Annotated in this window: 108 protein-coding genes and 1 tRNA gene (1 of these 109 only partly in view); 39 read left to right on the top strand and 70 right to left on the bottom strand. The window is 73.1% G+C overall.

Going from position 1 to position 111,681, the window contains the following annotated elements:
- Positions 1-185, top strand: partial view of an AAA family ATPase gene (locus tag ABD324_RS25540; protein ID WP_344422181.1) — the end only. The gene continues 463 nt to the left of window position 1, outside the view; only the last 185 of its 648 coding nucleotides appear in the window; the start codon falls outside the window, past its left edge; it ends in the stop codon at positions 183-185.
- A gap of 10 nt (positions 186-195) precedes the next feature.
- Here ABD324_RS25540 and ABD324_RS25535 read toward each other — a convergent pair whose 3' ends face one another.
- The 5 genes from ABD324_RS25535 to ABD324_RS25515 form a co-directional block, all read right to left on the bottom strand.
- The gene (locus ABD324_RS25535; RefSeq protein WP_344422178.1) at positions 196-1,872 is read right to left on the bottom strand and encodes an EAL domain-containing protein; all 1,677 of its coding nucleotides are present in this window, start codon (positions 1,870-1,872) and stop codon (positions 196-198) included.
- A gap of 194 nt (positions 1,873-2,066) precedes the next feature.
- Entirely contained in the window at positions 2,067-2,831 is a 765-nt protein-coding gene (locus ABD324_RS25530; protein WP_344422174.1) for a trans-aconitate 2-methyltransferase, read from the bottom strand.
- A gap of 61 nt (positions 2,832-2,892) precedes the next feature.
- A complete protein-coding gene (locus ABD324_RS25525; protein ID WP_344422171.1) occupies positions 2,893-3,336 on the bottom strand; it encodes a hypothetical protein in 444 nt (147 codons plus the stop codon).
- 58 nt (positions 3,337-3,394) lie between these two features.
- The gene (gene dnaG, locus ABD324_RS25520) at positions 3,395-5,257 is read right to left on the bottom strand and encodes a DNA primase (protein WP_344422168.1); all 1,863 of its coding nucleotides are present in this window, start codon (positions 5,255-5,257) and stop codon (positions 3,395-3,397) included.
- Between the two features lie 35 nt (positions 5,258-5,292).
- Positions 5,293-5,667: a hypothetical protein gene (locus ABD324_RS25515; protein WP_344422165.1), complete on the bottom strand. Its 375-nt coding sequence runs from the start codon at positions 5,665-5,667 to the stop codon at positions 5,293-5,295.
- Positions 5,668-5,842: 175 nt separating this feature from the next.
- On the opposite strand from ABD324_RS25515, the gene sigJ reads away from it, so the two are divergent.
- From sigJ to ABD324_RS25495, 4 genes are all read left to right on the top strand, one after another.
- Entirely contained in the window at positions 5,843-6,733 is an 891-nt protein-coding gene (sigJ, locus tag ABD324_RS25510) for an RNA polymerase sigma factor SigJ (protein WP_344422162.1), read from the top strand.
- Between the two features lie 58 nt (positions 6,734-6,791).
- Entirely contained in the window at positions 6,792-7,526 is a 735-nt protein-coding gene (locus ABD324_RS25505) for an HNH endonuclease family protein (RefSeq protein ID WP_344422159.1), read from the top strand.
- Positions 7,527-8,139: 613 nt separating this feature from the next.
- The gene (locus ABD324_RS25500) at positions 8,140-8,457 is read left to right on the top strand and encodes a DUF732 domain-containing protein (protein ID WP_344422156.1); all 318 of its coding nucleotides are present in this window, start codon (positions 8,140-8,142) and stop codon (positions 8,455-8,457) included.
- Between the two features lie 59 nt (positions 8,458-8,516).
- Positions 8,517-9,134, top strand: a complete 618-nt coding sequence (locus ABD324_RS25495; protein WP_344422153.1) for a class I SAM-dependent methyltransferase — start codon at positions 8,517-8,519, stop codon at positions 9,132-9,134.
- Between the two features lie 7 nt (positions 9,135-9,141).
- Here ABD324_RS25495 and ABD324_RS25490 read toward each other — a convergent pair whose 3' ends face one another.
- Positions 9,142-9,804 (bottom strand): alpha/beta fold hydrolase, encoded by a 663-nt coding sequence (locus tag ABD324_RS25490; protein ID WP_344422150.1) that lies wholly within the window; start codon positions 9,802-9,804, stop codon positions 9,142-9,144.
- Positions 9,805-9,868: 64 nt separating this feature from the next.
- On the opposite strand from ABD324_RS25490, the gene ABD324_RS25485 reads away from it, so the two are divergent.
- Complete coding sequence (locus ABD324_RS25485) at positions 9,869-10,426, top strand: MarR family winged helix-turn-helix transcriptional regulator (RefSeq protein ID WP_344422147.1); 558 nt, start codon at positions 9,869-9,871, stop codon at positions 10,424-10,426.
- A gap of 42 nt (positions 10,427-10,468) precedes the next feature.
- The gene (locus tag ABD324_RS25480) at positions 10,469-11,335 is read left to right on the top strand and encodes a 3-hydroxybutyryl-CoA dehydrogenase (RefSeq protein ID WP_344422144.1); all 867 of its coding nucleotides are present in this window, start codon (positions 10,469-10,471) and stop codon (positions 11,333-11,335) included.
- 111 nt (positions 11,336-11,446) lie between these two features.
- Here ABD324_RS25480 and ABD324_RS25475 read toward each other — a convergent pair whose 3' ends face one another.
- The 10 genes from ABD324_RS25475 to ABD324_RS25430 all read right to left on the bottom strand — a co-directional run bounded on the left by ABD324_RS25475 (position 11,447) and on the right by ABD324_RS25430 (position 22,950).
- Positions 11,447-12,583, bottom strand: a complete 1,137-nt coding sequence (locus tag ABD324_RS25475; RefSeq protein WP_344422141.1) for a thiolase family protein — start codon at positions 12,581-12,583, stop codon at positions 11,447-11,449.
- Positions 12,580-12,972, bottom strand: a complete 393-nt coding sequence (locus tag ABD324_RS25470) for a Zn-ribbon domain-containing OB-fold protein (protein WP_344422138.1) — start codon at positions 12,970-12,972, stop codon at positions 12,580-12,582. Before ABD324_RS25470 ends, ABD324_RS25475 begins: the two co-directional genes overlap by 4 nt.
- A 14-nt stretch (positions 12,973-12,986) precedes the next feature.
- The gene (locus tag ABD324_RS25465; RefSeq protein WP_344422135.1) at positions 12,987-14,471 is read right to left on the bottom strand and encodes a carboxyltransferase; all 1,485 of its coding nucleotides are present in this window, start codon (positions 14,469-14,471) and stop codon (positions 12,987-12,989) included.
- Positions 14,468-15,874, bottom strand: coding sequence for an acetyl-CoA carboxylase biotin carboxylase subunit (locus ABD324_RS25460; RefSeq protein ID WP_344422132.1), 1,407 nt, complete (start codon positions 15,872-15,874; stop codon positions 14,468-14,470). The genes ABD324_RS25465 and ABD324_RS25460 overlap by 4 nt, the downstream gene beginning before the upstream one ends.
- Entirely contained in the window at positions 15,867-16,499 is a 633-nt protein-coding gene (locus ABD324_RS25455; RefSeq protein WP_344422129.1) for an acetyl-CoA carboxylase biotin carboxyl carrier protein, read from the bottom strand. Before ABD324_RS25455 ends, ABD324_RS25460 begins: the two co-directional genes overlap by 8 nt.
- Positions 16,496-18,481, bottom strand: a complete 1,986-nt coding sequence (locus ABD324_RS25450; RefSeq protein ID WP_344422126.1) for a pyruvate, phosphate dikinase — start codon at positions 18,479-18,481, stop codon at positions 16,496-16,498. The genes ABD324_RS25455 and ABD324_RS25450 overlap by 4 nt, the downstream gene beginning before the upstream one ends.
- Positions 18,478-19,086, bottom strand: coding sequence for a hypothetical protein (locus ABD324_RS25445; RefSeq protein ID WP_344422123.1), 609 nt, complete (start codon positions 19,084-19,086; stop codon positions 18,478-18,480). Before ABD324_RS25445 ends, ABD324_RS25450 begins: the two co-directional genes overlap by 4 nt.
- Positions 19,086-20,564 (bottom strand): class I adenylate-forming enzyme family protein, encoded by a 1,479-nt coding sequence (locus tag ABD324_RS25440; protein ID WP_344422120.1) that lies wholly within the window; start codon positions 20,562-20,564, stop codon positions 19,086-19,088. The genes ABD324_RS25445 and ABD324_RS25440 overlap by 1 nt, the downstream gene beginning before the upstream one ends.
- Before the next feature lie 123 nt (positions 20,565-20,687).
- Positions 20,688-22,223, bottom strand: coding sequence for a hypothetical protein (locus ABD324_RS25435; protein WP_344422117.1), 1,536 nt, complete (start codon positions 22,221-22,223; stop codon positions 20,688-20,690).
- 1 nt (position 22,224) lies between these two features.
- Positions 22,225-22,950 carry a PEP-utilizing enzyme gene (locus ABD324_RS25430; RefSeq protein WP_344422114.1) on the bottom strand — a complete coding sequence of 242 codons (726 nt, stop codon included), beginning with the start codon at positions 22,948-22,950 and terminating at the stop codon, positions 22,225-22,227.
- 119 nt (positions 22,951-23,069) lie between these two features.
- Between ABD324_RS25430 and ABD324_RS25425 the strand changes: the two genes are divergently transcribed.
- Positions 23,070-23,882, top strand: a complete 813-nt coding sequence (locus ABD324_RS25425) for a helix-turn-helix transcriptional regulator (protein ID WP_344422111.1) — start codon at positions 23,070-23,072, stop codon at positions 23,880-23,882.
- 76 nt (positions 23,883-23,958) lie between these two features.
- Here ABD324_RS25425 and ABD324_RS25420 read toward each other — a convergent pair whose 3' ends face one another.
- The 7 genes from ABD324_RS25420 to ABD324_RS25390 all read right to left on the bottom strand — a co-directional run bounded on the left by ABD324_RS25420 (position 23,959) and on the right by ABD324_RS25390 (position 30,539).
- Positions 23,959-25,104, bottom strand: a complete 1,146-nt coding sequence (locus ABD324_RS25420; RefSeq protein ID WP_344422108.1) for an Rv3169 family protein — start codon at positions 25,102-25,104, stop codon at positions 23,959-23,961.
- Between the two features lie 8 nt (positions 25,105-25,112).
- Complete coding sequence (locus tag ABD324_RS25415) at positions 25,113-26,780, bottom strand: PEP-utilizing enzyme (RefSeq protein ID WP_344422106.1); 1,668 nt, start codon at positions 26,778-26,780, stop codon at positions 25,113-25,115.
- A 2-nt stretch (positions 26,781-26,782) separates the two neighbouring features.
- Positions 26,783-27,967 (bottom strand): hypothetical protein, encoded by a 1,185-nt coding sequence (locus tag ABD324_RS25410; protein ID WP_344422103.1) that lies wholly within the window; start codon positions 27,965-27,967, stop codon positions 26,783-26,785.
- Positions 27,964-28,323: a PEP-utilizing enzyme gene (locus ABD324_RS25405; protein ID WP_344422099.1), complete on the bottom strand. Its 360-nt coding sequence runs from the start codon at positions 28,321-28,323 to the stop codon at positions 27,964-27,966. Before ABD324_RS25405 ends, ABD324_RS25410 begins: the two co-directional genes overlap by 4 nt.
- Positions 28,324-28,398: 75 nt before the next feature.
- Complete coding sequence (locus tag ABD324_RS25400) at positions 28,399-29,328, bottom strand: AraC family transcriptional regulator (RefSeq protein WP_344422096.1); 930 nt, start codon at positions 29,326-29,328, stop codon at positions 28,399-28,401.
- Complete coding sequence (locus ABD324_RS25395) at positions 29,328-29,777, bottom strand: anthrone oxygenase family protein (RefSeq protein WP_344422093.1); 450 nt, start codon at positions 29,775-29,777, stop codon at positions 29,328-29,330. Before ABD324_RS25395 ends, ABD324_RS25400 begins: the two co-directional genes overlap by 1 nt.
- A 120-nt stretch (positions 29,778-29,897) precedes the next feature.
- A complete protein-coding gene (locus ABD324_RS25390) occupies positions 29,898-30,539 on the bottom strand; it encodes a DUF998 domain-containing protein (protein ID WP_344422090.1) in 642 nt (213 codons plus the stop codon).
- Positions 30,540-30,628: 89 nt separating this feature from the next.
- Between ABD324_RS25390 and ABD324_RS25385 the strand changes: the two genes are divergently transcribed.
- Together ABD324_RS25385 and ABD324_RS25380 are read left to right on the top strand one after the other, a co-directional pair.
- Positions 30,629-31,213, top strand: coding sequence for a TetR/AcrR family transcriptional regulator (locus ABD324_RS25385; protein ID WP_344422087.1), 585 nt, complete (start codon positions 30,629-30,631; stop codon positions 31,211-31,213).
- Between the two features lie 109 nt (positions 31,214-31,322).
- The gene (locus ABD324_RS25380; protein WP_344422084.1) at positions 31,323-31,745 is read left to right on the top strand and encodes a VOC family protein; all 423 of its coding nucleotides are present in this window, start codon (positions 31,323-31,325) and stop codon (positions 31,743-31,745) included.
- Positions 31,746-31,859: 114 nt separating this feature from the next.
- Here ABD324_RS25380 and ABD324_RS25375 read toward each other — a convergent pair whose 3' ends face one another.
- Positions 31,860-32,117, bottom strand: a complete 258-nt coding sequence (locus tag ABD324_RS25375) for a hypothetical protein (RefSeq protein WP_344422082.1) — start codon at positions 32,115-32,117, stop codon at positions 31,860-31,862.
- 121 nt (positions 32,118-32,238) lie between these two features.
- Here ABD324_RS25375 and ABD324_RS25370 point away from each other — a divergent pair, with 121 nt between their 5' ends.
- Complete coding sequence (locus ABD324_RS25370; RefSeq protein ID WP_344422080.1) at positions 32,239-32,535, top strand: hypothetical protein; 297 nt, start codon at positions 32,239-32,241, stop codon at positions 32,533-32,535.
- Positions 32,536-32,545: 10 nt separating this feature from the next.
- Here ABD324_RS25370 and ABD324_RS25365 read toward each other — a convergent pair whose 3' ends face one another.
- Together ABD324_RS25365 and ABD324_RS25360 are read right to left on the bottom strand one after the other, a co-directional pair.
- Entirely contained in the window at positions 32,546-33,070 is a 525-nt protein-coding gene (locus ABD324_RS25365; protein ID WP_344422078.1) for a nitroreductase family protein, read from the bottom strand.
- Positions 33,067-33,375, bottom strand: coding sequence for a DUF6092 family protein (locus ABD324_RS25360; RefSeq protein ID WP_344422076.1), 309 nt, complete (start codon positions 33,373-33,375; stop codon positions 33,067-33,069). Before ABD324_RS25360 ends, ABD324_RS25365 begins: the two co-directional genes overlap by 4 nt.
- Before the next feature lie 48 nt (positions 33,376-33,423).
- On the opposite strand from ABD324_RS25360, the gene ABD324_RS25355 reads away from it, so the two are divergent.
- Entirely contained in the window at positions 33,424-34,665 is a 1,242-nt protein-coding gene (locus ABD324_RS25355; protein WP_425565899.1) for an APC family permease, read from the top strand.
- Positions 34,666-34,686: 21 nt separating this feature from the next.
- On the opposite strand, the gene ABD324_RS25350 is transcribed toward ABD324_RS25355, so the two are convergent.
- From ABD324_RS25350 to ABD324_RS25295, 12 genes are all read right to left on the bottom strand, one after another.
- Entirely contained in the window at positions 34,687-35,208 is a 522-nt protein-coding gene (locus ABD324_RS25350; RefSeq protein ID WP_344422073.1) for a TetR/AcrR family transcriptional regulator, read from the bottom strand.
- Complete coding sequence (locus ABD324_RS25345) at positions 35,198-35,530, bottom strand: DMT family transporter (protein WP_344422070.1); 333 nt, start codon at positions 35,528-35,530, stop codon at positions 35,198-35,200. Before ABD324_RS25345 ends, ABD324_RS25350 begins: the two co-directional genes overlap by 11 nt.
- 42 nt (positions 35,531-35,572) lie before the next feature.
- Positions 35,573-36,913: an alpha/beta hydrolase gene (locus tag ABD324_RS25340; RefSeq protein ID WP_344422067.1), complete on the bottom strand. Its 1,341-nt coding sequence runs from the start codon at positions 36,911-36,913 to the stop codon at positions 35,573-35,575.
- A 134-nt stretch (positions 36,914-37,047) separates the two neighbouring features.
- Positions 37,048-38,226, bottom strand: coding sequence for a cytochrome P450 (locus ABD324_RS25335; RefSeq protein WP_344422064.1), 1,179 nt, complete (start codon positions 38,224-38,226; stop codon positions 37,048-37,050).
- Positions 38,226-39,548, bottom strand: a complete 1,323-nt coding sequence (locus ABD324_RS25330) for an MFS transporter (protein WP_344422061.1) — start codon at positions 39,546-39,548, stop codon at positions 38,226-38,228. The genes ABD324_RS25335 and ABD324_RS25330 overlap by 1 nt, the downstream gene beginning before the upstream one ends.
- A 25-nt stretch (positions 39,549-39,573) precedes the next feature.
- Entirely contained in the window at positions 39,574-40,821 is a 1,248-nt protein-coding gene (locus ABD324_RS25325) for an alpha/beta hydrolase (protein WP_344422058.1), read from the bottom strand.
- Entirely contained in the window at positions 40,818-41,066 is a 249-nt protein-coding gene (locus tag ABD324_RS25320) for a hypothetical protein (RefSeq protein ID WP_344422054.1), read from the bottom strand. Before ABD324_RS25320 ends, ABD324_RS25325 begins: the two co-directional genes overlap by 4 nt.
- On the bottom strand, positions 41,063-41,674 hold the full coding sequence (locus tag ABD324_RS25315; protein ID WP_344422051.1) for a VOC family protein: 612 nt from the start codon (positions 41,672-41,674) through the stop codon (positions 41,063-41,065). Before ABD324_RS25315 ends, ABD324_RS25320 begins: the two co-directional genes overlap by 4 nt.
- A gap of 78 nt (positions 41,675-41,752) precedes the next feature.
- Entirely contained in the window at positions 41,753-42,463 is a 711-nt protein-coding gene (locus tag ABD324_RS25310) for a TetR/AcrR family transcriptional regulator (RefSeq protein ID WP_344422049.1), read from the bottom strand.
- A 40-nt stretch (positions 42,464-42,503) separates the two neighbouring features.
- Positions 42,504-43,220 (bottom strand): maleate cis-trans isomerase family protein, encoded by a 717-nt coding sequence (locus ABD324_RS25305; RefSeq protein ID WP_344422046.1) that lies wholly within the window; start codon positions 43,218-43,220, stop codon positions 42,504-42,506.
- Positions 43,217-44,833 (bottom strand): (2,3-dihydroxybenzoyl)adenylate synthase, encoded by a 1,617-nt coding sequence (locus ABD324_RS25300; protein ID WP_344422043.1) that lies wholly within the window; start codon positions 44,831-44,833, stop codon positions 43,217-43,219. Before ABD324_RS25300 ends, ABD324_RS25305 begins: the two co-directional genes overlap by 4 nt.
- Complete coding sequence (locus ABD324_RS25295; RefSeq protein WP_344422040.1) at positions 44,830-46,455, bottom strand: FAD-dependent monooxygenase; 1,626 nt, start codon at positions 46,453-46,455, stop codon at positions 44,830-44,832. The genes ABD324_RS25300 and ABD324_RS25295 overlap by 4 nt, the downstream gene beginning before the upstream one ends.
- A 136-nt stretch (positions 46,456-46,591) precedes the next feature.
- Here ABD324_RS25295 and ABD324_RS25290 point away from each other — a divergent pair, with 136 nt between their 5' ends.
- The 4 genes from ABD324_RS25290 (at position 46,592) to ABD324_RS25275 (ending at position 51,934) form a co-directional block, all read left to right on the top strand.
- The gene (locus ABD324_RS25290) at positions 46,592-48,703 is read left to right on the top strand and encodes a hydantoinase/oxoprolinase family protein (RefSeq protein WP_344422037.1); all 2,112 of its coding nucleotides are present in this window, start codon (positions 46,592-46,594) and stop codon (positions 48,701-48,703) included.
- Positions 48,700-51,000 (top strand): hydantoinase B/oxoprolinase family protein, encoded by a 2,301-nt coding sequence (locus tag ABD324_RS25285; protein ID WP_344422034.1) that lies wholly within the window; start codon positions 48,700-48,702, stop codon positions 50,998-51,000. Before ABD324_RS25290 ends, ABD324_RS25285 begins: the two co-directional genes overlap by 4 nt.
- Positions 51,001-51,068: 68 nt before the next feature.
- Positions 51,069-51,206, top strand: coding sequence for a hypothetical protein (locus tag ABD324_RS25280; protein ID WP_344422032.1), 138 nt, complete (start codon positions 51,069-51,071; stop codon positions 51,204-51,206).
- Positions 51,203-51,934 (top strand): SRPBCC family protein, encoded by a 732-nt coding sequence (locus ABD324_RS25275; RefSeq protein WP_344422030.1) that lies wholly within the window; start codon positions 51,203-51,205, stop codon positions 51,932-51,934. Before ABD324_RS25280 ends, ABD324_RS25275 begins: the two co-directional genes overlap by 4 nt.
- A gap of 159 nt (positions 51,935-52,093) precedes the next feature.
- Here the strand turns inward: ABD324_RS25275 and ABD324_RS25270 are convergent, their stop codons facing one another.
- The gene (locus tag ABD324_RS25270) at positions 52,094-52,987 is read right to left on the bottom strand and encodes an AraC family transcriptional regulator (RefSeq protein WP_344422027.1); all 894 of its coding nucleotides are present in this window, start codon (positions 52,985-52,987) and stop codon (positions 52,094-52,096) included.
- Positions 52,988-53,127: 140 nt separating this feature from the next.
- On the opposite strand from ABD324_RS25270, the gene ABD324_RS25265 reads away from it, so the two are divergent.
- The gene (locus ABD324_RS25265) at positions 53,128-54,210 is read left to right on the top strand and encodes an aldo/keto reductase (protein ID WP_344422524.1); all 1,083 of its coding nucleotides are present in this window, start codon (positions 53,128-53,130) and stop codon (positions 54,208-54,210) included.
- 8 nt (positions 54,211-54,218) lie between these two features.
- Here the strand turns inward: ABD324_RS25265 and ABD324_RS25260 are convergent, their stop codons facing one another.
- Together ABD324_RS25260 and ABD324_RS25255 are read right to left on the bottom strand one after the other, a co-directional pair.
- Positions 54,219-55,139: an HpcH/HpaI aldolase/citrate lyase family protein gene (locus tag ABD324_RS25260; protein ID WP_344422024.1), complete on the bottom strand. Its 921-nt coding sequence runs from the start codon at positions 55,137-55,139 to the stop codon at positions 54,219-54,221.
- A complete protein-coding gene (locus tag ABD324_RS25255; RefSeq protein ID WP_344422022.1) occupies positions 55,139-56,335 on the bottom strand; it encodes a CaiB/BaiF CoA transferase family protein in 1,197 nt (398 codons plus the stop codon). The genes ABD324_RS25260 and ABD324_RS25255 overlap by 1 nt, the downstream gene beginning before the upstream one ends.
- A gap of 111 nt (positions 56,336-56,446) precedes the next feature.
- Here ABD324_RS25255 and ABD324_RS25250 point away from each other — a divergent pair, with 111 nt between their 5' ends.
- Entirely contained in the window at positions 56,447-57,238 is a 792-nt protein-coding gene (locus tag ABD324_RS25250) for an IclR family transcriptional regulator (RefSeq protein ID WP_344422019.1), read from the top strand.
- A 45-nt stretch (positions 57,239-57,283) separates the two neighbouring features.
- Here the strand turns inward: ABD324_RS25250 and ABD324_RS25245 are convergent, their stop codons facing one another.
- On the bottom strand, positions 57,284-57,739 hold the full coding sequence (locus ABD324_RS25245) for a pyridoxamine 5'-phosphate oxidase family protein (RefSeq protein WP_344422016.1): 456 nt from the start codon (positions 57,737-57,739) through the stop codon (positions 57,284-57,286).
- A gap of 78 nt (positions 57,740-57,817) precedes the next feature.
- Here ABD324_RS25245 and ABD324_RS25240 point away from each other — a divergent pair, with 78 nt between their 5' ends.
- Together ABD324_RS25240 and ABD324_RS25235 are read left to right on the top strand one after the other, a co-directional pair.
- Positions 57,818-58,675 carry an alpha/beta hydrolase gene (locus ABD324_RS25240; RefSeq protein WP_425565898.1) on the top strand — a complete coding sequence of 286 codons (858 nt, stop codon included), beginning with the start codon at positions 57,818-57,820 and terminating at the stop codon, positions 58,673-58,675.
- The gene (locus ABD324_RS25235) at positions 58,672-59,415 is read left to right on the top strand and encodes an SDR family NAD(P)-dependent oxidoreductase (RefSeq protein ID WP_344422010.1); all 744 of its coding nucleotides are present in this window, start codon (positions 58,672-58,674) and stop codon (positions 59,413-59,415) included. The genes ABD324_RS25240 and ABD324_RS25235 overlap by 4 nt, the downstream gene beginning before the upstream one ends.
- Before the next feature lie 56 nt (positions 59,416-59,471).
- Here ABD324_RS25235 and ABD324_RS25230 read toward each other — a convergent pair whose 3' ends face one another.
- Genes ABD324_RS25230 through ABD324_RS25220 form a run of 3 tightly spaced genes read right to left on the bottom strand, consistent with a single transcriptional unit; the run spans position 59,472 to position 63,552 of the window.
- The gene (locus tag ABD324_RS25230; RefSeq protein ID WP_344422007.1) at positions 59,472-61,421 is read right to left on the bottom strand and encodes an AMP-binding protein; all 1,950 of its coding nucleotides are present in this window, start codon (positions 61,419-61,421) and stop codon (positions 59,472-59,474) included.
- A 47-nt stretch (positions 61,422-61,468) separates the two neighbouring features.
- A complete protein-coding gene (locus tag ABD324_RS25225; RefSeq protein ID WP_344422004.1) occupies positions 61,469-62,428 on the bottom strand; it encodes a cyclase family protein in 960 nt (319 codons plus the stop codon).
- Positions 62,425-63,552 carry an alpha/beta fold hydrolase gene (locus tag ABD324_RS25220; RefSeq protein ID WP_344422001.1) on the bottom strand — a complete coding sequence of 376 codons (1,128 nt, stop codon included), beginning with the start codon at positions 63,550-63,552 and terminating at the stop codon, positions 62,425-62,427. Before ABD324_RS25220 ends, ABD324_RS25225 begins: the two co-directional genes overlap by 4 nt.
- Before the next feature lie 310 nt (positions 63,553-63,862).
- On the opposite strand from ABD324_RS25220, the gene ABD324_RS25215 reads away from it, so the two are divergent.
- Positions 63,863-66,811 (top strand): AfsR/SARP family transcriptional regulator, encoded by a 2,949-nt coding sequence (locus tag ABD324_RS25215; RefSeq protein ID WP_344421998.1) that lies wholly within the window; start codon positions 63,863-63,865, stop codon positions 66,809-66,811.
- A gap of 57 nt (positions 66,812-66,868) precedes the next feature.
- On the opposite strand, the gene ABD324_RS25210 is transcribed toward ABD324_RS25215, so the two are convergent.
- From ABD324_RS25210 to ABD324_RS25200, 3 genes are read right to left on the bottom strand one after another with little or no spacing between them, the layout of a single operon-like run.
- Positions 66,869-68,008, bottom strand: a complete 1,140-nt coding sequence (locus ABD324_RS25210) for an amidohydrolase family protein (RefSeq protein WP_344421995.1) — start codon at positions 68,006-68,008, stop codon at positions 66,869-66,871.
- Positions 68,005-69,255 (bottom strand): alpha/beta hydrolase family protein, encoded by a 1,251-nt coding sequence (locus ABD324_RS25205; protein ID WP_344421992.1) that lies wholly within the window; start codon positions 69,253-69,255, stop codon positions 68,005-68,007. Before ABD324_RS25205 ends, ABD324_RS25210 begins: the two co-directional genes overlap by 4 nt.
- Before the next feature lie 12 nt (positions 69,256-69,267).
- On the bottom strand, positions 69,268-70,338 hold the full coding sequence (locus ABD324_RS25200) for an acyl-CoA dehydrogenase family protein (protein WP_344421989.1): 1,071 nt from the start codon (positions 70,336-70,338) through the stop codon (positions 69,268-69,270).
- Positions 70,339-70,461: 123 nt separating this feature from the next.
- Between ABD324_RS25200 and ABD324_RS25195 the strand changes: the two genes are divergently transcribed.
- Genes ABD324_RS25195 through ABD324_RS25175 form a run of 5 tightly spaced genes read left to right on the top strand, consistent with a single transcriptional unit; the run spans position 70,462 to position 75,750 of the window.
- Positions 70,462-71,370, top strand: coding sequence for an SDR family NAD(P)-dependent oxidoreductase (locus tag ABD324_RS25195; RefSeq protein ID WP_344421987.1), 909 nt, complete (start codon positions 70,462-70,464; stop codon positions 71,368-71,370).
- Positions 71,367-72,938: a class I adenylate-forming enzyme family protein gene (locus tag ABD324_RS25190; protein WP_344421984.1), complete on the top strand. Its 1,572-nt coding sequence runs from the start codon at positions 71,367-71,369 to the stop codon at positions 72,936-72,938. The genes ABD324_RS25195 and ABD324_RS25190 overlap by 4 nt, the downstream gene beginning before the upstream one ends.
- Positions 72,935-74,119, top strand: a complete 1,185-nt coding sequence (locus tag ABD324_RS25185; RefSeq protein WP_344421982.1) for an acyl-CoA dehydrogenase family protein — start codon at positions 72,935-72,937, stop codon at positions 74,117-74,119. Before ABD324_RS25190 ends, ABD324_RS25185 begins: the two co-directional genes overlap by 4 nt.
- A 37-nt stretch (positions 74,120-74,156) precedes the next feature.
- Positions 74,157-75,326: an acetyl-CoA acetyltransferase gene (locus ABD324_RS25180; RefSeq protein WP_344421979.1), complete on the top strand. Its 1,170-nt coding sequence runs from the start codon at positions 74,157-74,159 to the stop codon at positions 75,324-75,326.
- A 1-nt stretch (position 75,327) separates the two neighbouring features.
- Positions 75,328-75,750, top strand: a complete 423-nt coding sequence (locus tag ABD324_RS25175; RefSeq protein ID WP_344421976.1) for a Zn-ribbon domain-containing OB-fold protein — start codon at positions 75,328-75,330, stop codon at positions 75,748-75,750.
- A gap of 978 nt (positions 75,751-76,728) precedes the next feature.
- Here the strand turns inward: ABD324_RS25175 and ABD324_RS25170 are convergent.
- Genes ABD324_RS25170 through ABD324_RS25160 form a run of 3 tightly spaced genes read right to left on the bottom strand, consistent with a single transcriptional unit; the run spans position 76,729 to position 80,608 of the window.
- Complete coding sequence (locus tag ABD324_RS25170; RefSeq protein ID WP_344421973.1) at positions 76,729-77,934, bottom strand: CaiB/BaiF CoA transferase family protein; 1,206 nt, start codon at positions 77,932-77,934, stop codon at positions 76,729-76,731.
- The gene (locus ABD324_RS25165) at positions 77,931-79,610 is read right to left on the bottom strand and encodes a CocE/NonD family hydrolase (RefSeq protein ID WP_344421970.1); all 1,680 of its coding nucleotides are present in this window, start codon (positions 79,608-79,610) and stop codon (positions 77,931-77,933) included. Before ABD324_RS25165 ends, ABD324_RS25170 begins: the two co-directional genes overlap by 4 nt.
- Positions 79,607-80,608, bottom strand: coding sequence for a fumarylacetoacetate hydrolase family protein (locus tag ABD324_RS25160; protein ID WP_344421967.1), 1,002 nt, complete (start codon positions 80,606-80,608; stop codon positions 79,607-79,609). The genes ABD324_RS25165 and ABD324_RS25160 overlap by 4 nt, the downstream gene beginning before the upstream one ends.
- A gap of 142 nt (positions 80,609-80,750) precedes the next feature.
- Here ABD324_RS25160 and ABD324_RS25155 point away from each other — a divergent pair, with 142 nt between their 5' ends.
- Both ABD324_RS25155 and ABD324_RS25150 read left to right on the top strand, forming a co-directional pair.
- Positions 80,751-82,001: an LLM class flavin-dependent oxidoreductase gene (locus ABD324_RS25155; RefSeq protein WP_344421964.1), complete on the top strand. Its 1,251-nt coding sequence runs from the start codon at positions 80,751-80,753 to the stop codon at positions 81,999-82,001.
- 75 nt (positions 82,002-82,076) lie between these two features.
- Positions 82,077-83,249, top strand: a complete 1,173-nt coding sequence (locus tag ABD324_RS25150) for an alpha/beta hydrolase (protein WP_344421961.1) — start codon at positions 82,077-82,079, stop codon at positions 83,247-83,249.
- Positions 83,250-83,296: 47 nt separating this feature from the next.
- Here ABD324_RS25150 and ABD324_RS25145 read toward each other — a convergent pair whose 3' ends face one another.
- From ABD324_RS25145 to ABD324_RS25135, 3 genes are read right to left on the bottom strand one after another with little or no spacing between them, the layout of a single operon-like run.
- Positions 83,297-84,313, bottom strand: a complete 1,017-nt coding sequence (locus ABD324_RS25145) for an aldo/keto reductase (protein WP_344421958.1) — start codon at positions 84,311-84,313, stop codon at positions 83,297-83,299.
- Positions 84,310-84,756, bottom strand: coding sequence for a MaoC family dehydratase (locus ABD324_RS25140; protein WP_344421955.1), 447 nt, complete (start codon positions 84,754-84,756; stop codon positions 84,310-84,312). The genes ABD324_RS25145 and ABD324_RS25140 overlap by 4 nt, the downstream gene beginning before the upstream one ends.
- Positions 84,753-85,172: an FAS1-like dehydratase domain-containing protein gene (locus tag ABD324_RS25135; RefSeq protein WP_344421952.1), complete on the bottom strand. Its 420-nt coding sequence runs from the start codon at positions 85,170-85,172 to the stop codon at positions 84,753-84,755. Before ABD324_RS25135 ends, ABD324_RS25140 begins: the two co-directional genes overlap by 4 nt.
- 90 nt (positions 85,173-85,262) lie before the next feature.
- Here ABD324_RS25135 and ABD324_RS25130 point away from each other — a divergent pair, with 90 nt between their 5' ends.
- On the top strand, positions 85,263-86,213 hold the full coding sequence (locus ABD324_RS25130; protein WP_344421950.1) for an LLM class flavin-dependent oxidoreductase: 951 nt from the start codon (positions 85,263-85,265) through the stop codon (positions 86,211-86,213).
- Positions 86,214-86,259: 46 nt separating this feature from the next.
- Here the strand turns inward: ABD324_RS25130 and ABD324_RS25125 are convergent, their stop codons facing one another.
- From ABD324_RS25125 to ABD324_RS25095, 7 genes are all read right to left on the bottom strand, one after another.
- The gene (locus tag ABD324_RS25125) at positions 86,260-87,216 is read right to left on the bottom strand and encodes a TIGR03857 family LLM class F420-dependent oxidoreductase (RefSeq protein ID WP_344421947.1); all 957 of its coding nucleotides are present in this window, start codon (positions 87,214-87,216) and stop codon (positions 86,260-86,262) included.
- On the bottom strand, positions 87,213-88,283 hold the full coding sequence (locus ABD324_RS25120; protein WP_344421944.1) for a phosphotransferase family protein: 1,071 nt from the start codon (positions 88,281-88,283) through the stop codon (positions 87,213-87,215). The genes ABD324_RS25125 and ABD324_RS25120 overlap by 4 nt, the downstream gene beginning before the upstream one ends.
- Positions 88,284-88,292: 9 nt before the next feature.
- Positions 88,293-88,643, bottom strand: coding sequence for a nuclear transport factor 2 family protein (locus tag ABD324_RS25115; RefSeq protein WP_344421941.1), 351 nt, complete (start codon positions 88,641-88,643; stop codon positions 88,293-88,295).
- Positions 88,644-90,383, bottom strand: a complete 1,740-nt coding sequence (locus tag ABD324_RS25110; RefSeq protein ID WP_344421938.1) for a PEP-utilizing enzyme — start codon at positions 90,381-90,383, stop codon at positions 88,644-88,646. It abuts the gene before it with no gap.
- Positions 90,384-90,637: 254 nt separating this feature from the next.
- Positions 90,638-91,384 (bottom strand): TetR/AcrR family transcriptional regulator, encoded by a 747-nt coding sequence (locus tag ABD324_RS25105; protein WP_344421935.1) that lies wholly within the window; start codon positions 91,382-91,384, stop codon positions 90,638-90,640.
- Positions 91,385-91,428: 44 nt separating this feature from the next.
- Positions 91,429-92,877, bottom strand: a complete 1,449-nt coding sequence (locus ABD324_RS25100) for an aldehyde dehydrogenase family protein (RefSeq protein ID WP_344421932.1) — start codon at positions 92,875-92,877, stop codon at positions 91,429-91,431.
- On the bottom strand, positions 92,874-94,070 hold the full coding sequence (locus tag ABD324_RS25095) for a cytochrome P450 (RefSeq protein WP_344421929.1): 1,197 nt from the start codon (positions 94,068-94,070) through the stop codon (positions 92,874-92,876). Before ABD324_RS25095 ends, ABD324_RS25100 begins: the two co-directional genes overlap by 4 nt.
- A gap of 147 nt (positions 94,071-94,217) precedes the next feature.
- On the opposite strand from ABD324_RS25095, the gene ABD324_RS25090 reads away from it, so the two are divergent.
- From ABD324_RS25090 to ABD324_RS25070, 5 genes are all read left to right on the top strand, one after another.
- Positions 94,218-94,997, top strand: a complete 780-nt coding sequence (locus ABD324_RS25090) for an SDR family oxidoreductase (protein ID WP_344421926.1) — start codon at positions 94,218-94,220, stop codon at positions 94,995-94,997.
- 27 nt (positions 94,998-95,024) lie between these two features.
- Entirely contained in the window at positions 95,025-96,497 is a 1,473-nt protein-coding gene (locus ABD324_RS25085) for an AMP-binding protein (RefSeq protein ID WP_344421924.1), read from the top strand.
- On the top strand, positions 96,497-97,132 hold the full coding sequence (locus tag ABD324_RS25080; protein WP_344421922.1) for a histidine phosphatase family protein: 636 nt from the start codon (positions 96,497-96,499) through the stop codon (positions 97,130-97,132). Before ABD324_RS25085 ends, ABD324_RS25080 begins: the two co-directional genes overlap by 1 nt.
- A gap of 70 nt (positions 97,133-97,202) precedes the next feature.
- Positions 97,203-97,826 (top strand): MarR family transcriptional regulator, encoded by a 624-nt coding sequence (locus ABD324_RS25075; protein ID WP_344421920.1) that lies wholly within the window; start codon positions 97,203-97,205, stop codon positions 97,824-97,826.
- Positions 97,826-99,370, top strand: coding sequence for a pyruvate, phosphate dikinase (locus tag ABD324_RS25070; protein ID WP_344421918.1), 1,545 nt, complete (start codon positions 97,826-97,828; stop codon positions 99,368-99,370). The genes ABD324_RS25075 and ABD324_RS25070 overlap by 1 nt, the downstream gene beginning before the upstream one ends.
- 90 nt (positions 99,371-99,460) lie before the next feature.
- Here the strand turns inward: ABD324_RS25070 and ABD324_RS25065 are convergent, their stop codons facing one another.
- Positions 99,461-99,757, bottom strand: coding sequence for an antibiotic biosynthesis monooxygenase family protein (locus ABD324_RS25065; protein WP_344421915.1), 297 nt, complete (start codon positions 99,755-99,757; stop codon positions 99,461-99,463).
- A gap of 237 nt (positions 99,758-99,994) precedes the next feature.
- On the opposite strand from ABD324_RS25065, the gene ABD324_RS25060 reads away from it, so the two are divergent.
- The gene (locus ABD324_RS25060) at positions 99,995-100,360 is read left to right on the top strand and encodes an STAS domain-containing protein (RefSeq protein ID WP_344421912.1); all 366 of its coding nucleotides are present in this window, start codon (positions 99,995-99,997) and stop codon (positions 100,358-100,360) included.
- Between the two features lie 164 nt (positions 100,361-100,524).
- On the opposite strand, the gene ABD324_RS25055 is transcribed toward ABD324_RS25060, so the two are convergent.
- The 3 genes from ABD324_RS25055 to ABD324_RS25045 form a co-directional block, all read right to left on the bottom strand.
- Positions 100,525-101,295 carry an SDR family NAD(P)-dependent oxidoreductase gene (locus ABD324_RS25055; RefSeq protein ID WP_344421909.1) on the bottom strand — a complete coding sequence of 257 codons (771 nt, stop codon included), beginning with the start codon at positions 101,293-101,295 and terminating at the stop codon, positions 100,525-100,527.
- A 25-nt stretch (positions 101,296-101,320) separates the two neighbouring features.
- Positions 101,321-101,971 carry a TetR/AcrR family transcriptional regulator gene (locus tag ABD324_RS25050; protein WP_344421907.1) on the bottom strand — a complete coding sequence of 217 codons (651 nt, stop codon included), beginning with the start codon at positions 101,969-101,971 and terminating at the stop codon, positions 101,321-101,323.
- A 127-nt stretch (positions 101,972-102,098) separates the two neighbouring features.
- Complete coding sequence (locus ABD324_RS25045; RefSeq protein ID WP_344421904.1) at positions 102,099-102,746, bottom strand: VOC family protein; 648 nt, start codon at positions 102,744-102,746, stop codon at positions 102,099-102,101.
- Positions 102,747-102,927: 181 nt separating this feature from the next.
- Here ABD324_RS25045 and ABD324_RS25040 point away from each other — a divergent pair, with 181 nt between their 5' ends.
- Positions 102,928-103,410 carry an FBP domain-containing protein gene (locus tag ABD324_RS25040; RefSeq protein WP_344421902.1) on the top strand — a complete coding sequence of 161 codons (483 nt, stop codon included), beginning with the start codon at positions 102,928-102,930 and terminating at the stop codon, positions 103,408-103,410.
- A 184-nt stretch (positions 103,411-103,594) separates the two neighbouring features.
- On the opposite strand, the gene ABD324_RS25035 is transcribed toward ABD324_RS25040, so the two are convergent.
- The 5 genes from ABD324_RS25035 to ABD324_RS25015 all read right to left on the bottom strand — a co-directional run bounded on the left by ABD324_RS25035 (position 103,595) and on the right by ABD324_RS25015 (position 108,983).
- On the bottom strand, positions 103,595-105,112 hold the full coding sequence (locus ABD324_RS25035) for a catalase (RefSeq protein WP_344421899.1): 1,518 nt from the start codon (positions 105,110-105,112) through the stop codon (positions 103,595-103,597).
- A 96-nt stretch (positions 105,113-105,208) separates the two neighbouring features.
- Complete coding sequence (locus ABD324_RS25030) at positions 105,209-106,444, bottom strand: cation:proton antiporter (RefSeq protein ID WP_344421896.1); 1,236 nt, start codon at positions 106,442-106,444, stop codon at positions 105,209-105,211.
- A gap of 73 nt (positions 106,445-106,517) precedes the next feature.
- Positions 106,518-106,610, bottom strand: a tRNA-Sec gene (locus ABD324_RS25025).
- A 187-nt stretch (positions 106,611-106,797) separates the two neighbouring features.
- Positions 106,798-107,778, bottom strand: coding sequence for a sugar phosphate isomerase/epimerase family protein (locus tag ABD324_RS25020; protein ID WP_344421893.1), 981 nt, complete (start codon positions 107,776-107,778; stop codon positions 106,798-106,800).
- A complete protein-coding gene (locus tag ABD324_RS25015) occupies positions 107,775-108,983 on the bottom strand; it encodes a Gfo/Idh/MocA family protein (protein ID WP_344421889.1) in 1,209 nt (402 codons plus the stop codon). Before ABD324_RS25015 ends, ABD324_RS25020 begins: the two co-directional genes overlap by 4 nt.
- A 130-nt stretch (positions 108,984-109,113) precedes the next feature.
- Between ABD324_RS25015 and ABD324_RS25010 the strand changes: the two genes are divergently transcribed.
- The 3 genes from ABD324_RS25010 to ABD324_RS25000 all read left to right on the top strand — a co-directional run.
- Positions 109,114-110,112, top strand: a complete 999-nt coding sequence (locus ABD324_RS25010; RefSeq protein WP_344421886.1) for a LacI family DNA-binding transcriptional regulator — start codon at positions 109,114-109,116, stop codon at positions 110,110-110,112.
- 106 nt (positions 110,113-110,218) lie between these two features.
- On the top strand, positions 110,219-110,884 hold the full coding sequence (locus ABD324_RS25005; RefSeq protein ID WP_344421883.1) for a GNAT family N-acetyltransferase: 666 nt from the start codon (positions 110,219-110,221) through the stop codon (positions 110,882-110,884).
- A gap of 112 nt (positions 110,885-110,996) precedes the next feature.
- Positions 110,997-111,681 (top strand): CoA transferase subunit A (locus ABD324_RS25000; RefSeq protein ID WP_344421879.1); only part of this gene is annotated, 685 nt, incomplete at its 3' end.

Raw genomic sequence — 111,681 nt, 5'->3', positions numbered from 1 at the left:
CGGGTTCGCAGTTCCTGATCGCGACCCACTCCCCCATCCTGCTCGCCCTGCCGGGCGCCCGGATCCTGGAGATCGACGACGGCGGCGGCCTGCACACCGTCCCCTACGACGACGCCTTGCCGGTCCGGGCCTACCGCGGGTTCCTCGCCGACCCGGAGCGCATGCTGCGGAACCTGCTGGGCTGACCGCCAGACGCTAGCCCGCGAGCGGCCGCGGCGGCTCGCCCGCCGCGGCGGAGACCGCGGCACCGGGCCCGAAGCCGGCCGCGTGGGCACGCAGCCGGGCCAGCTCCCGGGCGACGTCGGCGGCACCGGTGGGCACGCCGGGCGGGTGCCGCAGCCAGGCGGTGACGACGGCGGGTGCGTCCCGGCGGGCCAGCGCGGACCGGAAGGCGGCGTCGAACGCGGGCGGCGCCTCCAGATCCGTCACCACGACGAGATCGTCTCCGACCCCGTGGGCGGCAAGGCTTCCGGGGAACCGGGGGACGGTGTCGAGCACCGCCCGCGCGACCCGCCGCTGCCCGTCGACGACGGCCTCGAACCCACCCCGCCCGAGCGGCAGCAGGTCGGCCGTGACCAGGCCGATCCCGGCCCCCTGACCGGCGGTGAGGCGGTCCTCCAGCGCCTCGGTCAGGGCCGGGACGCCGGGCAGCCCGGTGACCGGGTGCAGGGCCAGCGCGCGGTCGTACTGCAGGCCGGCCATCGCCGTCATCAGGTCGGCGACGCGCGCGACGCCCCGGCAGCGGCCGAACTCGTCCACCACCACGATGTCGTCGTGCGCGCGGCGGGGATCGGCCTCGCGGACCAGCTCGAGGGCCTCTGCGGGATCGGCACCGAGCGGCAGCACCCGCGGCGGGTCGGCCAGCTCGCGGGCCGGTCGGCCGGCGAAGAGTGCGTGGCCGAACCGGCCGGAGACGCCGAGCAGGAAACGATCGCGTTCCAGGGTCGCCACCGGGCGTTGCGACGCCGTGGTGAGGACGACGGTGCCCAGCTCGGGCGAGGTGCGGAACAGCGCGCGGGCCTCGTCGCCGGGTGCGGTCTCGGCCAGCGTCACGGCGGGCCGGACGAACTCCACGAGACTGCTCGGGCCGGCGGAGCGGCGGGCCGCGGGGCGGATCACGGGCGCCGGCACCGGCAGGGCGGCCGCCAGCCGGGTGACGGGACGGCGGGTGGCGTCGCCGAGCAGCGGGCCCCGGCCGATCCGCAGGCCGTGGCGGCGCAGCGCCTCCAGGTCGGCGGCGGAGCCGATGCCCGTCGCGACCGGTTCGGCACCGATCCGGCGGCAGAGCCGCGTGACGGCGTCGAGGACGACCTGGCCGCCCGGGTCCGTGTCGAGGTCCACGACCAGGCACGGGTCGAGGGTGACCTGGTCCGGGGCCAGCCGGGCGATCAGCGCGAGCGGATGGTCGTGCTCGCCGACCCCGGCGACGCCGATGCGGTAGCCGCGGGCGCGCAGGGCGCGGGCACCCGCGAGGACGGCGTGCTCGTCCCAGGCGTCGCCGAGCGGCGGGCCGATCTCGATCGTGAGGTCGGCGGGGTTCAGGGCGGCCTCGCGGACGGTGTCGTGCAACGCCTCCAGGGCCCCGCCGTCGTCCGCCACGGTGTCGGCGAGCAGGTCGACGTGCAGGGGCAGGCGCACACCGAGCTCCGCGGCCCGCCGGATCCCACCGGCCACCGCGCCCACGTCGAGCGCGGCCCGGCCCGGGGTCGCGGCGGTGGCGGCCACGACCTCGGCCATCCCGGGGTCGCGCGGCCGGGGCTGGATCGCGATCCCGACGACCGCTCCCGTCACCAGGTTGGCCTGCGGCGCGAAGAACGGCCGGATGCCCTCGGCCCTGCTGTACGACACGGCCAGGGAGCCGTCGTCGACCATGGGGAGACCGCCTGTCCGGATCGGGCGGCGGGCCCGGGGGCGGCTCACCGCGCGCGACGACCCTCGACCCCTCGTGTGACGAGCCGGCGTCGGGCGGGGGTGCGGAGGGTGAACGGCCGAGGAAGAGCACAATCCCTTACGCGCCAAGATGTCTCGGCCGCGCGGGTGCTTGCCGGCCAGGACCCCGTCCCCGATCAGACCCGGGTCGCCACCACGAAGATCCGGCGGAACGGGAACCAGGTCGAGCCGTCGGCGGTCATCGGGTAGGCCTCCCGCAGCCGCGGGGCGAGCCGGTCGAGGAAGCGCGCGTAGTCCACTTCGGACAGCGCGTCCCGCACCGGCCGCAGGGCCGTGCTGCGGATCCACTGCAGCACCGGGTCCTCCCCCGTCAGCCGCTGCATGTAGGTCGTCTCCCACACGTCGGCGACCGCACCGGTTGCGGTGACCAGGTCCGCGTACTCGGCGGGCTCCCCGACGGCCAGCTCCGTGCGCAGCCCGATCGGCGTCTCCCAGCAGGCGGCGATCTCGCGGATCAGCGCGTGCGAGGGCGCCCCGAAGTTGCCGGGGACCTGCATCGCGAAGGTCGCCCCGGCGGGCAGCGCGCCGATCCAGCGGGTGATCAGCTCGCGATGGGTGGGAACCCACTGCAGCACCGCGTTGGTCACCACGACGTCCGTGTCCGCGCGGGGAACCCAGTCCTCGACGGCCTGCTCCCGCGCGTCGACGCCGGCGGCGCGCGCCGCGGCGACCATCTCCGGCGACGAGTCGAGGGCCTCGACCACGGCCTCCGGCCAGCGGGCGGCAAGCACGGACGTCAGGTGGCCGGGCCCGCAGCCCAGGTCGACGACGCGGCGCGGCGCGGGGGTGCGCACGCGGGCGATCAGGTCGTGGAAGGGCCGCGAGCGATGGTCGTCGAAGTCCAGGTAGAGGGCCGGATCCCAGGTGGTGCTGCTGCTCATCGCGTTCTCCCGGGTCAGTGGGGGTCGTGAGTGCTCGTCACGCCTCCAGGGGCAGAAGTACTCACAGGGGCCAGATCTGACGGACGGTGCCGTCGCGGCCGGGGACCTTGCGGTCGAGGAGCCAGGCGTCCCGGCCGTCGGGCAGGGTCGCGCGCTCGCGGTGGAGGATCGAGCCGGTGACGCGCTCGTGCACCGCCTTGGGCACGGCGCCCGGCTCGGCCAGCGGGAAGCGGCGTGGCGGGCCGTCGTGCAGGAGGACGGCCTTGCCCAGGTCCTCCTCGGTGGCGACGACGAAGGTCATCGCCCCGTCCGCCCACGTCGCCTTGGACACGAGGTGCCAGCCGAAATGTTCGTCGCCGGGGAACCAGATCCCGCGGTTGGTGACCACGAGGTGCCCACCGTTGCGGACCGCGGCGGTGGCCACGACGTGCTCCTCCGCGCCGAGCGTGCCGCCGAACCCCGCAGGCAGGTCCTCCCGCCCCAACAACCGATCCAAGAACCGCATTATGGCTCCATAATGCTCGAAATCGGCCCCGAAATTCGCGTTATGGTTCCATAATGCGTCATCTCGCGGCTCCGGACGCCTGCTCGCGGAGCGCGATCTTGTACTGCTCCAGGGGAACCAGGTCGCCGAAGAGCTCGTTGTAGAGCTTCTCGTCCTCGGCGGGGTTGGTGCGCTGCAGGCGGCTCTTGACCTCGGCGATCTGCGCCTCGACCAGCGCGAGCTTGACGCCGGCGAGCACGCTGCCCACGTAGCGCGCCTCGTCGACGAGCTTGCGCGGCAGCTCCAGCGGCTCCACCGACAGCTCGCTGATCAGCGCCCGCTCCTCCGGCCCGAGCTCGGCCGTGACCGCCTCGACCCAGGTGTGGCCCTCGATCCCGGCGCACACCCCGCCGGCCTTCTGCACGGCCCGGTGGACCTGCGCGTAGGCGGGATGGGTGAAGACCTGCTCGGGCAGCTCGTCGTAGGCCGGCCCGGCCACCGCGGGGATCTGCAGCGCGGACTTGAGGGCCTCGCGCTGCAGGTGCAGGCGGGGATCGTCCCGCTGCGGCGCCGCGACCGGGGCCTGACGACGGCGTCCGCGCTCGGGCGGGCCCCCGGCCTCCTCCCGCACCCGGCGGACGACCATCGCGATGTCGTCCCAGCCGGTCCAGCCCGCGAGCCGACGGGCGTACTCGTCCCGCAGGTCCTCCCGCTTGATCTTGGCGACGATCGGGACCGCGCGCTGCAGGGCCTGGATGCGGCCCTCGGCGTTGTCCAGGTCGTGTTCGCGCAGGATCGACCGGATCGCGAACTCGAACAGCGGTTCGCGACGGGCCACGAGATCGCGGACCGCCGTGTCCCCGCTGGCCTGGCGCAGCTCGCACGGGTCCTGCCCGTCCGGCGCGATGCACACGAAGGTCTGCGCGGCGAAGGACTGGTCGCCGTCGAACGCCTTGAGCGCGGCGGCCTGCCCCGCCGCGTCCCCGTCGAAGGTGTAGATGACCTCGCCGCGGTCGAACGAGTCGTCGCCCATCAGGCGGCGCAGCACGTTGATGTGCTCGGAGCCGAACGCCGTGCCACAGGAGGCGACGGCCGTCCGCACGCCGGCCGTGTGCATGGCCATCACGTCCGTGTAGCCCTCGACCACCACGACCTGGCGGGACTTCGCGATGTCCCGCTTCGCCAGGTCGAGGCCGAAGAGCACGTGGGTCTTGCGGTAGACCGGCGTGTCCGAGGTGTTGAGATACTTGGCCTCGATGCGGTCGTCGTCGAACAGGCGGCGGGCGCCGAAGCCCACGACGTCCCCGCCGAGGTCCCGGATCGGCCACAGCAGCCGGCGGTGGAAGCGGTCGATGTGGCCGCGCTGGCCGGGCTTCGACAGGCCGGCCTTCTCCAGCTCCTCGAGCGAGAACCCCTTGCCCAGCAGGTGTTTCGTGAGCACGTCCCAGCCGGACGGCGCGTAGCCGCAGCCGAACTGCTCCGCCGCGTCCGCCCCGAAGCCGCGCTCGGTGAGGAACCGCATGGCCGGGGCGCCCTCGGGGGTGCGCAGCTGCGCGGCGTAGAACTCCGAGGCCCGCTTGTTCGCCTCGAGCAGCCGGGTGCGGGTGCCGCGGTCCCGCTGGACCGACGAGCTGCCGCCCTCGTAGGTGAGCGTGATGCCGCACTTCTCGGCGAGGCGCTCGACCGCCTCGGGGAAGCCGATGTGCTCCATCTCCATGACGAAGTCGATCGCGCTGCCGCCCTTGCCGCAGCCGAAGCAGTGGTACGTGCCGTGGCTGGGCCGGACGTTGAACGACGGGGTCTTCTCGTCGTGGAACGGGCAGAGGCCCTTGAGCGAGCCGGCCCCGGCGCGGCGCAGCGCCACGTACTCGCCGACGACCTCTTCGATCCGGGCACGGTCGCGGACGTCCGCGATGTCGCTGTCCCGGATCCGCCCTGCCACGGGGCCGAGTCTAGGCCGACGGGTCGGCCCGGGTGTCAGCTGTCCCGCGAGACGGTCGACAGCGACCGCTGGAACGGGATGACGGGTGCGGTGGCGCGGCGCTGCAGGGGCAGTGCGAGTTCGCGGACGGCCTGGCGCTGCGGCGACTGCGCCGGGATCTGCAGGACCGTCCCGCGGGGCGCCGGCAGCGCGACCGGCGCGGGCTCGCGCACGGCCTCGACGAGCGCGAGGATCTCGGCGTCGTCCGTGTCCGCGGTCGCGGGCAGGGAGCCCACGGCGTCCCCGGGCAGCCGGCGCCGGCCCGCCCGGTCCGCGAGGTCGGCGATCGCCGGGGTGAGGAACAGGACGACGACCAGCAGGATCCCGGCGCACGCACCGGCCACGGTCAGCATGTCCGAGAAGAGGTTCATGGCTGGAGAATCTCCCGCTCGGACCTGGTTGTTACATCGGTCGGAGGTAGGAACGGGCCACGAGCACTCCGTCATTCGGACGAGTGAACGACACGCCGGGTGACACGCCGATGCCCCCGCAGGACCTCGTCAAAGCTGATGACGCCGGCTGCGGGCGCTCGATGATGATGGTGGCGTGAGTGCCGATCCCGCCGTCTTCGACGCCCTGCGCCCGCATCTGCTCCGCGTCGGGTACCGGGTGACCGGCAGCCTCGCCGACGCCGAGGACGCGGTCCAGGACGCCTGGCTGCGCTGGTCCGTCCACGCCGACGAGGTGCGGGACCCGAAGGCCTGGCTGACGACGGTCGTCGCGCGGATCGGGCTGGACCGGCTCACCTCGGCGGCCGCGCGCCGCGAGTCCTACGTCGGCCCGTGGCTGCCCGAGCCGCTCGTCACCACCCCCGAGGACGACGGCCCGCTGGCCCGGGTGGTCCGCGGCGAGGACGTCCGGCTCGCCGCGCTCCTGGTGCTCGAGACCCTCAGCCCGGCGCAGCGCGTCGCGCTCGTGCTGCACGATGCCCTCGACACGCCCTTCGTCCGGATCGCCGAGGTGCTGGGCTGCAGCGAGGAGGCCGCCCGCGCGCACGCCTCGCGGGCCCGCCGCAAGGTCGGCGAGGCCGCCCTGCCCGCCCGCGTCCCGGCCGCCGCCGAACAGGCCGTGCTGGCCGCGTTCGCCGAGGCCATGGCCCGCGGGGACTGGCCGGCCGTGGTCCGACTGCTGCACCCGGACGTCGTGTTCACCGGCGACGGTGGCGGCATCGCCCCGAACGCGCTGCGGCCGGTGGCCGGCGCGGACCGGGTCGCGCGACTGCTGGCCGGGCTGATGGACCGCTACGGGCCCGAACTGGATCCGGCGACGTGGCGGCCGGTGCTGGTCAACGGCGAGCCGGGCTTCACCACCCCGGCGACGGCGAGCCTGCCGGCCTCGGCCGGGGCGTTCACCGTCGGCCCGGGCCCGGACGGGCGGTTCGTCGTCACCGCGGTGTGGCACGTCGGGAACCCGGAGAAGCTGCACGTCTGGTGGTGACCCGATCGTCACGGCGTGTCACCACCGCCGGACGATCACGGACGGCCAGGATCGTCGCGTGCGTGCACTGCTCCCCCGCCTGCTCCCGTTCCTGCTCGTCCTCACCTGCGCGTCCGGGTGTGCGACCGTGGCCGGCCAGTTCCCGATCGCCTTCCCCGCCGCCCACACGGCGGCACCTGCCGGCGCCGCCGCCGACGTCCTCGCCGCGCTGCCGGTGAAGGGGCGCGCCCCGAAGACCGGCTACGACCGCGACGCGTTCGGCCCGGCCTGGTCCGACGTCGACCGCAACGGCTGCGACCAGCGCAACGACGTCCTCGCCCGGGACATGACCGGCGAGACCTTCAAACCCGGCACCCACGACTGCGTGGTGCTCACCGGCACCCTCGCCGACCCCTACACCGGCAAGAAGATCGCGTTCACCCGCGGCCAGGGCACCAGCGAAGCCGTGCAGATCGACCACGTCGTCGCGCTGTCCGACGCCTGGCAGAAGGGTGCGCAGCAGCTCGACGCGCCGACCCGCAAGAACCTCGGCAACGACCCGCTCAACCTGCTCGCCGTCGACGGGCCGACCAACATGGGCAAGGGCGACGGCGACGCCGCCACCTGGCTCCCGCCCCAGCGCTCCTCCCGCTGCGACTACGTGGCGCGGCAGGTGGCCGTCAAGAAGAAGTACGCGCTGTGGGTCACGCAGGCCGAGCACGACGCCATCGCGTCCGTGTTGTCCGGTTGCCCCGGTCAGTCGATTCCGGTGGACGACGACATCCCCGGGGCTGTTCACTCGTCAGGGGTGTAAGCCCCGCCCCCGCCCGGACGATGTCCAGGGTGTAGGGCGGGGGATTCCGGGGGGAACGATGGCCGCGAACGACCAGCAGGACGGCAGGGCGGGCGAGGTGGCGCCGAGGGGCGTCCCGACGGTGCCCCAGCAGCGCGGCGTCGCGCCGGAGGCGGCCGCGCCGATCCCGGCACCGCGCAGCGGACCGGACGCTCAGCCGGGACCGGCAGTGTCCGGCCCGCTGCTGCCCGGCCCGGCAGCGCCCGGCCAGACCCTGACGAGCCCGACTGCGACGGGCCCGGCCGGCACCGGCCCGACCGGCCCCGGCCGGCACCGGATGCAGGGCCCCGGTCCGCGCCCCGCGACACCGCCCGCCGGCCCCGTTCCGCCCGGTCCCGTCCCACCCCACCACCCGCACCGTGCGGGCGGTCCGGTGTGGACCCCGCCGGCGGGACCCCGGCCCCCGCGGGCCCCCGCCGCTCCGGGCGCCCACCACCCCTGGCCGCAGCAGGGCCCCCAGGCTCCGCCCGGCACTCCGTGGGCACCCCCCGGCGCTCACCCCGCTTTCACCCCGCCGTTGCCGCCGACCCGGGCCCGGGCGCCCCGGTGGGTCCTGCCCGCCACGCTCTGCGCCGTGATCGTCGGGGCGAGCGCGGCGCTGGCCGGCATCTCCACCGCCGCGATCGACGCCGGCCGGATCGAGGCGTCCGCGGCCTCCGCCGTCGCCACCGGGGACCGGGCGTTCCTCGCCGCGGTGTCGGGCAGGCCGTCGTTCAGCGGGGTCGCGGGCGGCGACCTGATCGCGCTCGGTCACACCGTCTGCGACGCCCTGAAGAAGGGCGCGAGCCGCTCCGACCTCGTCTCGGCGGGGATCTCGAACGGTTTCCTCGCCCGGGACGCCCGCGCCCTCGTCGACGCCGCCCACGCGAGCTACTGCCCCACCGCGGGCTGAGGTTTGCCGTTCCGGCAACGCCGCTTCCACCCGGCACCGACAGCTCGCAGACTGGTGCCATGACGCAGACCGGCTCCGAGTTCTGGGAGCAGCGCTACCTCGACACCGACCCGACCTGGGGCACCCGCCCGAACGCCGCGCTGGTGGCGCTGCTCGGCGATCTCCCGGCCACTCCGGGCCGATCGTGCGAGCTGGCCTGCGGACAGGGCGGGGACGCCCTCTGGCTGGCCGGCCTGGGCTGGGACGTCACGGCCGTCGACGTCTCCCCCACCGCCGTCGGCCGGGTCCGGCAGGCCGCCGCCGCGACGGGCCTCACGGTGACCGCGATCGCCGCCGACCTCGCGGAGACGGCGCCACCCACCGGCCCCTTCGACCTGCTCCACGCGAGCTACTTCCACAGCCCCGTCGAGATCCCGCGCGCCGCGATCCTCCGGCGCGCCGCCGCCGAGGTGACCGTCGGCGGGCGCCTCGCGCTCGTCGACCACGGATCGGCCGCGCCCTGGTCCTGGAACCAGGACGCCGTCTTCCCCACCCCCGCGCAGGTCCTCGCCGAGCTCGACCTCGGCCCGGGATGGACGGTCGAGCGCTGCGAGAACGTCCCACGGGTCGCCACCGGCCCGGACGGCGAGACCGCGACCGTCCAGGACACCGTGCTGCTCCTGCGCCGCACCGCCTGACGGGCGCTCAGCGCGCCGCGAACTCCCGGACGAGCGCGCGGGTCCGTTCCGGCTGCTCCATCTGGGGCAGGTGCCCCGCACCCTCGACCAGCACGAACTCGGCGCCCGGGATGGCCGCCGCGTACGCCCGCCCGTAGTCCGGGGTCACCACGGCGTCGCTCTCGCCCCACACCACGAGCGTGGGCACCCGGACCCCGGCCAGGCGCGCCCGCAACGTCGGATCGTGCATGTACGGCTCGCCCGCGTACGAGGCGAGGACGGCTGCGTTGGCCGCGAACACGGCGGCCCGCTCGGGCGGCAGCGAGGCCGGGTCGATCATGGCGATGGGCTGCCCCGGCACGTCGATCCCCACGGCGTCGAGCAGCACCACCCGCCCGACCCGGTCACCGGGTTCGAGGGCCATCCGCGCCGCCGTCCAGCCGCCGACCGAGCTCCCGACGACGGTGACGTCGCGCAGGTCGAGCTCGGCCAGCAGGTCCAGCCAGTGCACGGCCAGATCGTCGACGGTGCGCAGGTGGTCCGGGCGTGGGGTGCCGTCGAAGCCCGGGATCGTCGGGACGAGGACGCGGAAGTCCTCGGCGAGCAGGCCGCCGAAGGCGCGGACGGAGAGCGGTCCCGCACCACCGTGCAGCAACAGGAGGGGTCGGCCGGAGCCGAGATCGTCGGTCATGCAGCCACCATAAACAAGGATCCTTATATATACAAGGAGACTTACTCACTGCTAGCCTCGCACCGTGCGCATACCCGACCTGCAGGCGATCGGCCTGGCCGTGAAGCGGCTGCAGCACCGCCACCACCGCGAGCTGGACGACAGGCTGCGCAGCATCGGGACCACGCTGTCGCAGTGGGACGCGCTGCGACACGTCGCCGCCCACCCCGGCGCCTCGACCCACGAGCTGGCCGAGCTCACGTTCATGACGGACCAGTCGTTCGGCGCCCTCGCGATCAAGCTCGCCGGCCTCGGGCTGGTCACCCGCACCCCCGGTCGCGGCCGGGTCATCCACCACGAGATCACGGCGGAGGGCGCCGCCCTGCGGCGGAAGGGCGCAGGCCTGGCCGACGAGGTGCTCACCGCCTCCTTCGCGCCGCTCTCCCCGGCCGAGCGAGAAACCCTGCACCTCCTGCTCGCCCGCGTCCTCGAGGAGGGCTCACCCCGGGTCGCAGTCCCTCAGGGAGGAGAAGCCGGCAGCCGCCGGGTCGACCTGCAGGCGGCGATGTCGGGTCGGGCGGATCGCAGGCCGGAGACGTCGGCCCCGGGAGGACGGGAATCCGGAGGCCCCGGGTTACCGTGAGGCCCCGGGGGCGACCACCCCGGACCCACGGAAGGAACAACGTTGACCGACACCGACATCACCCGAGTCGGCGTGGTGGGCTGCGGCCAGATGGGCGCCGGCATCGCCGAGGTGTTCGCCCGCAGCGGGCTGCACGTCCTCGTCTCCGAGTCCAGCGACACCGCCCTCGACGCCGGCCGGGCCCGCCTGCACACCTCGCTGACCCGCGCCGCCGAACGCGGCAAGATCACCGACGCCGAGCGCGACGACACCCTTGCCCGCCTCGACTACACCACCGACCTCGGCGACCACGCCGACCGCGACCTCGTCGTCGAGGCCGTCGTGGAGAACGAACAGGTCAAGACCGAGATCTTCAAGACCCTCGACAAGGTCGTCACCCGCCCGGACGCGATCCTCGCCTCCAACACGTCCTCGATCCCGCTGATCACGCTCGCCGTGGCCACCAGCCGCCCCGAGCAGGTCCTGGGCATCCACTTCTTCAACCCGGCCCCGGTCCAGCGGCTCGTGGAGATCATCCCGGCCCTGACCACGTCGAACGAGACGATCGCGCGGGCCGAGAAGGCCATGACCGACTCGCTGGGCAAGCACCCCATCCGCGCCCAGGACCGCTCCGGCTTCGTGGTCAACGCCCTCCTGGTGCCCTACCTGCTCTCGGCGATCCGGATGTTCGAGAACGGCACCGCCTCCAAGGAGGACATCGACAACGGCATGGTCCTGGGCTGCGCGCACCCCATGGGCCCGCTCGCGCTGTCCGACCTGATCGGCCTGGACACCATCCGCTCCGTCGCGGACTCGATGTACGCCGAGTTCAAGGAGCCGCTCTACGCCGCTCCCCCGCTCCTGCAGCGCATGGTCGCCGCGGGCCGCCTCGGCCGCAAGACCGGCGGCGGCTTCTACCCCTACAACTGACCTCCCCGGGCCGGCCCGGCGTTCCGGGCCGGCCCCACCCCCGCGAGTCGGCACCCCCAGACCCGCGAGTCGGCACTTTCCGTAGGCCGAAACACACCTCTGCGACGTCGGTCAGCCCGTCGACAGGATCGTGACGACGCAGGCGTTCCCGTCCATCCCCGCCGCGCCGCCCCCCATCGTCTCCACCAGCCCGACCCGGTGCCGCCCCACCTGCCGCGCTCCCGCCCGTCCCCGCAGCTGCCACGCGATCTCGGCGATCTGCGCGGTTCCGGTGCCGCCCAACGGATGCCCCCGCGAGAGCAGCCCCCCACTGGGGTTGACGGGCTGTGCCCCGTCCCGCGCCGTGTGCCCCGAGGGCGCGAGCTCCGCCCCTTTGCCCCGCGGCGCCAGCCCGAGGGCCTCGAGGGTCAGGATCTCGCCGATGGTGAAGGCGTCGTGCACCTCGAGGACGTCGATCTCCTCCGGCGTCCGCCCGGCCTGTGCAAAGGCCTGCTCGGCCGCCCGCGCGACGCTCGCGTAGCCCCACACCTCCTGGCTGCGGTGGTCCCACAGCGCGCCGGACACCATCGCGGAGGCCTCGATCCGCAGGTCGTCAGGGTTGCCCCGCTCCCCACCGACGATCAGCGCCCCCGCGCCGTCGCTCGTCGGGCAGCACTGCAGGAAGGTCAGCGGATCGGCGATCATCCGCGAGCCGAGCACCTCCTCGACCGTCGGCGCTCCCTTCCGCAGCTGGGCGCGCGGGTTGTCGAGCCCGTTCCGCTTGTTCTTGACGGCGACGGCCGCGAGCTGCTCGGGCGTGACCCCGAACTCCTGGACGTACCGCTGCGCGGCGAGCGCGTAGAGCCCCGGCAGCGGCAGCGACGCCGCCCCCTCGGGATCGGTCGCCTCGGGCACGATCGCACCGGAGAACAAGGTGGACATCTGGTCGACGCCGAGCACCAGCACGCACCGGAACCGCCCGAGCCGCACCGCTTCCACAGCCTCGTGATAGGCGCTCGTCCCGCTGGCGCAGGCATTCTCCACCGTCCACATCGGAAGACCGGGCAGCCCGATCCCCCGCTGCACCCGGGTGGCGACGCCGGGCGGCCCGAACACCGAGCCGACGACGATCGCGTCGATCTCGCCCGGCGTGATGCCCGCGTCCGCGACCGCCTCGGCGATCGCCGTCCAGGCCAGCTCCTCCACCCGCTTCTCCGGCTGGAGCCCGTAGTCGCTGGTCCCGACACCCCACAGCATGGGCCGGTTCACCGCTGCACCTCCGCGACGAGGTCGCCCGCGTCCGTCCCGGTGATCCGGAGGCGGGCACCGAGGGTCAGTACCGCAGGCTCGGCGAGGTGCACCAGCACCCGCGGGCCGTCGTCCAGGTCCACATAGGCCAGGCCGAACGGTGGCCGCCGCTCCCCCACCGGGATCCGCACGACCGTCGACGACCAGGCGGCGCCGGTCGCCGTGAACCGGGCGGCCTCGACGGGGCCGTAACACGAAGGGCACCAGGGGATCCCACTCTGCGCCGCCGGGTAGCGGCAGGCTGTGCACCGGACGCCGAGGACCGCGCCGTCGTCGAACAGGGGGCGCGGATCGGCCACCGGCAGGCCCCCGACGGCCGCCCCGGGCCTCCGCTTCGTCGGCCGTCCCACCCCGAGCTCGCCCACTAGTGATCGCCTTCCAGGGTCAGCTCGAAGCCCGGCCCGTCGATGTGCAGGTAGGCCCCCACGGACGTCTCCACCAGCTCCCGGATGAACCGGGCCTGCGTCGTGGTCGGCGCGAAGTCCCGGTTCCGCTGCGGGGTGGCCCGCATGGCGTCCACATCGGCCTCCGGCACCAACAGCCGCAGGATCAGCTCGTCGTCGGAGATGTTCTCGCCGAACCGGTGCCGCAGCTCCTGCAGGCTCGGCTGCGGCGGGTGCCAGTCCTGGTAGCTCTTGGCCTTGGCCGAGCTCATGATCGTGTCGACGACGTTCTGGTCCAGCGGCGCCACCGGGTCGCCGTAGAAGCCGTGCGCGTAGATCATCACCTCGTCCGGGACCACCGCGTACCGCTTGCCGGTGACGACGTTGAGCACCGCCTGGGTGCCCACGAGCTGGGAGAAAGGCGTGGCCATGACCGGGTAGCCGAGCTCCTCGCGCACCCGCGACATCTCGTCGAGGACCTCCTCGAACCGTCCCTCCATCCCGCGCGCCTTCAGCTGGTCCTTGAAGGTGCCGGTCATGCCGCCCGGGAGCTGGTGGCGGTAGAGGAACAGCGAGTACTCCGCGGGCTGCCCCACCGGCAGGTTCTCGTACTCCGCCACCCGCAGCAGGTGCTCCGCGACGGGCGCGAACCGCGTCTCGTCGAGATCCACGTCGTACCCGGCGTAGCGCAGGTTCGCCACGGTGTTCTCGGTGCTGGGCAACGAGACCCCGGCCGCGAGCGGCTTCGACGCGGTGTGGACGACGTCGGCGCCGGCGAGCACGCCCTCCAGGTAGTTGATCGGGGCGAGGGCGTTGTTGCTGTGGAAGTGGATCTCCACGGGGATGTCCGGCGCCGCCGCCTTGATCGCGCGGACGAGCGTGCGGGTGCGTTCCGGGGTCAGCAGTCCGGCAGCGTCCTCCAGCTCGATCCCGTCCGCACCGAGCGCGACGAGCTCCCGCGTGCGGGCCGCGTAGTACTCGTCCGTGTGGTACGGGCTGTCCGCGTACAGGATGCACGGGATCGCCCTGGCGCCCTCGGCCTGGGCGGTCTTGACCAGCCGGCCGATCTTGTCGGTGTTGAACAGCCCGTCGTAGATCCAGAAGCTGCCGATGCCGTGGGCGACGAGCCGCTGCACCCACAGGTCCATCACGCTGTCCGCGGTGAGCCCGAAGGTCACGATGCCGTTGGAGCGCGTCCCGGCCCGGACGGTGGTGCGCGGCATGGCCCTCGACAGCGAGATCAGCTGTTCCCAGGGGTCCTCCTTGCAGTGCCGCGCAAGCACTTCGAAGATCGAGCTGCCCACCAGGTCGATGGTGTGGAAGCCGGTGCGGTCCAGCTCGCCGGCGATCGGCAGCCCCATGTCGCGGCGCAGCTTCATCCCCCACCAGCTCTGCGGGCCGTCGCGCAGGGTCTGGTCGATGATCTGGATCTTCCGGCGTTCCGGGGCGATGTCGAGGTAACTCATCGGACGCTCTCCAGGTAGTCGGGCAGGCCGCGGCGGGCGATCCAGTCCGTGGTGACGTGGCCGGCGCGGAAGTCGGAATGGTCGAGCGCGGCCCGGCAGAACTCGCGCGTGGTCGGGACGCCCTCGACCCGCAGCGCGTCGAGCGCGCCCAGCATCCGGTCGATCGCGGTGTCGCGGTCCGGGCCGGAGGCGATGATCTTGGCGAGCAGTGAGTCGTAGTACGGGGTCACGACGTACCCGGGCTCGCAGTGCGAGTCGACCCGGATCCCCTCTCCCGCAGGCGGTTCCCAGACCGTGACGGTGCCGGGGTGCGGCACGAAGCCCCGCGCCGGATCCTCGGTGGTGATCCGGACCTCGACGGCGTGGCCGTCGATCCGCACGTCGTCCTGGGTGAACGGCAGGGGCTCCCCCGCGGCCGACCGCAGCTGCGCCGCCACGAGATCGATCCCCGACACCAGCTCGCTGACGGGGTGCTCGACCTGGATGCGGGCGTTGAACTCGAGGAAGGCGTAGGTCTTCCGGTCCGCGTCGTAGAGGAACTCGACCGTGCCCGCGCTGTCCAGCCCGAGAGCCTCGGCGAACGCGACGCCGCTGCGCCGGATGTCGTGGCGGACCTCCTCGGGGATGTTCGGCGCGGGCGACTCCTCGACGACCTTCTGGTGCCGCCGCTGCAGGGTGCAGTCCCGCTCCCCGACGTGCACGACGTTCCCGTGCTTGTCGCCGAGCACCTGGACCTCGATGTGGCGGGCGTTGCGCACGAAGCGTTCCAGGTAGACCCGGCCGTCGCCGAACGCCGCCCGGGCCTCCTCCGCGGCGGCCGCGAACCTGCTCCGCAGCCCGGCCTCGTCCTCGACGACGGACATCCCGCGCCCGCCGCCGCCCGCGGCCGCCTTGATCAGCACAGGGAAACCCAGCTCCCGGGCCGCGGCCAGCGCGGCGTCGGTCGACTCCAGGATCGGGGAGCCCTCCAGCGTGGGGATCCCCGCGGACCTCGCCAGCTCCCGGGCGCGGGCCTTGTCGCCGGCCTGCGCGACGGCCTCGGGCCGGGGACCGACGAACGTCAACCCCTCCGCCACGCACGCGGCGGCGAACTCGGGATTCTCGGAGAGGAACCCGTACCCGGGATGCACGGCGTCGCACCCGGTCCCGAGCGCGGCGCTGAGCACGGACGGGATCGCGAGGTAGCTCTGCCCCGCCGGCGCGGGCCCGATGCACACAGCCCTGTCCGCCAGCCGCGCCGCGAGCCCGTCCCGGTCCACGGTGGACGTGACGACGACGGACTCGATCCCGAGCGACCGGCACGCCCTGACCACGCGGACCGCGATCTCCCCGCGGTTGGCCACGAGCACCCTGGTGATCGGGCGGGCCTCGACGCGGGGGGTGACGGCCGCCGGGCTACCCATCGGAAGGCCTGATCCAGAACAACGTCTGCTCGTACTCGACGAGGTCCGCGTTGGCGACGCACACCTGCTCGACGGTCCCGGCCACGGGCGCGAGCACCGGGTTCATCAGCTTCATGACCTCGACGATCGCGAGCTGCTGATCCTGCGCGACGACGTCCCCCACTGCGACGAACGGCGGCTGCCCGGGCGACGGCGCCACCCAGAACGCCCCCACCGCGGGCGAGCTCACCGCGACACACCCGCTCACATCCTGCGAGTCGGACCCTGGCTCCGCGGGAGTCGGGGCCTGAGTCGGCGGTGCCGCACCTCCACCGCCACCGACCTCGCGGGTCGCGCCCTCGGCGCCCCGAGTCGGGGTCCGGGGAGACTGCGCCGCCGCACCGCCGGGAGCGCCCACGGCGGGGCCGGTGGACGTGCCCGAAAAGATCGAAGCCGGATCAGCGGCACCGGATCCGACAGCTCCGACGAGCGCGGAGGCCGGCGGCCCCTGCTTCCCCACCGTGATCCGCATCCCGTGCAGCTCCACGGTCATGCCGGTCCAGCCCGAGTCCGAGAAGGTCCGCAGGATCTCCTGCACCTCGCGGAAGGTCACCGACTCCGGCACCTCATCCGTCGGCGCGCTCATCGCCCTCCTCCGTCGTGTCGATGGTCGACTCCGCGACCCCCGTCTCCGCCCCGACGGTCGACCCCACGAGCTCCGTCTCCGCCCCGACGGTCGACTCCACGAGCTCCGTCTCCGCCCCGACGGTCGACTCCACGAGCTCCGTCTCCGCCCCGACGGTCGACTCCACGAGCTCCGTCTCCGTGCTCGATCGCCGCCAGCAGCACCGGCAGCCGGTTGCCCGCGACGATCACCTCGACCCCCGCCTCCAGGGCGGCCTTCACGCCCTCGGAGGTCGCGAACAGCGCACCCCGCACCGTCCGGGTGCCGGGCGGGATCGTGGGCAGGTCCTCCCCCAGCTCCTCCGGAGGCACGGAATCCGCGTCGAACACCGGCCCGGGCACCTCGACGGTCGCCCCCGCCCCGGTCTCGCGCGGCACCCCTGCACCGCTCGCCGATACGCCCTCGCCGCGAGCCGGGTCGGCGAGGTCGGCCGGATCGACCACCCGCACCGGAGCCTCGGCCTCCGCCCACTCGCACAGCCGGCGGAGGTCGTCGTCCCCGGACTCGCTGGCGGCCGTCGTCGGCAGCTCACCGGCGTAGACCGTGCCCGATCCCGCGTCGACCGTGATCAGCTGTCCGACCAGGGCATCGACGGTCCCCGCCCCGCAGCCCACCACGCACGGCGTGTCCAGCGCCCGGCTCACCACGGCGGCGTGCGAGGTCGCCCCACCCTGCTCCGTGACCACGGCCGCGGCGGCGATCATGCCGTGCACGTCGTCCGGGCTGGTGGCCCGCCGGACCAGGATCGTCCCGGCGGTCGCCTCCTCGGGCGTCGCCACCGCGATCCCCGACGCGACGCCCGGGCTGGCCGCCGTGCCGGTCGCGAGCACCGCGGCACCGTCCACAGAGGCCAGGACAGGGCGCAGCAGCGTCCGCACCTGCTCGGCGGTCACCCGCCGGACGGCTTCCGAGGGCGGGACGGAGCCCTCGTCCACCAGCGCCACCGCGATCCGCACCGCCGCCCGCGCCGTCCGCTTGGCGGGCCGCGACTGCAGCAGGAACAGCTCCCCGCGCTGCACCGTGAACTCGACGTCCTGCGCGTCCCGCCCCTCCCGGTCCAGGCACTCCGCCGCCCTCAGGAGCTCGGCGTGCACCTGCGGCGACCGGGAGGCCAAGGCCGACAACGGCGACGGCGTGACCCGGCCGGACACCACGTCCTCGCCCTGCCCCTGCTCCAGGTACTCCCCGTAGGGCTCCCGCTCCCCCGTCACCGGGCTGCGGCTGAACAGCACGCCCGTCCCGGAGGAGGCGTCGAGGTTCCCGAACACCATGGCCTGCACCGTGACCGCCGTGCCCAGGTCGTCCGGGATCCCGTAGTGCTTCCGGTACGCCACCGCCCGCCGCGACCGGCTCGACGCGAACACGGCGGCGACCGCCGAGTGCAGCTGCTCCCAGGGATCGGCGGGAACGGACGACCCCGTGTCGGCGTTGACCGCAGCCCGCACGGCGGCGGTATCAGGCAGGTCTTCCAGGTCCTCGGTGCAGCCCAGCACGAGCCGCCCGTAGAACCCGGCGAACCGCCGGTGCACCTCGGCCGCGAAGGCCGGATCCCCCGTCTCGGCGGCGAGCGCCTCCTCGACGGAGTCCGTGATCCCCAGGTCGAGGATGGTGTCCATCATCCCGGGCATGCTCACCGCGGCCCCGGACCGCACGGAGACGAGCAGCGGCCGCGGCCCGCTCCCGAAGGTGCGGTTCAGCGCCGCCTCCAGCCCCCGGATCCCGGCCGCCAGCTCCTCCACCAGCCCCTCCGGGAGCCCGCCGCCGGCGAAGTACGCGGCGCACGCCTCGGTCGTCACCACGAACGCCGGCGGCACCCGCAGCCCGAGCGAGCCCATGCGCCACAGGCTCCAGGCCTTGCCGCCCACCAGCTCCCGCGACGGCTCGTCACCGGTGGGCAGGACCAGCCAGCGATACCCCACGCCGGAGTTCAGAACAGCACTCATTCCGGCCGCTCCCGCCCGGTCAGCCGCAGCAGGTGCTCGTGCAGCTGGAACCACACCGTGTGCACCGAGTCCACGCGCACGCCGCTGACGTAGTCCGTCTCGCCGCCCTCGGCCCGGGTCAGCGCGGTGCCGATCCGGTCGAGGAAGCGGTCGACCAGCGGGTCCTCCGCGCTCAGCGGCGCGAGGACCCGGGCGGTCTTCTCGTGCACCCGCGCCAGCTTGTCGACGATCGCGGCGTCGTAGTCGGCGTCGCCGTGGTCGTTGGGCACCCGCTCCCCGCCGACCTCCTTCGTCTGCCAGTCCGTGGTCAGGGCCAGGACCTGCTTGTTGACGCCGGTCTCGAAGGCATCCATGGCCTCCCCGATCTGTGGGGAGGACCGGAAGGTGCCGAACGCCGTCGGGTACACCTCGTCGAGCAGGGTCCGGCCGGCAGGGCTGATCATGTACTTGTCCTTCGCCGCCACGACGGCGCCGTCGGCGGCGGCCTTCTCCAGGCCGGCCTCGACGTCGGCGAGCTCCTGGCCCGTGACCTCGGCGAGCTGTGACGCGGTGCCGAGCTGGCGCAGGGTCAGGGTGTGCACGGTGAGCTGGTAGGGATCGAGCATCAGGCGTCCTCTGGGTGGGTGGCGGCCAGCATCCGGTCGCGCACCTCGCGGCGCAGCGACTTGCCGACCGGGCTGGTGGGCAGTCCGGCCCAGATCTCCACGACCTTGGGCCTCTTGAATCCCGCGAGCCGCTCGGCGCAGAAGCCCCGGATCTCCTCCGGGTCCGCGCTCGAGCGGAGCACGACGGCGGCCGTCACCCGCTCACCCCACTTCTCGTCGGGCAGGCCGACGACCGCCGCCTCGACGACGGCGGGATGGGCGAGCAGGGCGTCCTCCACCTCGCGGGGATAGACGTTGAACCCGCCGGAGATGATCACGTCGTGCCGGCGGTCGAGCAGGTGCAGGTAGCCCTCGGCGTCCCAGCGGCCGATGTCGCCGGTGTGCAGCCAGCCGTCGGGTTCCTTCGTCTCGGCGGTCGCCTCGGGGCGCCGCCAGTAGCGCTGCATCGTGTGCGGGCCGCGGGTCAGCACCTCGCCGACCTCGTCGACGCCGACCGAACGGCCCTCGGACCGGATGTCCACCTCGACGAACGTGTACGGCTTGCCCGCCGACGTCAGCCGCTCCGGCGTGTGCTCCCAGGGCTGCAGGCAGGTGATCGCCAGCGGCGCCTCCGCCTGCCCGTAGAGCTGGGTGAACACCGGGCCGAGGACGTCGATCCCCCGCTGCAGCACGGTCGTCGCGATCGGGGCGCCGCCGTAGCAGAGCCGTTCCAGCGCCAGGTCCGCGCTCGCCACCGCGGGATCCTCCAGCAGCATCCCGATCATCGTCGGGACCATGAACGTGGTGGTGGCGCGATGCTTCTGCGCCGCCTCCAGGAACGCCCCCGGCGAGAACCTTCCGACGATCACGTTGGCCGCCCCCTTCACCAGGTGCGGCAGGAAGAACGCGCCGCTGCCGTGGGTGATCGGCGCCGCGTGCAGCATCACCGAGTCCGGGCGCAGGTTCGGCAGGAGGTCGACGAGGAAGTTGTCCACCTCGGCGAGCTCGCTGCGGGTCGTGAGCACCACGGCCTTGGGCCTGCCCGTCGTCCCGCCCGTGTAGGCGAGGCGAAGGGGCGCATCGGGATCGCGCCGTACGTCGCACGGCCCGTCCGGCGCGCCCGCGATCAGGTCCGGGAGCAGGCCGGCGTCCACGACGATCTCCACCGGACCGGGCGGGTCCGCGGCGCCCACGAACCCCCGCGCCTGCGAGTCCGACAGCTTGAAGGCCAGCTCGTGGGCCGTCTCCCGGGCGTTGAGCGGCACCCGCACCAGCCCGGACTTCGCCAGCGCGTAGTACACGACCACGCCGTCGATCCCGTTGGGCAGCAACACCGCGACCCGGTCGCCGGGTTCCAGGCCCCCCGCCAGCAGGGCGTGCCCCAGCCGGTCGGTCAGCTCATCGAACTCGGCGAAGCTCACCACCCGCTCGCCGTCGACCAGCGCGGGCGCGGCGCCGTACTGGCGCCCGGCCCGGCGGATCAGGTCACCGATCTGCACGTCCGCTCCTTGCGGGGAAAGCGAGTCGTCAGCGTGTGTTTCGGGCTCCCGAAACTGCCGACTCGCGGGTCTGTGGGTCCGTGAGTGGCGATCGTCGCTATCACGACTATCGCCACTCACGACCTAGGGAAGGTCCGCTCGGCGGAGGCCGGCGCCGCGGCCGGACAGGGTGCGGCTGGTGGACTGGGCCGCCTTGTAGAGGACGTCCGCGCGGTCGGAGGTGTAGTTGCGCTTGACCCACTCCTCGTCGAGGTAGCGGTTGCCGTCGGCCAGGACGGCGGGGGTGAAGTCCCGGGCCCGGGTGTTGTAGTCGTCGATCTCCAGCCGGCCCGCGCTCGTCGTCCACAGGCCGTTCTTGGGCGGCAGGCTCGACGAGCCGGACAGGGTCGAGCCGGCGGTGCGGGCGAAGTCGTCGTCCGTCAGCACGGTGTACGGGATGCCCGTGAGCATGTTCTGGTTCAGGCCCGAGTAGCGCGCCATCGTGTACTCGTTGGTCTTCTGGTGCGGGAAGCCGAGCAGGCCGACCATCTCGCCGAGGTTGTCGCGGCCGTACTCGTCGTTCATGAGCGGCTTGAACCGCTGCACCCGGTCGTCGAGCTCGAACCAGTCGCTCTGCCGGTAGGTCCCGGCGAGGTGCGCGAAGTCCTTCGCGACCGAGGAGTAGACCAGCGCGCCGGCGTCGATCATCTGCTCGCGCGACCAGCTCGCGATCCGCTTCCACAGGTCCGCTGTGGCCTGGTTGAGGATCTCGCGGTAGGACTCCATCGTCTCGGCGAGCTGCTCGGCGTTGTCCATCCCGACGGGCTGGTAGCCGTCGGTGAGGGCGTCGGCGGTGTACATGCCGACCGCGGCGATGTTCGACGCGGCGTAGGAGGGCTCGGCCTCGAAGGACGCCCAGTCGTCCATCAAATGGAAGTTGGTGTCCTTGAAGACGATCGGGATCGTCAGGTTGGTGTGCGGCAGCTGCGTCGCGATCCCGTCGAGCCACGGGTAGTCGCCCTCGGTGAGCTCGAAGAAGTCCCGGACGATCAGCTGCTTGCTGTCCCCGAAGTTGTAGGGGCCCGAGGTGTGGATCCCGATGCGGCACTCGCAGTGCGCCAGGAAGGCGTACTGCGACAGCTGCGCGATCAGCTTGGTGGCCGCGGTGTGCAGCCGGTCCCCCGGCACGACGCCGTGCAGGTCCGACTCGAACACCTGCAGCGTGCGCTCGGGCAGGAACTGCGAGCGGTCGCCGAACTCCTTGTTCGTCAGGTGCCCGTCGTTGCGGTGGTAGGCGAGGTTGAAGCGGCGCGAGAAGTCCAGGACGTCGACCACGTCGTCGACGGCGTCGGCGGGGCCGAGCAGGCCCCAGTTCATGAGCATCTCCCGGCCGATCAGGTAGAACGCCGGCATCCCCCACGCCGCGTTGACGGTGTCGACCTTGAGCGACACCTCGCGGGCCCGGTCGCCGAGCTCCTCGGCGGGGGTGGCGGCGTCGATCTCGCGCAGCAGCGTCGGCAGCCGGTAGAAGGTGTTCAGGTAGCTGAGCAGCATGTACGGGTTCATCGGGAAGAGCTTCGACTCCTGGACGGTGCGGGTGATGCACAGCCAGTAGGTCGTGTCCGAGAGCTGCCGCAGGTAGTTGTTCGTCTCGAGCAGCTTGGCGTAGTTCAGGTCCATCTCAGGCGCCCTTCTCCAGGATCCAGATCCGGGCGTGCCCGGTGTCGCCGGTCTCGTACGCGTCCGCCGCCGGCGGCGCCGCCGTCACCTCGATCTCGACGACGTCGCCGTCGGTCAGGGTGTCGATCTGGCAGTTCATGAGTGTGGGGACGTCGTACTCGCGGGCGAGGATCCCCAGGTGGGAACGCACGGAGCCGCCCAGGCAGATCACCCCGGCGAAGCCCTCGATGATCGGCGCGGTGAGCGTGCCGCCCGAGTCGTCGATCACCGCGATGGTCCCGGCCGGGACACCGTCGGCGAGGAAGCCCATCACCTGCTCGGTGGTGGAGATCAGCGCGACCGGGCCGCTGACCGTCTCCGTCCGGCGGAGCACGTTGTCACCGATCCCGACCTGGCGTCGGCCGTCGGTGACCGGCCCGTCGGCGAAGGTCGACGCCGCCTTCTCCGGCCGCTTGTACTTGTCCGGCTCCGACTCCAGCGACACGGTCGCGGAGAAGTCAAAGCGGTAGCCGGAGTCGAGCGCCTCCTGCTCGACCGCCCGGGCGTCGGCCAGGGAGAACAGGTCGAACTGCCGGTCGAAGACCACGTCCTTCCAGTCCGCGCCGGTCGCGGCGAAGCGCTTCGCGGCCAGGGCCCGGACGGCGCCGTTGTAGCGCGCGGGCAGCGGCAGCATCTCGGTCGAGCCCCACTTGGGTGGGGTCTGGGCGGCAGCGGTGGGTTCGGACATGGTCACCTCGTCGTGAGTGGTTCGAGCCGATCGACTGAGCCGGAAAGCAGAGAACCACGCCCACACCCCGGCGGATCCCCTCCTGTTCACGAGGTCGAAAGGTAGGTAGCGTTGGCGCTGTGACCCAGTCCACGTTGGTGGACAGTCCGGCGTCGACGACGACAGCCCGGTCCCGTCGCCCGACTCGTCCCGTTCTCCGCAAGGCCGACTACGAGCGCGCCTTCGACGTGCTGGAGGCCTGCGACACCGCCGCCTCGCTCCCGGACTTCAAGGAGCAGATGGTCGAGGCGCTGAGCAGCCATTTCGCGCTCACACACGTCTCGTTCTTCGCCGGTGCCACGTTCCACAACGTCTTCGGCGACCTCGCCCCGCTCGTCGAGGGGCACACCAGCAAGATGCTGCCCGAGTACCAGGAGCGCTGGTCGCGCTACGACGTCTTCGGCACGCCCGCGGCGATGCGCCAGCTCGTCTCCAGCGGGGTCGCCTCGATGGCCGAGCTGCGCGCCCGCGGCACCCTGCCCGCCTCCGCCGAGGCGTACGTGCGGCACTTCCTGCACTCGACATGGGGCATGGAGTGCGCGGCCGCGCTGCGCCTCGAGCTGCCCGGCGGGCACACCGCGCTGGTCGGTATGTTCGATCCGCGTGCGGACAAGCTGGGCGCCGCGGAGCTCGCCACGCTGCGGCTGCTCAGCCGTCAGCTCTCCGCGATCTCGCGGAGCCTGCCGATCTCCCGGCCCAAGGCCGCGATCGCCGGGCTGTCGGAGCGCCAGCGCCAGGTCGTCCAGCTCGTCGCGGACGGCCTCTCGAACGCGGACATCGCGGAAACGCTGTCCCTGGCGGAGGACAGCGTGAAGAAGTACGTCAGCCGCATCCTGGCGGCCACAGGCTGCCAGTCGAGAATGGAACTGGCCCTGTTGGCCCGCTCCCGCTGACAACGCATTATGGAGCCACAACTGTCGTTTCGAGGCCCGAAAACGACAGTTGTGGCTCCATAATGCGGACTGAGGGTTAGAGGAAGCTGGACTCCTTCGTCAGGCCGTACTTCGGGTGTTCGCCGATGACCATGGACTCGAAGATGCCGTAGCCCACCGCGTCGCCCTCGCGGCAGCGGATCACACAGTCCCTCAGCTGATGGATCTCGCGGACCGTCTCCAGGGACGAGGCGTCGGCGAAGCGCTCCCCGTCGAGGTGCGAGGGGCCGTGCCACTGGCCGTGGCGGTGGCCCCTGAAGCCGAAGTACAGGCCCGTCCCGAGGTGGAAGCCGGTGTCGCTGATGGCCTCGATCTCGACCGTGCGGGTCTCGCCCCAGCCGGCGTCGAAGGTCATCTTGCCGCCGAGGAGGCGCCGGTTCACCGGGTCGTACTTGAGCTCGTCCATCACGCCGTTGAGCGGGATCTGCCGGCCGTCGGACTCGTTGACGAAGCCCGAGAAGTAGGTCGTCTCGTGGTCCACGGCCTGCTGGTAGTGATGGATCTCGTACTCCGTGCCGTCCGGGCGGCGCAGGTACATCGGGCTCCAGGTGAGCAGGAAGTCCTGGTCGAGCCGCTGCGGTTTGTGGACGTCCGGGGCCGGCTCCCCCACGTCCATCCGCACGCCCCACGAGTGGTCGCGGAAGCCGAACCACTCCTCGTCCCGCACCTCGATCTTCTCCCCGTCGATCCAGACGGCACCCGAGACCGTCGAGCTCTGGTGGTAGCGCAGCAGATCGGACTGGATCCGGAAGCCGTGGGGCTCCCGCTGCGCGTCCTTGCGCTCCAGGAAGGGCGGCAGCACACCCGTGACGGTGAGGTCGAAGCGGATCGGGAGCAGGTGGTTCTCCCGCAGCACGAACCGCACCTTCCGCAGCGGCTCGATCACCTCGTAGTCCAGGGGGCCGACGCCGACCCGGTCGGGATCGAGGTCGAGCTGCCGGGAGGCCCGGACCGTCAGCTGCTCCTTGCCGCGGGAGATGCCCGCGAACATGTCGATGACGTTCCTGTTGTGGTACTTGCCGATCCCGACGTCGACCTGCAGCGAGCCGTCGCGGGCGAACAGCGAGCCCCACAGCTTCTCGGTCCAGGAGATGTCGGCGTGCGCGATGGTCGCGAACGTCTCGGGCGTCTGGTGGCACAGCAGCTCGTCGGCCGCCGTGAGGATCTGCATTCCCTGGCGCATGGCGCTCCCTAGCTCACGGGCGAGAACGAGCCCGGCATGTCGTTGGCCACCAGCGCGGTGCCGAAGATCGCGGCGGCCTGGTCGTCGTCGTCGAACGGGTCCGGGTACAGGGCCAGCGTGTCCGGCGAGAACGACCAGTCGACCCTGTCCGTGACGCCGGCGAGCGCGGCGAAGGGCCGCAGGCCCGACGTGTACATCCGGGTCGCCGCGAAGATCCGGTCCTCACGGCCCATGTCGGCGAAGCCCTGGTAGAGCGCCATGTGCGACGCCGTCATGGCTGCCGCCACCTCCGGCCAGGTCTCCGGGGCGAGCTGCTCGCGCGTCCCGTCGGCCTGCCACCCGAACACCGCGGCCTCCGTGACCGACGCCAGCAGCTGGTCCGGCTCCGTGAACGTGGTGCCCCAGTCGTTGATCTCGAACTCGCGGAACGACGCCGGGTCGAACGTGAGTGCCATCGTCAGGCCCGCGTAGGGCGGCGTCAGGCCCTCCGCCCACGGGTACGCCCAGGCGCTCGGGCCGAGCGAGAGGTAGTCCCGCACGATCGTCTGCCGGGTGCCCCGTGGGTACGGCCCCGAGTCGCAGATCCCCACCCGCGAGTCGCAGAAGTACAGGAACGAGTAGCCGGAGATGGTGGCGTTGAGCCGCTTCAGGGCCTTGGACGCCGCCGGGTCCAGCAGCGTCGCGGCGCCCGCCAGCTCGTCGACGACCGGCTGGGGCAGATAGCGGTTGGTGAAGCCGGCGTCCTTGTAGTCCAGGGTGCCGTCGCCGCGGTGGGCGAGGGTCAGCCGCCGCCAGAAGTCGACGACCGTGCGGATCTCCTCGCGGCGCTCGTCCCGGCGGAGCTTCCCCATGTGGATCAGCAGCTCGCGCCCGCACAGGTAGTGGTAGCCGATCATCCAGATCCACAGCGGGCTGACCCGGTTCGGTCCCTCCCGCAGCCGCCGGCCGATCTCCTCGGCGGGCAGCGCGGCGTCGATGATCGCGACGCGCTCGGCGTAGCTGTGGAAGTCCTCGATCACCGACAGGGACATGTACGGCAGCATCGGGAACAGCTCGGAGGTGAAGCCCGAGCGGCGGGTCATCTCCGGCTTGAAGGCGCGGCCCATGTGCTGCACCAGGTCGTCGAGGCGGTCGTCGGTGAGCGGCTCGGCGATCAGCGCGTCGAGGGCCTCCGGCGACACGGAGACGTCGAAGTCCTTCACCGCGATCTCGTCGCCGACCCGGCGGACGTAGGACCACCAGGCCGAGCTCACGGCTGAGCTCACGTCCGCGACCGGCGTGGTGTCGGCCTGCTCGGAGACGGAGCGTGCGGAGTCGACCATCGGCACAGACGCCCCGGCCCGGACCACCCCGGCGCCGTCGGCGATGTCGAGGACGATCTCCGTGCCGTCGGCGAGCTCCTCGGTCAGGTCCGTGCCCACCAGGCAGGGGACCTCGAACTCGCGGGAGACGATCGCCAGGTGCGAGCGCAGGGTCCCGTCGAGGCAGACGATCCCGCCGAGACGGCCGAGGATCGGCGACAGGAACGTCGTGCCCCCGGAGGCGACCAGCGCGATCGTCGCCTCCAGGTCGGTGTCCAGGGACTCGATCACGTCCTGGGGCTCGCGGAACCACCGGACGCGGCCGGTGGTGCGGGTGAAGGTGTACGAGGGCGTGCCCTTCCCGATCACGGCCATGATCATCCTCCCAACGGCCGGAAGCAGCTGTCGCGGTCCTGGGGCACGAACACCCCGCCGATCAGCTGCAACGCCAGGTTCGGGTCCTGGAACTTCTCGTAGGACTGCGCGATCCGGGGCGTGACCGACCAGTCGATCTCGTCGTAGCAGCCGGCGAGGCGCGCCCATGCCTTGGTCTTCCACGCGTACATCTGCGTGGCGTAGAGGTTGCGCTCCTCCGGATCGGTCTCGGCGAGGCGCTGGTAGAGCGCGCGGTGCGCCTTGCGGATCGCCTTGGTGGCCTCGTCGATCTCGGACGGACCGAGCGGGGTGAGCACGCCGCCGTCGGTGCAGAACACGCGGGTGGAGATGATGTCGGCCTGGTAGTCGCTGGGGGTGAACCAGGCGGTGCCCCAGACGTTGTTGTCCATCTTCACGTGCGCCGGCAGCCGGTGGGCGATCACGAAGTGCTGGTAGGGCAGGGTCTCGCGGATCCCGTCGAGCCAGGGGAAGTCGCCGTCGCCGTCGGCGCAGGTCTCGCGCAGGGCGAGGAACGTGCCGTCCTCCAGCTCGTAGGGGCCGGTGTCGCACACCGCGGTGCGGGCGTCGCAGTTCTCCAGGAACGCATAGGCCGTGAGCCGCGCACCGAACTTCCGGATCGCGGTCTTCGTCTCGTCCTCCGCGGGGACGAGGTCGTCCAGGATCTCCGCCATCAGACGGTCGCCGACGACGTGGCTCGAGTTCGCGGGTTCGGCGTCCATGTTGAACAGCACGCCGTCCGTGCGCATCGCGATCGTCGCCTCGCGCCAGAACCGCAGCACCTCGAGCTGGTCCTCCAGCCCGTCGGCGAGCGTGTTCTCGCCGAGGTCGACGAACAGCTCGCGGCCGGTCAGGTAGTGCAGCGGCATCGCGGCGAGGTTGATGAAGCTGCGCTTGTTCCCGATCGGCAGGGCCTTGCGGACCAGCTCCGCCGGGCTCGCGTGCTTGCGGATCGCGCGCAGCCGCTCGGGGACGCGGAGGTAGTCCTCCATCATCGACATCAGGATGTAGGTGTTCATGCCGAACAGCTCGGACTCGAACACCGTGCGGGCGGACAGCTCGCTCTTGTAGGCGGCGCCGCCCTTGTGCACCAGCCAGTTCCACTCGTCGAGCGTGGGCTCGTAGGAGGCGTCGGTGTAGAGGGCCTTCAGGTTCCCGGGAGCGCTCACGAGCCCACCCCGATCCGCGCGGTCTCGGCGTCGGTCAGGTCGAGGACCACCGCGGCACCGTCGGGGATCTCGCCGGAGATCTGCGCACCGAGCACGCACGGCACGTCCGACTCGCGCGAGAGGATCGCGAGGTGGGACTCGCGGCTCCCCGCCGTGCACACGATCGCCCTGAGGTCCGGGAGGATCGGCGAGAGGAAGGTCATCCCGCCCTTGTTCACGAAGGCGATCGTCTCCTCGAGATCGTCGTCGTCGATGGACAGGACATCCGAGGTGTCGTGGAACCAGCGGGCCGTGCCGCGTACCTCGCCGGCGGTGAAGAGGTTGACGCCCGTTCCGGCGCCCGTCAGGTCAGTCATCGCTGCTCCGTCCTGTGATCGCACCTTTGCGCTGGTCGGACGGTAGGAGCGGGGCGCCGGTGTGACCCAGTGCACTTAGGGGGACAGCTCGCGGTGGTCCCTGGGGCTGAGCTCGTGGGCGCGCTTGAACGCGGTGCTGAACGCGTAGGGCGTGGAGTAGCCGACGCGGCGGGCCACCGAGCCGACGGTGGCGCCCGGCTCCCGCAGGAGGTCGGCGGCCAGGGCGAGGCGCCAGCTCGTCAGGAAGGCCATCGGGGGTTCGCCGACGAGCTCGGCGAACCGGCGGGCGAACGCCGCGCGGGACAGCCCGGTCCGCTCGGCGAGCCCGGCCACCGTCCAGGCCTCCCCCGGTTGCGCCTCCATCAGCCGCAGCGCGTGGCCGACGACGGGATCGGCGTGGGCGCGGTACCAGGTCGGTCCCTGCTCGGCGAACCACCACCGCAGCACGGCGACGAGGACCAGGTCGAGCAGCCGGTCGAGGACGACGTCCTGGCCCGGCTCGTCCCGCGCAGCCTGGTCGGCGAGATGGTCGACCAGCGCGGCGGGCACCTGGTCCCGAGTCGCGACGACGAGTGCGGGCAGGTTCGCGAGCAGGCGCCCGCCGATGGTGCTCCGGGACTCGTAGACGCCCACGAGCAACTGCGTGACACCCGGGCCCGCGGGCGCGTTGCCCCAGGTCCGGACCCCCACCTCGGTCATCGCCGGCACGTCGGACCGGAGGGGCACGCAGACCTGGCCCGGGTCGATGCGGACCTGCGGCGGGCTCGCCGGATCGTCGGCGACGCAGTAGTGGTCGGGGCCGCGCACGACGGCGACGTCGCCCTGCCGCACGAGCACCGGCTCCGTCCCGTCGATCGCGATCCAGGCGTCCCCGCGGACCGGGGCGACCACGCTGACCGGCGACTCGTCGGCGATCCGCAGCGCCCACGGCGGGCGCAGCGAGCAGCGCAGCACGAACGCCCCCTGGGCCCCGACACCCCGGAGCAGGTGGGACATGGCGTCCATCAGGACACCAGCCCGGCGGTGAGGACGGCCGCACCGGCGATGGTCAGCAGGGTGCGGACGCGGTGGGCGCGGTTCCAGGGGCCGGCGAAGGCCTCCCAGGCCGCGGCTCCCTGCGCCCGGTCGAGGGCGTCGTTGAGCGGGATGTTCCGGGCGGCGGTGATCACGTGCGCGCCCAGCAGCGTCAGGCCCGCCCCGATCGCGAGCAGCGGGCGGCCGTCGAGCAGGCCGAGCACGACCGTCGCCGCGGACGTCAGCGCCGTCCCGGCGAAGACCAGCAGGAACACCGGGTTCACGATCGCCCTGTTGATCTCCCGCATGGCGGCGGCGGCCTGCTCGGCGGGCCGGCGGACGAGACCGGGCAGGACGGCGGTGGAGAAGGCGAGGAACAGCCCGCCCAGGCTGCCCGCCCCCAGCGCGGTGACGGCGGCGACGACGGTCGTGGTGCTCACGGCTCCCCCTCGGTTGGCGACCGCTCCATGGTCGCGAGCCGGGACGAGATGCTGAATGGCTCAGACCGTCGAAGACATACGCGATCGTCTCACGACATCGCCGAGAGCGAGACGCACCGATCAGGCCGCGGCGGCCCGACGGTGCAGCTCCGGGTGCGGGACCCGCCGGTACGCCGCGACCGAGGCGAGGGCGAGCCACAGCCAACCCGCGACCACCGCCACCCACAGCAGCGCCACGCCCGCACCGCCGGGCGAGAGGGCCGCACCGCCGAGGAACCCGAGGATCACCACGACGCCGAGGATCCGCAGCCTCCCCGACGACAGGAGCGCGGCCGCGCCGAGGGCGAGGAAGCCGAGGCCTCCGACGGCGAGATGGAGGATCCCGCTCGTGGTCGCCGCCTCCGGCGCGCCCGGCGGGAAACCGGCGACCGGGTCCGGCGGGAAGAGTGCACTCAGCACCAGGCAGAGCGCGTAGACCCCGACGAGCCCACCCGTCCAGGCCGTCCGCCGGCCGCCCGGTGCGCGCAGGAGGCCGGAGACCGCGGCCGCCGTCATCACGCCGGAGAGGATCAGGTTCAGCGCCTGGAGCCACCCTCCGTGCCCGAGCAGCGGCGCGCTGAGCGGGTGCCGGGCGAGGGAGAAGCCGGGGCGGGTCAGCACCAGGACCAGGCCGAAGACCAGGTAGAACGGCCCGGCGACCACTCCCCAGCCGAGCAGTGAGCGGGTGACCGCCGCCGCTCCGTCGAACCCCTCGCGGGCCATCACGCCTCCCAGAACATGCACTGACGAGTGCAGTAGTGCACGGAAGAGTGCAGGAGTACGGTGCGGGCTGTCAACCGTGAGGAGCGCCCGTGAGCGAGGACCCGCGCGTCGGCCGCTCGCGCGCGATCATCCTGGCCGCGGCCCACGAGCACTTCGTGCGGCACGGCTACCTGGGGGCGAACGTCGACACGATCGCCGCGGAGGCCGGCGTCTCCAAGCGGACCGTCTACAACATCTACGGCGACAAGGAGTCCCTGTTCCGCGCGGTCCTGGAGCGGGCCTTCGAGATCTCGGAACGCTTCACCCGCGAGCTGGCCGACGGCATGGGCGGCGACCTCGAGGACATCGCGGTCCGGCTCGTGCGCGCGGTCCTCGGGCCGCGGGTACTCCCCTTGCGCCGCATGCTGATCGGTGAGGCCGGTCGCTTCCCCGAGCTCGCCCGCGAGTACTACGAGCGCGCCCCCGGCCTGGTCATGCGCAGCCTGGCCGCCCACCTGCCCGCCCAACCGGGGCTGCGCATCGACGATCCGGCGATCGCGGCCGAGCACTTCGCCTTCCTGGTGCTCGGCGCGCCGCTGGACCGCGGGCTGTTCGACCCGGACGTCCCGGCCGATCCCGTGGCCCGCGCACTCGCGGGTGTCGCGGCCTTCCGCCGGGCCTACGAGGACCGCTAGTTTGCCGCCGGCGGGCCCCGGACCGACGACCTCCCCGGCCCGGCCGATGACTTCCGGGCATCCGCCCGGTCAACCCGACGACACCGACGAACCCGCCTCGAGGAGAGACATGACCACCCTGCTCAACCCGTACCTGCCCTTCGGTGGCACCGCACGCGCGGCGCTCGAGTTCTATGCGTCCGTGTTCGGCGGCGACCTGGAGATCTCCAGCTTCGGAGACGCCGGCTTCGAGATGCCCGAGGGCGTCCCCGGGCCGCCTGCGGAGAACGTGATGCACGGCTCGCTGACGACCCCGCAGGGCTTCACCGTCATGGCCTCCGACTCGAGCGACGCCGAGGCGGGCGGCGTCGAGGGCAAGCCGGCGATCGGCCTGACCGGCGACGAGGAGGCCACCCTTTCCGGCTGGTTCACCGCGCTCAGCGAGGGCGGCGTGGTCGACGTGCCGTTCGAGAAGGCGCCGTGGGGCGACATCTACGGCCAGGTCACGGACCGTTTCGGCGTCCGCTGGCTGGTGAACTGCACGAACGCCTGAGAGCGCCCGAACTCTCCCCGGCACGGACCTGCCGAACCGGCGGGTCCGTGTCGAGGACGCTCACCGAGGCGGCCCGGCACGTCGCTCCCGGCCCGCACCCCGAGCCGGGCGAGGTCAGCCGGCCTGCTCCGCCTCGACCTTCCTGCGGGGGATCCCGAAGCGCTGCTGCACGTTCTGCTTCGTGGTGCCGTAGAGCGCGCCGATCTTGGACCAGCTGACGCCGGCAGCGCGCGCCTCCGCGGCCCGGGCCCGCTCGACCTCCTCGGCCATCATCCGCAGCTCCCGGGCGGCGGCCAGCGCCTCGAGCGGGGACGCCGCCTCCGCGAGCGCCTCCAGCGCCTTCTGGACCTGCTTGGGACCCACACCCGCCACGCGGGAACCCTACCGTGCGGATTGGGCCGTTCGCGCCCCGGCGGAAGTCAATGCTAGGTTGACGTTCGTCAACAGGAGCTTGACGGCCGTCGGGGGCCGAGTCGGAAGGACGGTGAACCAGATGAACCGCACCACCACCACGAGCACCGAACCGCCAGCCCGCGATCAGCGGCGGGCCGTGCGCGCCGCCTACTCCGCCGTCGCCGCCCTGCACCATTCGCCGGCCTCCTCGGACGTCGCCCACGCCATCCGGGACGCCAGCGCCGCGGTCTCCACCCTCCCCGCCGGCTTCCTCGCCGAGGCCCTCTACCGCCTGCTGGGCACCGTGGAGGACTGCCACCGCGCCGGCACCCCGGGCTCCGCCCGCCTCAGCGAGCGCTGGCGCGCGGTCTCGGCGGCGGTCCGCCTGGCGGGCTGAGCGCAGGAGCTCACGGCACGAACGTCGTGAGGTCCTGCCAGGTCACCTTCCGCCCCCGGCGCAGCGGGCCGGGGCCGCCGGGGGCGGGGTGGCCGAGGCAGAGGATCATGTCCGCGGTCGTGCCCTCCGGGAGGCGCAGGACCACGGCCACCGCGGCCCGGCTGAACGACGTGACCGGGACCGCCCCGAGGCCGAGTGAGTGGGCGGCCAGCAGGATCGTCGCGGCCGCGGTGCCGACGTCGACCGACGGGCCCGCGGCGCCCGGCGGGAAACCGTAGTCCGCGGCGAGCGCCCGGTCGACGCAGATCGCGATCGCCGCCGGGGGCCGGGCGATCATGCCGGGCGACACCATGCGCAGGACCCGGAGCGTGCCCGGATCGTCCGTGACGACGAAGCGCTGCAGGTGCCGGTTCCCGGCGGTGGGCGCCCAGCGGGCGGCGTCGAGGACCGCCTCCAGGTCCGCCCTGGCGACCGGCTCACCCGTCATGGAGCGGACGACGCGGCGGCTGCGGATCGCCTCCAGGACCGGGTTCACCGGGCGAACCGGGTGGTCAGGTGCTCGGCGAGCGCCGCACAGACGGCGTCGAGGCGTGCCACGTACTCCTCGCGGCCGGCCCGCGGCACGGCCAGCTCGGGCAGGCCGGCGAGCGATCCGGCGACGAACGCCGCCGTCGCATCGGAGGACTTCGGCGCGATCGCCTCCCCCAGCCGCAGCGCCGCCGTGACCAGCCGCAACGGGCCGTACTCCGCGGCCTCGTCGACCTGGGTCCGCGCGGCCGTGACCAGGTAGGCGAGGAGCTCCAGCGCCGCGTCCTCGTCGAGTACGGCCGGATTCGTCATGAACGGCTCCTTCGCGTCGTGTTCACCCTCGTGCCCGAGGATGCCCGGGTGAGCTCCGACGATCCCCGGCCTGCCCGCCTCCTGTCCACGTCGGACGCCGTGGTCGTCGGGCTCGGGGCGATGATCGGCGCCGGGATCTTCGTGGCACCGGGCCTCGCCGCCGCGGTCGCGGGCCCGTGGCTGCTCCTGGGTCTGGCGATCGCGGCGGCGGTCGCGTTCTGCAACGCCGCCGCCTCGGCCCAGCTCGCCGCGCAGTACCCGACGTCGGGCGGCACCTACGTCTACGGCCGGGAGCGGCTCGGGCCCTGGTGGGGCTTCCTGGCCGGATGGAGCTTCGTGATCGGCAAGACGGCGAGCTGCGCGGCAATGGCTCTGACCGCGGCGACCTATCTCGTGCCCGCGGGGTGGCAGCGCCCGGTGGCCGTGGCCGTGGTCGTCGCGATCACGGCGGTCAACTGCGCCGGGGTGACGAGAACGGCACGGGTCGCACGGGTGGTCGTCGTGCTGGTCCTGGTCGTGCTGGCGGTCGTGGTGGTCGGCGGGTTCGCCGGGCCCGTGGCCGCGTCCGGGCAGGTCGCGGCCGGTCCGTACGGGGTGCTGCAGGCCGCCGGGCTGCTGTTCTTCGCCTTCGCCGGGTACGCGCGCGTCGCCACCCTCGGCGAGGAGGTGCGCGACCCGCGCCGGGCGATCCCGCGGGCGATCGGGATCGCGCTGACGATCGCCGTCGCGCTGTACGCGCTGGTCACCGTCGCGGCCCTGCACGCCCTCGGGCCGGCGGGCCTGGCGGCCTCACCCACTCCCCTGGCCGACGTGGCCGTGGCGCGGTTCGGCGAGGGGATCCGCCCGGTCGTGGCGGTGGGTGGCGGGCTCGCGGCCGTCGGGGCCCTGCTCGCGCTGGTAGCCGGCGTGGGCCGCACCGTGCTGGCGATGGCGCGGGAGGGAGACCTGCCGCGGCCGCTCGCCGCCGTCCATCCGCGCTTCCGGGTGCCGCACCGCGCCGAGCTGGCGGTGGGCACGGTCGTCGCAGTGCTGGTGGCGACCACGGACCTGCGCGGGGTGATCGGGTTCTCGTCGTTCGGGGTGCTGCTCTACTACCTGGTCGCGAACCTCGCGGCGTACACCCAGGAGCCCGGGTACCGCCGGTATCCACGGGCGCTGCAGGTCGCCGGGGCGCTCGGATGTGCCCTGCTCGTGGTCACGCTGCCGCCGCCCGCCGTGCTCACCGGCGCGGGCGTGCTCGCGGTCGGGATCGGGTTCCGGCAGGTCGGGCGGTGGGGCGCGGTGCGCTGATCCGTCGCCGTCCGACCCGGCTCACCCCGGCGAGGAGCCGGGACCGGTCGCCTCCAGCACCCGGGTGGCGCTGTCGACGTCCAGGCCGCTGCTCGCGGCCCGCAGGTAGAGCCCGTTCAGCGCGGCGGCGAACAGTTCCTCCCGCCCGGGTGCCAGCCGGGCGGCGGCCGCGTCGACCCCGTCGTCCCACCGGACGAGCTCGGCACGCAGGTCGGGGCGGCGGGCGGCGAGCAGGTAGAGGTCGAACTCCGCGACGGCCTGCTCGCGGTCGCAGGCCGCGACCCGCTCGGCCAGCCCCGCCAGCGACCGCGCCGCGGCGAGATCGGCCAGGTACCGGTCGTTGACCTCCACGAGGGTGGCGACGAGCAGGGCGTCGACCGAGTCGAAGTAGTACAGCACCGCACTGGACGGCACGTCCGCCTCGGCGGCCACCGCCCGCTGGGTCACTGCCGCGATGCCGTCGCGCCCGACCAGGCGGAGGGTGGCGTCGAGCAGCAGCCGACGCCGCGCGTCGCCCTTGGCGCGGCGACCGTCAGGCGGCACGCGAGCTCGCCCCGCCCAGCTCCAGCGCCACCACCCCGGCGATGACCAGCACGATCCCGCCCACCTGCACCCAGGTCAGCGGCTCCTCGAGGAACAGCGCCCCGATGATCGCGATGGCCGCCACCCCGACGGCCGCCCACACGCCGTACGCGACGCCGATCGCCATGCCCCGGCTCAGCGCCCGGGACAGCGCGTAGAAGGCGGTCCCGTAGCCGAGCACCACGATCACGGACGGGACGAGCCGGGAGAACCCCTGCGAGAACTTGAGCGCCACCGTGCCGCTCACCTCGGCGCCGATCGCGAGCGCCAACCACAGCCACATGCCGCCAGCATAAACCTGAGCGATCGCTCCGGTTCCGGGCCGCTACCGGGTGAAGCCGAGCCGGGGCGAGAGCCACTCGAGCCCCGGCACCAGCTGCGCCACGGCCACGTTCCAGGAGTGCCCCTGGTTCGGCACCGACACCCGTTGCACCTTCATGCCGGCCTTCGCGGCCGCGTCGGCCACCGCGTTCATGTAGGCCATGAACTGCCCGTCCTTGGCGCCGGAGGCGAAGTAGGCCCAGCTCTCCGGGTACCGACGGGTGGTCAGCTGGGTCATCGGGAGCACCGACTCGAACGCGGCCTTGTCCCCGCCGAACAGCTGCTGCACGGTCTTGCCGCGGTCCGGCCCGAGCGTGGGCTCCTGCTCCCCCTGCAGGTCGATGAAGCTGCCGTAGCGGTCCGGTGCACGCGTGGCGAGCTGCACCGCACACGTCCCGCCGAAGGAGAAGCCGGCGAAGGTCCAGTGCGCGGGGTTGGTGTCCACGCGCAGCCGACCGGTGATCCACTCCGGCACGTCCTTGGCCAGGTAGGTCTCGGCCTTCCCCACCGCCGAGTCCAGGCAGAGCGTGTTGGCGAACGCGCTCCCGGTCGGGTCCACGACGACGGTCACGGGTGCGAGCCCGTTGTGCGCGGCGGCGAAGCGGTCCATCTGCGAGACCAGCCTCCCCGCCGTGAGCCAGTCCGCCGGCCCGCCGGGCTGGCCCGCGACCACGACCATCACCGGCAGCCGCGGCCCGGTGGGGCTGTAGGCCGGTGGCAGCCAGACGTACCCGTCGCGCGCGGGGAACCCGGAGATCGTCCCCGGGATCCTGGCCGTCGAGATGCCCCCCTTGCCGCGGGCCCCGCCCTTCCAGCGGTCGACGACCGGGGTCTTCTCGAACCCGGACCGCGCCGGGTCGTCGACGGGCGCGGGCCTGCCCGGCGTCGTCGGGGTGGCGGGTGCGGGTGCGGGGAGCAGGTCCGGCAGGGCGGCGACGTCCGGCGGCCCGCCGACGAGGTCCCCGAGCGTGACGAAGCGGGCGTAGTAGCCGTTGACCTCACCGGCCCCGGCGAGCAGCACGAGGACGCCGCACCCGAGCGCCGTCAGGGCCTTCAGGATCCCGGCCCGGGTGGCCGCGGCGATCCCCAGCGCCACCCCGGCCACCCCGACGGCGCCCCACAGCAGCACCTCGAGCGGCAGCGGCTCCGGGAACAGCCCCGCGACGTTCACGGCGAGGGGGTTCGCGGCGAACGCGATGCCGACGGTGACGACGAGCGCGATCCCCGCCGCGAGTGGCCGACGCCACAGCAGCAGCAGCGTCAATGCGAGGGCGAGCCCGGCGAGCAGGAGCAGGATCGTGGGGAACGGACCCTCGGTGAGCTGGAGATCGAGCAGGTCGGGCACGGCGGCGGTCGTCTCTCCCCTCGGCGCCCCGGGTCCGGGCGCCGAGAGGATCTCGTCGCCGGGGCACGTCGGGTTACAGGCACGCTACGTCAGCCGGCCCGGTCCTGGGTGAGGCGACTCTCGGGAAGGCGCCGCTACCAGACCACGTCGAGCCGCGCCGGCCCGCAGAACATCGGGCTCCCCACGTCCTCGTACGCGAACCCCGGCGCGAGGCGTAGGCCGGGCAGCCGGTCCAGCAGCACCTCCAGGGCGACCGAGATCTCAGTGCGGGAGAGCTCGGCTCCCAGGCAGAGGTGGAGGCCGTGGCCGAACGACAGGTGGCGACGGGCGGTGGTCCGGTGCAGGTCGAACTCCGCGGCGTCCGGGCCGAAGACCTCCTCGTCGAGGTTCGCGGACTCCAGCCCGACGATCACCCAGCCGTCCGCGGGCAGCGGCTGCCCGCGCAGCTCCGGCGCCCCGACGACGGTCCGCAGCACCCAGCGGATCGCCGAGCCGTGCCGCAGGCCCTCCTCCCTGGTGTTGTCCAGCAGCGACCGGTCCGCGCACAGCTCCTCCCACCGGGAGCGCTCGACGAGCAGTTGGTGGACCGTCGAGCCGATCGTGTAGGCGGTGCTCTCCAGTCCGGCGACGAACAGCTGCCAGGCGTGGAACGCGACCTCCTGCTCGGTGAGCCGGCGCCCGTCCACCTCGCCGAGCGCGAGCCGGGTGATCAGGTCGTCCGGCGGCTCGCCTGCGGCGCGGCGCCGTCGCGCGGCCTCGGTGAAGTAGGCCTCCAGCCGCGTCCACGCCTCGGTCTCGGTGAACGGCGCCGGCAGGATCGCGGTGATCGCGAGCGAGTCCCGCGCGAGCGCGTCCGCGTCGGCGGCCGGGACCCCGACGAGCCGGGCGATCACGCTCGCGGTCAGCGGCAGCGCGAACTCCCCCACGAGGTCGGCCGGGCCGTCCGCCAGCCCGTCCACCAGGGCCTCGGCGTACTCGCGGACCCACGGCGCGGCCTCCACGATCGCCGCTCGGGCGAACCCGGGGCGGAGCAGGGCACGCAGCGTGGTGTGCTCCGGCGGGTCGCTCTGGGTGATCAGGTCCGGAGGCGCGGGCCCGTCGCCGGAGGCCTCGATGACGAAGTTGCCGTGGTTGCTCAGCGCCTCGTGCGCCAGCAGGGCCTCCCGGGCGGGGCCGTGGTGGCCCACGAACCCGATGCCGGGCGCGATGCCCGTGACCGGGCAGCCGCCGGAGCGGACCCGGGCGAGGTCGCGACGGACCTCGCCGACCTCCTTCACGGTGAACGGGTCGAACGTCTGCTCGGAACTGACCATCACACGCTCCCTTGCGCGGATCGACGGGCTTCTCGGTCGTTGACGGGCACCGGCGGCGCGGCGGCAGGCGGTGTGCGCGGGACGACGGCGACCAGGACCGCGCCGACGAGGGCGGGCGCGGCGAAGGCGCCGAAGAGCACCGGGAGCGGCAGGCCGGCGGTGAGCAGCATGCTGCCGTAGAGGGGGCCGACGATCCCGCCGAGGCGGCCGACGGAGAGCGCGGTCCCGATCGCCGTGGCCCGGATCTGCACCGGGTAGCGGCTCGCGATGAGGACGTTGATGAGGATCTGGGTGCCGACGGTCCCGATCCCCGCGAGCACCACGGCCACGTACAGCAGCACCAGCGGCAGCGGGTAGCTCAGCACCGCGATCCCGACGACGGCGAGCAGGAAGGACCCGGCGATGGCGGCCTTCGACCCGACCCGGTCCGCGATGCGCCCCACCAGGAGCGGCCCGACGGCCGTGCCCAGGTTGAGTACGACGAGGAAGGTCAGCGCGGAGCCCAGCTCGTAGCCGCTGGAGCGCATCAGCTGCGGCAGCCAGGTGTAGAGCCCGAACAGCACCAGCAGGGAGGTGAAGGTGATCAGGCAGAACAGCGCGGTGGTGAGGGCCCGGCCGCCGGCGAACAGGGCGACGAAACGCCCGGTCGGCTCGGTCGGCGTGACGTCGGCTTCGGGATCGACGACCGGATCCACGCCGAGCCGCGCGGCCCATCGCCGTGCCTCGTCCTCCCGGCCGGCGCCACGCAGATGCGCGACGGACTCGGGCAGGAACAGCGCGGCCAGCGGCAGGACGACGAGCGCCGCCAGCCCCCCGACCAGGTACTCGACGTGGAACCCGAAGGCGGGCACCAGGGTCGTGGCCACGATCGCGGCGGCCGCCCCGCCGAGCCCGACCCCGGCGAAGGCCAGCGCCGTGTTGACGTTGCGCCGCCCCGCGGGCGAGTACTCGAACACGAGCGCGGCGACGGACGGCAGCACGCCGCCCACCCCGAGCCCGACGAGCACCCGGCCGATGCCGAACAGCGTCACGCCGGTACTGAGTCCACACAGGATCATCGCGAGCGAGAACACCGCGACGCTGGCGATCACGAGCCGCCGCCGGCCGACGACATCGGTCAGGAACCCGACGAGCACCGCGCCGACCAGCATGCCGACGGGCGTCAGGCTGCCGATCAGGCCGGCCTGCGCGACCGTGAGGCCCCAGCTCCGGTCCGCGAGCATCGCGGGCAGCGCCGCGCCGTAGGCGATGACGTCGTAGCCCTCGAGGGTCATGCAGGCCAGGCAGAGCCACAGCACGCCGGGCGGGGTTCGGGTGGGCACCGTTGCCTCGTTTCGGGAGGGTGGGTCAGGGAGGGGTGAGCTCGAAGCGCTTGCCGAGCCACTCGGTGATCTCGGCGGCGGCCAGCTCGTTGCCGGTGGGCTCGCCCGCGGCGATCGCGGCACCGAAGTGCAGGCCGCGCACCGCGGCGGTGGTCAGGTCGGCGGCACCGAGGGCGCCGATCATGCGGGCGGAGTCGGCCGGGAACGCGGCCTGGTCCCCGCTGAGCTCGACGAACAGGGTCGGGGCCGTGACGCCCGGGGCGCAGCGCACGAAGTCCGCGTTGGTCGAGAGCCCGGACCAGGTCGACAGCCACGCCTCGGGCGTGCTGAGCCGGCCGAAGCCGACCTGCCCGTAGTCGATCAGGTCCGGGCGCTTCCCGAAGAGCGAGCCGTACGGCCGCTCACTGGGATCCAGCGACAGATCCACGGTGCGGGGATCGGCGTCCGTGCGGAACACGGTGAGGATCCGGGGCGCGAGCGCCCGGCGCCGGTCGGCGGCGGAGCCGGACTTCTTGTGCGCCGCACGGGCTTCCGCGGCCCGCGCGAGGTGCTCGCGGGCCACGGCGTCGATCCGGGCGACGCGGTCGCGCTGGGCCGCGCGATAGCGCTCGAGGAACTCCGGTGTGTACGCAGAGCTGGTGGGCGGCTCGGCGAACCCGTTGGCCGGGTCGAAGGGATCCAGCTCCGGGACGACCGAGAGCGGGTCGCCCTCGTCGGCGACGGAGGGATCGATGCAGCCGAGCAGCAGCGCGCCCTGCCCCGGGTGCGGGGCGAGGAAGAGCGCGGCGTCCGGCACCGGCATCGCGGCGTCGGCGAGCGTCGTCGGACGCCCGCCCGGGGTGGTCGCGATCCGCGCGGCGGGTTCGAGCCCGGCCTGCTCGTGGTAGAAGGCGAACAGCGTGCCCCCACCCGAGTGCCCGAGTGTGACGACCGACCCGAAACCGTTCTCGCGCAGGAAGACCTGGCCCGCGGCGACGTCGAGCAGCGCCTGTTCGTGCACCAGGGTGAGGTCGTTGTTGGGTGAGCGCGAGCCCTGCGTCCACACCGCCACCCCGGCCTGCAGCAGCAGCGGCACCATCGCGTGGTGCGTCACGTCCTGGCGCGGGTGCATCAGGCACACCACGGTCCGCGCGCCCGGCACGGTGGCCAGCACGCCGCGGACCGTCGCACCGTCCGATGTGGTCAGCTCGTGCACGCTCGTCACGGTCGCCGCCGGCCGTTCCCCGGCCGCCAGGTAGCGGCCCTCGCCGAGCCGTGATGACGACGGCCTCACACCGCCTCCACGCGCAGGGCGTCCTTGTCGTGCTGGGTGATCGCGCCGCCCGGGGCCACTCCGGCGATGCACGAGTACCAGACCGCGTGCCGGCAGCCGGTCGCCCGGCGGTCGATGACGATCGGCCCGTCCGCGCTGATCACGAAGTACGGCCCCCGCTGCCCCACGGACACCGCCGGGTCCTGCGCCGCGACCTTCGCGACGGCCGTGTTCTCGGGGACGTCGAGCACGAACAGCGTCGTCATACCGGCACCCGCTCCACGATCAGCTCCGCCTTGCGCGCCAACAGCTTCCCGAAGGTGGGCTCCGGCTGCGCCACGACGTCGAGCAGCGCGTCGATCGTCAGGTTCGCGTCCAGGTCCTCCTGCGGCGTGACCGGCCGCATGGCCCGGGTGATCTCGAAGAAGTAGCCGTTCGGGTCGTGCGTGTAGATCGACTCGATCGTCTCGTGCCGGATCTGCATCTCGACGGGCCAGTCGCTCGCGTCGAGCCGGCGGCGGTACTCGAGGAGACTCTCCTCGTCGTCCACGTGGATCGCCAGGTGCCGCGAGCGCACGAAGTACTCCGGCACGTCGGCCCCGAAGCGGCCGTACACGTCCCCCTTCTCCCGGGCCTCGCCGCCGATCGACGGGTCCGTGCCGAAGTAGTAGAAGAACGCGATCCGGTCGTCGTTGCCGATGTCGAAGAAGAAGTGGATGAAGTCCGGGTGGTCCTCCGGGCCCCAGCCCGCCGCGCAGATCGAGTGCACCACCGGGAAACCCAGCACGTCCCGGTAGAAGCGGACGGTCGCGGCCGGGTCGAACGTCGGGAAGGCGACGTGGTCGACCCCGCGCACCAGGTGGTCCTTGCTCATGACAGTGCCTCCTCGTCGTGCGTCGCCACCTACGCTACGCGGCGCTCGACGATAGAGTCAACAGTTTGACGCAGGCGTTCACAGATCGAGCAGGCGCTCCAGGTGGTCGAGGTCCTGGCGCAGCATCTTCAGCGCCGCGGCGGGGCCCGCGCCCTCCGGCGCCTGGTGGTCGGGCCGCACCAGCGAGCCCACCGCCATGTCCGCGAGCTGCGCGATCACGCCGTCCGGGCTGTCGCGACCGCCGGGGTGGAACCACCAGGCGACCCAGTTGCACATGCCGAGGACGCCGAGTGCGGCGACGCGGGCGTCGACCGGCCGGAACCGCCCGGCGCGGACGCCCCCGTCGATCACGCCGGCGATCACCTTCAGCACGACCCGGCGGCTCTCGTCGTAGGCCTCGGTCAGCTCCGCCGGCAGCTCCGCCTCGGAGCGGATGAGCAGTCGGAACCGCTCGGGCTGGGTCACGCGGCGGCCCACGATGATCTCGACGACCCCGCGGAGCCGGCCGACGGGGTCCGGCTCGCGCGCGACGAGGGCGTTCAGCTCGTCGAGCGGCCCGTTGGTGACCTCGGTGACGAGCTTGGCCAGCAGCTCGTCCTTGCTCTTGACGTAGTAGTAGAGCGCGGGCCGGGTGATGCCGAGCGCGTCCGCGATGTCCTGCAGGCTCGTGCCGGCGAACCCGCGCTCGGCGAACAGGCGGGTGGCGTGCTCGTAGAGCTCGTTCTCCACCAGCTCGCGACGGGCGGTGCTCGCCCCGCCGCGGCGCCGAGGCGCTCCGTTCTCGCTCATGCGGGAATGGTAGGGGAGGCGCAGCTCGCGGAGCCGACCATCAGGCCGAGCCCTGTAGGAGCCTGCCCGCGCCCGGGACCACCGGGTCCAGGCCCAGCCCCGTGAGCAGCGCGTACGCCCCGGCCGTCGCCGCGGAGAGCACCGGCAGCCCGAACTCCTCCTCGGCGGGCGCCACGAGGTCCAGCGACGGCATCTGCACACAGGCCGAGATCACCAGCGCCTCCGCGCGCGAGAGGTCGAGGCCACGGGCCGCCGTCATCACCCGGTCGCCGGGGATGCAGCCGACCTCCGCGTTGTCGCCGACCTCGAGCGCCGCCCAGTCGACGACCTCGATCCCCTCGGCCTCCAGGTAGGCCACGACCTGCTCGGCCAGCGGCCGCAGGTAAGGCGTGACCAACGCGATCCGGGTCGCCCCGAGCGCCTTCACGCCGTCGACGAGCGCGCCCGCGCTGGACAGCACGAGGGCGTCGGTGCGGCCGCGGATCTCCTCCTCCACCCGCTGGTGCTCCCCCACCCCCTGGGCCATGACGGCCACGAGGCAGGCGTAGAGCAGGGCGTCGACGCGGGCGTCGCCCAGCTCGTCGACGCACCGCTCGCGCTGCGCGTTCATCGCCTTGAGCTCCTCCGCGGAGACCTGCGCCATCCGCATCCGGCTGGAGTGGAAGGAGAACCGCTCCGGGTGCCGCGCGAGCAGCGCCGGGATCTCCGTCTCGACGGTCACGTTGGAGCTGGGGACGACGAGTCCGATCCGCTTCACGAGCTCACCTTCGCAGTGATGTCGGCCGCCAGGGCCTTCTTGTCGATCTTGCCCACCAGGGTCCGCGGGATCTCGGCGAGGTGTTCGATCCGCTCGGGCCACTTGAACTTGGCGACGTCGAGCGCCGCGAAGTGCTCCTGCACCTCGGCCAGGGACAGCTCCGGCCCGTCGACGACGACGTAGGCGCAGGTCCGTTCGCCGAGCCGCGGGTCCGGCATCGGCACGACGGCGACGCCGCTCACGCGGGGGTGGCGGAGCAGCAGCAGCTCCACCTCCTCGGCGTTGATCTTCTCGCCGCCGCGGTTGATCAGGTCCTTGATGCGCCCCTCGATCGACACGTACCGCTCGCCGTCGATCTCCACCCACGCGGCCAGGTCGCCGGTGCGGTAGAAGCCGTCGCCGGTGAAGGCCCGCTCGTTGTGCTCGGCGGCGTCGTAGTAGCCGGGCAGGGTGTACGGCCCGCGGCAGCACAGCTCCCCGACGCCGTCCGCGACCTCCTCGGAGTCCGGCTCGAGGATCCGCACCTCGTCCAAGGGGGACAACGCGGTCCCGACCGTCTCGAGCCGCGCCCGGCGGGGTGCGTCGGGCCGGGTGGCGAGGAACATCCCCTCGCCCATCCCGAACAGCTGCCCGGACCACAGCCCGCGGGCCTCGAGGGCGTCGAACAGCCGCGGCGGGACCTTGGCGCCGGAGAGGATCACCCGGGTCAGGGACGTGGCCGCGGCGTCGAAGTCCGGATGGTCCGCGGCGCGGTAGTGCACGTGGCCGAGCAGGACCTGCGTGACGGCCTCGCGGGCCATGAGCGGCAACGACTCGTCGAGGTCGGGGCTGCCGAGCACGAGACAGCCGCCGACGCTGTGCACGGCGTGGACCGCGCACACGATGCCGGCGTTGTGGATGATCGGGATCAGGTGCGCCACCCGCGAGTCCGGCGTCCAGCCCCAGGTCCGCGCGTAGGCGGCGGCGTTGTACCAGTACTCGGCGTGCCGGCGCGGGATGACCTTGGGGACGCCGGTGGTGCCACCGGACAGCTGATGGACCGCGACCCCGTCCGGGTCGCCGTCGTCCGGGGGAACCGGGCCGTCCGCGGGAACCGGGTCGGCGTCGGGGAGCTCGCCGAGGACGAGCACGTGCCGCAGGGTCGGATGGTCGCGCTGCTGCTCGTGGGCGAAGGCGACCAGGTCGAAGCGCCCGCCGGGCTCCACGAGGTGCGCCACCGCACCGACGCGACGGCTGATCTCCCCGATCTCGTGGCCGCGGTGCGCCGCCAGCGTCGCGACGGGGACCAGTCCGGCCTTGAGCACGCCGTACCAGGCGACCACGGACTCCAGCCGGTTCGTGACCTGGAACAGCACCGGGTCGCCCGGCCGCAGGCCGAGCGCCGCCAGGCCGGCGGCGAGGCGGTCCGTGCGGAGGTCGAGCTCGGCGTAGGTCATCCGCCCGTCGAGGGCGACCACGGCGTCGCGCTCCGGGTACCGTGCCGCGACGGCGCGGAACTCCTGCGGGATCGTGCGCGAACCCCACAACCCCGCCTCGCGGTAGCGGCGCACGGCGTCGGCCGGGTACGGGACGAGCGGATCGCCGGTCCGGGCCGGGCTCGCGGGCGCGGTCATCGGGCCTCCTCCTCGGTGAGCAGCACCAGGTCGGTACGGCCGCTGACCAGCCCGGCCGCCAGATCGTCCCGCAACGCGGCGGGTCCTTCCACCGCGGTGAGCACCCCGGTCTCGAGCCGGACCCGTTCGGCCAGGTCGAGCCGGGTGAGCAGGGCCGCCCGACCGGACCCGCCGGTCACCAGCACCCCGCCGGTCCCCCGGGCCCGCGCGACCAGCGCGTCCCCCTCGGCCGACCAGGGATCGTCCGGCGCGCAGTCCAGCCGCTCCAGCGAGGGCACCGCGGTCCGGCAGGGGAAGTCCCGCCCCCCGTACACCAAGGGCTGCGCGAACACCCACTCCGCCGATGAGCGAGCGGCCCCCTCGTTCACACCTGGTGAGCCAACGGCCCGTTCGCTCCCATCGCCATCCGATGAGCGAGCGGCCCCTTCGTTCACACCTGGTGAGCGAGAGTGCCGTTCGCTCAATCCGGCGTACTGGTCCAGGGCCGCATCCACCACGTCCGGTGCGGTCTCCGCGAACCGCTCCAGCGGCACGTTCCCGGCCCTCGACATGTAGGCCACCATCAACCGCGCCGCCGGCAGGTGCGTCCGGCCCGGGAACGACTCCCACCACAGCTGGCTGCGCCGGGCGAGCTCCTGCAGCCTCTCGACGGCGGGCCGCCGGACCGTCTCGTACCGCGCGAACGCGGCGTCCACACCGGACTCCTCACCGAGCGCCTCGACCAGCGCGATCGAGTCCTCCATGGCCAGCTTCGTGCCGGAGCCGATGGAGAAGTGCGCCGTGTGGGCGGCGTCGCCGAGCAGCACGGTGTTCCCGCTCGACCAGCGCTCGCAGCGGACCGTGCGGAACCGCGTCCAGCGCGTCCGGTTGCCGATCAGCGGGCGGCCGCGGAGCTGCTCGGCGAAGGCCCGTTCGAGGAACCGGAGCGAGGTCTCGTCCGAGGCGTCGAACGGGGTGCCGGGGGCCTCGAGAGCCGCGGTCGACGCGTCGAAGCCCGCCCGCCGCCAGGTCCGTTCGTCCGTCTCGATCAGGAACGTCGAGCGGCCGCCGGAGTACGGGTAGGCGTGCGTCACGAAGGTGCCGTGCTCGGTGTCGACGGGCGCGAACACGGCGTCGTCGAGCGGGAAGTCCGTGCCGCACCACAGGTACAGCCCACGCCCGACCTCGATCGACCCGCCGTAGGGCCCGGCCTCGCGCGTCGCGCTCGACACCCCGTCCGCCGCGACGACGACATCCGCGTCCACATCAGACGCCGATCGGCGGACCCCGAACTCGAGGACGACGCCGGCCTTCTCCGCGTGCCGCTGCAGCACCGCCAGCAGCTCCGTGCGGGCGACGCCGATCAGCCGGTCGTTGTGCACCCGCACGGTGTCCGCCCCGACCTGCATGGTCATGTCGTGGCGCAGGCCCAGCGCGACCAGCTCGTGCAGGGTGTCCGGGTCCGCGGCCTCCAGCTTCCGCTGGGTGCCGGCCGCGAGCCCGACGCCGAACCCGAACGTCGTGTCGGGATCCCCCTGCTCGTACACCCGCACCTCGCAGGCGGGGTTCGCGAGCTTCAGCAGCCGCGCGGTGTAGAGCCCGCCCGGACCACCGCCCAGCACCGCGACCCGTCGTAACCGCATCTCCACGCCTCCCTTGACGTCATCGTCGACTATTCGACGCCATCGGCGGGACAGAAGTCAAGGTTGCCTTCAGCGTAGGTGTTGAATAGTCTACGCAACCGTCAGGCAATCCCCACCGCGCGAAGGAGCGCTAGTCATGGCCTATGTCATCGGCGTGGACGTGGGCGGCACGTTCACCGATGCCGTGCTCGACGACGGCAGTTCCGGCACCGCCGGGACCGTGCTCGCCGCGAAGTCCCCGTCGACCCCGCCGGACTACTCACGGGGTGTCCTCGACGTCCTGGAGCTCCTGGCCGAGCAGCTCGGCAAGAGCCTCCCGGAGATGCTCGCCGAGACCCACCACATCGCGCACGGCACCACGTCGTCGCTCAATGCGCTGGTCATGGGCAACGTCCCGCCGGTCGGGTTCCTCACGACCAAGGGCCACCGCGACTCGATCTTCATCATGAACGTCGAGGGTCGCTACCTGGGCAGGGCGCCGCACGAGCTGCAGAACGTGCTGGGCCAGGACAAGCAGCACGGACTGATCCCCAAGCGGCACGCGCTGGAGGTCACCGAGCGGATCGACCGCGACGGCGCCATCGTGGTCGCCCTGGACGAGGCGGAGGCCCGCGCGGCGATCCGTTCCCTGGTCGCCGACGGGGTGGCTGCCATCGCCGTCTCGCTGCTCTGGTCCTTCCGCAACCCGGTGCACGAGCGCCGGCTGCGCGAGCTGATCGCCGAGGAGGCCCCCGACCTGTTCGTCGCCCTGTCGAGCGAGGTCAGCCCCCGGATCCGGGAGTTCGCCCGCAACGCGACGACGATCATGAGCACCCAGATCGGCCCCGGCCTGCGGGACTACCTCGGCACCCTCGAGAACTCGTTGCGCGAGAACGGGTTGCGCGGCCCGCTGCTCGTCATGCAGTCCAACGGCGGCGCGGTCGCCGCCACGGAGGCCCCCGCCGCGGCGATCTCCACCGTCGGGTCGGTGCTGACCGGCGGCGTGGTCGGCTCGGTGGCGCTGGGCCGCCAGCTCGGCCACCGCAACATCATCTCCACCGACGTCGGCGGCACCACGTTCCTCGCCGGCCTGATCGTCGACGGCGAACCCGTCCGCGACACCACCACGGTGATCAACCACCACCCGATCAACGTGCCCACCCTGCGCGTCGACGCGATCGGCTCCGGCGGCGGCGCCATCGCGTGGCTCGACGCCGGCGGCAACCTCCGCATCGGGCCGCGCAGCGCTCAGGCGGTCCCCGGTCCGGCCTGCTACGGCAACGGCGGCACCGAACCCACCAACACCGACGCCAACCTCGTCCTGGGGATCCTGCCCGAGAAGGGCCTGCTCGGCGGGCGCAAGCCGCTGTCGCTGGAGCTGGCGCGCCAGGCCATCGACACCCAGATCGCCAAGCCGCTCGGGCTGACCGTCGAGCAGGCCGCCGCCGCGATCTACACCGTCCAGAATGCACAGACGGGCGACCTGCTGCGCAAGACCGTCGTCGAGTCCGGGCACGATCCCCGCAACTTCGTGCTCTACGCCTTCGGCGGTGCCGGCCCCGCGCACTGCGCCGGCTACGCGGCGGAGGTCGGGGTCGACGAGGTCGTGGTGCCGCTGGGGTCCGTGGCCAGCGCGTTCTCCGCGTTCGGGCTGGCGTCGAGCGACATCGTGCTGGCGGCGGAGCTGTCCGACCCGACCATCGTGCCCTTCGACCCGGCCCGCGCCGAACGGAACTTCGCCGAGCTGGAGAAGCGGGTCACCGACGGGTTGGAACGGCAGGGGCTGCGCTTCGAGAAGGTCGAGCTGCATCGCGAGATCGACATGCGCTACTCCATGCAGCTCGCCGAGGTCACCGCCCCCGTCTCGGGCGGCCCCCTGGGGATGCCGGAGATCGAGGCCGCGGCGGACGCGTTCGAGAAGCGCTACGCCGAGCTGTTCGGCAAGGACGCCGGCTTCCGCGAGGCGGGGATCCAGGCGATCACCTTCCGGGTCCGCGCGGTCGGCGTGCTGCCGTTCCGGCCCGAGCTGCCCCCGGTGGCCGACGCGACCGGGGACGCCTCGCCCTTCACCACCCGGCCCGTGTGCCTGAACGCCGCCACCGGCTACGTCGACACCCCGATCTACGACTACCGCGAGCTGCGCGCGGGCCATGTGCTGGCCGGGCCCGCGATCATCGAGGTGCCGACCACCACCGTCGTGGTCCCCGGCGGGAGCACCGGCACCGTCGACCACCTGGGCAACCTCACGATCAGGAGGGACTCGAAGTGACCATGCCGATCCCCGGCTCGGAGGCCTTCTCCAGCCGCCCCGTCGACCCGGACGAGCTGGCGCGCAGCCTGCCGTCGTCGCTCAAGGTCCACAGTGTCACGCAGGAGCAGGTCGACGCGCTCGATCCCCTGACGTACGAGGTCATCCGGCACCGCCTCTGGTCCGTCACGGACGAGATGGGCGAGGCCCTCAAGCGGATGTCCGGCTCGCCGATCGTCACCGACGCCAACGACTTCGACTTCGCCATCTCCGACGAGCTGGGCCAGGAGGTGCAGGTCGGGCTCTACAACACGATGCTCGTCGGCGCCGTGGACCTCGCGATCTACTGGACGCTGCGCAACCGCGCGAGCAACCCCGGCATCGAGTCCGGCGACATGTTCCTCACCAACGACCCGTGGGTCGGCGGCGGGCTGCACCAGAACGACGTCATGGTCTACCAGCCGGTCTTCCACGAGGGCGAGCTCTTCGCCTGGACGAGCGCGATCGCGCACCAGCCGGACCTCGGCGGCGTCGGGCTCGGGTCGTTCTCCCCCGCGGCGCAGGACGTCTTCTCCGAGTCCCTGCCGACGCCGCCGGTCAAGGTGGTGCGCGGCGGGCAGCTGCAGCGCGACGTCGCGGACCTCTGGGTGCGGCGTTCGCGCGTCCCGATGCTGATCGGGCTGGACCTGCGGGCCAAGATCGGCGCGAACAACGTCGGCGCCGAGCGGCTGCACGCGCTGATCGCGCAGTACGGCGCGGACACGGTCAAGGCCGTGATGAAGCGGATGATGTCCGACGCGGAGCACCGCCTGCGCGACAAGCTGACCGCCCTGCCGGACGGCTCGTGGAGCGCAACCGGCTACCAGGACCAGTCCCACGAGGGCGACCGGAACCTGCACAAGATCACGGTGACCACGACCAAGGCCGGCGACCACCTGACGTTCGACTTCACCGGCACGGACCCGCAGGCCGGCGTGGTCAACTGCACCTACGCGGGCATGCGCGGCGGCGTCATGCTCGCCCTGCTGCCCATCCTGGCCGCCGACATCCCGTGGTCCGCGGGCGGTCTGATGCGCTGCTTCGACCTCGTCACCGAGGAGGGCACGCTCAACAACGCGACCTTCCCGGCCGCCGTCGGGCGCGGGCCGATCGGGCCGGCCTGGCTGACGGGCAGCCTGATCGCGGAGTGCCTGTCCCAGATGCTCGACCGGGACCTGGAGCTGGGCAAGAACGTGCAGGCGACCTGCTGCGGCACCTGGGACACGGCCGTGATCGCCGGGCTGGACGAGCGCGGCGAGCAGCCCGCCCCGTTCCTCTCGATCATGATGGAGCCCATGGCCGGCGGCTACGGCGCCCGTCCCCATGCGGACGGCATCGACACCGGTGGGCTCTTCTGCATCCCCATGGGCCGGGTGCCGGACGTCGAGATGACCGAGTTCCTCTATCCCGTCCTGACGCTGTGGCGGCGCGAGGTGCCGGACTCCGGCGGCCCCGGCCGGCACCGCGGCGGGCTCGGCGCCTCCCTGGCGTTCACCCCGCACGGCACCAGCATCCCGATGGGCCTGGTCCTGGCCTCGGCGGGGAAGGCGGTGGCACAGAACGCCGGGCTCTCCGGCGGACATCCCGGCAACACGGGCCTGGACGTCGTGGCGCGGCAGAGCCGGGTCGCCTCGTTGCTGGCGGCCGGCACGATGCCGTCGTCGCTCGAGGAGGTCTCGGACACCCTCGAGCCCGGCCAGAACTACGCGTCGAGCTATCTCGCCCCCGGCGAGGTGTTCGCGATGACCTGGCAGGGCGGCGGCGGATACGGCGACCCGCTCACCCGCGACGCGGCCGCGGTCGCCCGTGACCTGCGCGAGAACAAGATCAGCGCGGACGCGGCCCACGGCGTCTACGGGGTGGTCGTGTCCGGGGGTTCGGTCGACGACGCGGCCACCGCCGCCGAGCGGCAGCGCCTGCGGGGCATCCGGCGGGACCGGTCCCGGGTCGACGGCGAGACCGGCGGCAAGGCCGACCTCGGCTCGGTCAAGCGGGTGGACGACAACCTGGTCGAGTCCGGGGACTCCGTCGCCTGCCGGCACTGCGGCGAGATCCTCGGCGCGATCGGCGGCGAACGCCTGGCGCTGGCGGTCCACGAGGGTCCCGCGACGGACGCGGGCCCGCAGATCATCGCGACCGCCGCGGACTACGTGGACACGCCGATCGTGTTCCGCCAGTACAGCTGCCCCTCCTGCTGGACGGCCCTGTGGTCCGGCGTGGTCCCCGCCGACCACCCCGACGGCGCCACCACCCTCGGCCGCCTCACGGTGACCGCCTGACCGTGAGTGGCGATAGTCGCTGGAGCGACTATCGCCACTCACGAGGCGTGGGGCGCTATCGTCGCCCGATGCGGTGGCGGCCAGGGCAGCGGACGGGCGCGCGGGAGCTCGGGTCCGAGCTCGACGCGAGGCTGCGCCTCGCCGAGATCCACCCCGCCACCGCCGCGCCGCCGGCGACCCGCGACCGCCCCACCGCCCCCGTATGACCCGCGAGTCGGCGGTTCCGGGCGTCCGGACCGCACATCTCGGTGGACGAAGGGCCGGCGCGGGGGTCGTCGCCGCGGGCGTGCTGGGCGTGCTGGTCGCGGGAGCGGAGCGGATCGTCCGGAGTGTCCGTCCCACCCGGGCCGAGGCCCATGCCCCGCGGCCCGGGGACGCCGTCCTGCCCCATCCCGACGTCGTGATGGACCGGGCCTTCACCGTGCCCGGCGCCCCGGACGACGTCTGGCCGTGGATCGCGCAGCTCGGGAAGCAGCGGGGTGGCTGGTACCTCCCCGTCGCGCTCGAGCGCGTTCTGCCGCACCGCAACCGGGCCACCCGGTCGCTCCTCGCACCGTTCACGGACCTCGCGGTGGGCGACGTCGTGCCGGACTACGGCGGGCCGCACGAGACCTTCACCGTGGCCGCGCTCGATCCGCCCCGCTCCCTCGTCTACTCCTCGCGCCGCGGACGCACGGACGTGACCTGGTCGATCACCCTCGAGGAGGCCGGCGACGCCACCCGGGTCGCCCTGCGCCTGCGCCTACACCCGGTCCGTCACCGGTGGCTGGCGACGACGGTGGGCGAGCTGTTCGACCTCCTCACCATCGCCGGCATGGCGGCCGGGCTGCGGGAACGCCTGAGCCACTCCGCACCGCCCGTCGAGTGGTCCGTCCGGCGCGACGAACCGGGCGGTCCGGGGCCGGACACCCACGACGCTCCGCCCGCCGGGTAGCCCCGAGACGCGACGACGACACCGGGAGCTGCTCGACCAGGCCCTGATCGCCGTTGCGGTGCGCTGACGCATCGCCGGCCTGCGTGAGCGCACCACGTCACCGATCACGACGCCCTCGACCTCGGGTGCCGGACGGCCGCAGCCCGACCCCGGCCGTCCTCAGGGCAACGCCCGCTCCACCGCCGGACCGGCGACCCGCAGCGCCGCGACATCGCGCCCCGGCGGTGCGCCGAACAGGCGCCGGTACTCCCGGCTGAACTGGGAGGGGCTGTCGTAGCCGACCGCATGGCCGGCCCCGGCGACGTCGCCGGGGGACGTGAGCAGCAGGGATCGGGCCCGCTGCAGGCGGATCCGCTTCTGGAACTGGACCGGGCTCATCGCCGTGACCGCGCGGAAGTGGCGGTGGAAGGCGGAGCTGCTCATCGCGGCCCGGCGCGCGAGCTCCTCGATCCGGAGCGGCTCGGCGTGGTGGTCCCGGATCCACCGGATCGCGAGCCCGACGTGCGTCAGCGTGCTGTCCGCCAGACCGATCTGGCGCAGCACCGGGCCGTGCGGGCCGGTCAGCACCCGCCAGAGGATCTCCCGCTCCAGCATCGGCGCGAGCACCGCGACGTCGCCGGGGCGCTCCAGCAGGCGCAGCAGCCGCAGCACCGCGTCGAGCAGCTCCGGGCCCGCCCGGCCGACGGCCAACGCGGGGGCCGCGCTGCGGAGCGCCGCGTGCAGGGGCGCCTCGAGCAGCAGGGCGGCGATGACGGCCGGGCGCAACCGGATCCCGATTCCCAGCGCGGGCGCCTCGGGCGTCGCGTCGACGAACTGCCCCGTGACCGGCAGGTCCGTCGTCACCAGCAGGTAGTCCCCCGCCCGGTAGCCGAACGACCGGTCGCCGAGGAACAGCTCCTTGCCGCCCTGGGCCATGAGCACCAGCAGCGGCTCGGCCAGCGAATGGTCCGGCTCGGTCTGTCGGTCCACACGGGACAGCAGCAGCCCGTCGACGGCCGTGGTCAGGTCGGGGCGGGCATGCCGCCGCACCAGCCGCTGAATCTCCGTCAACACGGGCCCAGTCTGCCCCGGATCGGCCCGATCCCACCGAAACGAGCAGGATCGTGCAAGAGCGGAGCAGGGACGGCCTACCCACCGGCACCGGCCGGCGGTTGGCTGAGCAGGACGGATCACCGACCGACGGGAGCACCACCGTGCCGCTCGACCACTACCTCACCCTGGGCCGCTCGGGCCTGCGGGTCAGCCCCTTCGCCCTGGGCGCGATGACCTTCGGCGAGGACCCCGGCGCCGCCGGGTGCAGCGTCGAGGAGTCCGAGAAGATCCTCGCGGCCTACCTCGACCGCGGCGGCAACCTCGTCGACACGGCGAACTTCTACGCCAACGGCCACTCCGAGGCGATCCTCGGGGACTGGTTCGCGGCGAACCCCGGCGTGCGCGACCGTGTGGTGCTCGCGACGAAGTTCTTCACCAACATGCACCCCGGGAACCCGAACGGCGGCGGCGCCGGCCGCTCCTCGATCACCGCGCAGCTCCACGAGTCCCTGCGCCGGCTGCGGACCGACCACGTCGACCTGTACTGGCTGCACAACTGGGACCGGAACACCCCGATCGAGGAGACCATGCGGGCCCTCGACGACCTGGTGCGCGCGGGCACGGTCCGCTACGTCGGCTTCTCCAACACCCCGGCCTGGCTCACCGCACAGGCCCAGACGCTCGCGCAGCTGCGCGGCTGGACCCCGCTGGTCGCGCTCCAGGTCGAGTACTCGCTGCTCGCTCGCACGGTCGAGACCGAGCTCGTGCCCTTTGCCCTGGACCAGGGCCTCGCCGTGGTGCCGTGGAGCCCGCTGAAGAACGGCTTCCTCTCCGGCAAGTACCGGCGCGACGCCGCGGTCGCCGACTCGGCCCGCACCGCGTTCGTCGGCGGTCCGACCGAGGACCAGTTCCGGGTGATCGATGCCCTCACCGCGGTCGCCGACGGGCTCGGCGAGAGCCCCGCCGCCGTCGCCCTGGCCTGGTTGCGCTCGCGGCCCGGCACGGTCGTCCCCATCGTCGGCGCCCGCCGCGTCGGACAGCTCCAGGAGAACCTCGCGGCCGCGGACCTCGTCCTCGACGCCGACGCCCTGCGCCGCCTCGACGAGGCCTCCGCACCCGATCTCGGCTATCCCGCCGGCCTGCACGGCCCGCTGCGCGCGATGCTCCAGTTCGCGGGGACCACGGTGGACGGCGAGACGTCCGAGGCCTACCCGCCGCTCCTGCAGAGCGCCGTGCGCTACTGAGGCGGGCGTCAGCCCTGCAGTCCGAGGAGTTCGGCGGTCCGCGCCACGGTGGCGGCGTGGCGCAGGTGGGCCGCGTCGACGAGCATCCCGTCCAGGCCCGTGGCGCCCTTGCCGGCCGCCTCGGCCTCGCGGTAGGCGGCGACGACGCGGCGGGAGTGGGCGATCTCCTCCGGCGTGGGGGCGAACGCGGTGTTCGCCGGATCGATCTGCGAGGGATGGATCGCCCACTTCCCGACGTAGCCCATCGCGGCGGCGCGATCGCACGCCGTCCGGTACGCGTCGGGATCCCGGTAGTTCGGGAAGGGCGCGTCGATCGCGTCGATCCCGGCGGAGCGGGCGGCGACGACGACCCGGGCGCGCGCGTAGTGCCACATGTCCCCCGGGTAGTCGACGACCGGGTCGAAGTTGGTGTCCACCCGCGCCCCCTGCGACGCGGAGAAGTCCCCGGCGCCGAAGACGATCGCCTCCAGCCGGTCCGAGGAGCGGGCGATCTCCCCGACGTTCTCCAGCCCCTCGGTCTCCTCGATCAGCACCTCGAGCCCGATCCCCTTGGGCGGCAGCCCGATCGTCTCCTCGACCTGGCTGAGCAGCGTGTCGACCCACCACACGTCCCGGGCACGGCGGACCTTCGGCACGATGATCACCTCGAGCGCCGAGCGCGCCTCGGTGACCACCTCGATCACGTCGCCGTACGCCCAGCGGGTGTCCACGCCGTTCATCCGGATCGCCCGGACGGTGCTCCCCCAGTCCAGCTCGCGCAACGCCTTCGCCGCCTTGCCCCGGGCCCCGAGCCGCTCGGCCGGGGCGCAGGCGTCCTCCAGGTCGAGGAACACCAGGTCCGCGGCCGAGGCCGCCGACTTCGCGAACATCCGGTCGTTGCTGGCCGGCGTGGCCAGCTCGGACCGCCGGGGCCGGATCGGGCGCGCCATCAGATCACCCCGTTCTCGTGCAGCTCGCGGCGCCGCGCCTCGGACAGCCCGAGCAGCCCGCCGTAGATCTCGTCGTTGTGCGCGCCGATGCCCGCGCCCAGGTGGTCGATGCCGCCCGGCGTCGCCGAGAGCCGCGGCACCGGGGCCTGGACCCGCATCGACCCGAAGTCCGGGTCCGGGATCTCCGGGTACGTGCCGCGGGCCTGCAGCTGCGGGTCCGCCAGCAGCTGGGCGGCGTCGTACACCGGGGCGGCGGCCACCTCCGCCTCCTCGAACACCGCCATGGCCTCGTCGAGCGTGCGGCCGGCGATCCACTCCGCCATCACGGAGTCGACGAGCTCGGCGTTGCGCAGCCGCTGCTGCGCCTCGGCGAAGCGCGGATCGGTGGTCAGGTCCGCCCGGCCGACCGCCTTGAGTGCGCGCATCGCGATGGTGGGCGCGCTGCCGGACATCGCGAGCCAGTGTCCGTCGCTCGTCCGGTAGGTGTTGCGGGGCGCGGAGATGTCCCACTTGTTGCCCATCCGGGCGGGGAGCGTGCCCAGCTGGTCGTAGGTGAGCACGGGCTGCTCGAGCAGGCGGGCCAGCGGCTCGATCAGGTTGATGTCGATCAGCTGGCCGTCGGCACCGTGCACGTCGCGGTGGTAGAGCGCCATCATCACCGCGTAGGTGGCGTTGAGCGCGGCCACCCCGTCGGCCAGCATGAAGGCCGGCAGCGTGGGCGGCCCGTCCGCCTCACCCGTCATGTGCGCGAAGCCGGACATCGCCTCGCCGAGGGTGCCGAACCCGGGCCGGTCGGACTTGGGCCCGCCGGCGCCGTACCCGGTCACGTGGACCATGACGAGCTTCGGGTTGACGGCGGCGAACCCCTCGTAGTCCAGGCCCCACCTCCGCAGGGTCGACGGGCGCAGATTCATGATCACGACGTCCGCGGTGGCCGCGAGCGCGCGCAGCAGGTCCCGGCCGGCCTCCCCGCGCAGGTTGAGCGTGACGCACTTCTTGTTGCGCCCCAGGCTCTTCCACATCAACCCGACGCCGTCGCGCTGGGCACCCCACTGGCGCAGGGCGTCGCCGCCGTCGGGCTGCTCGATCTTGATCACCTCGGCGCCGTACTCGCCCATCCAGGTCGCGACGAGGGGACCCGCCGCCAGCGTGGCCGCGTCGATCACCCGCAGGCCGGTCAACGGACCGTCGACCATGCGACCACCTCCTGTAAAGCTTTACATCTCAGCGTCGCCCAGTAGAGCACGGGCGCGAGGAGGTGGGCAACCGTCCGCCCCCGACTAGAGTCGCGGGGACGAGGAGGACGGATGGACGAGCAACCGGGCGGCAGCACCGCCGCCGCGGCACCCGAGGGGCGGGACCTCCAGGTCCTCGCGCGGGTCACGCGCGTGATGGAGCTGTTCACCCACGAGCGCGCCCGGGTCGACCTGGCCACGGCCACCGCGGAGCTGGGCCTGAACCGCTCCACGACGTACCGCTACCTGGCCGCGATGGTCAAGCACGGCCTGCTCGTGCACAGCCCGGGCCAGGGCTACGCGCTCGGGCCCACGCTCTCCCGGGTCGGGCTGCTGGCCCTGGACCGGCTCCCGCTGCTCGACCGCGCGGACCCGATCATGCGGTCGCTCTCCGAGAGCGTTCACGAGACGTCGATCCTGTCGGTCTGGGGCGGCAGCGGCCCGCTCGTCGCCCGGGTGCACGACGAGCAGAGCCGCTTCATCCGGATCTCCGTCGCCGTGGGGTCCACGCTGCCCATCGCCACCGCGCAGGGCCAGATGTTCCTGTCCCACCTCAGCGAGCAGCGGGCCGTGGAGCGCGCCCTCACCGGCGTGCCGGCCGGCGAGCGGGAGGCGCTGCTGGAGCGGCGGACCGAGATCCGCCGCACCGGCACGTCGTTCAGCGACGCGTCGGCGGACGGCCTGCGCTGCATCGCCGCTCCCGTCTTCGGCATCGACGGCTCGCTCGCCGCCACGCTCGCGCTGATCGGCACCATCAACCGGATGCCCCAGGGCCGTGACGACGCCCGGGTGGCCGCGCTGCGCACGGCCGCGCGGACCCTCTCGGAGCCGGCCCGCACGGATGATCTCGCCGCGTCCGGCTGAGCCGAGTCCTGAGCCCGGTCCGCCCGAGCCGCGCCGGGCCGACAGTCAGGACCGCTTGCGGTCCGCCGCGCCGGCCGTCGAGAAGTCCCAGCTCGCCCAGTGCTCGACGTGGATGCGGATGCCCACCCGCGCCCCGGACAGCGCCATCGCCCGGCTGTCCGGCAGCGGCTCCTCCCAGTAGCGCGGGATCACCACGGCGCCGATCCGCACCAGCTCGTCGGGGTCCTCGACGAGCTCGGCGCGGCCCCGGGCGCTGACGCCCCGCAGCTCGTCGTAGGCCCGCCCGGACTCCGCCAGGCACGACACGCGCGGATCGTGCCGGATGTTGCGCGCCTTGACCGAGGTCTTCTGCGTCCACATCACCGGATCGCCGTCGAGCACCCCGAACCACATGGTCGCCTGGTGCGGCCAGCCGTCGGGGCCGAGCGTGGCGAGCTGCAGGCTGCGGCAACCCTGCAGGTACTCGAGGATCCGGCCCGGGTCGATCGCGGTGATGGCCATACGGACCAGGATGGCGGGCCGCCGTTGTCCCTGGTCCGGGTAACGCGGCCGGTAATGGACGCACGCTCGAATCGGGTCGTGAGCCATGACATCGTCCACCTCGAGAGCGACGGCCTCCGCCTGCAGGGCGTGCTCGTCACCCCCGCCGGGTTCTCCGGTCCCCGCCCCGCCGTCGTGATGTCCCACGGCTGGAGCGGCGCGGTGAACCATCGCGTGCTGCCCCTGGCCGACCTGCTCGCCCGGGCCGGGTACGTCAGCCTGGCGCTCGACCACCGCGGTTTCGGCGGCAGCGAGGGCGTGCGCGGCCGGTCCGAGCCCGCCGAGCAGGCCCGCGACGTCTCCGCGGCGGCCCGCTGGCTCGCCGGGCGTGACGACGTCGACGGCACCGCGATCGGTGTCCTCGGCGCGAGCTTCGGCGGGGCCATCGCGATCGCCTCCGCGGCCCGGGACGACTTCCTGCGCGCCTGCGTCGCGATCGTCCCGGTGGGCGACGGCGAGCGCTGGCTCTCCGGCCTGCACGGCGACGCCTGGGCGGGCCTGCGGACCCGTGCCGAGGCGGATCCCGCGGCCCGGGTCGAGCTGCCGAGCATGATGCCGATGCCCGACACCGAGCCCGCCCGCGCCGAGGCCGAGCTGATGCGCCAGGCCCAGCCCGCCGGCTACCCGCTGGAGAACGCGCTGCTCGCGGCCGCCTTCTCCCCCGAGTCCGAGTCCGCCGCCATCGCGCCGCGGGCGCTGTGCGTGATCGCCACCGAGGACGACTCCGTGGTCCCGGTGGAGCAGGCGAAGCGCGTCCATGCCGCCGCCGGGGAGCCCAAGGAGCTGCACCTGCTGCCCCAGGGCGACCACGGGGGCCCGCTCGGCCCCCTGGTGGAGACGACCGCGGAGATCGTCCTCGCCTTCTTCGACCGCCACTTGGCCGGGGTCAGGGCATGACCCTCCAGGGCCCTCTCGACGGCAAGGTCGCCGTCGTCACCGGCGGGGCCTCCGGAATCGGCCGCGCCGTCGTCGAGCGGTTCGCCGGCGACGGCGCGCGCGTCCTCCTCGCCGATCTGGCGACGCCCGCGGGAGACCTGGGCGAGCGGGTCGCGGTGACCACGGTGGACGTCACGGACGCCGCGGCCGTCGACGCGATGATCGCCGAGGCGGTGGACCGCTTCGGGGGCTGCGACATCGTCGTCAACAACGCGGGGATCATCGCCGGCGGCGCCCTGCTCGCCGACGGCGCGGACACGGACTTCGAGAAGCTCTGGAAGGTCTGCGTCGCCGGGGTCTGGCACGGCTGCCGCGCGGGCATCGCGCACATGCGTGAGCACGGCGGCGGGGTCGTGCTGAACACCGCCTCGTCCGCCGCCCTGTGGCCGACCCCGGCTGCACCGGCGTACGGGCTGGTCAAGGCCGCCGTCTCGCACCTGACCCGCTCGCTGGCGATGGCGTACGCGGCCGACGGGATCCGGGTCAACGCGGTCTCCCCCGGCCCCACCCGCACGGGGATCTTCGGCGGCGCCGAGGTGCCCCCGGATCTCGAGCGGCGCTACGCGGAGTCCACCCCGATCGGCCGCATGATCGATCCGAGCGAGATCGCGAACGCCTTCGCCTACCTCGCCTCACCCGGGGCGAGCGCGGTGACGGGCGAGATCCTCCAGGTCGACGGCGGCTACCGCCCACCCGGCTGACCACGACCTCGTGAATGGCGATGGTCGCCAGAGCGACTATCGCCACTCACGGGTGCTCAGGCCCGGGGGAAGGCCGCGAGGGGTTCCGGGCTCTCCAGGGCGGTGAGGTCGCCGGGGTCCGTGCCCAGGTAGACCGCCTTCGCCACCCGGCGGAGCACCTTGCCGTTGCGGGTCTTGGGCAGGGCCGCGACGGCGTGCACCGCCTTGGGGCGGGTTGCCTTGCCCTCGCGGGCGGCCACCGCCTCCTGCAGGCGCGGGGTCACCTCCGCCGCGTCCGCGCCCTCGGCGAGGACCACGAAGCACACCAGTGCCTCGCCCTTGGCCGCATCCGGCACCCCGACCGCGGCCGCCTCGACCACGTCGACGTCGTCGACCAGGAGGGACTCGATCTCCGCCGGACCCACCCGCTTGCCCGCCAGCATGATCGTGTCGTCCGAGCGGCCCAGCAGGAACCAGTGCCCGTCGCCGTCGCGGTAGGCGAAGTCGCCCTGCAGCCAGCGGCCGGGGAACCGGCTCCAGTAGGTCTCCAGGTAGCGCTCCGCGCCGTCCCACAGGCCCTGGGTCATGCCCGGCCACGGAGCCCCGACGACGAGCTCGCCGACCTGCTGCGACAACGGCTTCCCGTCCGGGTCGACGACGGCGGCGTCCATGCCGAGGGTGTTGCCGTTGAACCCCGCCGGCTTGATCGGGCGGTGCAGCGACGAGCTGACGATCGACGCCCCGCACTCCGTGCCGCCCGACATGTTGACGATCGGCGCCCGCCCCTTGCCGATGTGCCGGAAGCCCCAGCGCCACGGCTCGACGTTCCACGGCTCCCCGGTGCTGGCGATGACCCGCAGGTCGGGGAACTCGTGGGCGTCGGGCCACTCGTCGCCCATCCCGGCCAGGATCCGGACGAGAGTGGGCGCGAGGCCGAGCACCGTGATCCGGTGCCGCTCGATCAGCGACCACAGCCGGTCCGGCGTCGGATGGTCCGCGACGCCCTCGAACAGCACCGCGGTGCCGCCGTTGGTGAGCGCCGCCGTGACCAGGTAGGCGCCCATCACCCAGCCCATGTCGGTGAGCCAGAGCAGCCGCTCCCCCGGCTGCATCCCGTAGCCGTGCCGTGCCTCCTGTGCGAACTTGAACGGCAGGCCCGCGTGGGTGTGCAGGCAGCCCTTGGGCCGCCCGGTGCTGCCGGACGAGTACAGCAGGATGCAGGGCGCATCCGAGGGCAACACTTCAGGCACAGCGACGGGCTGTGCGGCGGCCAGGGCCTCGTCCCACCACTCGTCCCGGCCCTCGGTCATCGGGACGTCCCGGCCCAACCGGCGCAGCACCAGCACGGACCGAAGGCCCGGGGCCTCGGCGGCCGCCTCGTCGGCGGTCTCCTTCATCGAGACGAGCTTGCCGCGGCGGGTGAAGCCGTCCGCCGTGACCATGAGGACGGCGCCGGAGTCCAGCAGCCGTTCGCGCACCGGGGACGGCCCGAACCCGCTGAAGAACGGCGCCACGATCGCGCCGATCCGGGCCGCCGCCAGCATCACGGCGGCGGCCTCGGGGACCATCGGGAGGTAGAGCGCGACCACGTCGCCGCGGCCCACCCCGCGGGCCCGGAACGCGCCCGCGACCTGCTCGACGAGGGCCAGCAGCTCCGCATAGGACAGTGACCGGGTCGAGCCGTCGTCGCCCTCCCAGGCGATCGCCTCGACCTCCCCGGCACCGGCGTCGACCCAGCGGTCCAGCGCGTAGTCGGACCAGTTGAGCGCACCGCCCGCGAAGAACCTCGGGAACTCGATGCCTCCCGAGAGGTCGACGACCCTGTCGTAGGGCTCGAGCCAGCGCAGCCCGACGTCCTCCGCGGCGGCCGCCCAGAACCACTCCGGATCGGACACGGACCGGGCCGCGAGCTCGTCGAACGTCGCGATCCCGTGCCGGGCCGCCATCCGGCCTGCCGGAGTGCCCGCGAAGTCGGCGGGATCCGGCGACCAGGCGACCTCCAGGTCCTCCAGCTCGGCCGGGTTCACGTGACCGACCCTCTCACCTGACGGCCCCGTTCACTGGATGGCCCCGTTCACTTGATGGCCAGGGGGTTCAGCGGGGACCCCACCGCCCCGGTGAACGGCAACGGGCCCGCGACGAACAGGAACTCGTAGACCCCGTCGCCGGCACAGTCGTCCGCCAGCTTCTCCAGGTCGAAGATCTCCCCGACCATCAGGCCGACGTTCACCAGCAGGACGACGTGCAGCGGCTGGAAGATCTCGGTGATCTCGTTGGGCCGCACCTCCATCCCCCAGGTGTCGGTGGCCAGCCCGGCGATCTCGTTCTCGCACACCCAGTGCGTGGAGTCGAGGTTGAGGCCGGGGGCGTCGCCCGCCGAGTAGTCGCCCCAGGTGCCCTTGGCCCGCACGGCCGCCATCGCCCCGGTACGGACGAGCACGAAGTCGCCCTTGCCCACCCGCACGCCCTGGCGCTCGGCGCAGGCCGCGAGCTCCTCGCTGCCGATGCCGTCGCCGGGCTCGAGCCAGTCCACGCCGCGGTGGCGCGGGATGTCCAGCAGCACACCGCGTCCGACGACCTTCTCCGCCGTCAGGTGGATGCCGTTGCGCTTGGCGCCGGTGCTGGAGACGTTCTCCAGGCCGTAGCCGTTGTACATCTTGCCCTCGTAGAACACGTGCGAGAGGGCGTCCCACTGGGTGCCGGACTGCAGCGGCATGTAGACCGCGTCGTCGGCGTAGCGCAGGCCCGCCATGTGGTCCTGCGCGCCGATCGCCGCGTCGCCGCCGTCCTGCAGCATGAAGTAGAGCGGGTTGACCCGGCCGCCCCAGCCGTTCTGCGGGCCGTTCTGGTCGTAGGGCAGGGCGCAGGAGATCACCTTGCCCTGCTTGGCGAGCGCGCCCGCCGCGGTGATCATGTGCGGCTCGACGTGGTTGAGCGTGCCGATCTGGTCGTCGTCGCCCCAGCGGCCCCAGTTGTTGTAGCGCTCGCACAGCGCGTGGACGTCCGCGAGCGTGTACCCCTGCACGGCGGTCATCGGAGCCTGCTCACGAACCAGTCGGCGATGAGCTGGCGGGCCGGGTCGGGCTCGTCGGTCTGGCAGTGCTCGGCGCCGCCCTCGGCCACGGTGAAGATCCGCAGCGTCTTGTCCTCGGAACCGGCGGCCTCGAACGCGGAGTGCGCGTCGGCGACGACGACCTGGCGGTCGTTCTCGCCGTGCACGATCAGCAGCGGCTGGGTGAGCTTCGGCAACACATCCACGAGCGTCCACTGCTTGACGCGCTCCAGGCCCTCCTCCATGGTCTCGGTGCCCATCACCCACGGCAGCTGGAACCACGGCACGGACACGGTCTTCGACCGGGTGCCCCAGCGCTTCTCCCAGGTCTTGCCCCAGTCCCAGATCCCGCCCCACGCGGCGACGGCCTTGATCCGCTTCTCGAAGGTCGCCGAGCGCGGCGCGTAGTAGCCGCCGAGCGAGATGCCCATGATCCCGATGCGCGAGGAGTCGACGTCCGTGCGCGTCTCCAGGTAGTCGACGACCGCGGCGGTCGGGACCTCGTAGTCCGGCCGGCTCGGCACGCCGCGGAAGCGCAGCGGCTCACCGACGCCGGGCGAGTCCATGACCAGGCAGCTGATGCCGCGGTTGCGGAAGGTGTCCTCGATGAAGCAGTAGAGGAGCTCCTTCGTCACGTCGAAGCCGCCGTAGAAGATCACCACCGGGGCCGGGCCGTCCGTGCCGCGGGCCGGGATGAGGTAGCCGGGCAGCACGCCGTCCGGCGAGTCGACCTGGACCAGCTCGATGTCGAGCGGTGACAGCTCGACGGCCTTCCCGAAGGCGTCGAGCGCCTCCTTGTAGCTCGCCGTCTTCTCCTCGCCCGGCGGGATCATCCGCTCGCCGCTGGCGTGGTAGACCGAGGCACGCAGGTAGCGCGCGCCCGCGCTGCGCGGGAAGCCGGCCTCCAGGTCCTTCGCGGCCTGCTCCTCCTGCTCGCGGGCCATGTTCGCCCACGCCTGACCCCACGCGACGTCGTCGAGGTTGTCGGGGTCGCTGCCGTCCAGGTGGCCCAGCCCGCGGTGCAGCTCGCCCAGCGTGCCGCCCGACATCAGGGCCAGGTTGAACGCCGAGGACCACCGGTAGTTGTCCGGGAAGTAGTAGTACACGGGGCTGCTCCTGTAGTCGCAGTGGTGCTGTGCGCCAAACCAAGCCGCGGCGCGTTATCGGAATCGTTAAGACCGGCCCGTCACCCGGGCACCGGGCGCCCTGCACCCGGGAGGCGCCGTTACCGGCCTCGTTACCCTGCGCGGTCGTGCGGTCGCGAGTCCGAACCGTCGTTCGGATACCTCGTCCAGCCGCTTGAGCGACCGGGGGTGATATGCCTTAATTGGGGTTCACGCGATCACCGTCGATCGATGCGACACAGGGGCTGCCATGATCCTTCGTCACAAGGTTCGGCCACCAGGACTACCGACCGTGACGATCGCCCGCGGACGCCTCGACCTGCACTTCGCGGAGCTCCTCCGCACCCACGAGACGGTCGCGGTGTTCGCCGCCGCCGGCTCCGGCAAGACCGTCCAGGCCCAGCTCTGCGCCGCCGACCAGGGCTGGCCGCTCGCCTGGCTCACCGTCGACCAGGGCGACCGCAGCCCGTCGCGGCTCCTGTTCTACCTGGCGGAGGCCCTGCGCTCGGTGCGCCCGGGCACGCCGAGCGTCGCCGAGACACCGGACCTGCGGATCTCCATCGACGAGGTCGCCGCGATGCTCGCCGAGGGTGTCCCGGACGAGCCCCTGCTGCTGGTGGTCGACGACGCCGAGCACCTCGTGGGCGCGGAGGAGTCCCTCGAGGCGCTCGGGGTGTTCCTGGACTACCTGCCGCCCAGCATCCGGACCGTGATCCTCGGTCGCGAGGACCTCGACGGGCCGATCGGCCGGATGATGCTGCAGGGCAGGATCGCCCGGGTCGGCGGCTCCGACCTGGCCCTGGAGATCGACGAGACCACCGAGCTGCTCGCCGCGCACGGCCAGGGCACCCACGATCCCGCCTCGCTGACGGCCACCACGAACGGCTGGATCGCCGCCGTCGCGTTCGACGTCGTCCCCGGCCTGAACCCGCACGGCGGGCCCGACGCGCTGGCCGCCTACCTCAACCGCGAGGTGCTCGCCCGGCTGCCCGAGGCCGAGCAGGACTTCCTGCTGCGTACCTCGGTGCTGGCCAGCGTCTCCGCGCGGTCGGCCGTCGAGCTCTGCGGCGACCAGGGGTACGCGCTGTGGAAGTCCCTCGCCGCGCGGCACCTGCCCGCCACCCAGGTGGACCGCTCGCTCGTCTACCACCCGCGGTTCCGGCAGTTCCTCCGCGAGGAGCTGCACGCCCGGATGCCGGACGAGCTCCCGGACCTGTTGCGCCGCCGGGCGGGCCTGCTCGTCGACGGGCACCTGTACGAGGAGGCCGTCGAGGTCTACCTGCAGGCGGACGAGCCCGACGCCGCCGCGGACGCCGCGGACCACGCCGTCACCGGGCTCTGCACGCGGGCGGACTGGCCCACCCTGCTCCGCTGGTTCGAGGCCCTCGGGCCGGAACGGATCCGCAGCCGCCCGTCGCTGCAGGGGGCACAGATCCGGGTGCTCTACGGCGTGCGGCGGATCCCCGAGGCGCAGGCGCTGATCCGCCGGCTGCACGAGCAGGGCGCGCTGACGGCGGTCGCCGAGGCCGATCCCGGGGTCGTCGCCTTCTTCGGGTACGCGCTGCAGTGGCATCCCGCGGATGCGCTGGAGCTCATGGGGAACTACCGCGGTGACTACCGCTCCGTCGCGGTCCGTTACGAGCTGGAGGCGGTCGCGGGCCGCACCCCGGTCCCGCCGCCCGCGGGGATCGCCTGGACCGACAGTGAGCGGATCTTCAGCTGGGGCCTCCTGGTCCAGGGCAGGCTCGGCCAGCTGCTGCGCCTGCTGCCCGCGGAGGAGGACTGGCCGCCGCGCTCGTTCTACCGCACGCCGCACCCGTTGCTGGCGCTGATCTGGCAGGGCCGGCTCGACCGCGCCCGCGAGCTGCTCGACGAGGTGCCCGAGGCGGTCCGCTCGGGCTCGCACACCGACCTGTGGTTCTTCCACGAGGCCTGGCTGCTGTGGGCGGAGGGGCGCCCGAAGGAGGCGCTCGACGCCGCCGAGGCCGCCGTGGAACACAGCCGGCGCACCCAGTTCGGGTGGGAGCCCTGCTTCGGCGTCGTGGTCGGGCGGCTGCAGCTCGCCCTCGGCGCGATCGACGACGCCCGCATGACCCTCGCCGACGCGATCAGCAACTCGGCCGCCAGCGGCAACCGCGCCTACGTCGAGTGGGGCCAGACGTTCCAGGGGCTGGCGTTCCTGCTGGCGGACATGCCGACCGACGCGGTCCGCGTGCTCCGCTCGGCCACCCGGGGCATGCAGGCCGCCGGCCGGGACCTGATGCTGCCCGTCGCGGCGGCCTACCTCGCCGAGGCCGAGGCCCGCTGCGGCGACCCGGAGGCGGCCCGGGCCGCGGCCGCGCTCGCCTTCGAGACCGCCGAGGGCATGGACAGCCTGTTCGTGCTGCGCCAGGCGCTGGCCGACGTGCCCGACGTGCTGCGCCGCCAGATCGAGCGGCACCCCACGGACGAGCGCTGGCGGGGGCTGGTCGGCCGCCCGGCGAGCGAGCGCCGCGATCCCGCGCCCACGCGCGTGTCGAGCCGGCCGATGATCGTCGAGGTGCGCACCCACGGGCCCAACCCGGACCTGGTGGTGGACGGGAGCCCGCGCGGCTCGCGGCGCACCAAGGTGCTGGAGCTGGCCGCCTACCTGGCGCTGCACCCCGAGGGCGTCGAGCGGAACCGCCTGCAGGAGCGGCTGTTCCCGGACGGGGACCCGCGCCGTGGCGGCAACTACTTCCGCCAGGTCGTCCACAAGCTGCGCCAGGCCACCGGGGTGAGCCTCACCCGCTCCGCGCAGGGACTGGTCCGCTGGCCCGACGAGGTCCACGTGGACTGCACGGACCTGCGGTTCGAGCGGCTCACGGCCGAGGCCGCGGAGCTGGAGGGTGAGGAGCGCCTGTCCCGGCTGGAGGCCACCCTCGCCCTCGTCGAGGGCGTCTACCTGCCGGACTCGGACCTGGAGTGGGCCGAGCAGCGCCGCCACGAGCTCGAGGTGCTCATCGTCGAGGCCGCGCTCGAGGCCGCCCGGCTCGCGTTCCGGCTGGGGCACACGCAGCGGGCCCGCGCGGCGGCGACGTTCGCGATCGACCGGGACCCCTTCTGCGAGGCCGCCTACTGCGTGCGGATGCAGGTGGAGGCCCAGCTCGGGTCGAGCCACGCGGTGCTCGCCGAGTACCACCGGCTCACCGAGGCGCTCTCCGAGCTGGGGGTCGCGCCGGCGCCGTCGACCCGCGAGCTCATGCAGACCCTGCGGGGCTGAGGAGACGGGAACGGGAAGGGCCCGGCGGTCACACCCGCCGGGCCCCGGACCGGACACTCAGACCTTGGCGGTCGCCAGGTCGAACAGCTCCACCGCGTTGTCGTAGGTCATCGCGCGGACGACGTCCTCGTCGACGCCGGCGAAGTCCTGCGCCACCTGCTCCTGCGCGAACGGGAAGTTGCCCTCGGTGTGCGGGTAGTCCCCGGCCCACATCAGCTTCTTGTGGTCGAGCACCGGCAGGGTGAGCACGCCGGGCCGGTCGTCCTCGAACGTGGCCCAGAAGTTGCGCCAGAAGTACTCGCTCGGCTTGAGCTCGAGCTCCGGCACCGTCCAGCGGTGATGGTCGGTGAACATGTGGTCCATGGTGGTGAGCTGGAAGCCGATCCAGCCGATCCCGCCCTCGACCAGGATCATCTTGAGGTTCGGGTGCCGCTGGGGCACCGCACCGTAGACGAGCTGCATGAAGACCCAGCCGAGGCTGATCTTGTTGCCGATCGCGACCGTCCAGAACACCCCGGGCGAGGTCTTCTCGTCGAACACGGCGACCTGGCCCGCGGCCTGGTGGAAGCCGACCGGGATGCCCATCTCCTCGATCGCGGCCCACAGCGGCTCGAAGTGCGCGTCGCCCCACGCCTTGCCGGGCACCTGCTGCGGCAGCAGGAAGGTCTTCGCGCCGCGGTCGGCCCATTTCTGCGCCTCGGCGATGGCGGGCTCGATCGGGCCGTTGCCGACGGGCAGGGCGGCCGCGCCGATCAGCCGGTCCGGGTTGTACGAGCAGAACTCGTCGAACAGCCAGTCGTTGTAGGCCCGCACGCAGGCGGCCTTGAGCTCGAAGTCCTGGATGCTGTGGACGATCAGCCAGCCCGGGTAGATGACCTCGGCGTCGATGCCCTGGCTGTCCTGGTCGATCAGCCGCGCGGCGGGATCGTAGGCGCCGGGACGCTGGTCCTCGAACCGGTAGCCGGTGGCCGAGGTGATCACGCCGTTGATCTTCGTGTTGATCATGGCGCCCTCGGTGCCGACGGGCTTGGGTCCCATCCCGGTGTTCGGCACGACGAAGAAGTCGCCGTTCTCCCGGGACTCGACCTGCGGGGCCTGGTGCAGGAACTTCTTCGGCAGTCGCTCGAGCCACAGGTCCTTCGGCTCGACGACGTGCGAGTCGACCGAGATCAGGCGGCGCTGGACGGATGAGGTCATCGCGAGTGCTCCTCGTCGAGGGTCTTCGTGCCGGCAGACGCTAGGGCCGGTTCGTTATCGGCTCCGTTACCCACGGCACCCAGGCGGTCGGCCAGCCACCCGAAGATCTCCGGCACGGCGATCTGCAGGTTGTCCATGTGGCAGTGCTGCGCACCGCCCTCCTCGGCGGTGAACACGCGCAGCGTCTTGTCCACGGAGCCGGCCGCCGCGTGGAGGCGCTCCGCGTCCGCCACCGGGACCTGCTGGTCGTCCTCGCCGTGGGCCACCAGGTACGGGCAGCGCAGGTTCTCGACCACGCCGGAGAGCCGGAAGCCCTCCAGCAGCTCGAGCGCCTCCTCCACGTTCTTCGTGCCGGTCGACCACACGAGGTGGTCGCCGGGCACGGGGAGCTGCTTGGCGAAGGCCGCGTTCACGCGCTCCTGCCAGATCCGGTGGTAGTCCCAGATCGCGCCCCAGGCGACGCACGCGGCGAAGCGCGGCTCCATGCTCGCGGAGCGGGTGGCGTAGTACCCGCCGAGGCTGAGCGCCATGACGCCGACCCGCGCGGCGTCGACGTCGGTGTTCGCCTCGAGCCAGTCCAGCGCGGCGCTGCCGGCGGCCTCGTAGTCGTGGCGCAGCGGGATGTCGCGGAAGCGGATCGCCTCGCCGACGCCGGGACTGTCCATGGACAGCACCGAGATCCCGCGGGCCACCAGGTCCTCGACGCCGAGGAACCAGTTGAGCTCCTTGTTGCCGTCGAAGCCGTTCATGAACACGACGGCCGGGGTGCCGGGCCCGGCGGAGGCGAAGAAGGCCGGCAGCGCCTTCTGTGACCCGTCGACGTCGACGTACGGGAGCTCGACGTGCGTGATCGGCGTGGTCTCGTCGAGCTCGGCGGCCGCCCGGAAGGTGCGCAGCATGTCCCGGTAGCAGTCGAGCGCGATCTCGTCCTTCGGGAAGCGGAAGCGCTCGGCGGCGAAGTAGTAGCTCGACGCGCGGCGCAGGTGGGCGCAGGCGCTGCGCCGGTCGCCGCGGGCCAGGGCGGCCTCGCCGAGGGCGGCGACCCGGTCGGCCATCGCCTTCCACTCGTCGAACCAGGCGCCGTCGTCGCCGACCCTGCCGGCGAGGTTGCGGCAGATCCGGTCGATCTCGCCGACCTCGGCGCCGCCCGTGCGGGCCTGGGCCAGCTCGATCATCACGTTGTAGGACCAGCGGTAGTCCTCGGGGAAGGCGGTGTACCAGTCCGCGTTGCGGATCGCGGCGACCATGGAGGTTCCTCTCTAGAGCTGGATGCGGTCGGCGAAGGCCGCGCGCGCGGTGTCGGGGTCGCCGAACAGCAGGGCGTCGGCGGCGGCGCGCTTGTAGTACAGGTGCGCCGGGTGCTCCCAGGTGAAGCCGATCCCGCCGTGGACCTGCACGGTCTCGGCGGAGGTGAAGGTGTAGGCCTCGGAGCAGAAGGCCTTGGCCGCGGCGGCGAGCGCCGGGAACAGCGGGCTCTCGTCCGCGGCCGCGTGGAGCGCCTGGTGCATGGCGGAACGGGCCAGCTCGACCTGCTGCAGCATGTCCGCGCAGCGGTGCTTGATCGCCTGGAACGAGCCGATCACCTGCCCGAACTGGGTGCGCACCTTGGCGTACTCGACGGACATCTCCAGGCAGCGCTGGGCGCCGCCGACCTGCTCCGCGGCGACGACGACGGCGGCGACGTCCTTCAGGTACCCGGTGTCGACCGGCCCGATCTCGCGCGCGGGGGCGCCGTCGAAGGTCAGCGTGGCCTGCTTGCGGGTGGCGTCGACGGTGGTCAGCCGGGTGCGGGTCAGCCCCTCGTCGGAGGACACCGCGTACAGCACGCCGTCGACCGGGACGAGGACGAGATCGGCGAGCGCGCCGTCGAGGACGAAGGGCGCGGTGCCGTGCAGCCGGCCGTCGGTCACCCGCACGTCGTGGTCCTCGAGCGCGACCGTGGCGATCGAGGCGCCCTCGGCGAGCGGGCCGAGCAGGTCCTCCCCCGCACCCGCCGCCACCAGCGCGGACACCCCCAGCACCGCCGACGACAGGAACGGGCCGCCCACCACACCGCGGCCCAGCTCCTCGGCCACCAGCCCGACCTCGAGCAGGGTCAGCCCGGCGCCGCCGGACTCCTCGGGCACCAGCAGCGCGGCCAGCCCGACCTGCTCGGTGGCCTGCCGCCAGAGCGCCGGATCGTGCCCGTCGTCGGTGTCCATCAGCCGGCGCACGGTCTCCTCGGACCACGACCGCTCGACGAACCGGCGCACGCTCGCACGGAAGTCCTCGTGCTCGGGGGCCCACCCGGGGACCGCCGGCACCTCTTCCAGCTCCTGGAGAACCGTCATGCGGGCCGACGGTAGGCACGGTGCGTTTCGCCGCGACCGGTAACGACGGGGGTAACTGCGCGGGCGGAGGCTCCGGCCTCGTCAACGGTGATTGTCCGTGACTGCCGCGACGAAGGGGAAACCGTGGACCTGCGATTCGACGGACGGGTGGCCGTGGTGACCGGTGCGGGCGGCGGCCTCGGCCGCGCCCACGCCCTGGAGCTGGCGCGCCGCGGCGCGAGCGTCGTCGTCAACGACATCGGTGCGTCGCTCTCGGGTGAGGAGGGCGGCGGTGACGGACCGGCCGCCCAGGTCGTCACCGAGATCGAGGCGGCGGGCGGTTCCGCCGTCGCCGACACCAACTCGGTCGCCACCGTCGCGGGCGGCGAGGCCCTGATCGCGACCGCCGTCGAGGCCTTCGGCCGCATCGACATCGTGGTCAACAACGCCGGCATCCTGCGCGACAAGACCTTCCACAACACCACGCCCGCGGACATCGACCCGGTGATCGACGTCCACCTCAAGGGGGGCTTCCACGTCACCCGGCCGGCCTGGCGGCACTTCCGCGAGCAGGGCTACGGGCGCGTCGTCGTCACCTCGTCGTCGGCCGGGTTCTTCGGCAACTTCGGGCAGGCCTCCTACGGCTCCGCCAAGCTCGGCCTGGTCGGGCTGATCAAGGTCCTGGCCCAGGAGGGCAAGAAGTACAACATCACCGCCAACGCCATCGGCCCGGTCGCGCTCACCCGCATGACCGAGGCCTTCGACAACCCGCTCAACCCGCACCTCGGCCCGGAGAACGTGGCGCCCGTCGTGGCGTTCCTGGCGCACGACAGCTGCGACCTGACCGGCGAGATCCTCTCCGCCGGCGGCGGCCGCGTTGCCCGGGTGTTCCTCGGCGTGACACGCGGCTACCTGGCCGAGAAGGACGCCGGGCTGTCCGCCGAGTCCGTCCGCGACCATCTCGCGCAGATCATGGACGACAAGGACTTCGTGGTCCCGCGCAACAGCACCGAGGAGATCCAGGTCCTGGCCCAGATGCTGGAGTCCCGGTGACCAGCGCCCGAACCCGTCCGGCCCCGCTGCGGGGCCAGACGTTCTCGGGCACCCGGATCGGCGAGTGGATCGACGTGACGGCCCACCACGACCCGACCGGGACGTGCTTCGTCACCCCGGCCGGGAGGTCGACCTTCGCCGAGGTCCGCGACCGGGTCCGGCTCGTCGCCGGCGGCCTGCAGGCGCTCGGGGTCCGGCGCGGCGACCGGGTGGCTCTGCTGGCCACGGACAGCGTCGAGTACGTCGAGGCCCTGCTGGCCCTGCTGAAGATCGGCGCGGTCGCGGTCCCGCTGAACTTCCGGCTGAGCCGCCCGGAGATCCGCACCCTGCTCGAGGCCGCCCAGGCCACGACCATCCTCGTCGGCGACCGGTACGTGGCGGACGTCCAGGCGGTGCGGCCGGAGCTCGAGTACCTCGACACCCTGATCGGCCTCGAGGACAGCCCGGGCACCCTGCCCTACAGCGAGGTGCGGTCGACCACGCTCGAGGAGGTGCGGGTCGACGACGAGGACATCGTCGCCGTCGCCTTCACCAGCGGGACGACCGGGCTGCCGAAGGGCGTGATGCAGTCCCACCGCATGTGGAAGACCATGTGCACCAACGCCGTCCTGGAGTACCGCTTCCTGCGCGGCGAGTTCCGCTACTCCGCCTCGCCGCTCTACCACGTGGCCGGGTTCGCCCTGGTGCTCAAGGCGATCGCACGCGGCTCGGCGTCGCTGCTGCTGCCGCAGTGGGACCCCGCCGCCCTCCTCCCCTGGTTCCGGGCCGGGCTCACGGACGTCTTCCTCGTCCCCACCATGATCAACGCACTGGTGCGGCAACCCGGGGTGTCCAAGGAGGACTTCGCCTCCCTGCGCTCGGTGTTCTACGGCGCCGCGCCCATGACGCCGGCGCTGCTCCTGCGCGCCATGGAGCTCATGGACTGCGACTTCTACAACGGCTTCGGCGCCGGCACCGAGGCGGGCATGCAGTCGGTCCTCACGCCCGAGGACCACCTGCGGGCCCTGGACGGCGCGCCGCACCTGTTGGAGTCCGTCGGCCGCCCCGGCTGGAACATCGACATCCAGATCTGGGACGACCGCTGCCAGGAGCTGCCCGTCGGCGAGGTCGGCGAGATCGTCAGCCGCAGCGACATGGTGATGAGCGGATACCTCGGCAGTCCCGAGAAGACGGCGGAGGTCGTCGTGAACGGTTGGTTCCGCGGCGGCGACCTCGGCCGGTTCGACGAGGAGGGCTACCTCTACCTCGCCGGCCGCAAGAACGACATGATCATCCGCGGCGGCGAGAACGTCTACCCGGTGGAGATCGAGACGGTCCTCGCGGAGTTCCCCGGGCTCGTCGAGTGCGCGGTGGTCGGGGTGCCGGACGAGTTCTGGGGCGAGTCCGTGCGCGCGCACGTCGTCCTCGCGGAGAACACCGCCGCCGGCCCCGCCGAGCTCACGGCCTTCTGTGCCGAGCGGATGGCCCGCTACAAGGTGCCCACCGAGTTCCGCCTGCACGGTGGCGCTCTGCCCAAGAACGCCAGCGGGAAGATCCTCCGCCGGCTCCTGCGAGGGGACGGAACATGAGTTTCGCCGACGACGTCCGGGCCTTCCTGGACGCCAACGCCAAGCCCCGCGGTGACCGCACCGGGGGCTGGGGGGTCGGCTCCGACGCCCTCTCGGGCGGCGCCGAGCCCTCGCGGGCCGAGGAGCTGCGGATGGTCGAGGAGGCCGTCGCGTTCCGGAAGCTGCTCTTCGACGCGGGCCTCGGCTGGATCACCGGCCCTCCGGCGTACGGCGGCGCCGGGCTCGACCGAGCCCACCAGGACGTCTACGACGAGATCGTCGCAGGCTACGACGTCCCGACCGAGCAGTGCTTCAACGTGGGGCACAACATCGTCGCGCCGACGATCGTCGCCTGGGCGACCGAGGGCGTGAAGCAGGAGATGCTGCCGGCCCTGTTCCGGGCGGACCTGATCGCCTGCCAGCTGTTCTCCGAGCCCGGCGCCGGCTCCGACCTCGCCGGGGTGCGCAGCCGCGGCGTGCGGGTCGACGGCGGCTGGATGGTCAGCGGCCAGAAGGTCTGGACGTCCGGCGGGCACTACAGCGACGTCGGCGAGATGCTCGTCCGCACCGATCCCGAGGCGTCCAAGCACGGCGGCCTCACCATGCTGCTCGTCGACATGCACGACCCGGGCGTCGACGTCCGCCCGCTGCGGCAGATGACCGGTGGCGAGGCCTTCAACGAGGTCTTCGTCGACGACGTGTTCGTCCCCGACAGCCACGTCCTCGGCTCCCCGGGGGACGGCTGGAAGGTCGCGATGACCACGCTCGGCAACGAGCGGGCGTCCATGGGGGCGCGGGCGTCGGACCCGGCGCGCGAGCCCGTGTTCCGGCTGGCCGAGCTGATCCGCCACGCCGGGCGGGACGGCGATGCCGTGGTGCGCCAGGAGTTCGCGCGCATCGCGATCCGCCATCTCGTGACCCGCTGGACGGGCGGGGCCGCGGCGGCCCGCATGGCGGCGGGCGGCGAGCCCGGTGCCGAGGCCTCGGTCGTCAAGCTCACCGAGTCCGAGAACCTGCGCGCGCTGGCGTCCCTGGCCGGGCGCGTGCTCGGCCCGCGGATGGCGGCCGACTCCGGCGAGTGGGGCACCTACGTGTGGTCCGAGGTCCTGCTCTCCAGCCCGTCGTACCGCATCGCCGGCGGTACCGACGAGATCATGCGCAACATCGTGGCCGAGCGGATCCTCGGCCTCCCGCGCCGTTGAGACGGCACTGAATCCTCTGCAAGAGAAGGAGAATCCATTGGCGAACCGCGAACCCGTGATCGCGGGCATCGGCCTGAGCGATCTGCCCAAGGCGCCGCACCTCGACTCGATCGGCCACCACATCCTGGCGACCCGCCGGGCACTGGCCGACAGCGGACTGACCCTCGGCGAGATCGACGGCTTCGCCTGCGCCCAGGGCAACTTCGCCGAGCCGGACAACGCGGGCGTGATGGCCGAGCAGATGGGCCTCAACCCGCGCTGGTTCGACGGCACGGCCGTCGGCGGCTCGAGCTTCGAGCTGCACGTCGCGCACGCCGCCATGGCGATCCGCGCGGGCCTGTGCGAGAACGTCCTGATCGTGTACGGCTCGGACCTCTACACCAAGTCCGGCACCAACCCCGGCTTCGGCGCCAAGGCCCCCGGCGAGAAGATCCCCGGCGCGCTGCAGTTCGAGGCTCCCTGGGGCAACACGCTGATCGGCGCGTACGCGATGGCCGCCCAGCGGCACATGTACGAGTACGGGACGACGTCGGAGCAGCTGGCGGCGATCGCCGTCGCGTGCCGCAAGCACGCGCAGCTGAACCCGAACGCGCAGTACCGCAAGCCGCTGACGATCGAGCAGGTCGTCAACTCCCGCATGATCGCGGACCCGCTGCACCTGTTCGACTGCTGCGTGGTGTCCGACGGCGGCGGCGCGATCATCATGACCACCGAGGAGCGGGCTCGCGATCTGAAGCAGCCGGCCGTCCACGTGCTGGGTGCCGCGTCCGCGCAGACGCACTGGAACATCAGCCAGATGCCGGACTACACCCGCACCGCCGCCGAGCGCAGCGGCAAGGAGGCGTTCGCGCAGGCCGGGATCACCCCGGACGACATCGACACCGTCCAGCTCTACGACTCGTTCACGATCACGGCGCTGCTGATGCTCGAGGACCTGGGCTTCTGCAAGAAGGGCGAGGGCGGCCCGTTCGCCGCGTCCGGCGCGCTGGAGCTCGGCGGGGCGCTGCCGCTCAACACCGACGGCGGCGCGCTGTCGGCCTGCCATCCCGGCATGCGCGGCATCTTCCTGCTGATCGAGGCCGTGCGGCAGCTGCGCGGGCAGGGCGGCGACGCCCAGGTCAAGGATGCCGAGTACGCCCTGGCATGCGGGTCGGGCGGCTGGCTGTCGGCGATGGGCACCGTGATCCTCGGGAAGGGACGGAACTGACATGACGCTCGCCGGAACCGAGGTCGAGGGACGACCGGTCCCGCTCCTCTCCGCCGCCACCGCCCCCTACTGGGAGGCCACGACCCGCGGCGAGCTCCTGGTCCAGGAGTGCCCGGACTGCGGGCACCGCCAGTTCTATCCCCGCCCGATCTGCACGCAGTGCGGCGGCGAGCCGGGCTGGCTCACCACCGCGGGCAAGGGCGTGATCCACACGTTCTCGGTGGTCCGCCAGTCCGGCGCGGCCCCGTTCAACGAGTGGACCCCCTTCGCCGTCGCCGTCGTCGAGCTCGACGAGGGCCCGCGCATCATGGGCAACGTGGTCGGCATCTCGGTCGACGACGTGCGCATCGGCCAACGCGTCCAGGTGGAGTTCGTCAAGGTCAACGACGAGTCCAGCCTCCCCTTCTGGCGCCCCGAGGAGTAACCCACGCAGTGCACGAGGGCCGGCCGTCACCCGACGGCCGGCCCTCCGCGATGTCATGATCGACCCGACCGCCACCCCAGCGCTGTCCCCCCAGCACTGTCCCCCCAGCACTGTCCCCCCAGCGCTGCGGTCACTCTCACGAGGATCAGCTGCGGAAGATCGCTCCGAGACACCTCAGTGCTGTCGCGGCCGCCCTCACGTCACCCTCGGATCAATCACCAGGTGATCCCTACCAGCGTCACCTCAGCGCTCTCCCGCCGGCGCTCACGTCATCCCTGGATCGATCACCACGGTGATCTTTCCGAGCGGCACCTCAGCGTCGCAGCGACAGCGCTCGAGTCACTCCCACAGCGATCACTCCGGTGATCGTTTCGAGGAGCACCTCACCGCTGTCAGGAAGGCGCAGGTGTCACTACCGGAGAGATCACCGCGTCGTGATCGCTCCCGCCGCCACCCCAGCGCGGCCTGCACAACCCAGCTGCCCCGCTCACAATGATCACCGGTTGATCCTTCCGAGCGGCACCTCAGCGCCGCCGCATCGGCGCTCGAGCGTCCCCCGGATCGATCTTGCGGAAGTGATCACCCCGGGTGTCACCACAGCGCTGCCGCGGGAGCGCTCGCGTCATTCTCGGATTGATCATGGAGGTGATCCTCGCGGGCGCCACCCCAGCGCTGCGACGAGAGCTGTCGGGTACCCCTCGGAGCGATCTTGCACGAGTGATCGACGTGGGAGCCACCACAGCGCTGCCGCATCCGCGCTCGTGTCACCCTCGGATCGATCATGAGGTGATCCTCGCGGGCGCCACCACAGCGCTGCGACGAAGGCGCTCAGGTTCCCGTCGGAGCGATCTTGCGGAAGTGATCACTCCGGGTGTCACTACAGCGCTACCGCGGGAGCGCTCGTGACACCCTCGGATTGATCTTGGGCGAGTGATCGGCGCGGTCCGGAGAGCGCGGGGGTGGCGTTCGGGTGGATCTTCAGGGGGTGTCGGGGCCGAAGGCTCCGGACTGCGACAGGGTCGCGAGCTCCTCGGGTGTCGTGCCGAGGAGCTCGGTGAGGACCTCTCGGGTGTGTTCGCCCAGTTTCGGGGCTCGGCGGTGTTCCGACGGGCGCTCGCCCACCCGGACGGGGCCCGCGACCTGGCGGACTCGGCCGAGGTCGGGGTGGTCGACCTCCAGGAGGAGGCCGCGGGCGTGGGTCTGGGGGTCGTCGAGGGCGTCCTCGACGGTGTTGACCGGGCCGCAGGGGACGCCGGCGGCGCCCAGCTCCTTGATCCACTCCGCGGTGGTGCGGGTGGCGAAGGCCTGCGCGAGGATCGGCAGCAGCACCGACTCGTTCTCGCGCCGGGACGGGAAGTCCGCGAAGCGCGGATCGTCGGCCAGGTCGGGGATGCCGAGGGCGGCGACCATGCCGCGGAAGAACTTCTCCTTCGAGCCGCCCGCCACGATCCAGCCGTCGGACGTCGCGAAGTTCTGGAACGGGACCAGCGACGGATGGGCGGAGTGCGCGCGCCGGGTGGGCTCGATCCCGCCGGTGAGCTGCCAGGCGGCCGGGTAGGTCAGCATCGCCATCGCCGTCTCGAAGAGGCTGACGTCGCAGTCCGTGCCCACCCCGTCCCGGCGCGCCGCATGCACGCCGGCCAGGAGCGACTGTCCCGCAACGAGTCCGCCGCAGAAGTCCACGAGGGACAGTCCGGACTTCGCGGGCGGGCCGCCGGGTTCGCCGGTCAGCGCCATCCAGCCCGCCATGCCCTGCAGGATGTAGTCGTAGGCGGGCTCGGCGCGGCGCGGGCCGGTCGTCCCGTAGCCCGAGAGGGAGACGCAGACGATGCGCGGGTTGACGTCCGCGAGCTGCGCGTAGGTCAGCCCCAGCCGCTCCGGCACGTCGCCGCGCAGGTTGGAGTACACGGCGTCGGCATGGGCGGCGAGGCGGCGGAACACGTCGCGGCCGGCGGGCGTGGTGAGGTCCAGGGCGATCGACCGCTTGTTGCGGTTGAACGCCTCGAAGTACACCGAGTCCTGCCCCTGTTGCAGCGGCGGGACGTAGCGGGCGACGTCGCCGCCCAGCCGCGCGTCCTCGATCTTGATCACGTCCGCGCCGAGCTCCGCCAGCACCATGGACCCGAAGGGCCCGGCGACGAACTGCTCGACGCAGAGGATGCGCAGGTCCTCGAGCGGCCTCATGCCGACACCTCCCCGGCACCCGGGACGGGCACCATCGGCAGCAGGACCGCCGCCGGGAACTCCGACGAGTGCAGCAGGGTCTGGTGGGCCACCCGCAGGTCGGCCGACGAGCGGGCCCGCCCGTCCTGCGTGCCCGCGTGCCGGTCCCACTTCGGGAAGGAGCTGCTCGCGATCTCGACGCCGATCGCGTGCCCCTCGCGGAACAGGTTGCTCGTGGCCACCAGGTCGATCTCGACGCGCACGGGCTCGTCCCCCGCCGCGGCGACCTGCTCCGCCGTGACCCGGCGGATCCCGTCGCACAGCAGCGTCGCGCGGCCGTCGGGGTGGATGTCGACGAGCGTGACCGTGACGTCCGTGGCGGGCGCGTCCGTCTGCAAGTGGACGACGGCGCGCACCGGACCCGTGACCTCGACCGGCTCCGTCAGCACAGGCCCGCGGAACAGCAGCACGTCCGGACGGGTGTGCAGGTCGGCGCGGTCCATCGGGCCGATGTTGGCCGGCGCGGTGGGCAGGTACGTCGACCCGCCGCGGGTGGGGACGGGATCGTGCGGGTCGTGCACCCAGGAGGAGGCCGGCTCCTCCCCCGGCTCCTCGGGGGTGAGTGTCCCGTCGGCGTGCAGGTAGTACGGCACGGTCCGGGCCCGGGCCGGCGGCCATTCCTGCTCGTCGCGCCAGACGTCCGCACCCATCACGTAGAGCCGCACCGGCGGGAACGCCGGATCGGGACCGTCGCCGAGGTGGTGGGCGAACCAGGCGAGCTGCATGCCCTCCAGGTCGATCGACAGCGATCCGGGGAAGCGGCGCTCGGGTCCGCAGGAGTCGCCGAGGAAGGTCGGCATCCACTGGATCCACGGGCCGATGACCAGCCGCTGAGACCGGGCTGCCGGTCCCCCCGAGGAGGCGACGGCCTCGAAGTTGGCCAGGTTCCCGTCGAGGTGGACGTTGTACCAGCCGGCGACGTTGAGGATCGGCACCTCGGTCGTCGTCAGGGCGTCGCGGGCGGAGAGGTCCCGCCAGTAGTCCGACCCGGGCGGGTTCGCGACCCACTCCGCGTAGTGCGGGGAGTGGGCCAGCGCCGGCACGTCCTCGAGCGGCAGCCGGTCGAAGCCGGGATCGCGCAGGGCGGCCGCGAGCGGGGCCGGGTCCGCGCCGACCCGCGCGACCTGGTCGGGCGCCAGGTTCGCGACGCTCCACCAGAGGTTGAAGCCCAGCGTGAAGGCCCCGCCCCGGTAGACCCAGCCCTGGTCGAACTCCGACGCCGTGAAATGCGGGACGATCGCGCCGAGCGCGGGGGCCTTCTCCCGCAGCGCCTGCCACTGCGGGACCCCGTTGTTCGACGCCCCGTACATCCCGACGCGGCCGGTGGACCAGGGCTGCTCGGCGGCCCACGCGATGCACGCGGCGGCGTCCGGCCCGGTGTCGACGAAGGGCCGGAACTCGCCCTCGGAGCGGAACCGCCCCCGGGCGTCGACCACCACGACCACGAACCCGGCGTCGACCGCCCGCTCCGGGTTGACCACGCCGTTGACCGAGGTCCAGTTCGACTTGTCGTAGGCGGTGTACTGCAGCAGCACCGGCTGGGGGCCGGCCGCGGGATCGCGGTACACGTCGGCCCGCAGGACCACGCCGTCCGGCAGCGTGACCGGGAGGTTCCGCTCGCGCAGGAGGGCGCTCACGGGCGCTCGACGCGCGTCTCGAGGGCGCCCAGGCCGTCGATCTCCAGGCGGATCGTGTCGCCCGGCTTGATCCACCGGTCGATCTCGATGCCCGCGCCGGTGCCGACCGTGCCGGAGCCGAGCACGTCACCGGGCTGCAGGGTCTCCCCCGCCGACGCGTGCGCGACGAGCTGCTCGATCGACCAGTGGATGGAGGCGGCGGTGCCCGAGGACCACTGCGCGCCGTTGACCAGCGCGCGCATACCGGCGGCGAAGGGACGGGCGATCTCGTCCGTCGTGACCAGGTAGGGGCCGAGCGCGCAGCCGTTGTCGAAGCCCTTGGTCTTGGCGGGGCCGACCCGGGTGCCCATCTCGCGGCGCTGCACGTCACGGGCCGAGAGGTCGTTGAAGATCGTGAGTCCCGCGATGTGCGACCACGCGTCCTCGGGTGCGACGTCGCGGCCGCGCTTGCCGATCACGACGGCGAACTCCAGCTCGTAGTCCAGCATCTCGGTGTAGGCGGGCCACTGCCCGGTCTCGTCGGCCCCGAAGACCGCGGCGCTGCGCGTCACGTAGTGGGAGGGGGCCTCGTACCACTCGGGCGGGACCTCCTTGCCCAGGTTCTTGAGCGCGTTGACCATGTGGTCCTCGAACGCGAAGAAGTCCCGCAGCGTCGGCGGCCGGTCCACCGGGGAGAGCAGCCGCACCGCGGAGCGCGGGTAGGAGTGGGCCCCGAGCGGTCCGGTGCCGTCGCGCTCGGCGTCGGTGAGCGTGTCGAGCAGGTCCGCCAGCTCGCGCCGCGACCGCTCCCACGACCCGAGCAGTGCCACGGTCGACGGCGGCAGCAGCGTCCGCGCGAGCGTGACCGCCCGCTCGGGGTCCCCACCCTCGGCGAGCAGCCGGCCGGCGAGCACCGCGGCGGCGTCGACCACCAGCGGATCCTCGAGCGAACCGGTGGCCAGGCCCAGCCGGACGTCGGCGTCCGGGCCGCCGCGGGGCACGAAACGGCAGATCCTCATGACCGTGGTTGTAGGGGACGCCGCGTTACCGGTCTTGTTATCCGCCCTCGGGAACGACCCGTGTCACTGCGCACCGGGTTCCCTACAGGGGTTCCGCGGGCTTCCGCGTGCCGGCGGGGAACAACCAGCAGAGGGGTGACCCATGGCCGTCAAGGCAATCGTCCAGCTCTATCCCGTCGTCCCGGCGGAAGGGGGCGCCGAGGGACGCGCCGCCCGCCGGCCGCTCGGGCGCGACCGCGGTGAGTACCAGAAGATCATGCGCGACTGGGCGAGGATCGCGAAGCACGCCGAGGACCTGGGCTTCTGGGGCTTCGCCGGCATCGAGCACCACTTCCACTCCGAGGGCTACGAGCCCGCGCCCGCGCCCGGCGTCGTCAACGCCTGGCTGGGCGCGCACACCAGCCGGATCAACATCGGCACCAACGGGTACCCGATCGCCACCCACGACGCGATCCGCGTCGCCGAGGAGTGCGCGGTCCTCGACCACATGCTCGAGGGCCGCTTCTGGGCGGGCCTGTCCCGCGGCTACCAGTCGCGCTGGACCGACATCATGGGCCAGCACCACGGCGCGCAGGCCACGATCTCCGACGGCGGCGCGATCGACCAGCGCAACCGGCAGGTGTTCGAGGAGCAGGTCGAGCTCATGCTCAAGGCCTGGACCGAGGACGCGCTGGAGTTCAAGGGCTCGACCTACCAGGTGCCCTTCCCCTACGACACCGGCGTCGTCGGCTACCCGGCCGCGGACAGTGCCGCCACGATGGGTGCCCCGGGCGAGGTCGACGCCGACGGCACGATCCGCAAGATCTCGGTGACCCCGGCGCCCTACACGCGTCCGCACCCGCCGGTCTTCGTGGCGTCGTCGAGCTCCGAGGAGTCCATCCGCTACTGCGCCCGCAACGGGTTCGTGGTGTGCAGCTTCTCCCCCGCCAGCAAGACCACGAAGTTCGCGGAGATCTACGCCGAGGAGGCCGCGAAGGTCGGCCACCCGCTGCCCCTGGGCGCCAACCAGGCCCCGGTGCGCTGGCCGCACGTGACGGATTCCGCCGCCGCCTTCGACAAGGCGCTGATGGACTACGACGCCGACATCTTCGAGAACTTCTACCAGAAGTTCTTCACGCACAAGATGCAGGCGGGCTCGGACGTGCTGCAGGGCATCAAGAACTCCGGGCTGTTCCTCGGGGGTACGGTCGACGACACCCGGCGGCAGTTCAGCGCGGAATGGGCGCAGGTGCCCTACGAGTACTCCATCCTGATCTGGCACTGGGCCCAGCAGCCGACGGACGACCTGATGCGCGAGATGGAACTCATGGCCACGAAGGTGTACCCCGAGATCGGCGGAATGGCCCCGCCGGAGGAGAAGCCGCTGGCCCAGTGGGCCGTTCCGACCCCGTAGCGGACGGCGTAACGCGGCCGATAACGATTCGGCGGTACACACTGTTCCCCGACCGACGGACCACGAGGAGTGTCGTTGTTCTCCTACTTCCCCGGCAACTACGCGTGGTCCACCTCGGTGAACCTCGCGTTGATGGCCGGCGGGACGATCGGCGACATCCACCGCTGGCTCGCCCCGCTGCGTGACTCCGGGTCCACGGACGTCTTCGAGTGGGGCAAGGCGTGGTCCGCGATGGGCCACCAGCAGGAGGGGCTCGCCGAGATCGACGTGCGGGCCGGGCACCTCACCACGGCGGGGACCCGGCTGCTGCGCGCGTCGGTGTACCACGCCACCGGCCAGCGGCAGATCCCGCCGGGACCGGTGAAGTCCGAGAGCTACGCGGCGATGCTGCAGGCGTTCGCGGACGCCGTGGAGCACACGCCGCTGCCCGTCGAGCGGATCCACGTGGACTCGCCCGACGGGATGCTCCCGGGCTACCTGATCCCGGCCACCTCGCGTCTCGACGAGACCGGCCGGGCGCCGGTGGTGATCGTGTTCGGCGGCCTGGACATGACCAAGGAGCTGCTCTACGCGATCATCGGCCGCACGTTCGCCGAGCGCGGCATCACCTGCCTGGTCATCGACACCCCGGGCGTCGGCGAGCCCCTGCGCATCCGCGGGGTGCCGGCCCGGCCGGACTCCGAGGTGCCGGCCCGGGCGATCATCGACGACCTGGAGACCCGGGAGGGCATCGACGCCTCCCGGGTCGCGGTGATGGGCCTGTCGCTGGGCGGCTACTACGCGGCCCGGGCGGCGGCGTACGAGAAGCGGATCTCGGCGTGCGTGGCCTGGGCGGGCATCTGGGACTGGGGGACGACGTGGCGGCGGCGCTGGGAGACCGGCGCGGCCTACCACGTGCCCTGGTTCCAGCTGCCCTGGGCGCTCGGTGAGCAGACGATGGAGGGCGCCCTCGAGCGCGTCAGCCGGTTCTCGCTCGTCGACGTCTGGCCCGAGGTCGCGCAGCCCCTGCTGATCGTGCACGGCGAGGACGACCAGCAGATCCCGCTCGCGGACGCGGCCCGCGCCTTCGAGGCCGCCGGCTCGGCGGACAAGGAGCTGCGGGTGTTCACCGCCTCCGACGGCGGCGCCGAGCACATCCAGACGGACGACCCGGACCCGGCGCGCCAGCTCATCGCGGACTGGCTGGCGCAGCGGCTGGTCGTCGCCCCGCGCACGCGGATGCGGGCGTACGGGATCGCCGGGCGCTGAGCACACGGGAACGGGGGACGGCGGACGCCGTCCCCCGTTCCCGTGCGTCAGGAGGGCAGCCCGAGGCGGTTCTCGGTGGGGCGGTCCGCATCCGCGAGGATCTCGGCGACCCGGGCGAGGACGTCGTCGGACAGGGGCACGGACAGCCCGGCGAGCCCGTCGGTGAGCTCCTGCGCGGACCGCACGCCCATCAGCGCGATGTCCGAGTGCGGCTCGCGGACGGTCAGGGCGAGCACGAATGCCGCCGGCGAGAGCCCGAGCTCGTCCGCGATCACCTTGAGCCGCTTCGCGATCCGCACGTTCGCGGCGAACGCGTCGCCGGCGAAGAAGATGTTGCCCGACGTGCCGGACTGGCCGATCGTCCGGCTGCGGCCCCGCCAGTCGTCCGGGCCGAAGTCGTGGTCGGGCTCGAAGTCCTGCGACAGCAGCCCGTGGACGTAGGAGCCGTAGGTGATCCGGCGCCCGCCGCGGCGGCCGGCGTCGGACAGCTCGGTGACGTAGCGCTGGTCGAGCAGGCTGTAGCTGTACTCGACGACGCCGGGGATCCCGGTGGCCAGTGCGCGCCGGCTCGCCTCGGCCCCGAAGTTGCAGAAGCCGACCTCCTTGACCAGCCCGTCCTCGCGCAGCCGCGCCAGGTTCTCCATCTGCTGCTCCGGCGTGAGCGCCGGGTCGAACTGGTGCAGCAGGTAGATGTCGACGTGGTCGGTGCGCAGCCGGGTCAGGGACTCCTCCATGAAGGCCCGCAGCCCGTCGTAGGAGGAGTCGCAGACCAGGGTCCGCATGTCGCTGGGGTCGGTGTAGCGCACGCCGCCCTTGGTGCACAACGTGATCCGGTCTCGCCGCTCGTGCAGCATCTCGCCGACCAGGGACTCCGAACGCCCCGACCCGTAGAAGTGCGCGGTGTCGTAGAAGCGCACGCCCGCGGCGAACGCGGCGTCGAGCGCACCCCGGGCGTCGTCCTCGGCCACCGCGCCGTAGCCGGCGGAGATCATGGTGCCGCCGCCGAATCCGACGTGGTCGACGGGCGCGTCCCCGGTCCGATCTGTCGGGGTCTGTGCGGTCACGGTCGGGCTCCTTCGCTGGTCCGGACGGTCGCGTCGCCCGTCATCACGGTGACGCCGTTCTGGTCGGTCACGGTCAGGCCCACGGTCGCCGTGTCGCCCTCGACGGCCCGCACCTCGGCCCGGACGCTCAGCGTCGAGCCCGGGAAGACCGGGGTCAGGAAGCGGACCTTGTAGGTCAGTGGGGCCTCGGGGCCGAACCAGTCGGTGAGGGCCCGCCCGGCCATGCCCATGGTCAGCATCCCGTGCGCGAACACGCTCGGGCTCGCCGCCGGGCCGGTGGCGAACGGCTCGTCCGTGTGCACCGGGTTGAAGTCCCCGGACGCGCCGGCGTACTGCACGATCTGCGCCCGCTTCAGGTCCTCGACGACGACGGTGGTGCGCTCGTCACCCACCCGCACGGTGCCCGCACCGGTGCTCAGCCCGTTGCCCACTCCGGCGCTCACGACTCCTCCCGCTGCACGATCGTCATACACGCGGTGACGACGAGCTCGCCCGCCTCGTCGCGGTACTCGCTGATCTCCTCGGCGAACCGGAGCTTCCCGCCCTTGCGGGACTCCTTCACCCAGGTCTCGCCGGGTCGCTCGGTCACCGACAGGACGTCCCCGGAGCGGATCGGGCGGTGGTAGGTGTAGCTCTGCTCCGCGTGTAGCCCGCCCTTGCCGTACGGCGGCCAGGGCGCACCCGGCCGCGGGCGCACCCGGCACTCCGGGTCGTAGTGGGCCGACGCCCAGGAGAAGGTCGGCGGTGCGACCACGGGCTCCCCGGTCAGGGCCCCCTGGTAGGCGGGGTTCTCGTCCCCGATCGCGCGGGCGAACATCAGGACGTGTCCCGCTTCGACGGGGAACCGTGCGGCACTCATGGCGTGCACGATGCCCCGCGCGCGTCTCGTCCCGCGGCACGCCGCGGGCGGTAACGGACCCGATAACGGCGCGGCCCCGACGCTGGCGCCATGATCGGGGCTCGCATCGGGTTGAGTGTGCCGCTCGCCCACGGAACCGGGGCGGGCCGAGCGCAGATGGCGGAGTGGTTCGCCAGGGCGGACGCGTCGGGGCTGGACTCGCTGTGGGTCCTGGACCAGCTGATCGGCCGCATGCCGACCCCCGGGCCCGTGGGGGTGCTCGGGTTCGCCGCGGCGATGACCGAGCGGGTCCGGCTGGGCACCGCGGTGTACGTGGTGCCGGGACGCAACCCGATCGCCGCCGCCAAGGAGCTCGCCACGCTCGACTCACTGGCCGGCGGCGGCCGCCTCGTGGTCGGGGTGGGCAGCGGCAACCGGGCGCACTTCCCGACCTTCGGGCTGGGCTGCGCCCACGACGGGCCGCCCGCCCCGCGGGACGTGCTCGACGAGTTCCTCGAGGTCCTGCCCCGGCTCTGGCGCGAGGCCGACGTGCACCATCCGGGCCCGCTGTGGCCGATGGACGGCGTGACGCTCAGCCCGCACCCGGCGGTCCCGCCCGCGCTGTGGGTCGGCGGCGGCGCCCCGGCGGCGCTGCGCCGGGCCCTGCGGTTCGGGTCGGGCTGGATCGGCGCGGGCCGGCACAGCACCGCCGAGTTCGCCGAGCTGGCGGCGCGGTTCCGGGCTCTCTGCGCGGAGGCCGGGCGCCCCGACATGGCCGTCGGCAAGCGGGTGTACCTGCTGGTGGAGGGCGACCGGGCACGGGCGCGGGCGACCATCGAGGAGTGGTTCGGGACCTTCTACCGCCGCCCCGAGCTCGGGGCGACGGTCACCGTGGCCGGTGACGCGGCGGAGTGCCTCGAGCAGCTCGAGGCGCTGACCGCGGCCGGCGCGACCGACCTCATCCTGCACCCGCTCGCCGAGACCGCAGCCCAGCAGGATCTCGTGTTCGACGCGCTGCTCCCGGCGTTGGCGGGCTACCGGACGGCCGCGACCCCGGCGTAGGCCCGGACGACCGGCGCGAGCTCGGCCGGCGTGGAACAGTGGAGGATCACGCCGTCGACGCCCAGGTCGAACTGCGCCCGGACCGCGCGGGCGCAGTCCTCGGCCGACCCCGTCGCCGCAGCCGCCAGCCACTCCGGCGGGATGACCTCGCCGAGGTGCGCGATCTCGTCCCGGGTGGCCACGATGTCGGCCCAGCCGGAGAGTCCCGCGAGCACCGGGTCCTCGCGGAACCGTTGCAGTGCAGCGGGATCCAGCCGTTGGTGCGCACCATGAGGTCGCCGTAGACCTGCAGGTACGTCGCGAGCCGGGCGACGGTGCGGCGCGCCTGCGTCTCCTCGTCGAGCGTGTCCGGCACGGTCGCGAAGCAGGACCACACCTCGACGGCGGCGGGATCGCGCCCGGCCCGCTCGGCGGCGGTCCGGACGGTCTCCACGCACCGCGCGGTCGTCTCGTCGGAGAAGTAGGTGTGGAGCATGACGACGTCCGCCGCCCGGCCCGCCAGCGCGAGGGTCTTCGGGCCGAAGGCGGTGAGCCCCACCGGGATCCGCTCGTCGAAGGTGGGATCGAGCCGCAGCGCCGGGCAGCCCGGCCAGTCCGTCACGGTCTCGCCCCGCCACAGCCGCCGCATCAGCCCGATGAACGCCTCGAGCTGCGCCGTGGTGACCGGCGGCAACCCGAAAGCCGCGAGCTGCGGCGCCAGGCCACGCCCCAGGCCGAGGGTGAGGCGGCCCCCGGTCAGCCGGTGCACCGTCGTCGCCCACGCCGCGGTGACCGCCGGATGGCGCGTGCCGTGGTTGGTGGCGCCGGTGATGATCCGGATGTCCTCGGTGACGGCCCCGGCGGCGCCGGTGAGCGACGCCGCCTCCTTGAGCGCGAACCGCTCCGACAGGAAGGCCGCCCCGAGCCCCAGCTCCTCGGCCAGCCGCAGCTCGCCGAGCATCGCCCGGGGGCTCTCGACGTGCCCGCCGAGGGTGTAGAAGCCCAGCTCGGGATGCGCCGTCATGCGCTGCGTTCGCGGGTCACGGCCACCGAGTCCCAGTCCGCCGCCGCGGCGCAGTTGCGCTCCAGCAGGGCCAGCAGCAGCGTGTTCACCGGTTCGACGTCCGGCAGGATCGCGGTCGCCGCGGTGGTGATGACCAGGCCGGACAGCACCTGGGTGCGGTAGTCCTCGATCGCGTCGGCCAGGGCGTACCCGGGCGCGACCGCCTCGAACTCGCGGACGTAGTGCTCCAGCGGCGCCTGCTCGTGGGCCCGCCGGTCGTCGATGCCGACACTGCCGGACAGGAAGTAGCCGACGTCGTACATCGGGTTGCGCAGGCCGGTGACCTGCCAGTCGATCAGCACGGCACCGAGCCGGCCGCCGACGCTCTCGAAGAGGATGTTGTCCACGCGGGGATCGCCGTGGGTGAGCGTGAGGCGTTCCTGTGGCAGCAGGTGCCACGCGTGCACCACCTCCGCCATCCCGTCGACCAGGTCGAGGTCGGTGGCGGACAGGCGGTCCGCGAAGCGCTTCCGTACCTCGACCGCGCCGGCGCGGGCCTTCTCCGACCAGTAGCCGGCCACCTCGGTCATCCGGATCGGCCAGGCCGGCGCGGTGGCGAGGTCCACCGGGAAGAACGTGGCGTGCAGCCGCGCGAACTGGCGGAGTACAGCCTCGGCGTGCGGGATGTCGCAGCCGGCGACCTGGTTGCCCGCCTCCGCCCCGGTCAGGTCCTCGATCACGAGGTTGATGTTGGTCTCGTCGCCGTCGACGTGGTGCAGGTGCGGGATCCGGCAGGCCGCGCGTTCGGTGATCGCCCGGTAGGCGCCGATCTCGCGGTGGTAGGCGCCGCTGCCCACGCCGTGGGCGTGCACCTCCGGCACGCTCGGCCGGAACTTGGCGACGACGGCGGCGGGCGCCCCGTCCGGGCGCTCGGCCCAGTCGACGGTGACGAGCACGGTGTCGCTGACGTTGCCGGCGCCGATCGGGCGGGTGGTGAAGCCCGCGACCCGGCCGCCCAGCGCGGCCTCGAGCCAGCGGGCGTCGATCTCGTCGATCCGTTCCAAGAGCGGGATGTCGAGAGTGTCCATCGTGGACTCCTACCCCCAGGTGTCGGTGGAGTACGGCGTGTTCCACACGTCCGTGATGCGCCCGTCGCGGACGCGGAAGACCTCGATCCCGGACAGGGTGCGCGCGGCGGTGCGGCCCGAGGCGTTCCAGACCAGCACCGCGTACTCGGCGTCCCCGGCGAGGACCTCGGCGGTGAAGTGCGGCCGCCACTGCGGCAGGTCGGCGGCGATGCGCGCGATCTGGTCCGCGTGGCTCAGCTCCGTCGTGCGTCCGGGATCGTGGCGCACCACGGGATCGGCGCAGATCTCCCGGACCAGGTCGACGTCGCCCGCGTGGTAGATCTCGTCGAGATAGCGGCGGACGACCCCGACGGGGCTCATTCAGACCTCCAGGATCGTCACCGTCGCCGCGGTGCCGTCGACCTCGATGAGGGCCCCGTCCGGGACCCGGCCGGTGGCGTCCGTGGCCGAGACGACGCACGGGATGCCCAGCTCGCGGCTGACGATCGCGGCGTGCGAGAACGGCGCCCCGACGTCGACGACCACGGCGGAGGCGGCGACGAACAGCGGCGTCCACGAGGGGTCGGTGATCGGCGCGACCAGGATCTCGCCGGGCTCCAGCGCCGACGGGTCGTCCGGGTCCGTGAGCACGCGGGCCCGGCCGCGGGTCACGCCCGTGCAGCCGGAGACACCCTGGATGATCTCGCCCGCGACGGCGGCGGTGTGCGTCCGGTCGGAGCGGCGCTTCCACTCCGACAGCGGCGGTGCCTCGCCGACCACGACGAACGGCGGCTCGTAGTCGAAGAGCTCCAGGTAGACCCGCTCCCGCTCCCGCACGGTCCCGGTGAACGAGCCCGGGTCGGCGAGGTAGGCCGGCAGCTCGTCGGCGAAGAGCATGAAGATCTGCCTCGGGTCGTCGAGGTGGCCGGCCGCGGTGCCGCGGCGACCCAGCTCGAGGGCCGGCAGGCGCAGCTCGTGCACCAGCATCGCCGAGGTGGTGCGGGAGCGCTCGCGGCCGCGCAGCCACAGCGCCGCGGCGGCCAGTGACACCTCGAACTGGCCGGCGAGCTCCTCGTTGCCGGCCACGATCGCACGGACGATGGCGGTGGCCTCCTCGCGCTCGCGGGCACGCTGGGCGTTCTTCACCGCGGGCGCCTCGTCGTCGCCGACGCCGCGCATCCGGTCGATGGTGTGCAGCGCGAGCTCGGGCTTGAGCCCCCAGGTCAGCGCGCGCAGCTCCCACTCGGCGGGGCCGCGGAAGTCCCACTCGGCGAGGAAGGCGTCGAGCTCCGCGCGGAACTCGGCGATCGCCGGGTCCGTGCTGGCCGCGATCCGCTCCGGCAGGCCGGGGACGCCGCCGTCGAACAGCGCGGCGACAGCGCCGGTGCGGGCCTTGCGACTGAGTGCCCACATCCCGGTCGACGGGCCGGCGGAGTCGACGTCGCCGATCCCGCTGACGAGGGTCAGCCCGAGCTCGGGCTTGCCGACGGCCGCGGCGAGCTGGCCGATCGCGCCGAGCCCGACGCCGGACTTGAGGCTGGACTCGATGTGGTGCTGGAACAGCCGCCGCTGCAGGTCCGCGAAGGCGGTGATCCGCTCGGCCAGCTCGGCGTCGGTCAGCGCTGCCAGGTCGGGACGGGCGGCGCGCACCTTCTCGACCTCGGCGCGGTCCGCGTCGTAGGTGGCGAGGTCCTTCGCGAGCAGGACCTCCTCCATGAGCCACTGGCCGGCGGAGGCGGAGAACTCCGGGCTGTCGTCGAAGTCCCGGCGCTCGCTCTCGTAGCTCGGGATGCCGGGCATGTCGCCGAAGTACTGCAGGTCCACGGCCTCGGCGCCCATGCCGGGCACCCGCACGCCGAACAGCCGCATCAGCGACATGTTGATGTAGAGGTAGCTGCCGAAGGCGGGCAGGACGTTGCGGTCGACCGCCTTGTCGTACAGGTCGTGGTCCCAGACCTTGCAGGCCACGAACGCGTCCTGCCAGCCCGGCTCCAGGTTCGCCTGGAAGCCCGCCGAGGCGTTCAGCGGCGAGATCGGGTCGGGGAAGATCTCCCCCACGTTGGCCCGCGAGTACAGCGGGAACGTCGTCGAGGTCCTGTCGAAGATCGGCCAGTCGGTCACGGAAGCGGTCTCCTCGTCACTGAGGCAACTGAAGGCGGATGCGTCTGGCGGGCGAGCCCGCGGCACGGGCCCCACGGTGCCGCGCCACGCCGAACCGCGGGGACCGTGCGGTCCGAGCAATTCTGCGACGAACAAGTCACATCGTGGCCCGGACCCCGGGCCGTGTCAAGCCGTTCCCGCCACCCGGCGGAGCGGATCGGTGGCACGACGACGGGCCCGGTCCGGATTGCCCGGACCGGGACGCGTGGGGGTGGTCAGCGGGCGGCGGCCGAGGAGCGGCGCGCGCCGTTCCCGCTGGTGGGGGCGACCTCACCCGGCAGCTCGCCGGCCGGCTCGACGACCGCCAGCGAGCGGTGCCACACCGCCGCGACGGTGGCCGCGAGCTGGTGGATCCGCTCCGGCCGGGGCGCCTCGGCGGGCAGGCCGATGTGGACATAGGCCGTCTGCTCGATGGTCGAGCCGAGGACGTCCGCGAGCAGGTCGAAGTCCGTCTCGGCGATGCGGCCCTGCTGGTGAAGCCGGCGCAGCCAGCGCGCGGTGCGTTCGACGTAGCTGCCGCGCTGGCGCAGCCACAGGTCGGCGAACCCGTCGTCCGCGCTGGTGGCGGCCGCCTCGCGCATCACCCGCAGGATGTGCCGGTTGCGGGTGTACGACGTGAAGTAGGAGGTGGTCAGCGCGACCATGGTGTCGAGGTCGACGCCGTCGCCCACACCCGCCTGACCCCGGCCGGTGGAGGCCGCCAGCTCGTCGAGGCTCGGGCGCAGCGCCTCGAGGAAGATCTCGTTCTTGCTCTCGAAGTGCCGGTAGAAGTTGCCCTGCGAGACCCCGGCGCGGAACACGATGTCCGAGATCCGGGTGCGGGCGTAGCCGTACTCGGAGAAGCAGCTCAGGGCCGCGTCGAGCAGCTCCTGGCGGGTCCGCAGGCCGCGGACGTTCTTGCCGCGGCGCACCGGTCCGGCGGCCTGTCCGCCGTCCGGGACGGCGACGCTCTCCTCCGGCACCGGCGACCCCCTTCCCGCTCCCACGCGGGCTTTGTGAACGGGACTCACCCTATCGCGTCCCCGCCGAGGACGGCCGTGGTCTCCACGAACTCGTCGATGCCGGCCCGGCCCAGCTCGCGCCCCAGCCCGGAGCGCCCGAATCCGCCGAAAGGGGCGTCCAGGCCGTCGCGGGTGCGCGCACCGTTGATCTTCACCTGGCCGGCGCGCAGCCGGGCCGCGACGGAGCGCGCGCGGGCCGGGTCGGCCGACCACACGCCCGCGGCCAGGCCGTAGTCCGTGGCGTTGGCGAGCCGCACCGCGTCGTCGTCGCCGGAGTGGGTGAGCACGGCCAGGACCGGCCCGAACACCTCCTCACGAGCCAGCGCCGACTCCGGCCGGACGTCGGTGACCACGGTGGGCCGGTGGTAGTACCCGACCGGCAGGCCGTCCGGGGCCTCGGGGCCGCCGGCCAGCAGCCGCGCCCCGTCCCCGGCCGCCCGCCGGACGTGATCGCGCACGGCCTCCCGCTGCCGCGCGCTGACCAGCGGCCCGAGGTCCGACGACGGGTCGAACGGGTCCCCGGTCCGCAGCGCGCCGACCGCCGCGACGAGCCGCTCCGCCACCTCGGCCTGCTGATGCGACGGGACGATCAGCCGGGTCAGCGCGTTGCAGGCCTGGCCGGAGTTGAAGAACGCCTGCTGCACGGCGGCGGGGACGGCGACGTCGAGCGCGGTGTCGTCGAGCAGCACGTTGGCGGACTTGCCGCCCAGCTCCAGGCAGACCCGCGTGATGGTCGGGGCGGCCAGCTCCGCGACCCGCGCACCGGAGCGCACGCTGCCGGTCAGGGACACCACGGCCACCCGCGGATCGCGGACCAGCGTCTCCCCCATCACCGGTCCGGTGCCGCACACCAGGTTCAGCACCCCCGGCGGGATCCCGGCCTCGACGGCCCGCTCGACCAGCGCGTACGCGCACAGCGGCGCGATCTCGCTGGGCTTCAGCACGACCGTGCAGCCCGCGACCAGCGCCGGGCCGATCTTCGCCGCGATCTGGTGCAGCGGCATGTTCCACGGGGTGATCGCGACGACCACGCCCGCCGGCACCCGCACGACCTCCCCCGCGGCCAGCGGCTCGCGCCACGGGTAATCGGCGGCGAGGTCCGCGGTGGTGCGCAGGACCTGGATCGGCAGCCCGACCTGCGCCGCCCGCGCCAGGTGCACGGGCATCCCGACCTCGGTGGCGATCAGCGCGGCGAGCTCGTCCACGTCGCGTTCCAGCAGGTCGGCGAGTCGCCGGACGAGCGCGACCCGCTCCTCGAGGGGCGTGTCCGCCCAAGCCGGCCACGCCGCGACGGCCGCATCGAGCGCCGCGCGGGCCTCGGCCGCCGTGCCGGCGGGGGCGTGCCCGACGACCTGCTCGGTCGCCGGGTTCTCGACGGGGATCGGCTCGCCCGCCGAGCGCACCCATCGGCCGCCGATCAGGTGCGCGTCGTGGCCGACCAGGGTTCCGGTCATCCCTGCGTCATCCGCACGGGGAGGTGCTTGATCCCGCGGAACCAGTTGCTGCGCAACCGGTCCGGCTCGCCCAGCAGCTCGATGCGGATGTCGCGGGCCAGCAGCTGCTCGTAGAACACCCGGGTCTCCATCCGCGCCAGGTGCGCGCCCAGGCAGAAGTGCGGTCCGGCGCCGAAGCCGAGGTGCCGGTTCGGCGCGCGGTCCAGGCGGAACTCGTCCGGGGCGTCGAACACCCGTTCGTCGCGGTTGGCGGAGGCGAACCAGAGGACGACCTTCTCCCCCTCGCGGACGGTGCGGCCGTGCAGCTCGACGTCCTCCAGCGCGGTGCGCCGCATGTGGACGACGGGCGAGGTCCAGCGCACCATCTCCTCGATCCCGCTCCGGAGCAGCTGGCCGTCGCCGGCGCGCAGCGTGGGCCACAGCCCCTGCTCCCCCAGCAGCGCGACGGACCCGCTGAGCAGGTTGCGGGTGGTCTCGTTCCCCGCGACCGTCAGCACCATGTAGTAGGGGTTGAGCCACTCCTGGGTCAGCGGGGCACCCCGGAACTCGCCCGCGATCAGGGTGCTGACGATGTCGTCCGCCGGGCAGGCGCGGCGCTCGCTCGTGAGCGCCGCGTAGTAGGCAAACAGCTCGTCGCGCGCCGTCGCCGCCGTCTCCGGGCCCGCCGAGTACTCGGGGTCCTCGCTGCTCGACTCGTTGGTCCAGCGCAGCAGCAGGTCCGCGTCCTCGACCGGGACGCCGAGCATCGGGGCGAAGACCAGGAGCGGCAGGCGGGAGGCGATGACCTTCACGAAGTCGAACTCGCCCAGCCCGAGCGCCTCGTCGAGCAGCTCGGCGGTGACCTGCTCGACCCGCCCCGCCAGCTTCTCGACCTGGCGGGGCATGAACGTGCTGGTCAGCAGGCGGCGCATCGGGGAGTGGTCGGGCGCGTCCATGTTGTGGATCTGCCGCGGGCCGTCGCCCTCGGCGCGCCGGCTGGGGATCTGGGTGCCGTCCGCGTTGCCGAAGCGCGCGGCGTCCTTGGCCACGGCCTCGACGTCGGCGTACCGGGTGAGCGACCAGAACCCCCGCTCCTCGCCGGGGCCGGCGTTCCAGTGCAGCGGATCGTCGTCGCGCAGCGTGCGGAAGGCCTCGCCGTCGCGGGACTCGGCGAACAGGGCGACGTCGAGGAGATCGACGGAGTCGGGTTTCACGTCGGGTGAGGAGACCGGGCAGGAGGCCATGGGGCGGGTCCTTCGTCTCGGAGCGCGGCGCCACCGGCGGCGTCGCCAGGTTTTGCGACTGAGACTATACATCTCGTGCGGTGAGTGGAAGAGTGGAGCACGACCGAGGGAGGACGAGTGGGCACCAGCATCCGCAGGGTCGTCGTCACCGGCGCCGCGTCCGGCATCGGTGCGGCACTGGCCGCGCGGCTCACCGCCGCCGGGCACGACGTCGTCGGGGTGGACCGGGCGGAGGGCGCCGAGGTGCGCTGCGACCTCGCCGACGCGGCGGCCGTGGACACCGCGGCGGCGCGGATCCTGGCCGGCGGCGCCCCGGACGGGCTGGCGCTGGTCGCCGGCGTCCCCGGTACCGCACCGGCCGCGACCGTGTACGCCGTGAACGTCCTCGGCCTGCGCCGCCTCGCCGAGGCCCTGACCCCGGCGATGCCCTCCGGCTCGGCGATCGTGCTGCTCGCCTCGATGGCCGGATACCGGGGCACCCTGTCCGAGGCCGAGGCCGATGCGCTGCTGGACCTGCCCGACGCGGAGCTCGCCCCGGCCCTCGCCGCGCTGGGACTCGACGGCCCCGAGGCCTACCAGGTGTCCAAGCAGCTGGTGCACCGCCACACGCTGCGGCTCGCCGCGCGGCTGCACCCCGCGGGCGTGCGCTGCGTGAGCGTGAGCCCGGGCCCCGTCGCCACCCCGATCCTCGCGGACTTCCGCGCCACCATGCCCTCGCTCGACGTCGCGGCCGAGATCGTCGGCCGGCACGCCCGGCCCGAGGAGATCGCCGCGATCGCGGACTTCGCCCTCTCCCCCGAGGCCTCCTGGCTCAACGGTGTCGACCTGCGGGCCGACGGCGGCCTCACCGCGCTGCGCCAGATCCCCGCGAGCCAGATCCCCGCCGTCCGTTCGTGACCATCCTCTGACCACCCCGGAGGTCGTGTGTATCCCGGCACCGCCGCCGCGCTGGTCCCCGACCGGCCGGCCATGATCCTCGCCGAGACCGGCGAGACCCGCACCCACGCGGAGCTCGACGAGCGGAGCGCCCGGCTCGCCACCCACCTACGCGCGCTGGGCCTGCGGCCTGGCGACACCGTGCTCGTCCTGCTGGGCAACGACCTCCGCTGGGGCGAGGTCTGCTGGGCCTGCTGGCGCAGCGGCCTGGTCCTCGGTGCCGCCAACCGGCACCTCACCGGTGCCGAGCTCACCCCGATCCTGCAGGATGCCGCGCCGCGGGCGGTCGTCACGTCCACCGATCTCCTGCCCCGGCTGCGCGAGGCCGGCCTCGGGGACGTCCCGGTACTGCTCGCGTCCGAACTGGACTCGCTGCTCGCCGGTGTCACCCGGGATCCGGCGCTCGTGGAGACCGCCGGCGGGCGCCTGCTGTTCAGCTCCGGCACCACCGGCCGCCCCAAGCCCTTCCGGGTGCCGCCGCAGGACGTGCACCCCGACACGCTCCCGGTCCGCTCCGCCGGGTTGATGCAGTCCCTGCGGTTCACCGATGCCGGGGACGTCCTGCTCGTCCCCGGCCCGGCCTACCACGCCGGCCCGCTCGGGTTCCTGCAGTCCATGCACCAGCTGGGCGGCACCGTCGTCCTCATGGAGCGGTTCGACGCCGAGGGCGCGCTCGCCGCGATCGAGCGGTACCGGGTGACGCACAGCCAGTGGGTGCCCACGATGTTCGTCCGGCTGCTGCGGCTGCCGGACGCCGCACGGACGAAGTACGACCTGTCCTCCCACCGGGTCGCGGTGCACGCCGGCGCGCCCTGCCCGCCGCAGGTCAAGCGGCAGGTCCTCCAGTGGTGGGGGCCGATCGTCCACGAGTACTACGGCGCCAGCGAGGGATACGGCCGCACCACGATCGGCCCCGAGGAGTGGCTCGCGCACCCGGGTTCGGTGGGGCGCTCGGTCGAAAGCACCGTCCACATCGCGGACGACGCGGGCCGGTTGCTGCCGGCGGGCGAGACCGGGACGGTCTGGTTCGCGAAGCCCGGCGCGGCCGCCCCCGGTCCGGAGCTGGCCGCCACCCCGGGCTGGGGCACGGTGGGCGACCTCGGCCGCCTCGACGCGGACGGCTACCTGTACCTGACGGGCCGTGCGAGCCAGACGATCATCACCGGCGGGGTCAACGTGTACCCGCGCGAGATCGAGGACCTGCTCGGCGGGCATCCGGGGGTCGCGGACGTGGCGGTGCTCGGCGTGCCGGACCCGGAGTTCGGCGAGCAGGTGCGGGCGGTGGTGGTGCCCGTGCCGGAGGCGGGCCCCGGGCTCGCCGACGAGCTGACCGCGTACTGCCGGGACCGGTTGGCGCACTTCAAGTGCCCGCGGACCGTCGTCCTCGCCGCGGAGCTGCCCCGCAGCGACGCCGGCAAGGTCCTCCTGCCCGAGCTGCGCGCCCGCTGGGGTGAGGTCTGATGCAGCTCCTGCTGATCCGGCACGGCCGGCCCCGGCCGCTCGTCGCCGCTCCCGGCGCCGGCGCCGATCCCGGGCTCACCGCCCGCGGCCTCGAGGAGGCCGGCCTGCTGGGCCGCCACCTCGCCGCGGTGCACCCTCCCGACGCCGTCTACACGAGCCCGATGGTGCGGGCCCGGGAGACCGCCGAGGCGATCGTGGCGCACGCACCCGCCCCACTCCACACGGACGAGCGGTTGCGCGAGTTCGACTTCGGGGCCCCGAGCTACACCCCGCCCGAGCTCAGCACCGAGCCGGACGACGTGCGCCGCGCGATGTGGCGGGCGCTCGAGACCGGGGTGTGGGGCACCCACACGTTCGACCCGGACGCGTTCGCGCGCACCGTCTCCGCGGCGTTCGCGGACATCGTGGCCGCCCATCCGTCCGAGGTGGTCGCGGTCGTGTGCCACTCCGGCGTGCTGAACACCTACCTCGGCGCGGTGCTGGACCGGCCGCGCGGGATGTTCTTCCAGCCGGACTACACCTCCGTCAGCCGGGTCGTCGCCTCCCCCGGGCGCTGCCAGCTGCTGAGCCTCAACGAGACCGCCCACCTGCACGTCGACCACCGGGTCACCGCCGACCGAGAGGGACACCGATGAGCGAGCCTGCGAGCGAACCATCCGCACGGCGTCTGCGCGAGGCGCCGACCGAGCGAAGCGAGGGACGGCGATGAGCACCACGACCTCGCCGCTGCTCGTCCTGCACGCGCTGCGGCTGTCCGGGTTCGCCGCCCCCGCCCGGGTCGCCGAGATGAGCGGTCTCGACGAGCCCGCGGTCGCGGCCGCGCTCGGCCGGGCGCAGGAGGACGGGCTCGTGACCGAGCGGACGGGCCGGATCTCCGGCTGGCTGCTCACCCCCGCCGGCCGCACCGCCCACGCCTCGCTGCTCGCCGACGAGCTGGAGGCCACCGGTGCGCGGCCCGCCGTGGAGGAGGCCGACGCCGCGTTCCTCACGCTGAACGAGCCGTTCAAGCAGCTGTGCTCGCGCTGGCAGCTGCGGCCGGACGGCACGCCCAACGATCATGCGGACCCCGCGTACGACGCGTCCGTCGTCGCCGATCTCGGTCCGGTGCACGAGCAGGTCGTCGCGCTCACCGGGCGGCTCGCGAAGTCGTTGCCGCGCTTCGGCCGCTACCCGCGCGCGTTCACCGCGGCCCGGGAGCGGCTCGAGGCCGGGGACGGCTCGGCCTTCGCCAAGCCGCTGTCGGGCAGCTACCACGACGCGTGGATGGAGCTGCACCAGGACTTCCTCAGCACCCTCGGGCGCGAGCGCTCCGCCGCGGACGGCCACTGATGCTCCCGGTCTTCGCCTTCGACCACGCCCACGACGCGCCTCCCCGCGAGCTCACGGACCTGTTGGGCGGCAAGGGCGCGGGGCTCGCCGAGATGACCTCGGTGCTCGGCCTGCCCGTGCCGCCCGGCTTCACGATCGCCGTCCCGCTCTGCCGTGCCTACCGGGAGGGCGGCTGGCCCGACGGGCTCGACGAGGCGATCGCCGGGCAGCTGTCCGAGCTGGAGTCGCGCATGGGCCGCCGGCTCGGCGATCCCGCGGACCCGCTGCTGGTGGCCGTGCGCAGCGGGGCGCCGCGATCGATGCCGGGCATGCTCGACACCGTGCTCAACCTGGGGCTGAACGACGAGACGGTCGAGGGCCTCGCGGCGGTGTCCGGCAACGCGGACTTCGCCTGGGACAGCTACCGGCGCTTCCTCACCATGTACGCCACCACCGTCCTGGGCGTCACGCCGCCGGCCACCGACGGCCCACCCAAGGACCGGGTCGCCGTGCTGCGCCGGGAGCTGCCGCGGATCCCCCAGGACCCGGTGGCGCAGCTGCGCGCCGCGGTCGAGGCGGTGTTCCGCAGCTGGGACAGCCCGCGGGCCCGCAGCTACCGCGCCCACGAGGGCATCGCCGACGATCTCGGCACCGGGGTCACGGTGCAGGCCATGGTGTTCGGCAACCGGGACGAGCGGTCCGGCACCGGCGTCGTCTTCACCCGGGACCCGTCGACGGGCGAGAACCGGCCCTACGGCGACTTCCTGCCCCGCGCCCAGGGCGAGGACGTCGTCGCCGGGATCGCCCGCACCCTGACCCTGGACGACATGGCCGCACAGCTGCCCGAGGCCCACCGTGACCTGACCGGGCGGCTCGGGCTCCTCGAGGCGCACTACCGCGACCTGTGCGACGTCGAGTTCACCGTGGAACAGGGCCGGCTGTTCATCCTGCAGACCCGGGTCGGCAAGCGCGGTGCCGTGGCAGCCGTCCGCATCGCCGCGGACCTGCTGCGCGACAACGTGATCACGGCGGACGAGGCGCGGGCCCGGACGGACGGTCTCCGCGACCGGGCCCGGGACGAGGTCCTCGCCGCGGCCCGGCAGGGATCCACCTCCGAGCCCCTGGCCCGCGGCCTCGGGGCCTCCCCGGGCCGCGCGACCGGCATCGCCGTGCTCGACGCGGACGCGGCCGCCGACGCGACCACCGACGTCGTCCTCGTCCGCCCCGAGACCAGCCCCGCCGACGTCCACGGCATGGGCGTCTCGGCCGGCATCCTGACCAGCACCGGCGGGCTCGTCAGCCATGCGGCCGTCGTCGCCCGCGGCTGGGGGCTCCCCGCCGTGGTGGGGGCCGGGGACCTGGTCGTCGGCGAGGCGGACGTGCGGACGGCCGCGGGCGAGGTCCTGTTCGCGGCCGGCGACACGATCACGATCGACGGCACGACCGGCGAGGTCTGGCGGGGCGAGCTCGCCGCGGGGAGCACGGACCTGTCGGACGAGGACATCCTGGCCCGCGACCTTCCCGAGCTCAGCGCGCTGACCGGGCCGGCCCGCCCGGGAACGTGATCGTGCGCTCCCGGTCGTCGGGCAGGCCTGCAGCTCGGTGACGCCGGCGTCGGCGACGACCGCGGGGAGGGGCGGCCCTCGCCACCGCCTTCAGCCAGGCAGCACGTCCCGCACGTGCTCCACCTGGGGAGCCTGCACGAAGAAGCCGCCCGCCAGCTCCCGCCACCTCGCGAAGCCCTCCGAGCCGCGGAAGGTCTCCGTGTGGTGCTCCACGGTCTCCCACTCGACGAGCAGGCGGTACCGGGTGGGGAGCTCCTCGCTGCGGACCAGCCGGATATCGTGGCACCCGTCCGCGGCGAGGAAGATCGGCACGGCCCGGGCCACGGCCGCCTCGAACGCCTCCGCCTCGCCCTCGCGGATCTCGATCTGCGCCATCTCGGTGATCATGCGGCCTCCTGCGTCCGGGGAACGTGTGCATCCACCGTAGGACCCCTGCGCGGCTCACCCGATCGGATGATCGACAACGTGCCGCAGATCGCTAACACGGTGTGCAACACATCCGATACGCAGCGTGACAGGCCGCCCTCCGTGGTCGGCCCGTCAGCCGAGTCGAGGAGGTCGATCCCCCATCAGTACCGTCCCGAGTCAGTCCAGCCCGGCCGTCCACCTCCGGTGGTGCGGTTGGTGACGCACGTGCACGAGCCCGCTCCCCGACCCGCTCCCCCGTCGAGGCCGTCGCCACCGTCGAGCCTCGAGATCGAGATCGGCAGCCGGACGACCATCCGGCTGGCCGGCGAGCTCGATCCCGCCGACATCGCGGACACCCGCAAGCTCCTGGCCGCCTACGTCCGGGCCGGCACGACGATCGCGGTGGACCTCACCGCCGTCGCCGTCATCGGCCCGCACGGCGTCGCCGCGCTGGCCGAGCTGGCCGACCTGGCCCACCGCCAGGGCTCGGTGCTGGAGGTGATCGCGACCGATGCCCCGATGCGGCAGGCCCTGACCGACGCGGGGCTCACGATCGAGCCCGGATCCCCGCCCGACCCGTGACCGTCCGGCGCGTCGACGGCGGTGGTCCGCACGCGCCCCGACCCTCGACGCGCCCCGCTGCCCTCCCGGGCGGCGAGGCGCGTCGGCCGGGCCGGTTCCCGAACCTGTTCACGGTCATCGGGCCCGCCCGGCCTTCGTGAGCGCCTCCCCGCCCCCGCGGCGCCTCACCGCAGAGCGCGGTCCGGCCCGCCCCCGTCGATCTCGATCCGCTGGCCGGTGACGTGCTCCGCGTCCTGCGAGACGAGGAACGCCACCGCCCCGGCGACGTCGGCGGGCCGGGTCACGCGCCCGAAGGGGTACTCCGCGTCCAGCTCCGCGATGGTGACGCCGCCGGCGGCCCTGACCAGCCGCTCCCCCATCTCGGTGGCGACCAGCCCGGGAGCGACGATGTTGACGCGCACGCCGTGCTCACGCTCCTCGCGCGCCAGCGTGCGGGCCGCGGCCTCGATCGCCGTCTTGGCAATCGTGTAGGCGGCGCCGGCCTTGGGCGTCTTCCCGGTCGTGGTGCTGGAGATGACCACGACGTCCGCGCGCCCGGCGGCGCGCATCCCCGGCAACAGCGCCCGGATCAGGTCCAGCGGGCCGAGCACGTGCACGTCGAGCAGCCGCTGGTACTCCGACCGCTCCGTGTCCCCGATCAGCGTGGCGCGCGAGGCCACCCCGGCGTTGCTCACCAGCAGGTCCACCGTGCCGAGGTCCGAGGCGATGCCCGCGAGCATCGCCTCGACGGCCGCGGCGTCGCCCACCGGCGCGCCGTACGCGACCGCCCGGCCCCCCTTCGCCGTGATCTCCTCGACCACCTCGGCCGCGGCATCGCCGTCGCGCCGGTAGTTGACGGCGACGGCGGCCCCGTCCGCGGCGAGCCGGAGCGCGATGCCGCGCCCGACGCCGCGCGATCCACCCGTGACGAGCGCGGTGCGCCCTGCCAGCGACATTCGGTGTCCCTTCACAGAGAAGCGGTCAGGAGGCGCGCGAGCGCAACGCCTCGTCGGTGGCGATCCCGCGGATCGCCATCTCGGCCATCTCCCCGCCGATCTGCTCGGGCGAGAACTCCCCGCCCGGGCGGAACCAGCGGTAGACCCAGTTCGTGGAGCCCAGGATGGACAGCGCGGCGAGCCGCGGGTCCAGGTCGGGCCGGACCTGGCCGGCGGCCTGGCCCTCGTGGACCAGGTCCCGGAACACGCCCTGGTAGGCGTGCTCGGAACCGAGGATCTCCTCGCGCCGGTCGATCGGCAGCGACGAGAGCTCGTGCAGGAAGACGGCCGTGGGCACGAGGTGGCGGCACGTGTGCTCCACGTGCCCGCGGATCACGTTCTCCAAGCGCTGCAAGGGATCACCCTCGATCTCGGAGCGCGCCCGCACGACCGCCAGGCCGTCCTTGTGGACCGTGCTGATCACGTCGAACAGCAGGTCCTCCTTGGACTGGATGTAGTAGTAGAGGCTGCCCTTGAGCATGCCGAGACGATCGGCGATGTCCTGCAGCGAGGCGCCGTCGTACCCCTTCTCGTAGAAGATCTGGGTCGCGACCTCGATGAGCTCCGCCCAGCGCTCCTCGCGGGGTTTACGCTCACCCCCCGAACGGCGCGGGCTCCGCCCTGCCGGCTGCCGCATACCCGTGCCCCCTTCGCGCCAGGTCGCAGGACCCTACCAAACGGTTGACATGCTCGGAGGGGAACGAGTCGTGCGGTGGGACGTGATGGCGGCGTGCACTGTGGACGACGAGGCACCTCGTGACGACCTACTCGTCGGGCTCGGGGAAGGCGCAGAACTCGTTGCCGGCGGGGTCGGCGAGGACGGTCCAGTCCGGGCGGCGGTCCCGGACCTCGGCGCCGGGGACCTCGCCGTACACGTCCCAGTGCCACCGGTTCTTCACCGTCCGCGGGTCATCGACGGGGACGAACTTCCAGGTCATGCCCAGGCCCGGGACGTCCTCCAGGTAGCGAGGGGCGCCGTCCGGGCCGGGGACGATCCGGGCGCCGGTGCGCTGTGCCCACCACGCCGCGTCGGCCACGGGATCGGCGGCGTCCGTGCACAGTCCGATCGCCCGCGGACCGGCCCGGAGTCCGTCGACGGCCCCGTCTCCCTCGAAGGCGCAGAACTCGTTGCCCTCCGGGTCCGCGTAGACCGTGAAGACGTCGAACTCCGCGAGCCGCCGGGCACCCGGCACCTCGCGGCCGGGCACCGCGAGATCCAGGTGCACCCGGTTCTTGACGACCTTGGGATCGGACACCCGGTTGACCCACAGCCAGGGCACCCCGCCGGCCCGGAGCACCGCGTCCCCGTCCGGCAGCAGCTCCGCGTCGAGCCCGAGCAGGCCCGCCCAGAACTCGGCCACCGCCTCCGGCACGGCGGCGTCGGCGCACAGGTCCTTGATCCGGACGCTCATACCCCGGAACCTAGAGCGTCCCGGTGCCCGTGGCGAGGAGGGTCCGGCCCGCTCCTCTCGTGAGTGGCGATGGTCGCCATGGCGACCATCGCCACTCACGGAGTGGTCGGGAATCCGGCTGCGCGCCCGGGAGCTCGGCCCCTACGGTGATCGGGTCCCCTCCCCGCGACCCGAGACGACCATGACTGCCGAAACCCGCATCCGCCGCGCCCTCGCCAACTGCACGAAGGGCGAGGCGAGCCGGCTGACCCTGCCGCCCGAGATCCGCGAGCTCGACCTCGACGCGCTCGACGACGTCGTCGGCTGGCGGGACGCGAAGGCGCCCGACCGCGCCGTCCTGCTCCTGCCGGGTTCGCCCGAGCCGGCGGCGGTCCTGCTCCGCGCCGCGTCGAACCCCGTGGGGACCACCGGGATGTGCGCGCTGTGCCGCACCACCCACAGCGCCGGCGGCACCACCCTGTTCACCGCGGCCCGCCGCGGACCCGAGGGCCGCAGGGGCGCGACGGTCGGGACCTACGTGTGCGCCGACCTCGGCTGCCGGCGCCACGTCCGCGTCGGGAAGGCCACGGCGGCCCTCCGGCCCGCGCCCGGCCTGAGCGTGGAGGAGCGGCGCGCGGGTCTGCGGGAGCGGGCGGCGGCGTTCGTGGGCGACGTCGTCCGCTGAGTAGCGTCCCGGGCGCTCTCCGCAGGCGGGTCGGCGCGGCCGACGTCGAGACGCCGCCACCGGGATCACCAGGCTCGCGGTCACCTGGTGCGGCGCCCCGGTCTCCGGCCCGCCAGGTCGTCGGCGGCCTGGACCTCGTGAGTGGCGATGGTCGCCATGGCGACCATCGCCACTCACGGGGAGGTCAGGCCTTGTGCTGCATCGAGGTGCGGGCCGGGTTGCCCTGGTCGGCGGCCTTCGGGTCCTGCTCCGACGCCTTCTCCCGGACGCCGGCCTCGATCTGGTCGCCGACGCTCTTGTCGATGTTCTTCCAGTACTGGAACGCCCGCTCGAGAATCGGCTCGGAGACGCCGTTGAGCAGGTGCCCGACCACGTTGTCCACCAGGCGTTCGCGGCCGGCGTCGTCCATCACCTCGCGAACCAACGTCCCGGCCTGACCCCAGTCGTCGTCCTCCGGATGGTCGACGTAGGCGCTGCGCATGATGTCGCCGTCGGCCTGCCAGGTCGGGACGTGGTTCGAGGTGTCCGCCGCCGGACCGCCGTAGGAGTTCGGCGCGTAGACCGGGTCGGCCACCTTCCGCATCTGCATCGCCCCGTCCTTCGAGTAGGTGTGCACGGGGCACACCGGGGCGTTCACGGGGATCTGCTGGTAGTTCGCGCCCAGGCGGTACCGGTGCGCGTCCGCGTAGGAGAACAGGCGCGCCAGCAGCATCCGGTCCGGCGACGGGCCGATTCCGGGCACCAGGTTGTTCGGCTGGAACGCCAGCTGCTCGATCTCGGCGTGGTTGTCGGTGGGGTTGCGGTCCAGCCGCATCCGGCCGACCTCGATCAGCGGGTAGTCGGCGTGCGGCCACACCTTCGTCAGGTCGAAGGGGTTGAAGCGGTAGTCCTTCGCGTCCGCGTACGGCATGACCTGCACGTGCAGCGTCCAGGTCGGGTACTCGCCGTCGCGGATGTGCTCGAAGAGGTCGCGGGTGTGGTAGTCCGTGTCCGCCGACGCCATCTGGTCGGCCTCGTCCTGGGTGAAGAACTCCATGCCCTGGTCGGTCTTGAAGTGGTACTTGACCCAGAACTCCTCACCCTCGGCGTTGATCCACATGTAGGTGTGGCTGGTGTAGCCGTTCATGTGGCGCCAGGTGCGCGGGATCCCGCGGTCGCCCATCAGCCAGGTGACCTGGTGCGCGGACTCCGGCGAGAGCGTCCAGAAGTCCCACTGCATGTCGTGGTCGCGCAGGTTGTTGTCCGCGCGGCGCTTCTGGGAGCGGATGAAGTGCTGGAACTTCATCGGGTCCTTGATGAAGAAGACCGGGGTGTTGTTGCCGACCATGTCGTAGTTGCCCTGGTCGGTGTAGAACTTCACCGCGAAACCCCGCGGGTCGCGCCAGGTGTCGGGGCTGCCGCGCTCCCCCGCCACCGTGGAGAAGCGGACACCGAGGTCGGTCGTCGCGCCGGGCTGGAACAGGGCCGCCTTGGTGTAGGCGCTGACGTCGCCGGTCACCTCGAAGGACCCGAAGGCGCCGCTGCCCTTCGCGTGCGGCTGCCGCTCCGGGATGCGCTCGCGGTTGAACTGGGCCATCTGCTCGATGAGATAGCTGTCCTGCAACAGGATCGGGCCGCCGGCGCCGACCGTCAGCGAGTGCTCGTCGCTCTCGACGGGGATGCCTGCGTCGGTGGTGGTGGGGTTCGGGCGCACCGTGGTCACGGGCCCTCCTTCGGTCGCGGTCGTGCTCGGGGGCGACGGACCACGCTGCTGGATCCGCCGCCATCCGGGCGTACCCGCCCCGGGCGGGCCGACACCTCAGGAGGGCAGCTCGTCCCGCTGGGGCGCCGCCTCCTGCGGCGTCACCGGCGGCGTCTCCGGTGCCGCGACGGGCACGGCCGGGCGGTGGATCGCCACCGCGACGGTGGGCAGGATCAGCACGGTCAGCACCCCGGCCCCGACCAGCGCGGCCCCGTTCTCGGGCAGCATCGTGCCGTTGCGCATCCCGATCTCGACGAGCGCCACCACCAGCGGCAGCGCGGTGGCGGACACGAGCATCGTCTGGATCCGCTCGCGCAGGGACAGGACGCCGATGTAGACCAACAGCGCCGGCAGGCCGCGGATCGCGATCATGAGCCCGAAGAACAGCAGCAGCCGCAGCGGGGCGGCCGCGATGGCCTGCAGGTCGATCGTCATGCCCGAGTACACGAAGAAGATCGGGATCAGGAAGCCGTGCCCGGCGACGTCGAGCTTCTCCTCCAGCGCCGGCGCGCTGTTGCCCGCCCACCGTCGCAGCACCATCCCGGCGACGAACGCGCCCAGCACCGCGTCGAGGTGGAACCGCTCGGTGACCGCGAGCAGCAGGACCAGGAGGAGCACCGTGAAGCGCAGCGTGATCTGACTGGTCTCGTGCTGGCGCTCCTCGAAGATCCGGTCCAGCCGCCCGCCGCCGAGGTGCAGCACCCGCCCGGCCAGGCTCAGCAGCACCGCGAGCACGACGACGGCGGCGAGCGAGAGCAGGGCGACGAACTTGCTGCCGACGCCGAGGAACACCGCGATCGCCAGGATCGGCAGCAGCTCCCCCGCCGCGCCGCCCGCCAGCAGGTAGCCGCCGAGCCGCCCGTGCAGCATCCCGTTCTCCCGCAGGATCGGCACCAGCGTGCCGAGGGCGGTGGTCGTCATCGCCAGCGCGACGGGCACGAAGGCACGCACCACGCCCATCCCGGTGAGCAGGCCGACCACCCCCAGCCCGAGGGCGAGCGAGACGACCCAGGCCAGCGCCGCCCGCCGGCCGGCGTCCTGGCGGTGCAGGCGCTGGTCGATCTCGTAGCCGGCCAGCAGGAACACGAACCCGAGCCCCAGGTCGGCGAGCGGCTCGATGGCCTGCGGTGACGCCACCGCCATGACCTGCGGCCCGACGACGATCCCGCCCGCCAGCAGCAGCACCACCTGCGGGATCCGCAGCTTCGGCAGCAGACCGAGCAGCAGGGGGGCCAGTGCCGCCACCGCCGTCACGGCCAGCAGGGTGTAGAGCGCGGTGCCGACGTCGTCCATCCCGACCTCCCCGCGGCCCGCCGCGGGCCGCCCGGTGATCAGGTCGGTACGGAGGGTGCCTTCGTTAAGGGAGCGGAGGCGGACGGGAATCGAACCCGCCTGACCGAGGTGCTCGGCCACGTCGGTGTTGAAGACCGCGGGGGCCACCAGGCACCCGGACGCCTCCCTCCGCCACCCCGGAAGGCGGCGAAGGTCACCCTACCCACATCCCCCGGCGGCCCGGCTCGTTGGGAGATCGGGATGTCGCCAGCGGGTCCGGCCGGGCCGCGCGACGGCGCCCGGCCGGGCTCGCCCGATCCTCGCCCAGCCATCGCGGCTCGACCAGGCAGGATGCGTGCCCGGCCAGCCTCGTCTCAGGCCAGGTTCCCGGCGGCGGCGAGGAGGTTCTTCGCCGCCAGGGCGAGGCCCTCGGTCCGGGAGAACGCGGCGTCCTCGTGCTCGATGTTCACCGCGATGTCCGGGTCGACCTCGGCGAGGGCGCGTAGGAACTCGGTCCAGTAGCCGACGTCGTGGCCCTCCCCCACCGCCACGAAGCGCCAGGCGGGGTTCTCGGGCCAGGCGTTGCACCAGAAGCCGTAGCCGGTGGGCACGGTGGCGTCCCGGGTGAAGCTCGTGTCGAGCACCCCGCGGATGTCGACGCCCGGCTGGAGTGCGGCGTCCTTGGCCGCGGCGTGGAACACCAGGGGCCCCAGCCACCTGATGCACGCGACGATGTCCATGCCCTGCCACATGAGGTGGCTCGGGTCCATCTCGGCGCCGACGTTCGTGGCACCGATGTCGTCGACCAGCTTCCGGAGGGTGACGGGCGAGAACACCAGGTTGTGCGGGTGCATCTCGATGGCGACCCGCACCCCGTTCTCCCGGGCCAGCGCGTCGATCCCGCTCCAGAACTCGCGGGCGACGGCCCACTGGTAGTCCAGGACGTCCATGTACACGCCGTCCCAGGGGTTGACGACCCAGGAGGGGTACTTCGCGTCCGGGTCCGAGCCGGGCGTGCCGGACATGGTGACGACGTGGCGGACGCCGAGCAGCCCGGCCAGGCGGATGGTGCGGCGCAGGTCGTCGGCGTGCTTGGGGCCGACGCCCGGCAGCGGGTTGAGGGGGTTGCCGTTGCAGTTCAGGCCGGTGAGCTCCATGCTCCGCTCCGCGAAGGTCGCGAGGTACTCCTCGCGGGCCGTCGCGCTGCTCAGCAGCAGGTCGACCGGGCAGTGCGGCGACGGGATGAATCCGCCGGAGTTGACCTCGACCGAGGTGAGGCCGTTGCCCGCGAGGACGTCGAGGGCCTCGGTGAGGGTGCGGTCGTGCAGGCAGGCGGTGTAGGCGCCGAGCTTCATCGGTGGTCCTCTCGGACGGTGACGGCAGTGACGTCGACAGCACGGCCGTCGTTGTCGGCGGAGCGCACGACCGCCTGGATGATCTCCATGGTGCGCAGGGCGTCGGCGAAGGTGGCGCACGCCGGGAGCGGATCGGCCACGCCCGCGACCTGGTCGAGGAAGGCGCGTGCCTGGTAGGTGAAGTTCTCGCTGTTGCCGCCGCCGACCCCCGGGGCCTCCATGGGCATGCCGCCCTTGAAGTACGGCAGCTGCGGTCCGGCGATGATCTGCCGGGCGCCCCGGGTGCGGGCCTCGGGCTGGGCATCGTCGAACAGGTACTCGGCGGGGCGGTTCTGGTCGAACGCCGCGCGGCCGCCGACGCCGAGGACGTCGAACGCGAGGCCGTTGGGAAGGCCGAAGGCGGTGCGGGACACCGAGAAGCTCCCCACCAGGCCCGAGGCGAAGCGGGCGGTGAAGGTGGCGGAGTCCTCGTTCTCGACCTCGCCGAGCTCGTCGGACACCGGTGCGGCGTCGTGGCCGACCACCGCACCGAGCGGCAGGGGGCGCTTGCCGATCTGCGTGGACAACGAGGCGCCCATGACCGCGACGATCGGTCCGGCGACGTACTGGGCGGTGTCGATCACGTGCGAGCCGATGTCGCCCAGTGCCCCGGATCCCTTGGGGCCCTTGAAGCGCCAGCTCAGCGGGCCGCGGGGATCCGTGGCGTAGTCGCACCAGTAGCGGCCCTGGAACACGCTCAGGTCCCCCAGCTCGCCGCGCCGCGCGTGATCGCGGATGGCGGCGATCGACGGGTTGCGCCGGAACGTGTAGCCGACAGCGGTGACCAGGTCGGTCGAGCGCTCCAGCTCGACCATCGCCCGGGCGTCGTCCAGGGAGCCGGCGAGGGGCTTCTCGCAGAGGACGTGCTTGCCGGCCGCCACGAGGGCCTCGGCGATCGGCCGGTGCAGCGCGTTGCCCACCACGATGCTCACGGCGTCGATCGACGGGTCCTCGGCGACCTGCTCCCAGCTCGCGTAGGCCCTCTCGTAGCCGTAGCGGCGGGCGGCGTCCTCGCCGAGCGCGACGTTGGCGTCGGCGATCGCGGCCAGCCGGACGGGCGGCAGGCCGGGGCCGAACACGGTGTTCGCGTTGAGGTACGCCGCCGCATGGCTGCGGCCGGCCATGCCGGCGCCGATCACGGCGACGGAGAGCGGGGTGGTCGTCATCGACGCATGCCTCTCGATCGGGAACCGGAACGTTCTGGTTTGCCTGGTCAGCAGTACCGGAACGTTCTGGTACGGTGCGACGGACGGTAGGCGCTGCGACGCGAGTATGTCAAGACAAACGAGGGCGGGAATGGGCGGCAGGATCACGATCGTCGACGTCGCGCGGCGCGCCGGGACGTCCGTGTCCTCGGCGTCCGTGGCACTGCGCGGGGAGCCCGGGGTGTCCGAGGAGACCCGCCGGCGGATCCTGCGGACGGCGGACGAGCTGGGCTACCGGCCGGACCGGCGCGCCCGGACACTGCGTGAGCAGCACTCCCGGCTGCTCGGCGTCACCTACGGGGTCGACGAGGCCTTCCACGCCGAGGTGGTCGGGCACCTGTACCGGGCGGTCGCGGACACCGGCTACGACCTCGTGCTGAGCGCGACGACCCGGGACCGGGGCGAGCCGGCCGCGGTCGAGAGCCTGCAGCGGGACCGCTGCGCCGCGCTCGTGCTGGTCAGCCCGGAGATGAGTGCCGCCGAGCTGGGCGCGCTGCGCGTGCCGACCGTGCTCGTCGGCTCCGAGCTCACCGCCGCGTCCGTGGACTCGGTCCACGCGGACGACCGGCTCGGCATCGCCCTCGCCGTCGGGCACCTGGTGGGGGCCGGGCACCGCGACGTCCACTACGTCGACGGCGGGCGGGCCGTCCTGAGCCGCACGCGCCGCGAGGGCTATCTCGCCGCCATGGCCGCCCACGGGCTGGCCGACCGGGCCCGCGTGCTGCCCGGCGGGGCGGACGAGGAGTCCGGTGTCGCCGCCGCCGGGACGCTGCTGGCGGGCCCCGTCGTGCCCACCGGCGTGCTGACGCACAACGACATGACCGCGTTCGGACTGCTCCTGGCGCTGCGGGCGCGGGGCGTCGCCGTACCGGGGCGGATGTCGGTCGTCGGCTACGACGACACGCGCCTCGCCGCGTTGCGGAGCATCGAGCTGACCTCGGTGAGCCAGGATCCGGCCGCCCTCGCGGCCGCCGCGATCGGCCGCGCGATCGCCAGGGCCGAGGGTTCTCCCGGACCGGCGACCGAGCACGTCACGCCGCCGCGGCTCGTGGTGCGTGGCAGCTCGGGGCCCGTGCCGTCACTTGCATGAGCGGTGTCCTACCCACGGGTAGGGACAACCCCCGAAAACGGCTCCTCCGGGACGAGGACGGCCCCTGTGCCGGCTCTTCCCGCTACCGAAGGGAAGGAGCCCTCCGATGTACCCCGTCTCCATCCCCGGAGTGCGGATCCACGATCTGGGTCCCGGCCGGGCCGACATCCTGGACACCGTGTTCGGCGGCATGTCCACCACCAGCCGCTACCGCCGCTACCACTCCGGCATCCCCGCCCTCACACCCCGGACCCGCACCGTGCTGAGCGCCGTCGACGGGCGGCGGCACATCGCCGTCGTCGCGTACGCGGGGGCCGATCCGGTCGGCATCGCGCGGCTCGTCGCGATCGACCGGCGGCAGGCCGATCTCGCCGTCGAGGTCGTCGACGCCTGGCAGCACCGCGGGATCGGCACCGCACTGCTGCGCGCCGTGTTCACCGCCGGCGCGCGGGCCGGCTTCACGGAGGTCGTCGCGGACGTCCTCGCCGAGAACTCGCCGATGCTGCGCCTGCTCGCCCTGCTGCTGCCCGACCACACCCGCCATCCCTGCGGCCCCGAGGTCCGCCTGATCGCCTCCCTGGAGAACACCGTGAGCCCGAACCCGCTCGTCGACCAGCACCGCTCCGAGCTCCTCGCCGCCGCCCGTGACCACCGCCTCGCGAGCACGGGCCGGGCGCGGGCACGCCGGGCGACGGGCGCTCGTCAGGTCCTCGGCACGCTGGCCGCGCTGCCGCTCCCGTGGCGGTGCCGCCGCGTGAGTCCGGTGCCATAGGCACCAGCCTTGTTGCCCGTCCGGCCGGTCGACTAGCGTCGCGGAACGGAGCCCCGACGGTGTGACGCCTCGGGTCGCCGCCGTCGTACGACCTGGTGAGGAGTCATCTGGCATGGACAAGTCGACCACCGCCGAGGAGGCGTTGGCGGGGATCACCGGGGGTGCTTCGCTCGCTGTGGGCGGGTTCGGCCTGTGTGGGATCCCGTCGACGCTGATCGCTGTGTTGCACCGGCTCGGGGTGGGTGATCTGAGGGTGGTGTCGAACAACTGCGGGGTCGACGACTGGGGGTTGGGGATCCTGCTCGCCGACAAGCGGATCTCGAGGGTGACGGGCTCGTATGTGGGGGAGAACAAGGAGTTCGCCCGCCAGTACCTGGCCGGGGAGCTCGAGGTCGAGCTGTGCCCCCAGGGCACCCTCGCCGAACGCCTCCGCGCGGGTGGGTGTGGGATCCCGGCGTTCTTCACCCCGGCCGGGGTGGGTTCCCAGATCGCCGATGGTGGCCTGCCGTGGCGCTACGCGGCGGACGGGTCGGTCGCGCTGGCGTCCCCGGCGAAGGAGGTCCGCTCGTTCCGGGGTGTGGACCACGTCCTGGAGGAGGCCATCGTCACCGACTTCGCGCTGGTCGCCGCGGCGAAGGGGGACCGGCACGGGAACCTGGTGTTCGACAAGTCCGCGCAGAACTTCAACCCGTTGTGCGCCATGGCCGGCACCGTCGCCATCGCCGAGGTCCAAGAGCTCGTGGAGCCCGGGGAGATCGATCCCGCCCAGGTGCACCTGCCCGGCGTGTTCGTCCAGC

Source organism: Pseudonocardia ailaonensis, from assembly GCF_039531635.1.
Taxonomy (GTDB): domain Bacteria; phylum Actinomycetota; class Actinomycetes; order Mycobacteriales; family Pseudonocardiaceae; genus Pseudonocardia; species Pseudonocardia ailaonensis.
This window is presented reverse-complemented; position numbering and strand designations above follow the sequence as displayed.

What these genes read in the sequence shown, in the direction of transcription:
- ABD324_RS25405 (WP_344422099.1), bottom strand. Translation starts at nt 28,323, where the DNA reads ATGACTGACCTGACGGGCGCCGGAACGGGCGTCAACCTCTTCACCGCC.
- ABD324_RS25250 (WP_344422019.1), top strand. Translation starts at nt 56,447, where the DNA reads ATGGACGAGCAACCGGGCGGCAGCACCGCCGCCGCGGCACCCGAGGGG.
- ABD324_RS25275 (WP_344422030.1), top strand. Translation starts at nt 51,203, where the DNA reads ATGACCCGCGAGTCGGCGGTTCCGGGCGTCCGGACCGCACATCTCGGT.
- ABD324_RS25300 (WP_344422043.1), bottom strand. Translation starts at nt 44,833, where the DNA reads ATGACCGCGCCCGCGAGCCCGGCCCGGACCGGCGATCCGCTCGTCCCG.
- ABD324_RS25255 (WP_344422022.1), bottom strand. Translation starts at nt 56,335, where the DNA reads ATGGTCGACGGTCCGTTGACCGGCCTGCGGGTGATCGACGCGGCCACG.
- ABD324_RS25450 (WP_344422126.1), bottom strand. Translation starts at nt 18,481, where the DNA reads ATGAGTGCTGTTCTGAACTCCGGCGTGGGGTATCGCTGGCTGGTCCTG.
- ABD324_RS25290 (WP_344422037.1), top strand. Translation starts at nt 46,592, where the DNA reads ATGGCCTATGTCATCGGCGTGGACGTGGGCGGCACGTTCACCGATGCC.
- ABD324_RS25005 (WP_344421883.1), top strand. Translation starts at nt 110,219, where the DNA reads ATGTACCCCGTCTCCATCCCCGGAGTGCGGATCCACGATCTGGGTCCC.
- ABD324_RS25445 (WP_344422123.1), bottom strand. Translation starts at nt 19,086, where the DNA reads ATGCTCGATCCCTACCAGCTCACCGTGCACACCCTGACCCTGCGCCAG.
- ABD324_RS25125 (WP_344421947.1), bottom strand. Translation starts at nt 87,216, where the DNA reads ATGACGGCGCATCCCGAGCTGGGCTTCTACACCCTCGGCGGGCACGTC.
- ABD324_RS25100 (WP_344421932.1), bottom strand. Translation starts at nt 92,877, where the DNA reads ATGACCGGAACCCTGGTCGGCCACGACGCGCACCTGATCGGCGGCCGA.
- ABD324_RS25175 (WP_344421976.1), top strand. Translation starts at nt 75,328, where the DNA reads ATGACGCTCGCCGGAACCGAGGTCGAGGGACGACCGGTCCCGCTCCTC.
- ABD324_RS25465 (WP_344422135.1), bottom strand. Translation starts at nt 14,471, where the DNA reads ATGAGTTACCTCGACATCGCCCCGGAACGCCGGAAGATCCAGATCATC.
- ABD324_RS25055 (WP_344421909.1), bottom strand. Translation starts at nt 101,295, where the DNA reads ATGTCGCTGGCAGGGCGCACCGCGCTCGTCACGGGTGGATCGCGCGGC.
- ABD324_RS25390 (WP_344422090.1), bottom strand. Translation starts at nt 30,539, where the DNA reads ATGGCCCGCGAGGGGTTCGACGGAGCGGCGGCGGTCACCCGCTCACTG.
- ABD324_RS25515 (WP_344422165.1), bottom strand. Translation starts at nt 5,667, where the DNA reads ATGAACCTCTTCTCGGACATGCTGACCGTGGCCGGTGCGTGCGCCGGG.
- ABD324_RS25135 (WP_344421952.1), bottom strand. Translation starts at nt 85,172, where the DNA reads ATGAGTGCCGCACGGTTCCCCGTCGAAGCGGGACACGTCCTGATGTTC.
- ABD324_RS25030 (WP_344421896.1), bottom strand. Translation starts at nt 106,444, where the DNA reads ATGGACGACGTCGGCACCGCGCTCTACACCCTGCTGGCCGTGACGGCG.
- ABD324_RS25525 (WP_344422171.1), bottom strand. Translation starts at nt 3,336, where the DNA reads ATGCGGTTCTTGGATCGGTTGTTGGGGCGGGAGGACCTGCCTGCGGGG.
- ABD324_RS25400 (WP_344422096.1), bottom strand. Translation starts at nt 29,328, where the DNA reads ATGGACGCCATGTCCCACCTGCTCCGGGGTGTCGGGGCCCAGGGGGCG.
- ABD324_RS25185 (WP_344421982.1), top strand. Translation starts at nt 72,935, where the DNA reads ATGAGTTTCGCCGACGACGTCCGGGCCTTCCTGGACGCCAACGCCAAG.
- ABD324_RS25370 (WP_344422080.1), top strand. Translation starts at nt 32,239, where the DNA reads ATGAACCGCACCACCACCACGAGCACCGAACCGCCAGCCCGCGATCAG.
- ABD324_RS25245 (WP_344422016.1), bottom strand. Translation starts at nt 57,739, where the DNA reads ATGGCCATCACCGCGATCGACCCGGGCCGGATCCTCGAGTACCTGCAG.
- ABD324_RS25380 (WP_344422084.1), top strand. Translation starts at nt 31,323, where the DNA reads ATGACCACCCTGCTCAACCCGTACCTGCCCTTCGGTGGCACCGCACGC.
- ABD324_RS25200 (WP_344421989.1), bottom strand. Translation starts at nt 70,338, where the DNA reads ATGACGGTTCTCCAGGAGCTGGAAGAGGTGCCGGCGGTCCCCGGGTGG.
- ABD324_RS25315 (WP_344422051.1), bottom strand. Translation starts at nt 41,674, where the DNA reads ATGAGCAAGGACCACCTGGTGCGCGGGGTCGACCACGTCGCCTTCCCG.
- ABD324_RS25120 (WP_344421944.1), bottom strand. Translation starts at nt 88,283, where the DNA reads ATGGACACTCTCGACATCCCGCTCTTGGAACGGATCGACGAGATCGAC.
- ABD324_RS25455 (WP_344422129.1), bottom strand. Translation starts at nt 16,499, where the DNA reads ATGAGCGCGCCGACGGATGAGGTGCCGGAGTCGGTGACCTTCCGCGAG.
- ABD324_RS25010 (WP_344421886.1), top strand. Translation starts at nt 109,114, where the DNA reads ATGGGCGGCAGGATCACGATCGTCGACGTCGCGCGGCGCGCCGGGACG.
- ABD324_RS25530 (WP_344422174.1), bottom strand. Translation starts at nt 2,831, where the DNA reads ATGAGCAGCAGCACCACCTGGGATCCGGCCCTCTACCTGGACTTCGAC.
- ABD324_RS25210 (WP_344421995.1), bottom strand. Translation starts at nt 68,008, where the DNA reads ATGACCTCATCCGTCCAGCGCCGCCTGATCTCGGTCGACTCGCACGTC.
- ABD324_RS25235 (WP_344422010.1), top strand. Translation starts at nt 58,672, where the DNA reads ATGACCCTCCAGGGCCCTCTCGACGGCAAGGTCGCCGTCGTCACCGGC.
- ABD324_RS25360 (WP_344422076.1), bottom strand. Translation starts at nt 33,375, where the DNA reads ATGACGAATCCGGCCGTACTCGACGAGGACGCGGCGCTGGAGCTCCTC.
- ABD324_RS25045 (WP_344421904.1), bottom strand. Translation starts at nt 102,746, where the DNA reads ATGAGCGTCCGGATCAAGGACCTGTGCGCCGACGCCGCCGTGCCGGAG.
- ABD324_RS25065 (WP_344421915.1), bottom strand. Translation starts at nt 99,757, where the DNA reads ATGATCACCGAGATGGCGCAGATCGAGATCCGCGAGGGCGAGGCGGAG.
- ABD324_RS25320 (WP_344422054.1), bottom strand. Translation starts at nt 41,066, where the DNA reads ATGACGACGCTGTTCGTGCTCGACGTCCCCGAGAACACGGCCGTCGCG.
- ABD324_RS25490 (WP_344422150.1), bottom strand. Translation starts at nt 9,804, where the DNA reads ATGACCGACGATCTCGGCTCCGGCCGACCCCTCCTGTTGCTGCACGGT.
- ABD324_RS25080 (WP_344421922.1), top strand. Translation starts at nt 96,497, where the DNA reads ATGCAGCTCCTGCTGATCCGGCACGGCCGGCCCCGGCCGCTCGTCGCC.
- ABD324_RS25310 (WP_344422049.1), bottom strand. Translation starts at nt 42,463, where the DNA reads ATGAGCGAGAACGGAGCGCCTCGGCGCCGCGGCGGGGCGAGCACCGCC.
- ABD324_RS25295 (WP_344422040.1), bottom strand. Translation starts at nt 46,455, where the DNA reads ATGCGGTTACGACGGGTCGCGGTGCTGGGCGGTGGTCCGGGCGGGCTC.
- ABD324_RS25205 (WP_344421992.1), bottom strand. Translation starts at nt 69,255, where the DNA reads ATGGTCGCCGCGATCCGCAACGCGGACTGGTACACCGCCTTCCCCGAG.
- ABD324_RS25155 (WP_344421964.1), top strand. Translation starts at nt 80,751, where the DNA reads ATGGCCGTCAAGGCAATCGTCCAGCTCTATCCCGTCGTCCCGGCGGAA.
- ABD324_RS25115 (WP_344421941.1), bottom strand. Translation starts at nt 88,643, where the DNA reads ATGAGCCCCGTCGGGGTCGTCCGCCGCTATCTCGACGAGATCTACCAC.
- ABD324_RS25460 (WP_344422132.1), bottom strand. Translation starts at nt 15,874, where the DNA reads ATGGGTAGCCCGGCGGCCGTCACCCCCCGCGTCGAGGCCCGCCCGATC.
- ABD324_RS25345 (WP_344422070.1), bottom strand. Translation starts at nt 35,530, where the DNA reads ATGTGGCTGTGGTTGGCGCTCGCGATCGGCGCCGAGGTGAGCGGCACG.
- ABD324_RS25050 (WP_344421907.1), bottom strand. Translation starts at nt 101,971, where the DNA reads ATGCGGCAGCCGGCAGGGCGGAGCCCGCGCCGTTCGGGGGGTGAGCGT.
- ABD324_RS25335 (WP_344422064.1), bottom strand. Translation starts at nt 38,226, where the DNA reads ATGGTCAGTTCCGAGCAGACGTTCGACCCGTTCACCGTGAAGGAGGTC.
- ABD324_RS25435 (WP_344422117.1), bottom strand. Translation starts at nt 22,223, where the DNA reads ATGGACCTGAACTACGCCAAGCTGCTCGAGACGAACAACTACCTGCGG.
- ABD324_RS25040 (WP_344421902.1), top strand. Translation starts at nt 102,928, where the DNA reads ATGACTGCCGAAACCCGCATCCGCCGCGCCCTCGCCAACTGCACGAAG.
- ABD324_RS25170 (WP_344421973.1), bottom strand. Translation starts at nt 77,934, where the DNA reads ATGAGGCCGCTCGAGGACCTGCGCATCCTCTGCGTCGAGCAGTTCGTC.
- ABD324_RS25130 (WP_344421950.1), top strand. Translation starts at nt 85,263, where the DNA reads ATGATCGGGGCTCGCATCGGGTTGAGTGTGCCGCTCGCCCACGGAACC.
- ABD324_RS25020 (WP_344421893.1), bottom strand. Translation starts at nt 107,778, where the DNA reads ATGAAGCTCGGCGCCTACACCGCCTGCCTGCACGACCGCACCCTCACC.
- ABD324_RS25415 (WP_344422106.1), bottom strand. Translation starts at nt 26,780, where the DNA reads ATGGCCGTGATCGGGAAGGGCACGCCCTCGTACACCTTCACCCGCACC.
- ABD324_RS25430 (WP_344422114.1), bottom strand. Translation starts at nt 22,950, where the DNA reads ATGTCCGAACCCACCGCTGCCGCCCAGACCCCACCCAAGTGGGGCTCG.
- ABD324_RS25535 (WP_344422178.1), bottom strand. Translation starts at nt 1,872, where the DNA reads ATGGTCGACGACGGCTCCCTGGCCGTGTCGTACAGCAGGGCCGAGGGC.
- ABD324_RS25420 (WP_344422108.1), bottom strand. Translation starts at nt 25,104, where the DNA reads ATGCGCCAGGGAATGCAGATCCTCACGGCGGCCGACGAGCTGCTGTGC.
- ABD324_RS25160 (WP_344421967.1), bottom strand. Translation starts at nt 80,608, where the DNA reads ATGAGGATCTGCCGTTTCGTGCCCCGCGGCGGCCCGGACGCCGACGTC.
- ABD324_RS25075 (WP_344421920.1), top strand. Translation starts at nt 97,203, where the DNA reads ATGAGCACCACGACCTCGCCGCTGCTCGTCCTGCACGCGCTGCGGCTG.
- ABD324_RS25070 (WP_344421918.1), top strand. Translation starts at nt 97,826, where the DNA reads ATGCTCCCGGTCTTCGCCTTCGACCACGCCCACGACGCGCCTCCCCGC.
- ABD324_RS25225 (WP_344422004.1), bottom strand. Translation starts at nt 62,428, where the DNA reads ATGACCGCCGTGCAGGGGTACACGCTCGCGGACGTCCACGCGCTGTGC.
- ABD324_RS25015 (WP_344421889.1), bottom strand. Translation starts at nt 108,983, where the DNA reads ATGACGACCACCCCGCTCTCCGTCGCCGTGATCGGCGCCGGCATGGCC.
- ABD324_RS25495 (WP_344422153.1), top strand. Translation starts at nt 8,517, where the DNA reads ATGACGCAGACCGGCTCCGAGTTCTGGGAGCAGCGCTACCTCGACACC.
- ABD324_RS25280 (WP_344422032.1), top strand. Translation starts at nt 51,069, where the DNA reads ATGCGGTGGCGGCCAGGGCAGCGGACGGGCGCGCGGGAGCTCGGGTCC.
- ABD324_RS25260 (WP_344422024.1), bottom strand. Translation starts at nt 55,139, where the DNA reads ATGGCGCGCCCGATCCGGCCCCGGCGGTCCGAGCTGGCCACGCCGGCC.